The following is a 110010-nucleotide window of genomic DNA, read 5'->3' as shown; positions in this document are numbered from 1 at the left end:
GGGCGGCATGCCGACCCGCGATCAGGTCCCGGTGCCAGCACAGCACCGTGTCCGGCCGTACCAGGAGCCGCATCCGCCGCAGCGCACCGGAAGGCAACCGGTGCAGCAGCGCCGCCACAAACGCCCGGTCCGCCGTAGTGAATCGCACCCGCTTTCCGGCAAGCCGGCGCTCCAACACGGCGATCTGATGCCGCGACACCAGGATCTCGGTGTCCTTGTCCCGATCGGTCATTGGGAGCAGACGCAGCACCGCGAACGCGTTGGTCACGGTCATGTAGGCCAGTCGCAACAGCGCAACCGCCCATCATCCCGCGGCAACCACCTCGCCCTGGCCTGTCCTTGCTACTGATCAAGCCCCGCGCCGAAGCCCACCCCCTGCACCTCTCACCTGCACGGACGTAGTTTTCGGCAGGCACAGTGCTGATCGGGCAGTTGGCCGGGGTGGCGAGGTGCGAGCTGCTGGATCGCTCGCTGGTCTTGCAAGGGGCCAGCGGAGTTGCTGATGCAGGGCTGCGGATTCGTGTCCGCGGTTGCAGGCTCAGGTCGGCTCGGCTGCCAGTTGCTGCGGGCGAGCAAACCGGGACGTCCTTGCGTTTGCCCCGGTCAGGGGTGGTGGGTCGCGTGGGACTCGAACCCACAACCTACGGATTAAAAGTCCGGAGCTCTGCCAATTGAGCTAGCGACCCGTCCAGCAAGCGTACCGAGAGGGGGGAGGGGTTCGCGACGGGGTTAGCGGGTGGGGGTGAGGCGGACGGGGAGGTGCTTGAGGCCGTTCTGGAAGTTGGAGGCCAGGCGGACGGGGGGACCGGTGCGCTCGACGCGGTGCGGGAGGAGCTCGCGGAAGATCGCGCGCATCTGGGTGCGGGCCAGGTGGGCGCCGAGGCAGAAGTGGGGGCCGAAGCCGAAGCTGACGTGGTCGTTGGGGGTGCGGGTGATGTCGAAGCGGTCCGGGTCGGGGAAGACGGTCTCGTCGCGGTTGGCGGAGGCGTGGTAGACGACGACCTTCTGGCCGGCCTTGATGTCGCGGCCGGAGAGGGTGAGGTCGGTGGTGGCGGTGCGGCGGAAGTCCATGACGGGCGGCCAGTAGCGCAGCATCTCCTCGACGGCGGAGGGGAGCAGGGACGGGTCGGCGCGTAGGCGGGCGAGTTCGGACGGGTGGTCCAGGAGGGTGAGGAGGCCGCCCGGGATGCCGTTGCGCAGCGTCTCGTTGCCGGCGACGGCGAAGAGGAAGAACATGTTCTCGAACTCGTGGGAGGTGAGTCCGCCTTCGAGCATGCGGGACATGATGTCGTCCGACGGGTTCTGCTTTTTGACGGCCGCCAGTGCGTGGGCGTAGGCGAACATGTCCGCCAGGGCGGCGTAGGAGCGCGGGTTGACGGGGCGGCCGTCCGGGTGGGTGAACGTAGTGGGGCGGTGTTGCGTGGCCTTCTGCGCCATCGGGCTCATGGTGGCGGTGTCGGCAGTGGAGAGACCGGCGTACTCGTCGTCTTGGTAGCCGATGACGCGCGACGACCAGTCGTATAGGAGTCGGCGGTCGCTGTCCGGTACGCCCATGATGTGGGCGAGCGTCCATACCGGGAGGTCGGCGGCCAACTCGACGAAGTCGGTCTCCTTGCCGAGGGCGGAGGAGATAAGGGTGCGGGCTCGCTGTTCGATGGTCTCTTCCAGGGCGCGGACGGCGCGCGGGGTGAACGCGGCGGCGACGATGCGGCGCAGGCGGGAATGGTCGGGCGGGTCCTGGTTGAGCATCATCGCGCGGACGAACGCGAGGTCCTCGGGCGTGTCGGGGTCGCGGATCTGGGTGGCGCCGAGATTGGACGAGAAGAGGTCGGGGGAGCGCAGGACGTGCTTCACGTCGGTGTGGGAGAAGACCGCCCAGTAGCCGGTGCCGGCGGGCCAGGAGCCGACGGCGGGTTCCGGGATCCAGACGACGGGAGATTCCGCGCGCAGCTTCCGGAAGGCGTCGTAGGGGACTCCGGCGGCGTAGGTGGCGGGTTGGAAGATCTCCTCGTGCATGCCCACAGCGTGCATCATGACTGTGTGACGGTGAAGCCTGAGGACGCTGCCGGGATCCTTCGTGACAACTTCGCGCCCTGGGTGCTGGACCTGGGGCTCGTCGTAGAGGAGGTGGGGGACGGGACCGCCGTGCTGCGGCTGCCGTGGTCCGAACGGTTGGCGCGGGAGGGCGGCGCCGTGTCGGGGCAGGCGTTGATGGCCGCTGCCGACACCGCCGTGGTCATCGCTGTGGCGGGTGCCAAGGGCGGCTTCGTTCCCATGACGACGGTCCAGTTGAACACGTCGTTCATGCGTCCCGTTATGGGGACGGACGTGCTGGTGACGGTGACGCTAGGCAAGCTGGGGCGGACGCTGGCGTTCGCCGACATCGTGATGGCGACCGATGCCGCGCCGGTCGCGCGGGCGAGCGCCGTATACGCGATCATCGGGTGACATGACCCGAATCGAAACGGTGAAGGTGCCGGACGGGGATTTCCGGCTGCACGTGTGGACGCCCCAGAGTGGGCAGGGGCCGGGGATCCTGCTCATCCAGGAGATCTTCGGTGTGGGCGAGTACATGGAGGCGGTCGCCGCGGATCTGACGGCGATGGGCTACGTGGTGGCCGCTCCGGACATGTTCTGGCGGATCCAACCGAACTGGACGACGAAGCACACCGAAGAGGCCCTGCCTAAGGGGATGTCCATGGTGTCCCAGTTCGACTGGGACAAGGGCCAGGACGATGTGGAGGCGGCGCTGGAAGCCCTCCGGGGACTGCCGGAGGTCGACGGCCGGGTGGGCGTTATCGGGTTCTGCTTCGGCGGGACGCTGGCCTATCTGCTCGCTACACGAGCTGAGGCGGATGCCGTGGTCTCGTTCTACGGCAGTGGTGTCCCCGGTGCGCTGGGGGCGCTCGACGCCGTGCGGGCGCCGCTGCAGTTCCACTTCGGCGGGTCGGACGACTACATCCCGCGGGAGGACGTCGCAGCCGTCGAACGCGCCGTCGAGGGACGGGAACGGATGGAGATCCACGTCCAGGAGGACGGCGGGCACGCCTTCCACAACCGGAAGGCCCCGATGTTCTACCAGCCGGAGCCGGCGGACCGGGCGTGGCGCCTCACGGAGGAGTTCCTTGGCCGCCACCTCCCCGTCTCATAGCGCGGCCTGTAGGCACCAGTTAGGGAGCGGCTCGGTTTCGGCGAGCCAGGCAGCGGGCGGGTGTCCGATGATGCCGCCGACTATCGCGCAGGTGGTGTCGATGTCGCCGCCTGCAGCCGCTGTGGTCCAGAACGCCCGCTCGTAGTCGCCGAGATGGCGGGCCGCAGCCCACAGTGTGAACGGCACGGTGTCGTGTGCGGCGACCTGGCGGCCGTTGCCCAGGATGGCGGCGGCGGTCGTCGGGTCGCCGATGGTCAGCAGCCGGCGCGCTTCGACGATGCCTTGGCGGACCGTGCCCTGGGGCGTGTGCTCTAGGACCTCGTCCAGGAAGCCGCCCGGTGACGGGTTGCCGGGCGCGATGGCCGTGGCCACGGCTACGGCGATCGCGCCCGCGCGATGGCCTCTGGATGGGGGTGCGTTATCTCGGAGGCAAGGACCGCTTGGCGGGCCGCCTCGGACGGGTCGCCCGCTGGTCGATGGTGTTGTGCTTGCAGAGGACGAGGTGGATGGACGCGGCCATCTCCGTGTCGTCCGTCCACTGCCATGGCCCTGGCGGAAGGGTCTGGGTCTCGAAGGCGGGGCGGTTGTCGGGGACGAAGAACTGGGACCCGAGGGCGTCGCCTACGGAGAGGGCCAGGAGTGAGGCGTGCGAGCGTTCCGCAGCGGTCGCGGTCATGTGGATGAGGGTTCCAGAGCGAGGCGGGCGAGTTCCTTGCGGGAGGAGATGCCGAGCTTGGGATAGGCCTTGTAGAGGTGGTATTCGACCGTCCGGCGGCTGAGGAACAGCTGCGCGGCTATCTCGCGGCTGCTGATGCCCTCCGCGGCGAGACGGACGACCTGGAGTTCCTGTGGGGTGAGGCGGTCGAGCAGTACCGGCGCGGTGGGAGTCGATGTAGAGCCGGACTCACCGGTGGCGCGCAGTTCAGCGTGTGCGCGGTCGAGCCAGGGCTTGGCGCGTAGCCGCTCGAAGATTTCCATCGCGGAGCGAAGAGGCGTACGGGCGTCGGTGCGACGACGGGTCCGGCGTAGCCACTCTCCGTAGAGAAGCTCGGTACGGGCTTTTCGAATGGGCGCGTCGCCTTTTCGTGTAGGCGGATGGCCTGTTCGTAGGGTTCTTCGCTGTCGGCCAGGAGGGCTTCACAGCGCAGGGCGGTCGCCAATGCCCACGGCTGCTGCACGGCGTCGGCCCAGGCGCGGAATCGGTCGAGCGGTGCGCGGGCACGTTCGGGTTGACCGGCGCGCATGGCGGCCTCTACCAGGTCCGCCATGGCGAGCATGGTGTCCGCGCTGTACTGGTAGGGGACGGCCTCCAGGTGGCGGAGCGCGTCGTCGTACCGGCCGAGTCCGAGTTCGAGGAGGCCCAGCGCCCCGCCGGTGTTCTCCGGCATGGCGCACAACCGGGATTCGTCGCCCTCGACCGCCGCCACGCGGGCGAACACGGCGGAAAGCCGCCAGTCGCTGTTGGGCAGTCCGGTGTCGCAGGCGAGCGAGATCGCCTCGATCAGGGTGGCCTCGGCGTCCGTATGCAGGCCCGTCGCGACCTGTGCCTGCGCCTGCGTCCGCAGGACGCCCGGCAGCGCGCCGATCAGTCCGTTCAGGCGGCAGCGCGCGGCCTCGGCGGCGGCCAGCTCGAGTGCCGCCTCGTCGTCGCCGAGGATCAGCGCGAGTTGCGCCGCCTCGTCCAGGCCGGCGGCGGTACCCGGCTCCGGCGTGGTCGTACGCGCGTGCGCAACGAGGCCGGTGAGCAGAGGCACCCCGCACGCGAGGTCGTCACCGGCCAGATGTGCGAGACCGCCGACCATCGCGTCGTCCGGTAGCGATTCGGCGGCGCGCAGTAGGGCCGGCGTCTCTCCAGAGGTCCACGCATAGGTGGCGCCCGCCCGCAGCATCGCCGCCTTGTCGTCCGGCATTGCGCGGGCGGCGTGCTCGACCATCATGCGTGCGGCGGCGCGCCGGTTGCCGCGTTCGTACTCGACGACCGCGCGCACACGGCCGAGGCGCGCGAGTTCCGTGGGGTCGTCGGTGAGCGTGCCCGCCTTGGCGGCGAAGTCCTCGGCCTCGTCCGGGCGACCGCCCTGGAGCGCCATGCTGGCCGCGGCGCGGAACCGTGCGGCGCGCGCGTCCATGTCGGGGCTGAGGTATGCCGCCTGCTCGTAGAGCCTTGCCGCCGTTGCGTACCCGGTGCGCCTCCGCGCGCGCTCTGCGGCGTCCTGCAGATCGACGGCGATGTCCTCGTCCGGTCCCAGGGCCGCTGACGCGCGGTGCCGCGCACGGCAATCAGCGTCCTCGGAGGAGGACGCCAATGCGCGATGGACGGCGATACGGCAATTCGCCACAGCGCCCTGATAGACGGCGGCCCGGACGAGGGGGTGGCGGAAGGCGATGGAGCGTCCGCTCACCTCCACCAAGCCGGCCCGTTCGGCTTGCTCCAGGTCCCCTAGGCCGACACCCATCTCGCGTGCGGCGCCGAGCAGGCTCGGCATGTATCCCCGTCCCTCGGCGGCGGCTATGAGCAGCATCAGGCGGGTCTTGTCGGGAAGCTCGTCGATCTGGCTCTGGAACCGCGCGACGACGCGGTCGGTGACGGGCAACGGTCGGGAACCGTCCGGCAACCGGGCCCCGGCCATGCCGAACTCGCGCAGCGCCAGCGGATTCCCACGCGACTCGTGAAGGACGCGGTCCCGGACCGCCGGCGCAAGGCCGTGCTCGATGAGGAGCCGCTCCGCGTCGTCGCGTCCCAGCCGTTCAAGGGGCAGTTCGGGGAGGCCGACGCCGGTGAACGCGTCGTCCCGCGCGGCGAACAGCATCACCACGCCCTCGGCCGCCAGCCGCCGGGCGGCGAACAGGAGCGCCTCGGCGGTCGCGCCGTCGAGCCATTGGGCGTCGTCGATCAGGCACAGGACGGGGCCGTCCTCGGCGAGGTCGGCCAGAAGCGTCAGGACGGCGAGGCCGGTCGTGAACCGGTCTCGGGCGGGCGGAACCTCGCCGGACGGCCCCAAGCCGCTCAGCGCGGCTCTCAGGGCCTCCGCCTGCGGTCCGGGCAGGCCGTCCAGCCGGTCGCGGACGGGCCACAGGAGCTGGTTGATCCCGGCGAAGGTGATGCCGGACTCGGCCTCGATCCCGGTGACCCGCAGAACCCGCGCCCCGTCGTCGCCCGCCATCAGGTCCGCGGCGTGGTCGAGCAGCACCGACTTGCCGATGCCCGCCTCGCCGCGCAGCAGCAGCGCGCCGCTGCGTCCCTCGCCGCGCGCCCGCGCGAGCAGCGCGGAGATCCGCGCCTGTTCGTCGTTCCGCCCGTAAAGCACGGATCCAAACTACGGGGCGTACTACCGAAACCTTACTGATTCGCCGCGTACCGGTCCGCTCGTAGCTTCTTCACCAGCGAGAACGCCACTAGGAGGACGTCGTGGACGAATTGTTCGAGCAACTGTCGGCCGGGAAGCTGGAGCTGTCCAACCGGTTGGTGATGGCCCCGATGACGCGGAGCAGAGCCGTCAACGACGGCAAGGTGACCGCGCTACAGGCCGAGTACTACGCGCAGCGGGCCGGTGCGGGGCTCATCATCACCGAGGGGACGCAGCCGAGCGTGCGAGGCCAGGGCTATGTCTGGACGCCGGGTCTGCACAGCGACGAGCAGGTGGGGGCATGGCGGGCGGTCACCGACGCGGTCCACGCGGAGGGCAGCGTCATCTTCGCGCAGCTCATGCACACCGGACGTGTCGGGCACCCCTCGCTCTATCCGGACGGTGGCCTGCCCATCGGGCCGTCCCCGATCGCAACGGGCGAGCAGATGTGGACACCCGAGGGCATGCTCGACCACCCGGAACCCCGTGAGATGACCCTGGACGACATCGCCGAGGCAGTGGACGACTTCGCCGCCGCAGCGCGCAACGCCATCGCGGCCGGTTTCGACGGTGTGGAACTGCACGGCGCCAACGGCTACCTCATCCACCAGTTCCTGACGGACGGCAGCAACAAGCGGACCGACGCCTACGGCGGGACGATCGAGAACCGCATCCGGTTCGCTGTCGAGGTGGCGAAGGCGGTCGCGGAGGCGATCGGACCCGAGCGCGTGGGATTCCGTGTGTCACCCGGTAGCAACGCCAATGGCGTCAGCGAAAGCGACACCGACGAGCTGTACGCCGCGCTGCTGGAGGCGCTGGCGCCGCTGGGGCTCGCATACCTGCACGTCTTGGAACTGGGCGACCGGGAGAGGACGCGGCGCCTGCGCGCCGCATGGCCGGGCACGCTGATTCTCAACCCGCACCCGACGCCGGAGTCCTTCCCGGCGAGGCCGGAGTACGGCGCGGACGCGCTGCGGGAGGGCGTCGCGGACGCTGTCGCCTTCGCCGAGCTGTGGCTCGCCAACCCGGACCTGCCCGCCCGCATCAAGGCGGGCGGCCCCTACAACGAGCCCGACCGCGCTGCCTTCTACGGCGGCGACCACCGCGGCTACACCGACTACCCGGCGCTTTCATAGCTCTGGCTTAAGGACCTGTACTAGTCGGCTTAGGCGGGCAGGCCGAGAGCCGCAGGCCGAGGGCCCCGCACCGGTGTCGTCCGGTACGGGGCCCTCGCCTATGCGTCCGGCTCAGTAACCGGGCCGGACACCGCCGTTGAACTGGCTCTTGTAGTAGTGGGTCAGCTTGACCTTCTTCACATGCGAGCCCGAGTGGGGCGCGTGAATCATGTAGCCGTGCCCGACGTAGATGCCCACGTGCGTCCGGCCGCTGTAGAAGAAGAGCAGGTCGCCCGCCTTGGCGCTCTTCCAGGAGACCTTGTGCTTCACCGCGCTGTAGATCTGCTGAGTCGTCCGCGGAAGCTTGACGCCCGCCTTGCGCCAGGAACCCTGCGCCAGGCCCGAGCAGTCCCACGAGCCGGGTCCGGAGCCGCCGTACCGGTACGGGTCACCGATCTGCTTGGAGGCGTACTTGACGGCGACGGCCGCGCGGTTGCTCTGCTTGGCGGCGCGTGACGTCGTGGACGTGGCCTTTACGGGCGCGGCCTTGGCGCCCGTGGCCTTCGCCCCGGCGGCCTGAGTGGCCGCTGACGTGAGAGCGACGCGCTGCGGGACGTTGGTGCCGGCGTCCGCAGGGCTCGCGAGCAGAAGCGTCGCTCCGACCGCCGTGGTCGTGGTGAGCACGAGGCCACCAGCGGTGATTCCGGTCTTCAGGGGGATTCGGGGGGTATGCAGAATGACTCCAGATCTCGCGGTCGGTGCCTACCGGGCAGCCGTCACCCCGCGTGTGAATCGGTGGGGTTCGGGATGCCGCGCGTCCGTCCGGGTGTTCGCGGCGCCATGGGAGGGCGCCGCGGCCTGCGGGCCGCTTCCGGCTCCGTGCCTCTCGTCTGCACGGATTAGGCGATCGACGCGGGCTTCGTCCGCCGCGGCGCCGTGGTGGCGCCCCAGTGGGACGGCGCCGGCCGCTCCTTCGAGCGGCCGGACACGTGCCGCCGCCGCGCGTCGGTGCGTGTTCTGTTGTCCGAGCGGCTTGCCGTGCCGCATGAACCGGGCAGGAACGTAGCCAGACTTCGGCGGCTCAGGCAAATCTCAGGTAGATCACAAAGCCTCGGGGGCGGGCGGGACGGGAGTGGCGAAAGCCGTCCGGCCTGGGCACATTAAGATCATTTTCCGGCTTTTTGTGAAGTGGGCCACAAGCTGCGGATACGCGGGTCGATCAAGGTCTTCCGGACTTCCTGGCCGGGGCGGTTATCCACAGAACGCGGTTCCAGTTCCGGCGGCGCGGGTGCGGCGTTTGACTGGCCTGGCCGCGAGATCCGCGGGCTTCGTCACCGGAGGAGACGGTAAATGGTCGCGAAGGTGTTGATTCGGTCACGTCTGTCCGGCGCGTGGTGGATCAAGGACTCAGCGTTGCCGGATCCGGCCATGTGCCGGGGATTGACTCCGGCCCCGCGTGGACCTGTAGTCCGAGAGAGATTCATGTCCGGTGCCCGGAGGGAGTCCCGTGTTCCGCAGGTCCGGCAGAACGCGCCTCGCGCGCGTGCTCCCCGCTCTCGCCCTCGCGGCCGCCGTCACGGTGACCGCCCCACCCGCCGCCCATGCCCGTACCGGCCCCGACTCGTCCGCCGCGAAGACCGCCAAGTTCCCCCGCGGGTTCCTGTGGGGCGTCGCCACGTCCGGCTTCCAGGGCGAAGGCTCCTTCCCCGACAGCAACTGGACGCGGTACGTCAAGCGCAAGGCGCCCGGGATCAGCGACCCGTACAAGAACTCGGTCGACTTCCTGCACCGCTACCCGGCCGACATCAAGCTCGCGCGGAACCTTGGCGTAAACGTGTTCCGGACGTCCGTCGAGTGGGCGCGGATCGAGCCCAGGCCGGGCGTCCGCGATCCGAAGGCCATCGCCTACTACGACGACCTGATCCGCCGGATCCGCGCCGCCGGCATGCGGCCGATGATCACGCTGGACCACTGGGTGTATCCCGGATGGGTGGCCGACCAGGGCGCCTGGGACAACCCGAAGACCCGGGCGGACTGGCTGCGCAACGCCCGGTTCATCGTCGACCGCTACAAGCGCCAGGGCGTCATCTGGATCACGTTCAACGAGGCCAGCGCCTACATGTACAAAGAGCTGACGATGCGGCCGATGGACCTCGGGCAGCTGTCCGCCATGCGGACCGCGCTCGTCGCGACCCACCGCGCCGCCTACGACATGATCCACAAGATCGATCCGGGTGCTCCGGTCTCGACGAACGTCGCGTACGGGACGGCACTGAACGGCATCTTCGACGCCGCCCTGTTCAACGAGGTGACCGACAAGCTCGACTTCATCGGCATCGACTACTACTACGGTGCCAACGCGCAGAACCTCACCGCCGGCTACGCGCTGACCGGCGAGTTCTGGAAGATCGACCCCGAGCCGGAAGGGCTGTACTACGTCCTCAAGAACTACCAGCGGCGGCTGCCCGAGCTGCCGGTGTACGTGGTCGAGAACGGCATGTCGACCGACGACGGCAAGCCCCGCCCGGACGGCTACACCCGCAGCGACCATCTCCGCGATCACATCTACTGGATCCAGCGGGCGATGGCCGACGGGGTCAAGGTGATCGGCTACAACTACTGGAGCCTCACCGACAACTACGAGTGGGGCAGTTTCCGGCCGCGCTTCGGCCTCTACACGGTGGACGCGCTGACCGACCCGTCCCTCGCCCGCCGTCCGACCGACGCCGTCGCGACGTATCGCTCGATCATCGGGAACCGGGGCGTCCCCTCGGGATACGTGCCGGTCCGCCGGCCCGGCTGGTGCTCGGTCGAGGATCCGGTCGCGACCTGTTTCGGCACCACCCCGACGCCGCCCGCCGCCTACCGGATTCCGGCGCGCTGATGCTGGAATGAATATCGTTTTCATGTCACCCTGAAACTGTCCGCACAACGGAGGAAGGGAGCACGGCCATGTCCTTGACCGTCGACGACCGGCTGCTGGAGAGGGCGCTGCGGGACGAGGTGGACGACGCCTCGTTCATCGCGTGCGTCCGCGAGTCGCTGCCCTACGCATGGGAGGTCATCAGCGGCGTCGCCGCCCGGATGCGCGAGGGCGGCGCCGGATTCGCCGACAACCAGACCCCGCCCCCGGACGAGCGGGCACGCGGCCAGCTCCTGCGCGTCCTCGCCAGCGACGCGATGCGCGGCGCGCTCGAACGCCACTTCGGTGTCCGGCTCGCCTTCCAGAACTGCCACCGCGTCGCCGCCTTCGACCTCGACGCCGACGGCGCCGCCGACCGCCACGCACGCTTCGTCTCACCCCGAGCCCAACTCCTCAACCAGTCCCCAGACCTAGTCGACTGCTGACCCCACCAGGGCGAACCACAGTTGTGGGGGTTTGTTGGCGGGGGGTGTTCGGGGGAGGAGGTGGGGAGTGGCGTGGGGAGGGTAGGGGTCGTTTGTGGGGGATGTGCAGGCTGGGACGCGGCGCGCGGGGGGCGTGCCGAATCTCGGTGTGGTCAGGGGCAGCGGGTCGCCGGGGCCGGGTGGGGCCGGGGACGGGCTGCTGCTGAGCCTGAAGCGGGCCGCCGCCGCGTTGCGGGACGCCGGGGTCGACTACGCGTTGGCCGGGGGGTTCGCGGCCTATGCGCACGGTGCGGCGGTGTCGACGCACGATGTGGACTTCGTGGTGCGGGAGCGCGACGTCGGGGACGCGCTGAAGGCGCTCGCCGCGGCGGGCATGGGGCATCTGGACAGTCCCGAGAACTGGCTCGCCAAGGTCTGCGACGGGGAGCACCTCATCGACCTGATCCACACGCCGTCGGGGCGTCCGGTGGACACCGAGCTGCTGGGGCGGGCCACGGAGATGGCGGTGGGGGCGGTGTACATGCCGGTGCTGCCGGCGACGGACCTGGTGGTCATGCGGCTGCTGGCGTTCAGCGAGACGGCCTGCGACTTCAGCGGATTCCTGCATGTGAGCCGGGCGTTGCGGGAGCAGGTGGACTGGTCGTACGTGGCCGCGGAGACGGCGGAGTCGCCGTACGCGTACGCGTTCCTGGCCCTGCTGTCGCGACTCGGTGTCATCGAAGGGGGCGTGCCGTGAACGAGTACCTGCCGGCGCACATCCAGGAGGCGCTCACGTCGCGGGCGCACGAGCTGGGCATCCGGGTGGACGTGCGGGGAGACGTGGTGCACCTGCGCGGCGAGGTGGCCAGCGAGGAGCGGCGGCGCGCGGTCGAGGAGGCCGCCCGGGCCGCCGCGGAGGGGCACGAGATCTGCAACGAGCTGCACGTCGTCGCGGTGCCGGAACCGGACCGGGAGGAGAGGCTTTCATGATCCGTGTGGCGGCGGCCGGGGACCTGCACGTGGGGGCCGACATGGCCGGGGCGTACCGGGACCGGCTCGGGCGGCTGGCCGGGCAGGCGGACGTGTTCCTCGTCGCTGGCGACCTGACCAGGCACGGGACGGTCGAGGAGGGCCGGGTCGCGGCGGGCGAGCTGCGCGATCTCGGAGTGCCGGTGATCGCGGTGCTCGGCAACCACGACTACCACTCCGACGAGGAGGAGGAGATCACCGGCGTCCTGCGGGAGGCGGGGGTGACCGTGCTGGAGGGCGACGGGACGGTCGTGGAATGCGACGGGACGCGGATCGGCGTCGCGGGCGGCAAGGGGTTCGGCGGCGGGTTCGAGGGCAGGTGCGCGAGCGACTTCGGCGAACCGGAGATGAAGGCGTTCATCCGCCACACCAAGGCGTTCGCCGACCGGCTGGGCACCGCGCTGCTGGAGCTGGACGCGGACGTGCGGGTGAGCCTGACGCACTACTCGCCCGCCGAGGACACGCTCGAAGGCGAGCCACCGGAGATCTACCCGTTCCTCGGGAGCTACCTGATGGGCGAGGCGATCGACGCGGCGGGACCGGCGCTGGCGATCCACGGGCACGCCCACAAGGGCACGGAGAAGGGGATGACGCAGGGCGGCGTCCGGGTGCGGAACGTCGCGCTGCCGGTGATCCAGCACGCCTACGCGCTGTACTGCCTGGACGCGGCCGAGGCGACCGCCCCCGTCGCGGAGCGCGTCTCCGCGTGGTGAGCCTCCCGCGATGACGGCGGTCGGGCGTGGGGAGGTTTTTGTGGGGGTGTCGGTTAGGTGCGTAGGAGGTTTAGGACGGCTTGTTCTGCGGGGCCCTGGGTGGCCAGTTCGCCGGGGGAGGCGTCGACGCCGAGGTTGCTGAGGGCGGGGGCGATCGTGCGGCCCTCCTCGTAGAGCGTGATGATCCGCGGGTCGATGTAGGAGGCGCGCGCCACGGCCGGGGTGTTGCCGAGGTAGGCGGCGACCTCCTTCACCACGCGGACGACGGCCTTTTGCCGGGCCGTCTCGGCGGTGCCGGCGCGGGTCGACACGGCGAGGCCGACGGCGGCGAGGACGGTGGCGTGCCAGGTGCGGAAGTCCTTGGCGGTGAAGTCGCCGCCGGTCACCTCGCGGATGAACTCGTTGATGTCGGACGCGGTGACGTCGTGCCAGCCGGCGGGGGTCCGGTAGGCAAGGAGTTCGGGGGAGTCGTCCTTGCGGCGCATCAGGCCGACGACGACCTTGCAGACGTTCTCCTCCGCGACGGACTGGTACCGGTCCTTCGAGCCCTTCGCCGGGTAGTCGAACGTCACGTGCCCGCGCCGGCACGTCACGTGCTCGCGCAGGACGGTGGCGAGGCCGAACGTGCCGTTCTCCGCCGCGTACTCCTCGCCGCCGATCCGGAAGAAGCCGAGGTCGATGAGGCGGACGGCGGCGGACAGCACCCGCTCGCGGCCGTAGCCGCGGCCGGCGAGGTGCCCGGCGATCGCGTCGCGCACCTTCGGCAGCCGTTCGGCCAGCTCGAGGACGTGGTCGTGCTTCGCGCGGTCGCGCTGCTCGCGCCACGCCTCGTGGTAGAGGTACTGGCGGCGGCCGGCGGCGTCGGTGCCCATGGCCTGGATGTGGCCGTCGGCGTCCGGGCAGATCCACACGTCCTGCCATGCGGGCGGGATGACGAGCGCGCGGATCCGCTCCTTCACCGTCGCGTCGTCCAGCGGGCGGCCGTCCAGGCCGAGGTAGAGGAAACCCCTGCCGCATTTGCGCCGTCCGAAGCCGGGTTCGGAGGGGTCGCTGCGCTGTAACTCCACGGGCGCCTCAGCCCGGATGGATCTCGCCGCCGGCCGGGACGAGCGTCTGGCCGGTGTAGTAGGACGACTGCCGGTTCGCGGCGAAGAAGACATAGGAGGGGGCTATCTCGTCGGGGTCGGCGGGGCGGCCCATCGGCGACTGGCCGCCGAAGCCCTCGACGCGGTCGGCGTCGAAGGTGGCCGGGATGAGGGGGGTCCAGACGGGGCCGGGGGCGACGCAGTTGACGCGGATCTCGCGGTCCATCAGGTTCTGCGCGAGGGAGGTGGCGAAGGTCATCGCGGCGGCCTTGCTGGCCGCGTAGTCGATCAGCGTCTTGTTGCCGCGCAGCCCGTTGATGGACCCGGTGAAGACGATGGAGGACCCGGGCCCCATGTGGTCCAAGGCCTCCTGGACGGTCCAGAACAGCGCGTACACGTTGACGGCGAACGTCCGCTGGAGCTGCGCGTCGTCGATCTCGCGGACGTCCTTCACCGGGGTCTGCGTGCCGTGGTGCAGGACGAGGACGTCCAGGCCGCCGAGGTCGCGGACGGCGTGCTCGACGACCTCGCGGCAGTGCCGCTCCTCGGCGAGGTCGCCGCCGAAGGTGAAGCAGCGGCGCCCCTCGGCCTCGACGAGCGACGCGGTGTGCCGGGCGTCGTCGTCCTCTTCGAGGTAGGTGAGGGCGACGTCGGCGCCCTCCTTGGCGAACGCGACGGACACCGCGCGCCCGATGCCCGAGTCGCCGCCGGTGATCAGCGCGCGCTTGCCGTGGAGGAGGCCGCTGCCGGTGTAGTCGCGCATCTCGTCGCGCGGCTCGGGCGTCATGTCCCCGGTGCGGCCTGGGTAGGGCTGGCTCTGTGCCGGAGGTTCGGTCATGCCGGACGGGTGCCCGGCGCGCCCTCGGGCAAACGTTCGCCGTATTGTGACTCCCGAGTAACATCGCGCCCGGGCAATCCGCCGGGGTGTGAGCAGAACGTCGGGGTGACGTGTGGGTAACATCATCCCGAACCACATTCGGTCCCTCACGTAAGGTGCTGCTTATGGACCTGAACGGAGTTTCCGCCGTCGTATCCGGTGGCGCGAGCGGCCTCGGTGAGGCCACCGTCCGCGCGCTGGCCGCCGAGGGCGCCAAGGTCGTCGTCGCCGACATGAACGAGGACAAGGGCAAGAAGGTCGCCGACGAGGTCGGCGGCGTCTTCGTCAAGACCGACGTCTCCAGCGAGGAGCAGGTGCAGGCCGCCGTGCAGGCCGCGGTCGACACCGGCGCCCCGCTGCGCGTCATCGTCAACAGCGCCGGCATCGGCTGGGCCTCGCGCACCGTCGGCCGCGACGGCACCCCGCACGACCTGGCGTCCTACGAGACGGTCATCCGGGTCAACCTGATCGGCACCTTCAACCTGATGCGCATCGGCGCCGCGGCGATCTCCAAGACCGAGCCCGCCGACGCCGACGGCGCCCGCGGCGTGGTGATCAACACCGCGTCCATCGCCGGCATCGAGGGCCAGACCGGGCAGATCGCCTACTCGGCCTCCAAGGGCGGCATCATCGGCATGACGCTGCCGGCCGCTCGCGACCTCGCGGCGATCGGCGTCCGGGTCAACACCATCTGCCCCGGCATCATCGACACCCCGATCTACGGCGAGGGCGAGGCCGCCGACGCGTTCAAGGCCAAGCTGGCCGCGCCGGTGCCGTTCCCGAAGCGGATGGGCAAGGCGTCGGAGTTCGCGCACCTGGTCAAGTCCCTCATCGAGAACGACTACATGAACGGCGAGACCATCCGTTTCGACGGCGGCATCCGCTTCCAGCCGAAGTGAGGCACTGAATGACCGACGCTGTTCTCACCGAAGAAGACGGCGCCGTCCTCATCATCACCATCAACCGGCCGGAGGCCCGCAACGCGGTCAACGGCGAGGTGGCGAAGGGGATCGCGGCGGCCCTGGACGAGCTGGACTCGCGCAAGGACCTGTCCATCGGCGTCCTGACCGGCGCCGGCGGCACGTTCTGCTCGGGCATGGACCTCAAGGGCTTCCTCACGGGCGACAACCCCACCGTGGAGGGCCGCGGGTTCGCCGGCATCACCGAGCGCCCGGCGGCCAAGCCGCTGATCGCCGCGGTGGAGGGCTACGCGCTGGCCGGCGGCTGCGAGGTCGCGCTGTCCTGCGACATGATCGTGGCCTCCCGGGACGCGCAGTTCGGGCTGCCCGAGCCCAAGCGCGGCCTGGTCGCCGCGGGCGGCGGGCTGCTGCGGCTGCCGCAGCGCATCCCGTTCCACATCGCCATGGAGATCGCGCTGACCGGCGACAAGTACCCGGCGGAGCGGATGGCCGAGCTCGGGTTCGTCAACCGGCTCGCCGAGCCGGGCGGCGCGCTCGCCGCGGCCAAGGAGCTGGCCCTGAAGGTCGCCGAGAACGCCCCGCTGGCGCTCGCCGCGACCAAGAAGGTCATCGTCGAGTCCGCCGACTGGACGTCCGCCGAGGCGTGGAAGAAGCAGCAGGACATCACGCTGCCCGTCTTCACCTCCAAGGACGCGCAGGAGGGCCCGGCGGCCTTCGCCGAGAAGCGCAAGCCGAACTGGAAGGGCGAGTGACGGCCCTGCCGTAGCCCCCAGCCCGCGTCGGACGCCCGGAGCCTTGCCGGTTCCGGGCGTCCGCCGTTTCCGGGGGGCGCGCCGTTTCCGGGGGCGGGGGCGGCCTGTTCCGGCCGCCCGGAAAGTTCCTCTTACCCGGAAGTAAGTCTTCCCGTACTCTTTTGCCGCACTGGACTGATCTTGGGAGCTCACATGAGACGGAACGCGGCGCCGGCCGCGGCCATGGCGATCGCCTGCGCCGCAGGGACGCTCGCGCTGGCCGCCGCACCCGCCCGGGCCGCGGCCGGGTGGAAGAACGTCGGCGGGGCCGGGCTCGCCTACGACGGCAGCCTCGACCGCGTCGACTTCGGCGCGAAGAACGCCGGCTGGGCCGTCGGCGCCGCGGGCTCGTTCTTCAGCCCGCAGACGAAGATCGCGAAGTGGAACGGCTCGTCGTGGGTCGCCCAGGCCGCCCCGGTCGGCTTCACCCCGACCGACGTCGCCGTGGCGAGCGCGTCCAAGGCGTGGATCGTCGGCTACAACCTCGGCGGCACACTCGGCCTGTACTGGAACGGCACCAAGTGGAGCAAGGTGGCCTATCCGATGGTCGGCCTGCCGAGCCAGGTGGCGGCGGGGCCGGACGGCACCGCCTACTCCGTCGCCGGGGTCGACCCGACCGCGGGCGGCCTCAGCGCCGTCCTGCGCTGGACGGGCACCGCCTGGACGGACGCGAAGGTCCCGCTGCCCGCCTCGTCCACGATCACCGCGGTGGACGTCAGGTCGAAGAACGACGTCTGGCTCGCCGGCAGCACGTCCGCCAACGGCACGTCCGTCACCGGCCTGGTGATGCACTACGACGGCACGGCGTGGAAGAAGATCGCCGTGCCCGGCTCCCTCGGCGTCCCCGCCTACCAGGGCACCCTCTACCGGATCGTCGAGAACTCGCCGACCAACGTGTACGTGCTGCGCGTCCGGCAGAACGCGCAGATCACCAACGCGATCCTGCACTACAACGGCTCGAGCTGGAAGACGGTCAACACGCCGCTGAACACCGCCGGCATCGGGCTGTCCTCCGACGGCAAGGGCGGCGTGGTCATGCTGCCGATCACCACCGGCAACAAGACCCAGTACATGCACTACAACGGCGCGTCCTGGACGACGCTCAACGGGCCGGCCCGCACCGGCACCGTCCAGGCGTCCGACGCCGACGCCCGTCCCGGCACCACCGCGATCGTCAGCGCCGGCACCGCGGCGCAGTCCGGCAAGAAGGTGCCGTTCATCGAGTACTTCGGGTAGAAGTGGCCTCTGACCTGCGTCGGAGCGGTGCGACGGATCACTGTGAAACCGCCTGTTCTGCCTCTGTTCCGCTCGGCTGTTGATCTTGGGCCGGGCGGAGGCGGAACAGCGACCGGTCGACGGCCGTCCTCGCGGCCTCGTACGTCTCCTCGGTCACGTGGCTGTAGACACCGAGCGTCACCGGCAGTCCGGCCGCCTTCCGGCTGTGCCCCATGAAGTCCATGATCCCGGCGAGACTCACCCCGGCATCGCCGAGCGTGGTCGAGAACCAGTGCCGAAGCGCGTGCATACCGTCCTCCCGCGCCTGCTCGTACGCCAGCGCGCCGCGAGCGTTCTTCGACGGCGGAGGGATGACCCCGGCCCGAGCCAGCGCCACCTTCCAGACCAAGCCATTGAACGTGGACACCTGGAGGTTCTGACCGTCCGCGGACGACTGCCGGCCCCGGTCCGCGCGGGTACGGACGCCCTCGGGGAGCGGCGGGGCGAGCAACTGGTCACGCCACACGAACAGCAGCTCGACCGTCACCGGGTCCTCAGCGATGCGCCCGTCCTCGTCCATCCACGGCAGCGTCACGGTCACGGGCGGGTGGGCGTCCATGTGCGCCTGGACGGTTCGGGCGATCCCGGGTGACAGGGGAGCGGTCCGTGCCTTGCCGCCCTTGGGCAGCTTCAACACGATGCGCTTGCCGACGCGGACGAGTTGGCGCTCAATGCGCAGCCGCCCGGTGTCGAAGTCGAAGTCATCGACGGCCAGCGCGAACGCCTCGGCCTGCCGGAGCCCGCACCCGGCCGCGACGAGCGGCACGGCCCGATACGGCGCCGGGTGCTGGTCGACGACCGCCCACACGCGGTCGGTAGTCCAGGGCTTGCGCTCCTTCGGCTCGTCCACCACACGGGGGATGATCGGAGAGCGCGCCGGGTTGTCCTTGCGGCGACCATCCGCCACGGCGAGATCGAACGTCCCCTGGACGATGTGGAAGGCGAGCGCCTGCGTCGCAGGCCCGTGCGTCTTCTCCAGGCCGCGCAGCCACTCGAGGATCTCTGACGGCCGGGGCGCCTTCACCGGACGTGCGCCGAACGTCGGCTCGACGTGCAGACGGAACACCGACTCGTAGCGGACCAGGCTGCTACCGCCCAGGCCGCGCAGCCGCATCCATTTCTTGGCCAGCGCGCCGAACTGCTCGCGGCCGGCCTTGGGGTCGATGTACTCGCCGCGCTCGGCGTCCTCTTCCTGCTTGCGGGCGTAGCTCTTGGCGTTCTCCTTGGAATGGAACGCCTTGGTGACCTCGGTCCCGTCCGGGCCGATCCAGACTGCGAGCCACCGTTTGGACGTCTTGGAGCCGCCGCGGTCCGGGTGCCGCTTCGTCTTGACCTTCACCCGCCGGCCGGGAGCCTCCGGGTCTGGCACTTCGGCGTGCCACAGGTCCCTCACACGCGACATGCCATCACCTGCCGTCCAGTTCGGCGATCCGTGCCTGTAGCGCGTCCAGCAGCTCCCGGGTCACGAGGCCGCGTTTGGCCTGGACGCTGCGCGCCGGCGCGTCGTCCGGCAGGGCCGCCGCAACGCGTGCGTCGCGTTCTTCGGTGAGGCTCCGGCCCCAGAGGTCCAAGGAGGCCGCGACGACCACAAGCCGCGGCTCTCCGAGCTTGGCGGCTGCACGGTCCTCGGCGAGGCCCACAGTTGCCTCACGCAGCGAGGAAATCGCAGGTAGTCCCGTCGAGAAGCCGAGAGCTTTCAGGCGTTTAAAGATTGGTTCTAGCTGCCGCTGGGTGGCTGCGAGCTTCTCGAGGGAATCCTCGACCGCGCGGGAATACACCGTGAGTTCAGGGACGTACTCGTCGTCGAAGACGCTGGCCCAACGACCTGCCAGGACTCTCAGCTTGGGGGTGAGGTAGAGGAGTTCGTCGTGGTCGGGGAACAGATCGCCGTACGTGATCTTCCTGTTGAGGGTCTCCCCGAGCAGGACTGGCAGGACCGCGAACTCCTCGAGGGTGACCGCCTTATCGCCTAGCTCGAGGGCAGCCACCTTCGACCGGGACCACTTGAGTCCCATCACCTGAGCCGTCTGGGCAAGGTCTTCCTGGCGCTTGCCGCCGCCTTCGCGGAGTCGCCGGACGGCATCGCCGATCACCTCTCGGAAGCTCTTGGGGTCTCTCACGCCGTTCAGCGTATTACGCCACGTGTCTCAAAGCTAGGGCGCTTGACACTGAGTCTCAGTGCGAGCATTGTGGCCACCATGCGTAACAAGATTGGGACGCGTGGCCTGAGTGACGCGTCGGTCAAGGCGGCATGCCATGGCCGAGACATGCCAGATGCGTCCGACGATGATCAGCTCTGGACGACCAACGAGACCGCCTCCTACCTGCGCCGTCCCGCCGGAACGCTGCGCCAGTGGCGTCACCGGGGTTTCGGTCCGAAGGGATTCCGCTGCGGGGGAGTCGTGCTCTACCGCAAGAGCGAGGTCCTGCGGTGGGTCGCGGAACAGGAACAGCTCGAGGCGGCCCGGACGGACGGCGATGACGCTGCCTGAAAAGCGGAGCGGCCCCCCGATCAACGCGGAGAGCCGCCCTCGTGAGTCCTCGCCCAGGACAAGCGCCAGCGTAACCGACCTGCTGGTTCCCGTCGTGGCGTACGCCCCGGGCGGCCGCCGCTCGCGCTGGCTGGCGATCCTGGAAATCTGTCCGCGCTGCCAGCAGCCTCATCAGTTCTACGGCAGCCGCGCCGCGCCGCCGCGCATCCGGACCTGCTGCGGAAACACCTACGTGCTCCACCCGGTGTACGGCGGGAACAGCGAGCCGCCGGAGGACGCCCTGTGACCGACGACCTGATTGGCGACAAGGCGGCCGAACAGGCGGTTCTCGGCGCGATCCTGCAGCGGGGAGACATCATCCCGGCTGTCCTGGCTACAGGCGTTACCCGCGGCGACTTCGAGACGCCGGCTCACCAGCTCATCTTTGACTGCGTGCTCGACCTCCACAGGCGCGACGAGCCCGCCGACGCGGTCACGGTTTCGGCTGCGCTGGTCAAGGCGGGCGAAGACAGGACGACGGGCGGCGCCCCCTACCTGCACACGCTCATCGCGTCCGTCCCCGCGGTCACCAGCGCGTCCTACTACGCGGGAATCTTGGTCGACCGGGGTCAGCGCCGCCGGGCCAGCACCGTCGTCCGCCAAGTCCTGCAGCGGCTGGAGAACCTGGCCGTCGACGTCGCCGATGCCCTCGCGCCACTTGATGAGCTTGCAGCCAAGGAGAAGCCGGACACGACGTCCCCGCATCTCCCCGGCCTCCCCGCCTACCCGAGCGGTGCCCTGGTCGGTCCCCTGGCTGATCTCGTCCGCACGGGCACGGCAACCGGCCTCCCCGCGCCGTTCCTGGGCGGCGCCGGCCTGGCCACGTTGGCGACCGTCAGCGGCAACGCCGAACTGCGCATCTCCGACACCTGGACCGTTCGCCCTGTCCTCTGGGTGCCGCTCATCGGCCCGGCCGGATCGGGCAAGACGCCCTCGATCGACGCGGCCCGCGCCGAGCTCCGCCGCCTGGACAGCGCCACGGCCATGGACTTCATCGCGAAGTGGGAGGACTGGCAGGCACAGTCCGCCAAGGATCGCGACGAACCGCCCAAGGACGAGCGCCGTCTTGTCGACGACGCCACCCTCGAGGCTGTCGCGCTCCGCATGGCCACGGGGGACGCTGTCCTCGGTGTCGACGCCGACGAACTCGCCGAGTGGCTGTCAGGGCTGTCCCGGTACCGGTCCGGCGGGAGCACGGACCGGACTCGGTGGCTGTCGCTGTGGTCGTCGTCGCCGTGGACGGTGGACCGTGCGGGGGGACGCAAGCTGCACATCCCGCGGCCCGTCGTGTCCGTGTGCGGTGGGCTGCAGCCGCACCTCGCGCACCTGCTCGGCCCGGACGGCGACGGGATGCGGCCCCGGTGGCTCCCTCACCCGTCGGTGGACCTCGATTTGCAGTGGCGTCCCGGTGAAATCTCGCCGGAGTGGCCGAAGACGATCATGGACCTGTACCACTCCCGAGCCGCCCGCACATGGGAGCTGTCCGACACGGCCATGAAGGTGTGGACCGACGCGCGGGGCCGCTGGAAGGCGGCGACCCGCGGCCTCGAGGCGCCGTCCGTCGTCGCCGCTCTCGCCAAGGCCGACGTCCAGGCCGCGCGGATCGCCCTCGTCCTCGCCGAGTCGCAACACCCCGGGCAGCGGAACGGCGTCACGTCGGTCGACGAAGCGACGATGCTCTCGGCCGTCCAGGTCGTCGACTACGTCATGGACGTCTGGCGCGCCATGCCCGAACACGGGACGCTCGCCCTCTCCCGCCGCGACGAGGTCCTCGACGCGGCCGTGGACGAGCTGGCCTCGTGGCTGGAGCGCCGCGGTGGTCGGGCGACCCGCCGTGATCTGCAGCGCGCCCGGGTCGCCAAGGTGCGGACGCCCGCCGAGCTTGACTCCCTGCTCCACCGTTACGAGCAGGTGTATCCGGGGTCGGTCCGGTCCGAACGGACGGGCGCCCGCGGACGCGAAGGCGTAGCGGTCTACGCACCCCGCCGAGGTAACGCAGCGTCTTCGGAATCCCCTACAGGTACATCCCCCGTAACTGTCACCGGTGACAATTCCGGGGATCAGTCCAAGGAGAACCCGTCGAATGTTTTCGCAGGTAGAGAGAACGTCACCACTGTCGCGGAAACTGTCGCCGCTGGTGACAGTTCGCCCGGTGACAGTAGTCCGGTGACAGTTACGGCTACCAACGGTGACCGTCCCTCGTCGGGGTGGCCTGCTGGGACCATCGGCGACGCAGTCCATGGGGGTGCCGCATGAACCAACCCGACGTGCCGACGACGCGGAGCGCGAGGACCGGTGAGCGGACTCGCAAGCTGAGCGCGAGCATTCACTTGCGCGGACAGTTGCTGCCCGGCCGCCTGGAAGCCGCCGACTGGGCGGCGCTCCGCCGCTGGCTCGGCTCGAGCGAGTTCCGGGCTATCGCGGACCAAGTCGACTTCATCACGATCACCAACCATGCCGACCCGGCCGAGTAGCGAGCACCCGCCCATGAACACCGACCAGACAACGGCCAGCCATTACACACTCGCCCGGCGCGCCTTTCCTTGCCTCGGCTTGTCTGAGGAGCGGAGGAGTTCCATGACCCCCGAAGAAATCGAACGGGACCTCAGCGAGGCGGTCGACGCCCGCCTCGCCGAGCGCCTCGAGCAGGTCCGCCAGCAGCGCGCCAACCGACGGGCCCGCGCCCTCCGCCACCAGAAGCGGAGGAAGGCCGGCATGCGGGCACGGCACCACAACAAACTCAACCACCTCGCCCAGGAGGACAAGTAGCCGTGAACCTGTACGCGATCCGGCCCGTCAACGCGCCCGCCTGCGAGGTGGAGTTCATCCTCGCCGAGGACGACCAGGAGGCCATGCGGCAGGGCGTCTTCGCCGCGGCCAAAGACGTCTGCGATGGCAACTACTTCTCGCCGCACGCCGACGTCTACCTGATCGCCTCCGACGTCCGGCACGTCGGTAAGGCGTGGGCGACCGACGCGCCCCGCGAATGGGAATGGGCGTACCCCGGCGTCCTGGAGAACGCCGCAGAAGAAGCCGTGCTCGACGCGACCTACGGCCACGGCGCCGCCGATGTCTGAGACCCGCACCATCCGAACCAACGTCCCCGCGGAGACGTTTGCCGCGATCGAGCAGTACGCGGCCACCACCGGTCTGAGCATCGCCGCAGCGGCGCGGTTCGTCCTTGCCGCCGGCCTCGCCATGATCGACGCCCTAGCCGAGAAGGACGCGGACACCAATAGCGCCGTATGCCCACCACCCGACGCCGTGCGGGAGGGGGACTGACCATGTCCAACGTCATCCCGCTCCGCTGGCCCGATGGCCCCGACGATGACCCCGTCCGGGAGGGTGAACTGTTCGGCCGCCAGCTGACCGCCGAGCACGCCATAGCCCACGCCCAGACCGGTATCTGCTTCGGCTGTTGGTTCAACGGACTCCCCGAATGCGGGATCGATCCGCTGTGCGAAACCTTCCGAGACGAAGACACTCCAGGGTCGGTGTGTGCAGGGCGGCGCGAGTGAAGACGAACGCGGACGAACCGGAACCACCCCATGCGACACCCACCCCTACGGCAACCCATGGCGAGGCAACACCGCCGTTCTGCGACAGCGACGTCATAGCGGGTGTCCCTTCCGCGGGACCCATCGAACCGTCCCCATCGAAAGGAGAGCGAAATGGCTCGGGAGAGGCAGGCGCGGCGGTGCAAGGCCCGCCGGACGGACGGTGAACCGTGCCGGGCCTGGGCGATGGCCGGCGCGACGACATGCCGCGTCCACGGTGCCAGCGCCCCACAGGTACGGGCAGCCGCCGAGGGGCGGGTCACCGAGGCGGACGCCCGCCGCGCGATGAACGCGGCGGCCGACCGGCTCGCCGTCGAATACCGCAACTGGCAGGTGAAGCGGCTCGCAACGGCGTCCGCGCTGCTCGGCAAGCAGCCCAGGGACCTGTTGACCCCGGACGGGCGCGTGAACGAGCTGGCGCTCGCGATCTGCCGCCTTCTTCACGGCGAGCCGGACCCTCCGGAGGCCGCGCCCACGATGCGGATCGATCGCCGGTTTCGGGCAGCCCGGAACACCATGAGGGAGTGAGAACGTGACCGGATCGTCTACCGTCGCCGCCCGTGCCCGCGCCGCCTGGCGCGCCCTTCGCGGCGCGCCTGAGCCCGTGCCCGCGGCCCCGTCGTCGTGGCCGGCGCAGTCGTGGCCGCCCGCCCCGGGCGACGTCCACCCGATGAACGCCGCGATCGCGCTCATCACCGAAGCCATGCGCTCCGGCGGTGGGGACACCGACGTCATCAACGCTGTCCTCTGCGACGTGCGGCCCGAGCACGTCGGGGCGGTTCTCACCTCAGCCGCGATCCTGGCATCCCACCTCGCCGAGCGCCTGGCCGTACACGACCCGGCGGGCCCGGCCGAGCTGCTCGGCTCCATCGCGCTCGTCACCGCGTACGAGGCCGTGTGATGGGCCGCCCGTCGAACGTCACCGGCCAGCAGCGCGCCGCCGTCCTGCAGCTCAGCGCCACGGGCGCGTCGCTGCGCGAGATCGCCGAGCGGACCGGGGTCGGCAAGGACACCGCCCGCCGCATCATCATGGAGGTGTCGCACAACTCCGGGCAGGTGTCGCAGAACCCGGCGCCGCCGGCGCCTCACCGGTCGACCGGTGTACGCCGCGGTGATGCCGCGCCGCCCGTGCGGTGGGTCGGCCGGAACATCGACGGCGAGCCGGTCGCGCTCGACGAGGCCGGGCAGGTCGCGCAGGTCGGTGACGTCCCGGTGGTGCGGCGCGTCCGGGTCGGTGACCGGTTCCCCACCGTCCCGCCGTGGGGTCGGGTGCTGGTCCCCGGGCGGCTGGTCGGCGAGTCCGCGGACGGACGTCTGTTGTGTCCGCACTGCACGCGGTGGCGGACGCTGGACGAGCTGCGCGACCCGATGAACACCTGCATCGGGGTGACGCCCAAGCCGCACGCGGTGATCCCGCTCGAGGGTCACCGGTGACCGGCATGCGGGACCCGCTACGGGTCCCGCTCCCGGGCGGTGGCGCCTACCTCACCGGACGCGGTGACGAGCTGGTTGCGATCGCGCTCGAGCTGCTGTGGCGCGCCGATGCCCGCGCCCGCTCCGGTGACCTCGCCTGCCTCCGAGCGACCTACGCGGCCCCTGTCCGTGCAGGTGACGGTTCCGCGTCCGGAAGCACGGAACCGGTGGCCGGTGGCGATCGGTCAGGCTCGCGGTGCGTCCATGCGCGGCAGGCGGCCGAGGCCCTCGGCATCAGCTCTCGGATGGTGCGGAAGCTGTGCGAACGCGGGGCCTTGGCCGCCTACCGGTCCGCTGGACGTTGGGAGATTCCTGAGGATGAGGTGCGGGCGTACGCGGCGTACCGGGAGAGCGAGCGAGCATGACTGAGAAGATCGACCGGCCGAGGCGCGGCGGCGAGGACGTCGTCACCTGGGCTGTGGAGACGGGCCGCATCGCGGCCGCGGCGGCGGACAAGACGCGCAGCGACATCGCGATGTGCCGCCACAGCGAGGCCGCGCTCGAGGCGATGGCGTCGCCCTATCCGGCGCCCAAGCCTGCCACCCAGCCGCCCGCCAAGCCTCCGGCGCCTGCCCGTCCGGCGGCCCCGCCGGCGGCGACTCCGCCCGCGGCGGCGGCCCGGCCCGCTCCGGTGCGCGCGGCGAGCGAGGACCCGGCCGCGGTCCTGCTCCGCGACATGCCCTCCACCTACCAGGAAGCCATGGCCGCGGGCCCGCCGCCGCAACTGTTCCCCGGCGGCGCCGGCGGCGGGACGCTCCCGAACGTCACCGCGTCCGGGCTCGCCCCGGCCGAGCTGGCGTCGGTGCCGTGGTGGTGCCGTCCCGCGATCGCCGAGGCGCCGACACTCGACCAGGCCCGGTTCCTGCTCGCGGGTGCGCGCGACGATCCCGAGGCGGCGAACGTCGGCCACGAGTTCACCGGCGCTACGGGCTACGTCGACTTCCGAAGCCTGGTGCAGGAATGGGCCATGGCGGGCGCTGCGGCCGCGGATCAGAACCGGCAGGTAGCGCAGGCGCGGCAGGCCCGCGCGGTCGCGGCCGCGACCCACAAGCCGGTCACGGAACTGACCGATGACGAGCTGTACGCAGCGGCGTTCGGCGAGGGAGACCGGCACCGTGCGGCGGTGCGGGCCAGGCCGCGGACCGGTGACCGCGTCGGCGGCCCCTGGCACGGATGAGGCGAGGCGGGCCGGTGACCCCGACAAGAGCCTCTCGGCCTGCCTCGCGCCTCAGACCGCGGCCGACGTTTTGCGAGGGACACCCTGTCCCTTGCAACCGTCAGAGCGACGGTCGCAAACTCCCACGCGGGAGGAGCCCGTCGGTTCGACGGTCTCTCTGAAAGCGCGAAGCTCCGGCTGGCCGCACCGACTTCCTTCAGGGAAGTCAGCTCCTCCCCGCGCGTACGTGGGGCGGACGGGAGAGGGCGAGATAGAGGGAGTGGCACTCCCTCTATCTCGCCCTCGCGTACGTGGGGCGGACTCTTGATTACCGTGGACAATGTCAACGGTTTTCATCTCGCCCGCGCGTACGTGGGGCGGCCCCTCTGCGACCTGCCGGTTCTCCAACTGGCGAAATGCCAGAGCCCTCGCCGGGTCTGCTCCCTGCGGAATACCGTCGCTCTGCTCGACGGAAACCGCGGCCCGGGTGCACTCGCGCACTGGACACGTCCCGGACCGCGGCGCCTTGGTCCCGCGGTCCCGGGCCGCCGCGCCGAACCCGGAACCGCGGTGGACGACCCGGCCGGCCTCGGGGGCTTCCGGCCGGGCCGCCCAGCTTCTACGGCGCGACGACCTGCCGAGCCACGTACACCGGCCGCTCGTCCTCGGCGACGTCGTCCGGGACCGTCACGGTCGTCACGCCGTCGTCCGGGACGCGGCACCGCCACGTGCCGTCCAGCTGTGGGACGAGCGTCCCGACGATCTGTTTGTCCGAGTTCAGCAGGAACCACAGGCCGCTGTCCTCGGCGAGGGTGAACCGTCCGACCCTGGTCATCGGCGTTTCTCCTCGAGCAGGAGGTACAGCGCGGCCGGGCTGTCGGCTTCCAGCGCCCCGGCCGGGAGCTGCGCGCCGTTGATCGGGCCGCGCGCGGCGAACCACCGGCCGCCGACCTCGACGATCGTCCATCCGGAGAACTCCCGGCGCATCGCCGCGAGCAGGTCGCTGACGTCTTCGGCGGCGGTCATGCTGCCCGCCGGCGTGCCGCGATGATGGCCTCGCCGAGCCGTTCCGGGGTCGTCCCCTCCACCAGCGTGCGGCAGTCGACCAGCGCCCACCACTCCCGCGTGTGGTGCCCGAACCACGCGACGACGCCGTACCGCTCGCGGAACCGTCGCGTCTCGGCCTGGTGGATCGGTTCGGCGCTGAACACCGCGGTGTCCTCGAACGGTCCGAGGGTCATGGCCGCACCCTGTTGAGCTTGGCGTCGGAGCTGATCGCCGCGTCGACCAGCTCGCGGAGGATCTCGCCGTCCTTGGCGCGGATCGCCCACGCCCCGCCGAGGTCCTTGCCCGGCAGCTTCCGCCTGGCTTCCCACGGGTGCGGGTTGCGCGGCGCGAACGTGAACGTCCACCCCGGGAAGTCCTGGCGTAGACCGGCGAGGAGTATCTGCCCCATCTGCTCGGCGCTCGGCGGGGTGGCGAGCGCCGCCTGGTCGGTGTCCATGTCGTCTCCGCTGCTGCGATGCACTTACGCGGTCACGCCTAGTGAATCTGTGGCAGGCGCCACACCGGGAGGGGGAGACTGGGGAGTGAAGGGGAGACGCGGGAAGGCGCTTCTTCCCATGTCCGGGCGAAGGGTGCATCGCGCATGTCCACCGCCGAGAGGAACCCGGTCGCGGTCGCGATCGGTGCGCGGCTGCGCAGGCTGCGCGAGGAACCGCGAGATAAGTACGGCCGCGCGAGGTACTCGCGTGCGAAGTGGGCGATCCTGCTGCGCGGCGCCGCCGGCGCGGACGCGGACGGTCTGCCCGCCGTGACGAGCCTGGCCAAGATGATCCAGCAGTGGGAGCGCGGCGACTGCGTCCCCGGCCCGATCTACCGGCCGCTGTACGCCCGCGTCACCGGCAAGACCGAGGCCGACCTGTTCGGGAGCGAGGCGCGCGGATCCTTCGCCCGTCGTGATGCCCTGCTGCTCACCGCGGCCGCCGGGGTGGCTGTGCCTCGGCGGCCCGCCGGACCGGTCGCGCCCGAGCTGGCGGACTACTTCGCCGAGCAGCTCGCCGGCCACTACCGCGCCGATCGCTACCTTGGGCCGCTCCGCCTCATCCCCACCGCGCTCGCCCAGTACGACCTGCTGTGCGATCTGGCGAACACCGCGCGCGGGACAGTGCGGCCGCGGCTGTGGTCGCTGGCGGCCGGGTACGCCGCGTTCCTCGGCTGGCTCTATCAAGACGGCGGCGACATCAACCGGTCGGTGTACTGGCACGACCTGATGCTCGAGCGCGCGCACCGCTCGCATGATCCCCAGCTTGTGGCGTTCGCGCTGCACAACAAGGCGATGCTGCACGCCGATCTCCTCGACGGGCCCGGCGTCCAGGACCTCGCCGGCGCCGCCCTGGTCCACGAGGACGCCCTCACGCCCAAGGTTCGGGTGTTGGCGCTGCAGCAGGCCGCGCACGGCGCTTCCCTGGTCGCTGACGACGACGCGGCGGACGAGTGCGCCCGGCTGCTGGACGAGGCCGCCGCTCTGGTCGACCAGGTGGACGACGACTATCCGTGGGGCACGGCGTGCCTGACTCCGCACTACCTCGGTATCCAGCGCGCGACCTGCCTCGTACGGCTCGGCCGGGCCGAGGACGCGCTCACGATCTGGGAAAGGATCATGCCGGAGCTGGCGGCCGCCGGCGCGCGCCGCGACGTCGGGGTGTTCCAGGCCCGGCAGGCGCAGGCGTACGCCCTCGCCCGGGAACCCGAGCGGGCCGTGACGATCGCTGGGGAGGTCGTCCAGGCGGCGGAGGCGACCGGCTCGGTACGGATGCGACGCGAGCTGCAAGGGCTGCAGGCACGCATGAGACCGTGGGCGCGAGAGCGGCCCGGCCGGGCGCTCTCGGAGATGCTCGCGCCCCTTGGAGGACACACGTGACGCTCAGGACGCCCCTCACTGCCGACCAGGTCACCGCGCGACTGGCGGACACCGGATGGGCCGGCGACACGGCCGAGATTCACCGCTCTTTCGCGGTCGAGTACGACGTCGCGATGCGGATCGTGGCTGAGGTCGCTGCCGCGGCGATCGAGCTGGAGCACCGGCCGGACATCGATATCCGGTGGGACCGGCTGCACTTCTCGATGACCACGCACACCTCTGGGGACGTGGTGACCGAGCTGGACTTCAAGGCGGCCGAGAGGATCAACGAGATCGCCGCGCGGCACGGCGCGGAGCCGGTCTAGTCTGGACATGCGATGCACCGGGCCTCGCCCCTACCTTCCTGGGGGCGGGGCCCAGTCTCGTTCTCAGGCACGCGGAAGACCCGCACCCGTGCCGAGAAGTGCGGGCCGTCCTGCTGGAGGGTTTGTGAGGTCCCTGGGGGGCTCAGCGTGCGAAGCGCTCGGCCTCCGGGGCGAGATCGGGGACCGCGTGCAGATGACGGCGGCGGCCCCGTGGTGCCGGGACCGAGGGCGCCTCGGTGGCGGCCGCGGGAAGCGGGTCGGAGGTCAGCAGCTCGGTCTGCATCCGCATGACCTTGACGACGTCCCTCAGGGTGAGGTTGATGTCGCCGATCTGCTCGGCGATGCGCTCCATCTGCCCGAGCAGTTGGGCCAGCTCGAGCTGCTCGGCGATCGTCTGCTCGCTCACGCGCCCGCCTCCGGCCCGGCGGGGACCGCCTGCAGGTGACGGCGCCCGGTCGGGTGGGCCGGTCGCGCGGCGAGGACCTCGGCCAGCATGTCGCCGAGGATCTCCGCGACGCGGTCGAGCCGGGCGGACAGCTCGTCCACTCGCGCTTCGAGCTCGGCGGCGTCCGTAAGGTGGTGCATCAGATCGGACCTCTCTGTCCGGTTCAGGGCCCGGCCAGCGGTGGAGTCGCTGCGTCCGGGCCCGCCTTATGGGACGGCGGGGGACGTGGTCAGGCCGCGAGGAGCGCGGCGGTGTGGTCGAGGATGTTGGCCGCCACGAGGTGGTTGCAGCGGCCGAGGCGCTGCCCTGCCTTGCACGTGCAGCTGTTCTCGATGGTGTCGACGTAGTAGGTCGAGACGCCGTCCGACCCGTTGGCGAGGTAGGCGCCCTCGTGGCGAAGGGGGACGATCGCGCCGTCGAGGATGAGCTGCTCGGCCTTGTCCAGGACGCGGGAGCCGTCGGCGAACGCGGAGACGTCGACGGCGGCGGTCGCGGTGGCGAGGGCCTGGCGCTCGGCGTCCTCGCGGCGCTTCTCGCGCCAGCAGCGGTCGCCGTAGCCGCGGGCAACGGAGCGGTCGGCCGAGAGCAGGGCGCGGCACCGGCGGCAGGTGTTCGCCGTCTTGATCGCCGTCCGCTTCGCCATGTTCCTGTTCCCCTCACTCGCCTAACCGCGTAGGAACAGAGTAATAGGCAACTGTGTTCCTACGCAATACTCTGTGCCAGAATCCCCGTAGGAACACGGAGAGGATCACGGCATGGGCGACGAGACCAGCAACGCCGAGGGCCAGACGTACATCACGCGGTTCCGCATCCCCCGCCCCATGTGGGACGCCTTCGGACGCGTCAGCACACGCCTCGGCAGCAACCGAACCGCGCGGCTGCTCGAGCACGTGCGCGCCGACATCGAGGCTCACGGCGACGACCAGGACCGCGCCGACCTCGCACGCGCGGACGAGGAACTCGCCGAGCGCCGCTCACGGAAGGGCGGCCGGCCCCCCAAGTCGTGACGCCCCTGCGTGACGCGGGCGGGGGTTGGGGGAGGGAGTTACAGGTCAGCGCGGGTGTCACGGGCGCGTGACAGGTGCCCGTGACACCCGCGTGACGCGTCCGCGTGACACCCGCGTGACAAGATCATCTAAGCGGGCGTGCAGCCACCCGCGCGCAGCCGTACACACGCGAGAGCCCCCACCCGGTCACGTGACGCGGGCGGGGGCTCTCGGCTGGACGGGTCAGACGGTGACCGGCTCCCGGCCGTCCAGCGGCGCGAGATCGGCGATGGTGTACCGGGTCGTGGCCTCCGAGTCGTCCTCGTCCAGCACCCCGCGGTCGACCAGCTCGCGCAGCACCTTGTACGACCAGCCGCGGGAGGAGTTCCCGGTGGCGTCGCGGACCAGCATCAGCTCCGGGTCCGCCGCGGTGAACGTCAGCCGCCCGGTCTGGGCGCGGTGCCGCAGCCAGTCGTGCACCAGGCCCCGCGCCGCCGGAGGGCTCATCTTGGTGCCGGTCGGCTCGGGGATGACGAACCGGGCGGCCTCGTCTCCGGTCGGCTCGGTCACCTCGTCGTCGGGGCCCGCGACGATCGACGGGTCCGGGTCGGGCTCGGTCTGGTACTCGCTGACCGCGTCGCCGGCGTCGTCGTCCTGGTCGTCGTCGACCTCGCCGGCGGGCGGCTCGTCGGGGACGGGCTGCAGCGGGATCGGCGGGTGCACCAGCGTGCTGGACAGCGCCGCGGTGAACTCGTCCACGGTCTTGCCCGCCGCCGGCCACTGCGCGACGTGCGCCCTCATGGCCGCGTTCGCGGCCCGGTCGGTGTCGCCCCACGCGTAGGTGCGCAGCGGCACCGCGTAGTGCGTCTCAGGGACGCCAGGGACGTCCAGGTACGCCATCCCGGGCTGATGCTCGCCCCACAGCTCCGGCGACGCCCCCGCTTCCTTCTGCCGCTCGCTGAGCCCGAACGATGCGTCGTCGGAGTCGGCGACCCCGAAGCACATTTTCCCGAGCTGCCCGCGCGCGATCGTCGGCATCTGCGAGTAGTCGCTGCGCTGCAGGCTCATGACGATCCGGCCGCCGGCCGAGCGCAGCTCCTTGACGATCTGCAGGAGCTTCTCCTCGTCCTTGGAGCCGAGCTCGTCGAACACCTTGGCGGCTTCCTCGATCCAGATGATCCAGAACGTCAGCCCGCATCCCTGCTGCCACTTCTGGTAGCCGTGTTCGGCGAGCCACTTGGTCCGCTGGGGGACCTTCTTGTGCAGGGCGCGGATGAACTCCACCAGCTCGGACTTGGTGGTGATGAACCGGTGCAGCCCGCCGCGCATCGGCCCGAACGTCTGCGCGTCCTTGGCCAGGTCAACCGCGAAGATCGCGGCGTCGTGGCGGGTCATGATCTCCGCGCAGAAGTTCCAGCACCCGCCGATGGACTTACCGGCGCCGGACTGCCCCATGATCTGCAGGTGCCCGTCGACGAGCACGGGCAGCACCGGGTTCATGTCCTGGTAGACCCCGATGCGCAGCGCCTCGGCGATCGACCCGCCCGGCCGGTACGGGCCCGCCCACGGGATCGGGCGCTTCATCACCCGCGGGTCGGTGACCGTGACGTGCATCCGTGAGTGGTCGTCCTCGTCGCCGGCCAGCACCACCGACCCGGGCGGGAACCGCAGCCCGCCCTCGATCGCGTCGACCTTCTTCAGCACGTCCGCCGGGGTCTTCTCCCCGGGCGGGAGCTGCAGCCGCCCCTTGATGGCGTGCTCGGACACCTCGGTCGTCCGCACCGACGCGCCCTTGAGCCCGAACGCTTCCTTGGCCTGGTCGAACGTGCGGCCGAGCGGGTCGGGGTGCCGGTCGTCGTCGAGGTTCCCGCGGCGGATCACGGCGCGGATGTTCCACGCGACCGCGACGGCGCCGCCGGCGAAGAACCACGCCCCGAGCGTGAACCCCTGCGTCGGGCCGGTGATGGTCGCGACCGTGAACCACAGGCCCCCGCCGCCGGTCGACACGGTGGAGTGCGCGCGCCCGATCAGCCCGCGGGTGTGCGAGACGAACCAGGTCAGCGCCGCCAGCGCCACCGACGCCAGCGCGCCGAACATCGCCACCCACGTCACCGCCGGCGGGGCGCCCCACCGGGCGTGAGAGACCGCGGCGACCACGAACAGCAGCGCCAGCAGCGCCCACGGCGGCACCAGCACCCCGATCCGCGACACCGCGGCGACCACGATCCGCTCCGCGGTCGCGTCGCCGGCCAGCTCGAGCGTCTGCTTCTTGGCCATCACAGGCTCACATCCCCGCCGCCGTGGTGGCGGCCGCCGCGGTCGTCGATGTCGAGGAACTCGCGCCGGTAGGTGATGTTGAACTTCACCGCTTCGGCGCTGATGCCCTGGCACAGGTCACGGGCCCGCTTGAGGTGGCGGGACACCAGCTTGGCGCGGACCCACACCTCCGCGACCCGCAGCGTCGGCACCTGCTTGCGGACCTTCCACATCGCCGACCGTGCCGCCTCGGCGGAGGTGTCGAGCTCGGCGGCCATGTCGTGCGCGAACCGCTGCGTGCCCTTGGCGTACTCGGCGACGGCCCGGCCGACCTGCCCGCGGAAGTGCAGCTCGCTCAGCTTGTCGAGCCTGCGCTCTCCTGATGCCATCGGCTCACCTCCCCAGGAAGTGGTGTCGGTAGGAGCGCTCGAACTGGCGGGCTTCCTCCGCCAGGCCGTGCGCGAGGTTCTGCGCCCGCCGCAGCCGTTTGGCGACCCGGCGGGCCTTGAGCTTGGCGTCCAGCCCGAACAGCAGCGGGTGCCCGTGCAGCGACTCCATGGCCGCCTGCGCGTCCACCGCGGCCATGTCCAGCTCGAACTGCCAGCGCCGCGCCAGCACAAACAGCTCCTCGCTGTAGAGGTGGAACGCCGACGTCAGCGACCCGGTGAACTGCACCGTCGCCAACTCGTCGATGTTGCGGTCACGGCTCACCGGGGCCGCCTCCAGGTGATCGGCGACCGGAACCGCGGCGTCCGCACGTTGGCCCCGATGTAGAAGCCGGCGCCGATCAGCCCGGCGCCCGACGCGACGGGTACAGGGGCGGCGAGCAGGTACGTCAGCAGCAGGTACACCCCACCGCCGACGATGCCCGCGAGCATCAGCAGATCGAGCACGGTCGGGCGCCGTCGCGTCCGCCGGGTACGGCGTACTCGCCGCGTACTCCTGCGAGGGGACATGATGGAACTTCCTTCTGTGTGAGGGAGCCCGGCCCCGGGCGGCGTCTTGGTCGATGAGCGCCCGGGGCCAGGTCAGGGGCGTTACTTGGTGGCGAGTACGGCGAGGTAGTCGCGTACCTGCTGTGCGCGGGCCTGGCCGCAGCCGAGGGCCTCGCGGATCGGCCGGACGCCCGGAATGCGGCCGCTCTGCAGGTGCTCGGCGAACTCCTCCCGAGCCCGCGCGAGTACGTCGGCGGGTACGTCGGGCACACCCGCCTCCGGGTCGTCGTCGGAGGCCTCGCCCTCGAGCGCCTGGTCGTCGTCCTCGGCCGTCCGGCCGTCCCGCTCGGGTACGGGCACGGGTACGGTCTCCAGCTCTGGCAGCGGCCACCACGGCAGCGCCACGGCGTCGGGCTCGGCCGCCTTGAGCGCGTACTCGTCCGGGACGTCGTCCACCGGCTCGGCGTCCTCGATCGCCTCGGCCTCGAGCGCGGCGAGGTCCTCGGCGGGCTCGGCCGCCCGGCCGCGCCGGATCATCCCCATGAGCAGCTCGACGACGACCACGAGCGTGACCGCCGGCCACGCCGCGATGACCGCACCCACCGGGCCGTGAGCGATGCCGTGCAAGACGTTGACCGCGACCGTCGCCCCGATGCCCAGGGCCAGCGCGGGACGCGCCAGGAACGGCACAGGGGCGCCGCGGCGGGCCGCGTCCAGCAGCACCATGCTGGCGACGTAGACGAGGCCGTCGATGGTGAGCGGGACCAGGCGGCCGGTGCTGCCCGGCTCGCCGTGCGCCCGCGCCACGTCCAGCGCGTGACGGTAGGAGACGTAGGCGGCGATGGCGCCGATACCGACGACGACCGCGGCCGTGCTCGCCCGGATCGCAGAGACCTTCATCGGAGCACCTCCCCGCGCTCGTCCTTGGTGACGTAGTCGAGCGGCTCGGCGAGGTCCTCGCGGAGCATCCGCGCGGCGGTCGAGACGCTCGCGGCGCCGTTCACCACGGCGTTCAGGGTCCCGATGACCAGGGCCGTACGGTTGCGGCGCACGGCCGCGCGGGCGCCCCAGCCGTCGCGGTCGGCGGGCTCCGGCACGTCGCAGCATGTCGCGGAGCGCGGCGAGCAGCTCGCGGGTCTCGGTGGTCAGCTCGGCGGTCATCGGCCGCCCTCCCGGCCCTGCTCGGTACGCCCGTCGACGGCGGCGCGGCTGGCGCGGACGACCAGGCCGACGACGACCGCGACCGTCTCCGGCTCCCACCCCGCGAGCCAGCCGAGGATGCGGCGGTCGTACGCGCCGAGTCGGACGCCGGCGGCCGCGCACGCCGCGTTCAGGCGCGCCATGTTGAACCGGCCCATCGTGCCGAGGTCGGTCACGTTCCCATACGCCTCGCGCACGGTCTCGGCCGCCTGCTGCTCGGTCTCGTACGGGCCGAGGTCGGTGGGGAGCCCGGCCGCCTGGTGGCTGCGGAGCCGCGCGGCGGCGCGGGTCAGCAGGGTGACGAGCGCGTCGGTCTCGTCCGCAGTGGCATCGAAACCGTCCACGTCGCCGCCGGAGCCTCCGGGGTACGGGGCGGTGTGCGGCCAGCGCGCCGCGACGTGGGGCGAGACGACCCGGTCCCCGGCGGGCGTCGCTGGCGCTTCGAGGGACACTGTCAGCGGCTCGCCCTGGACGGTGATCGTCCCGACGTCGCTGTGATGGCGGACGAGGTAGTCGGTGGTCTTGTGGTCTCCGCTGCACCACGGGGGGCAGCCGGTCATACGATCGTTCATTGGGTCCGGGCCTCTCCGGATCAAGGCCCCGGCCGGTGCTTTGATCACCGCGTCCGGGGCCGCCTCATGTTCGGGCGGCGGGTGCGCTCGAGGGCGCACCGGACCTTGATCGGGGGACCGCGCGGGCGACCGTCCCTCTGTTCCGTCTCTGTTCCGTCACATTGCCTGATGACCTTGAACACGATGTAACACGGTGAACGTAGTTTTACCAGGTCAGAGGCTATATATAGATGATCGCCGCAGGTCGTAGGCTTCTCCGGAAGGAAGGTGCCGTTCATCGAGTACTACGGCTGATCCCCGAGTACTACGGCTGACCCCCGCGCTCGCGCGCGGGCCCGCCGGCGACCGGCGGACCGAGACCCGGACGCCCGTCCCGACCACCCCCGGGACGGGCGTTCGCGCGTCCCCGCCGCCCTCGCGCACCGGCCGGTGGCGCGGGCGTGTCATCGTGCGGAACGCGCCCGTTGTGAGCGTCCCGGCTCGTCGTTATCGTCGGTGCGGCGTCCGATCCCTCGGAATGGAGAGGTGATGGACGTCGCTGCGGCGCCGCCGGTCGTCCCGAACGGAACACCGTCCCCGCTCGCAGGGCGTTCGGTGCTGCTCGCGTCCGTGGAGTCACGGCTGTCCGCGAACGGCGGCGCCGTGCTCACCGGGCCCAGCGGCATCGGCAAGACGGCCCTGCTCGAAGCCCTCGGGGCCGCGGCCGCCGCGCGCGGCGAGCTGGTCCTTCGGGTCGCGGGGACGCAGACCGAGCGCTGGGTGCCCTGCTCGGGGCTGGCGGAGCTGCTCGACCAGCTGCCCGCCGGCCTCACCGCCGGCCTGCCGAAGGACCGGCTGACCGGACGGCCCGACCCGCACCTGCTAGACGCGCCGGGCCGGCCCGCCGTGGACCATCTGGCGTGCCGGCTGGCCCTGCGCGGGCTGCTCGCCCGCTGCGCCGAGGAGCGTCCCGTCCTGCTGCTCGTCGACGACGCGCAATGGCTGGACGCCGAGTCCGTGCACGCCGTCCGCTACACGGTGGGCCGGATCGCGTCCCGCGGCGTCCGCGCGGTCGTGGCCGGACGCTGGCCGGACGAGCTCGCGGGCGGGGAGACCGGCGGAGGCGCGGGCGCGGCGGCCTGGGCTCCGGCGCCCGGTGCCGTGCACATCCCCGTCCCGCCCCTCGGGCCCGACGAGCTGGCGGAGATGTTCGCCGGCTACGGGCTGCCGGTGCGGGTGGTGAACACGCTGCACTCCGACTCCGGCGGCAACCCGTTCCTGGCCCTCGCACTCGGCGGCGCCTTCACCGACCGCGTCCCGAGGCACTGGCGTCCCGCGCCGCTGCCGCAGCGCGTACAGGCCGTGATCACACAGCGGCTCGGCCTGCTTCCGGACGAGACCCGCGAGACGCTGCTGATGGCCGCGCTGGCGATCCGGCCGACGACGGACCTTCTCCGCCGCGCCGGACGAGCCGAGGAAGCCCGCGACATCCGGCAGGCCGCCGGACTGGGACTGCTGGTCTCCGAGGGCGGCGGCATCCGGTTCACACCACCCGCGCGGCGCCGGCCGCACCGGCCGAGGGCGACCGGTGCGGCCGGCACTCCGCCGGGACGGCGCGCCGTCAGGTGCGCCGCGGGGTGACCAGGCCGGACTCGTAGGCGAGCACCACCAGCTGGGCGCGGTCCCGGGCGCCGAGCTTGGTCAGCGCCCGGCTGACGTGCGTCTTCGCCGTCGTCGGGCTGATCACCATCTGGGCGGCGATCTCGTCGTTGGACAGCCCGCGGGCCACCAGCGCGGCGACCTCCCGCTCCCGGTTGGTCAGCACGCCGAGCGCCTCGGGCGCGGGCGCGGGACGGCGGGTGACGTACTCGCCGATCAGCCGGCGGGTGATCGCGGGCGACAGCAGCGCGTCGCCGCGGGCCGCGACCCGGACGCCCTGCACCAGGTCGGCGGGCTCGGTGTCCTTGACCATGAAGCCGCAGGCGCCGGCGCGCAGCGCGTTGAAGACGTACTCGTCGAGGCCGTAGTTGGTGAGGATGACGACGTGGACGCCGCTCAGCCGCTCGTCGGCGGCGATCAGCCGGGTCGCCTCGATGCCGTCCATCACCGGCATCTGGATGTCGACCAGGGCGACGTCGGGCCGGTGCTCGACGGCGAGCGCGACGGCCTGCTCGCCGTTCGCGGCCTCGGCCACCACCTCGATGTCGTCCTCGATCTCCAGCAGGGCGCGGAAGCCGCCGCGGATCAGCGCCTGGTCGTCCACGAGCAGCACGCGGATCACGCCGGTCCTCCGAGGGGGAGTTCGGCGCGGACGGTGAAGCCGCCCTCCGCGCGGGGTTCGGCGCGCAGCCGTCCGCCGAGCGCCGCGACGCGTTCGCGCATGCCGAGCAGGCCCTTGCCGGGCACCGGCGGCGCGTCGGCGTCGGCCTTGCCGTCGTCCTCGACCTGCACGACCAGCGTCTCGTCGCCGTAGTCGAGGCAGACCGCCGCGGCCGCCCCGCCGGCGTGCCGGGAGACGTTGGTGAGCGCCTCCTGGACGATCCGGTACGCGGCCCGGTCGACCTCGGGCGGCAGCCCGCGCCGCTCGCCGGAGATCGTCACCGTGGCCCGCAGCCCGGCCGAGCGGGCCCGGTCGACCAGGTCGTCGAGCCGGTCGAGGCCGCTGGCCTGGGCGTCCCCGTCGGAGCGGTCGGAGTCGCGCAGCACCTCCAGCGTGGCGCGCAGCTCGCGCATGGCGTCGCTGCCGGCCTCCTGGATCGCCAGCAGAGCGGGAGGCACGTCCTCGCCGCGCCTGCGCGCCAGGTGGACGGCCACCCCGGCCTGGACCTTGATGACCGAGATGCTGTGCGTCAGCGAGTCGTGCAGTTCGCGGGCGATGCGCAGTCGCTCCTCGCCCGCGCGGCGCAGCGCCGCCTCCTCGCGGGTGCGCTCGGCCTCGGCCGCGCGCTGCTCGGCCTCCTCCAGGTATGCCTGCCGGTGCCGGGTCACTGTCGCGGCCACGCCGGCCGCGACGAACCAGCCGACCAGCAGGGAGATGCTCTGGAAGTTCTGCCCCGCCCCGTCGGCGCCGGGCAGGTTCACCGCCAGGCCCGCCCCGAGGAAGGCCGCGCTCACCAGCGCCGCGGCCACCCGGTGACCGGCGCTGACCGCGGCGAACACCGCCACCATCACCGGGTAGGCGACCGCCGGGCCCGGCTGGGTGCGCGCCGCGACGACGAGCATGCACGCCGCGCTGGCGAGCAGCGTCACCAGGGGCGCCCGCCGCCACGCGAGCAGCGCGGCCGAGCCGCCGAGGACGGCGGCGAGGTCCAGCGCGTCCGCGCTCGGCGTGTAGAGCATGACGACCGTCAGCAGGACGGCCATCGCCGCGGCGAGGAGGCCGTCCTGGAGGAGCGGCCGCCGCGGGTCGAGGAACATCATTTGTGCAGATTACGGGCTTTCCCGGCGGTCGTCCTCGGCGCCGGGGCGTATCAATCCACTACTCCCTGGGAAGTAGTCGCGCCGAATCTGCGCCCCCGGTGCCACGCGCAGGAGTCTTCCCCGGCACGACGACCGGCGGCCGCCCTGGAGAACACGATGTGCGGCATGCATACGATCCAGGAAGAACCGGTCGTCCGGTCGGCGATACGGCCCGGACTCACGCTCGCCGTCGTGGCCGTCGTGCAGTTCATGGTCTCGCTCGACCTGTCCGTCGTGAACGTCGGGCTCCCGCGCATCGCGAGCGGCCTCGGGTTCAGCGCCGTCGGCGTGACCTGGGTGATCCACGCCTACGCCCTCACCTTCGGCGGGCTGCTCCTGCTCGGCGGCAAGGCCGCCGACCGGTACGGCCGCAAGGGGATCCTCGTGGCCGGGCTCGCCCTGTTCGGCGTGGCCTCCCTCGCCGGCGGCCTCGCCCAGGAACCGGGGCACCTCGTCGCAGCCCGGGCCGCGCAGGGCGTCGGCGCCGCCGCCTTGGCCCCGGCCGCGCTGGCCCTGCTGACCGCGACGTTCCCCGCCGGACGGGCGCGCGTCCGGGCCTTCGGTGTCTGGAGCGCGGTGAACGCCGCCGGCGGCGCCCTCGGCGTCCTGATCGGCGGCCTGCTCACCCAGTACGCCGGGTGGCGCTGGGTGATGTTCGTGAACGTGCCGATGGCCGCTGGCGCGCTCGCCCTGGCCTGGCGCGGCGTCGCCGCCGACCCGCCCCGCGCCCGCGGCGGCCGGCCGGACGTCCTCGGCGCCGTCCTGGCCACGGCCGGCATGTCCCTGCTGGTGTTCGGCGTCGTCCGGACCGACCGGTACGCCTGGACCTCGCCGGTCACCCTGGGGACCCTGGCGGCCGCCGCCGTGCTGCTCGCCGCGTTCGTCCTGGTCGAGCGGACCACCACGCGGGAGCCGCTGCTGCGGCTCGGCCTGTTCGCCAATCGCTCGGTCACCGGCGCGAACGCCTACAACCTGCTGGTCGGCGCGGCCATGGCCTCGTCGTTCTACTTCATGTCGCTCTACCTGCAACGCGTCCTCGGGAACGGTCCCGCGCTGACGGGCGTCCAGTTCGTGCCGTTCGCGCTGGGCGTGGTCGTCGGGTCGGTGCTCGCGATCAGGCTCGGCTACCGGCTGTCGCCCCGCACGCTCCTGGTCACCGGCGCGCTCGTGACCGCGGCCGGGTTCGCCCTGTTCGGCCTGATCCGTCCGGACGGCTCGTACGCCGTCGACGTGCTCGGGCCGTCGATCGTCGCCAGCATCGGCTTCGGGCTGTGCCTCGGACCGGTCGTGTCCATCGCCACCGCCGGCGTCGCGGCCCGCGAGACCGGCACCGCCTCGGGCCTGCTCGCCAGCTCCCGCCAGATCGGCGCCTCGCTCGGGCTCGCCGCGCTCGGCACCGCGGCCCACGACCGCACCGGCGACACCGTGACGCTCCGGTCCCTCAACGACGGGTACGCGCTCGGCCTGACCCTCGGCGCCGCGCTGCTGGTCACCGCCGCCCTCATCGCCCTCGCCGTCCTGCGCCGCAGCGGCCCGCCGCCGGCGGCCGAGGGGCAGGCCGCCGACCGCCGGCCCGTCCCCGCCGAGGGCTGACCGGTCCGTTGCCCGACCACCGCAGGAAGGACGTCCCGCAATGACCGTCACCGCGATCGACCTGTTCACGTCCAAGCTCCGCCTCCACCCGGGCGGACGGATCCGCGCGGAGAAGAGGACGGACGACCCGGAGCCCGACGGCTGGCAGGTGCGGGCCTTCCACGCCAAGACCGGCGCCGACGTCCACTCCGACCACTGGGAGGTCCATCCCGAGGCCGAGGAGGTCGTGTCCTGCCTCATCGGGAAGATCCGCCTCTACCTGCGTCCGGAGCGGCCGGGGCAGGGGGAGGAGGAGATCAGGCTGACGGCCGGGACCGCCGCCATCGTCCCGCGCGGGCGATGGCACCGCATCGAGCTGGACACCCCCAGCAACATCATGGCCGTCACGCTGCCGCGCGGCAGCCGGCTGGAGAAGCGGTGACCCGGCGGGACCGTCCGCCGGGAGGTCAGTCCCAGCGGCGGGAGCGCTGGCGCTTGATGTTCGAGCGGCGTTTCTTGTTCTCCAGCCGCCGCTCGTTGATGCCGCGCGGGACCTTCTTCGGGACGCGCTTCTTCGGCGGCGGGGCGGTGGCCTCGGCCAGCAGCGCGCCGAGCCGGGCCCGCGCGGCGTCGCGGTTGCGGGCCTGCGAGCGGTACTCCTCGGCGCGGATCGTCAGGACGCCGCGGACGAGCCGTCCGGCGAGCCGGTCCAGCGCGCGGGCCCTGAGCGGCTCGGGCAGGGACGGGGACGCGGCGACGTCGAAGGACAGCTCGGCGGCGGTCGCGCTGGTGTTGACGTGCTGCCCGCCGGGTCCCGAGGAGCGGGAGAAGCGCCAGCCGAGCTCGGACTCCGGGATGAAGACCGAGCCGCGGACGTGGATGTCGTCGGGCATGCCCCGATTATCCCCGCCCGGCGACGATCATGTCGTCCGGTTTTCCGGGCCCGGGGTGCGGGTCATGCAAGTACTTACTTACACTGATCGCCATGACCGAAGGACGGTTCCAGGACGGCGACCTCATCCGCCACATCACCCGGGAGGGCGCGCTGATCGCGGCGGGCGGGGCCGCGTCGCTGCTGCAGACCGCGCACCCGAAGGTCGCGCAGGGCGTCTACGACCACAGCTACACCGCCGAGGACCCGCTGCGGCGGCTGCGCAACACCATGGGCTGGCTGTACGCGGTGCAGTTCGGGACGCGGGAGGAGGCGGAGACCTTCAGCGCCCTGGTCACCCGCGGGCACGCGCAGGTCACCGGCCCGGACTACGAGGCCAACGACCCGGAATTGCAGGTGTGGGTGGCGGCCACGCTCTTCGCCGTCGCCGCGCAGTTCTACCAGTTGCTGTTCCGTCGCACGTTCACCGAGGACGAGTTGGCGGAGTTCTACGGCCAGACGAAGGTCTACGCGACGATCCTCGGCTGCCCTGAGGAGCGGTTGCCCGCGAGCTACCGGGATTTCCGCGAGTACTACGCCGGGATGCTCAACAACCTGAAGATCAGCGACGCGTCCCGGGCGATCGCCGACCAGGTGCTCAACCCCCGGCTGCCGGGCGGCCCGCTGAACGCGCCGGGGCTGGCGGCGATCCGGCTGATCACCGCGGGCCTCATGCCGGCGCCGATCCGCGAGCAGTACGGGTGGAAGTGGAACCGGGCGCGGCGGCTGCGGTTCCGTCTGCTGATGGGGGCGCTGTCGCTGGTGTATCCGCGGCTGCCGCTGCGGGTGCGGACGCTGCCGCGCGAGTACTACCTGCACAGCACCCGCAAGATGCTGGCGAAGGCGGCGGCCGGGCGGCGGCCGGCGCTCCGGGTGCCGTCGAACTGAACGTCCTGCCGGCCGGTGCATGGGGAACGGCCGCGTGACCCACAGGTAGGTCACGCGGCCGCTCTCCCATGCCGGGCCGCACCCGGTACCCGGCCCGGCCCCGGGTACGGCCCTCGCACCGGGACGCGCCGCCCGTCCGCCCGCTCCCCCCAGAGCATGGACGGGCACCGCTCCCGGTGAGCCCTACAGCGACGCGCTCGCGATGATCTTGTCGGCGGACTTCTTCGCCTGGTCGATCGGGATCGCGAAGCCGACGCCGATGTTCCCCGAGCTGCTGCCCGACGTGGCGATCGCGGTGTTGACGCCGATCACCTGCCCGGCGCTGTTGACCAGCGCGCCGCCGGAGTTGCCCGGGTTGATCGCCGCGTCGGTCTGGATCGCGTTCTCGATCACGGCCTCCTGCTGCTGGGACAGCTGCCCCTGCAGGCCGGGCGGCAACTGCTGCCGGCCGCCGCCGGAGTCGCCCTCCTGCACCTGGCGGCCGAGCGCGCTGACGATGCCGGACGTCACCGAGCCGCTGAGGCCGAGCGGGTTGCCGACCGCGAGGACGGAGTCGCCGACGGCCAGCTTGCCGCTGTCGCCGAGCGTCGCGGGCTTCAGCCCGGACACGCCCTGCGCCTTGATCACCGCGATGTCGTTGGCGGTGTCGGCGCCGAGCAGCGTCGCGGGCGCCGTCTTGCCGTTGCTGAACTTCACCGAGAGCTGACCGCCGTCGGACACGACGTGCGCGTTGGTGAGGATCACCCCGTCCGAGCGCAGGATCACCCCCGACCCCTCGCTCTCGCTCATCTGCGACCGGCTGCTGATCGACACCACGCTCGGCTGCACGGCGGCGGCGACCTGCGCGGTCGTGCTCGCCTTGCTGGAGGCGCCGGAGACGGCGACCGGGCTGGAGTAGACGGTGTCGTGGCCGGTGAAGGCCATCGCCACCGCGGCGCCCGCGCCGCCGGCGCCGACGGCCAGCGCCGCGCCCGCGACCAGCGCCGCGACCTTCTGCCGGGCCGTCCACATCGGGCCGCGGCGGGCCGGCTCGGCGGCCTCGGCCTGCGGGACGTCCCAGTGCGGCGGTCCGGCGGCACCGGCGCCCGCCATCGGCGCCGCGTGCCAGGCTCCCGGCTCCTGCCACTGCCCGTGCGGGGCGAAGCCCGGCCGTCCGGGCCCCATGGGCTGGGGCCGTGTCGCGTGCTGGTCGGATGCCGCCTGCTGGTCTGCTGCTGCGCGCCGCCCGGATCCGGCGACGTGCCGATCCCAAGCCTGCTGCTGCTGTGGCTCCTCGGGCCTGCCGGTGTCCATGTGAACTCCCTCGTCTTGCCGTCGCCTATGAATCTGCGCCGGAGTTCTGGAACCCACCTGGACCCGACCTGAAAGTGTGCTGGATAAGGTCCGCATCAAAAAACCGCGGCCGGGAGGGCGATGCGGCGTGTCGCCCTCCCGGCCGCGGTGGCGAGGAAGATGGCCAGGGCGCGGAGATCCGGTCCCTGTCCGGACCGGGGCGCGCCCTGTGCCGACTACTCAAGCGCACGTACCTGAACGTTCCCTGAATCCCCGCCTCCGGATTCCCGAGCATCGCGCGCCCGCCCCGGCCGCCGGGGAGGCCGCGGCGGGCGGACGTGGGACGCGCGCCGGGTGGAGGGAATGCTCGGCTCACCTTCAGGGGACGTTCAGGTTCGGGTGGGAACGTCGAAGGCGACCCTGGAGGGAGAGCGTGTCATTGGTTGAACGGACGGCGAACGCGGGCGTGGGCGCGCGCGCACCCGAGGCGACGCTGCTCGTCGTCGAGGACGAGCCGAACATCCTGGAGCTGCTGGCCGGCAGCCTGCGCTTCACCGGCTTCGAGGTGCTGACCGCGACCAACGGCGCCGACGCCGTCCAGTCCGCGCGCCGGCACCGTCCCGACCTGATCGTCCTCGACGTGATGCTGCCCGACATCGACGGCTTCGACGTCGCGCGGCGGCTGCGCTCCGGCGGCGACCACACCCCGGTGCTGTTCCTCACCGCGCGCGACGCCGTGCAGGACCGCATCAAGGGCCTGACGATCGGCGGCGACGACTACGTCACCAAGCCGTTCAGCCTGGAGGAGGTCATCGCGCGGATCCGCGCCGTGCTGCGCCGCTTCCGCGGCGGCGTCGCCGAACCTCCGCCCCGGATGGTGTTCGCCGACGTCGAGCTGGACGAGGACAGCCACGAGGTGTGGCGTGGCGGCAAGGCCGTCCAGCTGTCGCCGACCGAGTTCAAGCTGCTGCGCTACTTCATGGCGAACGCCGGACGCGTCCTGTCCAAGGCGCAGATCCTCGACCACGTGTGGAACTACGACTTCCGCGGCGACGCGGGCATCGTCGAGTCCTACGTGTCCGCGCTGCGCCGCAAGGTCGACAACGTCGAACCGCGCCTCATCCACACCTTGCGCGGCGTCGGTTACGTCCTGCGAGAGCCTCCGGCCTGATGGAACCGCGCGTCCCGGGACCCGTTCCCGCCGGCGCCGCGCCCGCCCCGTACGGCGACCGTCCGGCGGCGTCCGGCACGGGACCGGCGGACGGCACGCGGGCCGACGGCCTGGGGAACATGTCCGGTGCGTACGCCGCGTACCCCGGCGGGGAGGCGCCCCAGCGCCCCGGTGCGCCGCACCGTTCGCGCTGGCCGGCGTGGGTGCGCCGGCTGTGGAGGCGGTCGCCGCTGCAGATCAAGCTGATCGCCGGGATGCTCGTCCTGGTCACCCTCGGGCTGACCGTGATGAGCGCGGCCGGCACCTCGGTGCTGCGCCAGTACCTCGTCGGGCGCGCCGACGACCAGCTCCGCTCCTCCGTCGGGCGCGTGATGATCCAGGTGACCCAGCAGGGGCTGCGGGTCGACGTCCGGGTGCCCAGCGAGATGTTCGCGCAGGTCCGCGACGCCGACGGGCGCCCGGTCCGGCAGAGCCCGGCGGTCGGCGAGCGCGGCTACCCGCGGCTGCCCGCCGGCCTCGGCGGCCGGATCGACCGGCCGTTCACCGTGTCCGGGACGGGCGGGTCGAGCGCGCAGTGGCGGGTGCTCGCCGAGCCGATCCCCGGCACCGGCGCCACCGTCCTCATCGCGGTCAGCCTGGCCGAGGTCCAGCGGACCGTGAACCGGCTCATCGCCATCGACGTGATCATCGGGCTGCTGGTGCTCGCCGTGCTGGCCGTCCTCGGGGTGTGGGTGGTGCGCGCCAGCCTGCGCCCGCTCGCCGAGGTCGAGGAGACCGCCGGCGCGATCGCGGCGGGCGACCTGTCCCGGCGCGTCCCGGAGGCCGATCCGCGCACCGAGATGGGACGGCTCGGCCGGTCCCTGAACGCCATGCTCGCGCAGATCGAGGCCGCGTTCGGCGCCCGCGCCGAGTCGGAGGCGGCCGCCCGGCGCTCGGAGGAGACGGCCCGCCGGTCCGAGGAGCGGATGCGGCGGTTCGTCGCCGACGCCAGCCACGAGCTGCGCACGCCCCTCACCGCGATCCGCGGGTTCGCCGAGTTCTACCGGCAGGGCGCCGCCCGCACCCCCGAGGAGATCGGCCGGATGATCGGCCGGATCGAGGAGACCGCCAACCGGATGGGCCTGCTCGTCGAGGACCTGCTCCTGCTGGCCCGGCTCGACCGCCAGCGGCCCATCGAGCGGCGCCCGGTCGACCTGCTCGCCGTCGCCGCCGACTCCGTCCAGGAGGCCCGCGTCGTCGCGCCGGACCGCTCGATCGAGCTCTCGGTCGAGGGCGGCCTGGCCTACCAGGTGCTCGGGGACGAGCCGCGCCTGCGGCAGGTCCTCGGGAACCTGCTGGCGAACGCGGTCGCGCACACGCCCGCGGGCACGCCGGTGGAGGTCCGGCTGTCCCCGGGGACGCTGCGCGGCGCGCCCGCCGCCGCACTCGAGGTCGCCGACCAGGGCCCCGGGCTCTCACCCGACCAGGTCGACCGCGTCTTCGAGCGCTTCTACCGCGCCGACCCGTCGCGGACACGCGAGGACGGCCGCACCGGCACCGGCCTCGGGCTGGCGATCGTCGCCGCCCTCGTCGCCGCGCACGACGGCCTGGTGGAGGTCGACTCCACGCCGGGCGAGGGCGCCACGTTCCGCGTGCTCCTGCCGCTCGACGCCGGCTGAGCGCGGTTATCCACAGAACGACGTTCCACTTCTGCCCTGGGCGCAGGGGCCGGAGCATGGGCTCATGGGGAACGCACAGATACGCGTCAGGGGCGCTGGAGATCCCGGATCGCCCGCATCGCCTCGCGCCGCACGTCTCCGGAGAGGACGTCGATGTAGACCTTGCCGTCGAGGTGTCCGCACTAATGCTGCAGGCAGCGGGCGAAGTATCCGGTGCCCTCCACGCGGACGGGCCTGTTCCGCACGTCCACGCCCTCGACCACCGCGTGCGCGTGGCGTGCCGTCTCGAAGCGCATGCCGGGCAGCGACAGGCATCCCTCCGACTCGACCAGCAGCTCCCCGTCGGCGGCCACGAGAACCGGGTTGACGACGTGGCCGACGTGCCTGCGCCCCCGGTCGTCCTCGCAGTCGTACACGAAGACCCGCAGGCCGGAGCCGACCTGGTTGGCGGCCACGCCCGCGCCGTCCTGCTCGTACATCGTGACGAACATGTCGTCGACCAGCCTCTCCAGGGCCGTGTCGAACGTCCGCACGGGATCGCACTCGGTGCGCAGCACCGGATCCCCGAGAAGCCGGATCGGCCGGGCGGTTCCGTTGCGCGTGGTGGTCCTTTTGCTCACCCGGATGATCCTATGCGGCGGTCCTCATGACGAAGCGGTACGTCCGGCGTGGGGCCGGACGCACCGCTTCGGGGACCCGTGACGTTCTGCGGGGCTCGGGATCAGCTCTGGTCGGCAGGGCCGCGCGGGGCCGGCGGCACGATGGGGGCCGGACCGGCGGGCGGGCCGGCCTCGGGGTCCTCGACCGGCCGCGGCGCCTTGGCCTGCGGCGGCACCGGCGGAGCGGGCGCCGCGGCCGCGGCCGGGGCGTCCGGCTCGGGCTTCTTCATGGACGGCGCCGGGGCCGGAGCCGGCGCGGGCTTGGCCGCGGCCGGGACGGGCTTCGGCGCGGTGGCGGCGGACGGAGCGGGCTGGGCCGGAGCCGGCTGCTTGCGCGGCGGCGACTGCCGGACGGCGTCCTCGACCATCTTCTCCAGCGGGCCGGCCTCGTTCTCGGCGGTCAGCAGCCGGTGCAGCGTCTCGCTGATCTCGGTGAGCCGCTGCAGCGCCTGCGTGTGGTTCTTGGTCAGCGCGGTGAGCCGCTGGGTGGCGCCCTCGTTGATCACGCCGGCGCGGCGCTCGGACGCGGTGAGGGTGCGCTCGGCCTCCAGCCGGGCGCTGGTCACGGTCTGCTCCGCCTCCTGCTTGGCGGCCGACAGCACGCTGTCGGACTCCTTCTTGGCGGCGGCGAGCATGTGGTCGGCCTTCTCCTGCGCCTGGGAGAGGTTCTTGTCGGCGTGCGCGCGGGCCTCGTCGACGATGCGCTTGGACTCCTGCTCGGCGTCCTTGCGGATCTCGGCGACCCTGGCCTCGGCCTCGGCGATCTTGTCCTGCGCCTCGTCCTCGGCCAGGTTGATGATCTGCCGCAGCCGGTCGCTCAGGTCGTCGCCGGTGGGCTTGCGGGCCTCCCGGACCTCCGCCATCTCCCGGCGGACGCGCTCGGCGTCGTCCTGCGCGCGGGCGAGCCGGGCCTCGAGCTCGCGGTGCTTTTGCTGGGCGCGGGCGATGTAGTCGTCGACCTGGCGGCGGTTGTAGCCGCGCATGACGATCTCGAAGGACTCGTCTTGGAGGAGGTTCGGCAGGATTTCGGCTTCGTTGCTCATGATGCCTTGGGGGGTCGTTGGCGGGGGTATCACCCCGTCAGGGTCGGTTTTGCGAATCCTCACCCGCCGGGTCAGCGGGCCCGTAGCAGAAACGTCAGCTTCGACTCTCGTGTGATACGCCCCGGTCGCGCAACCGGAACGCCCTTCTCGCTGCCGTTTCTTCACCTGGGTTGGAGCGACAAACTATCCAATTTCACGAAAAAACGCCCCCCCCAGAACCCCCGTGTCGCTCCCCACCCCCACCAAAACCGCCCGACCGCGTCCTGTCAGAGATACCCACCGCGCCGCTTAGGTGGGGCCGCGATCGCTGGGGTGAGGGGAGGAGGGAGCGGTCGGGGGACGACGGCCTAGCATCGGGCGCATGAGCTATGTGGGGTCGCTGGGCGAGGACGAGCCGAAGATCCATGCCGAGGCGTGGGTGGCGCCCGGCGCGGTGGTGGTCGGACGGGTGACGCTGGGACGGGCGTCCAGCGTCTGGTACGGCTCGGTGCTGCGCGGCGAGGACGAGGAGATCGTGGTCGGCGACGAGTGCAACATCCAGGACCTCAGCTGCCTGCACGCCGACCCCGGCATGCCCGCCGTCCTGGAGGACCGGGTCAGCCTGGGCCACAAGGCCATGGTCCACGGCGCGCACGTCGAGACGGGGTCGCTGATCGGCATCGGCGCGATCGTGCTGAACGGCGCCCGGATCGGCGCGGGCACGCTCGTCGCGGCCGGCGCGCTCGTCCCGCCCGGCAAGCAGATCCCGTCGGGCGTCCTCGTCGCGGGCACGCCCGGCAAGGTCGTGCGCGAGCTCAACGACGGCGACCGCCTGGTGCTCGCCCACACGCCCGACATCTACATGCAGAAGGCACAAAGCCACAGCCAGGCCACCTGGCGCTGACCCCATCCCCACTGCCCGGGGTGTGACGACGCAGGCGGGCCGCTTCGCGTTGGACTCGCCCCGGATCTGGAAGGCGTAGCGCGCCAGCTAGCCGTGGGACGCTGATCCCGCCCCTCGCATTCGGGAGGCGCAACTTCACCGGGGGCTGCGTGGCGTTGAGGCTGCCCTCCGCATGTGGCAGAGGCAGCGTCGCAGGCGGGCCGTCTGGTGTTGAGCTGCTCCTTGGATCTGGAAGGCGCGGCATCACGCGCAGCTTCCTTGGCGTTGACGCCCGTCTCCACATCCGGGAGGCGCAGTGCCACGGTCGGGCCTTCTTTGTTGGCTCCGTCTTCGCATGCGGAGGCGCAACTTCGCCGCTGGGGCGCGTGGCGTTGAGGGTGCCCTGCGCGTAGGGGGAGGGGGTGTGTCGTAGGTGGGCTATCTGGGGTTGGTCTGGCGCGTGTGTGGGTGGGCGTGGCGTTTCAGGGGGCCGTCCGGGGTGATTCCGTCTGTGCGTTGGGGGCGGCTGGTGTGGGGGTGGTCGCGTGGTTCTTGCTGGGGGTTGAGCTGGGGGGATGGGGGGTGGGGGGATCGGGGGGAGTTCGCGGGCGTTCGGGCTGACTACCATGACCCACGTGGTGTGGGGACCGGGCTATGGCAGTGCTCCGCCGCCCAGCCCCCAGATGGGGCAGGATCCGTTCGCGGAGGCCGAGCGCGACACGAGGGCGATGGTGGCCGCCCAATGGTGGCCGTCGGCGCCTCCTCAGCAGCGCCATCACGCCATCGCCGGCCGCATGCTCGTCCTGCCGGACGGGACGTGGTGGCTGTTCGGGGCATGGGCCCGGTGGTACCGGCTGCACCCGTCGGACGGGCAGTGGTACCTGTGCCCGCCGCCGCGGACGCCGGCGGTGCGGATGGCGGCGCGGCCCGCGCAGCAGGGCGGGATGCAGGTGCCGCAGCTGCCGCCCCACGTGATCCCGGCGGGGCCCGACTTCTCGTACGATCCGCCGGCGTCGCTGCCGTTCGTCGGGCACGGTCTCGCGAGCGAGCTGACGGCGCAGGTCCGGGCGACCGTGGAGTCCGCGGCGGCGCTGCCCGCGCCTGACTATCCGCACTGGTGGTCGCAGTTCACGCAGGAGACGCCGTCGACGGTGGCGGTCGCGTGGGGCGTGATGATGTGGTGCGCGTCGGCGCCGGTGTTCGACGCACGGCTGGACGCGCAGATGCTCGACCTGTGGAAGCCGTACCGGGCCAGGCCGCTGCCGGACGTGGACGGCCCGCGCTGGCTGACCCCGCCCGCGCTGGAGACGCTGGTCGGGCTGTACTCCGAGCGGCTGCGGGCCAGCCGGGTGGACGCGGCGGTGGTCGTCCTGCGGACGATGTGGGCCGTCGCGAGCGCGCTGCGCGACGACGTGCGGTTCCAGATCCGGGCGGACGCGCTGCTGGCCATCCTCGGCACGACGCTGAGCAACCCGACCGTGGACTACGGCGCGCTCCCGTACGGCGACCAGGCGATCGTCCAGCAGTGGCTGACCAGGTGCCCGCCGCATCTGGTGCCGGCGCTCCGGAACGAGAGCTCGCCGGGCGACAACTTCCGGCACGCCTTCTACACGCTGAGCGACGCCGTCGCCCGGACGGCGGGCGACCCGGCGGACCCGGCCTACACCGAGCCGCGGATGGTGGCGGCGGCGCTGCTGGCCGCCGATCTGGACGTGGTCCGCAAGGACGTCGCGGATTCGATCGTCCCGTGGCTGGATCCCGAGATCCGGTACACGGTGCAGGCGGTGACGGAGCAGAAGGGGCATCCGCTGCGCCGGCTGTGGCCGGTCGACCTGCGGTTGCCGGAGCCCCTGCGGTCGGCCGGTTCCGGCGATGACGCCGAGACGCTCCTCGCCGCGATGTACGAGCTTGACCTCGCGTGGTGCCGCCTCGGCGGGATGCCCGCGCGCCCCCGCGGGTTCCCCGTGCCCACCGCGATCATCGCGGGGATCATCGGGCGGGGCCGGGTCCGCGCGACCGCCGCCGCGCCGACGCAGACGCCGCCGCCGAGCCCGCCGCCGTCCCCGCCGGTCGGCATGCAGAGCCAGCCGGGGGTGGCTCCCGGCGCGTCTCCGCGGCCGCCTGAGCCGCAGGGGCCGGCGCAGCCCTTCGTCCAGCCGCCGGCGCAGCCCGGCTGGGAGAACGCGCCCGGACCGGTGGGCCGGCCTCAACAGGCCGCCGGGTTCGCGTCGCCGGATCCGGTGATGGGCGGGTTCTCGCCCGCTGAGGAGGGCGATGACGCCGGCGTGGCGCCGCCCTACACGGAACTCGGTTTTCAGCGTGCGTCTCCCATGCCGGGGCCGCCGCACGGCCCCGGTCAGGGGCCTCCGTATGCGGGGGCACAGGCGGATGCCGGTCAGAGGCCGTTGCCTCCCGGTGCTGGACAGCAGCCTCCCTATTCCGGCTATGGCCCGGGGCCGCAGGGTGATGCGGCGGCGGGCTATGGCGATGAAGCCGCCATGCAGCACCCGGGCCCCTACGGCGACGTCGCGAGGCAAGAGGCCACGTCGCCCGACTCGGGTGGATTCTCGCCGCCCGAGGAGGACAAGCACGACGGACCGGTCGTGCCGCCGTACACGCAGCTCGGCTATCAGCGGCCCGGCGCCGGGCCGCCGGTACAGGGGCTGCCTCCCGGCGCGAACGTCCCGCAGAGCGCTCAGGGGCCGCCTGCGCCGGAGCCGCCCGCGTTCGATCCGTACGCGACGCGGACGGAGGACGAGAGCGCGCCCCCGCGGCCGCCCGCCGTCGGGCACGCGACGCGGGTGGAGGACGGTCCGCAGCAGGTGTCCGCCACGCCGCCCCGGCCCCAGCCCCAGCAGGGCGCGCAGCCACCCGGCACGCGGATCATGCGTCCGGAGGACGTCGAGGACGGTCCCGTGCAGGCGCCGCCGCCCGGTCCCGGCACCCGGGTGATGTCCGAGACCATGATCGGCGACTTCGACTTCCTGGACGACACGCCGTCCCCGGAGCGGCCCGTCCACGAGATCCCGCCGCCGCAGGACCTCGGCGGGCGCCCGACCCTCGAGCGGTTCGGGATCGGGTTCGTGTCCGGCGAGCACGACGCGGGCGCGCTGCTGGACGAGCTGCGCGCGCAGGCCGAGGAGTGGAACGCCCCGGCCGGGGAGGGCGCCGAGGCGACCCGGGTCGACGGGCGGCCGGGCGCGCCGCCCGCCGGCGTCCCGGGCGTGCTGCTGGTCGGCGACCCGCACACCGGGCAGCGCAGGCTGGCCCGGCTGATCGCGCTGACGCTGGCGGACGCGGGCATCGGCGACGGCGCGATCCGCGCGCACGACGCCGACGACGTCCGGGACGCGCCGGCGGAGGCGATGGAGCGGATCCTGCGGCAGCCGGGCCCGGCGGTCCTGTTCGAGCGGCTGGACGTGGCGGTCTCCACCGCGCCGGATCCGGTGGCGGTGGCGGGCGCGGTGCGGCGGGCGCGCCGCGACCCGGTGAACACGACGCCGCTGATCGCGACGTGCGAGCCGCGCGCGTACAAGCAGCTGCTGCGGGAGCATCCGAAGCTCGTGCAGGCGTTCCGCGTGCACCGGATGCCCGATTTCAGCGGTCTGGACAACCGGATGACGCTGCTGCACCTGCTGGCGGACGAGCGGCGCGTCACCATCGGGGCGTCGGCGCTGGAGGCCGCCAAGGCGGACCTCGAGCGGCTCCGCGGGCCCGGCGACCTGGTGAACGCGCGGCTGGTGGAGGCGTACCTGGACCAGGCGAGCCAGCGGAACATGGCGCGGGCGGGCGCGTCGCACGACCGGCTCGTCCTGACCCCCGACGACCTGCACGGCGTCGCGGAGGGCATCGAGCCGGCGCTGCGACCGCCCGGCGACATCGACGGCTACCTGCGGCGGCTGGACGGGCTGACCGGGCTGGACGGCGTCAAGGCGGCCGTGCGGGAGCTGGCGGACGAGGCGGCGCGGTCGGCGGACCGGGTCCGGTACGGGGTGGCCGACCGCGAGAGCCACCACCTGGTGTTCACGGGCCCGCCGGGGACGGGCAAGACCACGGTGGCGGGGCTCGTCGGCGGGATCTACGCGGCGCTCGGGCTGCTGGAGTCCGGGCACGTGGTGGCGTGCCGGCCGGTGCATCTGGCGGGGCGCGACCAGCCGGACACCGAGAGCCGCGTCGCGGGCATGGTCGAGCAGGCGCTCGGCGGCGTGCTGCTGATCCAGGAGGCGTACCTGCTGGACCGCACCCCGGCGGTGGTGGACGAGCTGCTGCGCCGGATGCGCGAGCGCGCCGGCCGGTTCGCGGTGGTCTGCTCCAGCCCGGCGGCGGAGATGGAGGGCTTCCTGGCGGGCAGCCCGGCGTTCCGTGCCGAGTTCGGGCGGATCGTGGAGTTCACCGGGATCAGCGACCGGGAGATGGTCCGGCTCTTCCAGAAGTACGCCGAGCGGGACCTGTACATGCTGGACGAGGAGCTGCGCGTCGAGCTGCTCACGCGGTTCGAGCGGATGCGGCAGGACCCGTCGTTCGCCTACGCGCGGACCGTCCGGGCGCTGTTCGAGCAGACGATCGCGCGCCAGGCGGCGCGGCTGGCGGGCGCGGACGTCAACGCGGCGACGGTGGCCCGGCTGACCGCCCGCGACCTGCCGGAGACGGCGCTGGAGCAGATGCTCGGCGACTTCCACCGCGGGGCCTGACGGCCGTCCGGCCGCGGCCCCTGACCCGGGCCCAGGCGCGGGCCGGCCGGGACCCCTCCCCGGTGATCGGGCGCATCATGTCCGCCTGACCCGGGAAGACCACGGGTACGGGTGGCCCTCGAATGGCCCTCTTGGGTCATGTGCCCGCCGGGGCGGGGCGCGTAGCCTCGACTCGGGTGTGGGGAACGAACGGAGGTGGACGCGGTGCGCCAGCAGAACCTCGATCTGCGCGTCCACGACCGCGTTGCGTTGGACGAGATCGAACTCTATGCCGAGATGCTCAGTGCGGTGGCGGCGGCGGAGCGGCCGCTGACCGTCGCGGAAATCGACATGGTGCTCGGGGTGCGTTCCGGCGAGGCCGGTCGTCGCGAGCTGACGCCGCAGGACTAGCAGAGTCCCGATTTGTCCGGGGACGTCCGACTGGACGTCCCCGGTTCGCGTTCGGGAGCGCCGAGGCCCGCCGCCCGCGGGGCCGCGCGGCGACGGCCCGTCCGTATCCGGCCGTCCGGCTTCCGGAACCCGCGGGTCTCAGCCCGCGACGTCGTAGCCGGCCTCGTCGATGGCCGCCCGCAGCGCCGCGTCGTCCAGGCCGTTCCCACGGACGGTGACGAGCTTGGCGTCCACGTCCACCGCCACGTCGCTGACGCCCGGCACCTGCCGGACCTCGCCGCTGATCGCGGCCACGCAGTGCCCGCAGCTGATCGCCGGGACGCTGTAACGAATCTCACTCACGTTCGTCGTCACTCTCCGTACGGCCGGTGTTCCGGCCCCGAGCCTATGCGCAGCCGCCTGGATCGTTGCAACCGCAGGGGTATGTACCTGGTGATCTAGGGCAATCTTGTAGGTGAGAGGGTGGAGGACACCGGCCGAAGCTGGGGCAAAGGTTCTTTTTACGGCCGGTAGCGCCTACGATCCTCTCCGGACTGTTCCGGCACATCAGGAGAACGACGTGCGCTTGCGTCTCACGCCGCGTGAGGACAGCTTCTACGACATGTTCGCCGACTCGGCGAACAACCTGGTCACCGGCGCCAGGCTGCTCGTGGAGCTCATCAGCGACGGCGCCGATCGGGCGGCGATCGCGGAGAAGATGCGCGCCTGCGAACACGCGGGCGACGAATGCACCCACGCGATCATGCGCCGGTTGAACGAAACGTTCATCACGCCGTTCGACCGCGAGGACATCTACCGCCTCGCCTCCACCATCGACGACGTCATGGACGAGATGGAGGAGGCCGCCGACCTCGTCGTCCTCTACAAGATCGACGAGTTCCCGAAGGGGATCGTGCACATGGTGGAGGTGCTGGAGCGTGCCGCCGAGCTCACCGCGGAGGCCATGCCCCGGCTGCGCTCCATGAAGGAGCTCAGCGAGTACTGGATCGAGATCAACCGGCTCGAGAACCAGGGCGACCAGGTGTACCGCAAGCTGCTGGCGCAGCTGTTCAGCGGCGAGTACGACACCCTGGACGTGCTGAAGCTCAAGCAGGTCATCGACTGCCTGGAAGAGGCCGCGGACGCGTTCGAGCACGTCGCGAACACGGTCGAGACCATCGCGGTCAAGGAATCATGAGCGCAGGCGAGGACCCGGGCTCGACGCTCGTCCGGGACCCGTCGGCGGACGCCGCCCCCACCCTCGGCGAGCAGGCGACGCGCCGGGTGAGCGGGCGCGCGTGGCTGCTGCTGCTGGCCGGGATCGTCCTGGTGATGGCCGCGGGGGCGGTCGGGCTGCGGTCCGACGCGCAGATGGCCGTGCTGGTGCTCGTCATCGTGGTGTCGCTGGTCTTCGACTACACCAACGGCTTCCACGACGCCGCCAACGCCATCGCGACGGCGGTGTCCACGCGGGCGCTGACGCCGCGGGTGGCGCTCGGCATGGCCGCGGTGATGAACATGCTCGGCGCGCTGCTCGGCGTGGAGGTCGCCAAGACCATCAGCGAGGTCATCACCCCGCCGACCGGCCTGCACGGCCTCACCGTCATCGCCGCCGGCGTGCTCGGCGCGATCACCTGGAACCTGATCACCTGGTACTTCGGGCTGCCGTCCTCGTCCTCGCACGCGCTGATCGGCGGCGTCGTGGGCGCCGGGCTGGCCTCCTCGTCCTACGTGAACTGGCACAGCGTGGTCGACAAGGTCATCGTGCCGATGGTGGTCTCGCCGGTCGTCGGGTTCGCCGCCGCCTACCTGGTGATGGTGGCGATCCTGTGGATCTTCCGGCGGGCGCAGCCGAGCCGGGTGGTGCGCCGGTTCCGCATCGCGCAGACGCTGTCGGCGGCGTCCCTCGCCCTCGGCCACGGATTGCAGGACGCGCAGAAGACGATGGGCGTCATCGTGCTGGCGCTGGTCACCACCGGGCACGCGAGCGGGAACTCGGTGCCGCTGTGGGTGATCGTGTCCTGCGCGGGGGCGCTGTCGCTCGGCACCTACGCGGGCGGCTGGCGGATCATGCGGACGCTGGGTCGCAAGGTCATCGAGGTGGACCCGCCGAAGGGGTTCGCCGCGGAAGCGACCGCGTCGATCGTGCTCTACGTCACCGCGTACTTCTGGCACGCTCCAATCTCCACCACGCACACGATCACCTCGGCGATCATGGGCGCGGGCGCCACCAAGCGGCTGTCGGCCGTCCGCTGGGGCATGGCCGGCAACATCGTGATGGCCTGGGTCCTCACCCTGCCGGCCGCCGCGATCGTCGCGGCCGTCGTTTACTGGGTCGTCCACTTCTGGGCTTGATCTTCCCAGGGGGGCGACCCCCTGGAACCCCCGTCACGGTCGACAGGCTGTTCCTGCTCCGCTGGCGCTCCGCAGGAACAGCCTGTCGACCGGCGGGCAGGCCCGCTGCGCTCGCTGGCGCTCGCTCCGCGTGCCTGCCCGTGCCCCGGCTGAGGTCCGGCCTTCCGTACCTTTGCTCAGCCGGGTCTTCCGTGCCGTTGCTCAGCCGGGTCTTCCGTGCCCTGTTCAGCCGGGCTTACTGGCCTGCTATCCGGGTCAGGGGCGGGGGGCTGATCGTGCCCTGGGCGGTGAGGTAGGCGACGAAGCCGTCCAGGTCGATCGGGCCGAGGACCTGGTCCTTGCCCTGGGTGAAGGTGGTGAAGCCGTCGCCGCCGCCGAGCAGGAAGTTGTTGGCGGCGACCTTGTAGGTGGCGGCCGGGTCCACGGCGGTTCCGTCGACGGTGATGTTCGAGACGCGGTCGCCGACCGGCTTCGAGCGGTCGATGGTGAAGTGCAGGTTCGCCGACGGCTGCAGGATCTTCTCGCCCGCCGACGTCCACTGCTGCTCCAGCAGGGCGTCGAGCTGCGCGCCGGTCAGCGACGTCACGCCGAGGACGTTGCTGAACGGCTGGACGGCGAACGCCTCGCCGTAGGTGACGACGCCGTCGCCCTCGGAGCCGCTCGCCTTGTAGGTGAGGTCGGTCCGGACGCCGCCGGGGTTCATCAGCGCGAGCTGCGCGCCCTTGTCCTTCATCGCGGCGAGCTGGGAGTCGGCGATGACGTCGCCGAGCGCGGTCTCGCCGGCGGCGGACGGGGCGCGGGTCAGGTCCGCGGTGATCTTGCCGACCGGCTTGTCGGCGATCACGCTGACCCGGTCCTTCCAGGTCTGCACGAACTTCTGCGTCGCCGGGTCCGGCGGGACGTCGCGGGTGACGACGTGGTTGTCGGCCGTCATCGAGGAGCGGACGATGTCGTCGGTCCGCTGGTCGACCTTGAAGTCGACCTGGGTGATGATCCGGCCGAAGGACGAGCCCGAGGAGTAGAGCCGCGGCCGGCCGTCCGGGCCCTTCACCGTGCAGACGTACTGCTGGTGGGTGTGGCCGGCGAGGACGACGTCGATGTCGGGGTCGGCCTGCTGGGCGATGCGGGTGCCGGCGCCGGGGACGACACCGCAGTCGTCGGGCTTCTCGCCGGCGGTGACGTTGTCGCCCTCGTGGACGAGCAGCACCATCGCGTGCACGCCGCGCGCCTTCAGCTCCTTGGCGGCCTTGTTCGCGGCCTCCACCTCGTCGTCGAACCGCAGGCCCTTGACGCCGTCGGCGGTGACGATGGTCGGCGTGGTCTTGGTGACGACGCCGATGAACCCGATCTTGACGCCGTTGACGCGGCGGATCGTCCACGGGTCGAGGAGCGGCTTGTTCTTCTTCTCCAGCACGACGTTGGCCGCCAGGTAGTCGAACTTCGCGCCCTTCCACTTGCCGGCGGGCGAGCAGCCGTCGACGGGGTGGCAGCCGCCGTTCTGGATCCGCAGCAGCTCCTGGTAGCCCTCGTCGAACTCGTGGTTGCCGACGGCGGACGCGGTGAGCCCGATGTCGTTCATGAACTGGACGGACGGCTCGTCGTGGAAGGCCGCCGAGATCAGCGGGGAGGCGCCGATGAGGTCGCCCTGCGCGACCGTGAGGGTGTCGCGGTTGCGCAGCTGCTTGAGGTGGGCGGCGACGTAGGCGGCGCCGCCCGCCGGAACGGTGTTGCCGCTCTCGTCGATGGCGGTGCCGGAGCTGCCGGTGGGCGGCTCCAGGTTGCCGTGGAAGTCGTTCAGCGCGAGCAGGCGCACGGGCGCCGGGGGCTTGGGGTGCGCGGACGCGGGCTGCGCGGCCAGGCCGAGGGCCGTGACCCCCGCGGCGGCGCAGGCCAGGAGGGTGCGTCGTCGGATCATGCGCTGGACGCTAGAGAGGCCCAGCATACGGCTATCGGCGGAGTGATGACGGTTATGTGACAACTTGACCAGGGCGCCGGGCGGCTAGGCTGTGATCATGGACGAGGTGCGGGAGGACGTGGGCGCGGTCGTCGAGGCGGCCGCCGCGGCGGACGGCGTGGCGCCGCTGTCGGAGCACGCGCTGCTCGCGCTGCGCGCCGGGCGCGTGGGCGTGGTCGTCCGCGACGGCGACGCGGTCGCCGGGTACGCGCACTTCGACCCCGCGACGGATGGCGAGCCCGCCGCCGGTGAGCTGGTCGTCCATCCCGAGTACCGGCGGCGCGGCCATGGGCGCGCGCTGCTGCGGGCGCTGCGCGAGAAGGCCGGCGGCCCGCTGCGCGTGTGGGCGCACGGCGATCTGCCCGCCGCCGCCGGGCTCGCCGCGTCCGAGGGCATGGACCGCGCCCGCGCGCTGTTCCAGATGCGCCGTCCCGCCGCCGGGCCGCTGCCCGAGCCGGCGATCGCCGAGGGCGTCCGGCTGCGCACGTTCGAGCCGGGACGCGACGAGGAGGCGTGGCTGCGGGTGAACGGGCGCGCGTTCGCCGACCACCCCGAGCAGGGCGCCTGGACGATCGAGGACGTCCGCGCGCGCGAGGCGGAGGACTGGTTCGACCCGTCCGGCTTCTTCCTGGCCGAGCGCGGCGGCGAGCTCGCCGGGTTCCACTGGACGAAGGTGCACCCCGGCGGCATCGGCGAGGTGTACGTCGTCGGCGTCGACCCGTCCGCGCAGGGCCTCGGCCTGGGCCGCGCCCTGACCCTCGCCGGCCTGCACCATCTGCGCGACACCGGGCTCGGGCAGTTCATGCTGTACGTGGACGAGTCGAACACCGCGGCCGTCCGGCTGTACGAGTCGCTCGGCTTCACCCGGTACGCCGTCGACGTCATGTACGGCGCCAAGGGCGAGTAAACCGGGGGAACCACGGTCCACCCGGCCGGTTCGGGCCGCTTCCCCGTGCCCGGCCGCGCAAACCCGGATGACCATGTGCGTACGGGGTTTTGGCGTGTCTGAGCTGCACTGTTAACCCGGCGGCTACGTCAAATCGGGACATTTTTCGCGACCGGGCCCGGCCTCGTTCATTCTCCGTTCACCTGGATCGGGGCGTCCGGTCACCTCGCCTGCCTACCGTCGCTTTCGACGGCGACCCCACCACCTGGTCAAACCCTGCCAAAGCGGCGGTCGGGGGACCCGCCCGACGAATCCAAGAGGAGACCTCCCGGTGAAGAACGGTTCTCGGCTCGCCGCCCTCGGCGGTGTGGTCGTCGCTGGGGCGCTGGCCCTGTCCGCCTGCGGCAGCGACAACAACAACGACGGCAACACCACGGGTGCGAACAGCCCGGCAGCCGCAAACATCGACTGCGCGAAGGGCGCGATCAACGCGGCCGGGTCGAGCGCGCAGAAGAACGCGATCGAGGAGTGGACGAAGGTCTACACCTCCAAGTGCTCGGGCGCGAACATCAACTACAACCCGAGCGGCTCGGGCGCGGGCGTCCAGGCGTTCACCTCCGGCCAGGTCGCCTTCGCCGGCTCGGACTCGGCGCTCAAGCCCGAGGAGCACGGCCCCGCCGACGCCCGCTGCAAGGCGGGCAAGGCCATCGACCTGCCGATGGTGCCCGGCCCGATCGCGGTCGTCTACAAGCTCAACGGGGTCGACGGCCTGCAGCTGTCGCCGAAGACGCTCGCGGGCATCTTCGCCGGCAAGATCACCAAGTGGAACGACCCGGCGATCGCCAAGGAGAACAGCGGCGCCAAGCTGCCGTCCTCCGCGATCAAGACGCTGCACCGCTCGGACGACTCCGGCACCAGCGACAACTTCACCAAGTACCTGAAGGCGACCGCGCCCGACGTGTGGTCGTTCGAGCCCGGTAAGAAGTGGGTCGCCCCCGGCGGCCAGGGCCTGAAGGGCTCCGACGGCATCTCCACCGCGCTGAAGCAGACCGAGGGCTCGATCTCCTACGTCGAGCTGTCGTTCGCCAGCAACAACAAGCTGCAGACGGCGAAGCTGCAGAACGGCGCCGGCGAGTACACCGAGATCAGCCCGGAGAGCGCCTCCAAGGCCGTCCAGGGCGCGCAGATCGTCGGCACCGGCAGCGACCTCGCCCTGAAGCTGGACTACGGCACCAAGGTCGCGGGCGCCTACCCGCTGGTCCTGGTGACCTACGAGATCGTCTGCGAGAAGGGGCTGCCGGCCGAGCAGGGCAGGTTCGTCAAGTCCTTCCTCACCTACATCTCCAGCCCCGAGGGCCAGCAGTCGCTGACCGCGCAGGGCTACGCGCCGCTTCCCGACAACATCGCCACCAAGGTGCGCGAGACCGTCAAGGGCCTGTCCTGACCGCGGAGGACACCAGCCACAGCCCCGCCGCCGGTGATCCCGGCGGCGGGGCCGCCGCACGTCTCAGCGACCCGGACGCGGGCCGCGAGGAGGGAGACACCGTGACCAGTGACACCCCCGCCGCCCTGGCCAAGGCGGCGGAGCGTCCCCGGCCCGCGCTCTCGATGAGCACCGGCCGCGCCGGGGACCGGATCTTCGCCGGGCTGAGCCGCGGCTCCGGCCTGCTGATCCTGGCGATCATGGCGGCGATCGCCGTCTTCCTGGTCTGGAAGGCGATCCCGGCGCTGCAGGACGACAAGGCGAACTTCCTCACCTCGCAGGAGTGGAACCCCGACGGGGCCCCCGCGAAGTTCGGCATCGCGCAGCTCGTCTTCGGCACGCTGATGACCTCGTTCCTGGCGCTGGTCATCTCGGTGCCGGTCGCGGTCGGCATCGCGCTGTTCATCACCTTCTACGCGCCGCGCCGGCTGTCCGGCGTGATGGCCTTCCTCGTCGACCTCCTGGCCGCGGTGCCCAGCATCGTCTACGGCCTGTGGGGCCTGAACTTCCTGGTCACGAAGATGACCGGGGTCTCGGAGTTCCTCAACTCCTACTTCGGCTGGATCCCGCTGTTCGGCGGGAGCGAGACCGGCGGCCGGACGATCCTCACCGCCTCCGTCGTGCTCGCGATCATGATCCTGCCGATCATCTCCGCGATCACCCGCGAGGTGTTCGTGCAGGTCCCGCACGCGAACATGGAGGCGGCGCTGGCGCTCGGCGCGACCCGCTGGGAGATGATCCGGATGGCGGTGCTGCCGTTCGGCCGGTCCGGGATGGTGTCGGCGGCGATGCTCGGCCTCGGCCGCGCGCTCGGCGAGACCATCGCGGTGGCGATGGTGCTGTCCACCACCACCGGGATCGACTGGCACATCCTCAAGGACGGCGGCAACACGTTCGCGGCGAACATCGCCAACACCTTCGCCATGTCCGGGCCGACGGGGCGCAGCGCGCTCATCGCGTCCGGCCTGGTCCTGTTCGTCATCACCCTGATCGTCAACGTGGGCGCCCGCGCGGTCGTGGCCCGCCGCAAGGAGTTCTCATGACCTCCCTCTCCGGTACGAAGGCGACGCCGACGCTGGGATCGGTGTCGGCGGGGCGCAAGGCCAAGGACCGCGCCGCGAAGGTGTTCGTCTACGCGGCGTTCCTGCTGGCGGTGATCCCGCTGGTGTCGGTGCTGTGGACGGTGATCGCCAACGGCGCCAAGCGGTTCGACGGCGTCTTCCTCACCCACTCGATGAACGGCCTGGCCAGCAAGGACGCCGGCGGCGGCGCCTACCACGCCATCATCGGCACGCTGGAGCAGGTCGGGCTGACCGCGCTGATCTCCGTCCCGCTGGGCGTGCTCACCGCGATCTACCTGGTGGAGTACGCGCGGGGCGGCCGGCTCGGCCGCACGATCAGCTTCTTCGTCGACGTCATGACCGGCATCCCGTCGATCGTGTCGGGCCTGTTCATCCTGGCGTTCTGGCTGCTCGCGCTCGGCATGGACTTCTCCGGCTTCGCGGGCGCGCTGTCGCTGACGATCCTGATGCTGCCGACGGTCATCCGGGCCACCGAGGAGATGCTCAAGCTCGTCCCCGGCGACCTGAAGGAGGCCGCGTACGCGCTGGGCGTGCCGCGCTGGCGCACGATCATGTTCGTGGTGCTGCCGACCGCGCTGCCCGGCATCGTGTCCGGGGTCATGCTGGCCGTCGCGCGCGTCATGGGGGAGACCGCCCCGCTGCTGCTGACGATCTTCATCACGAAGGCGATCAACACCGACCCGTTCAGCGGCGCGCAGGGCTCGCTGCCCACCTTCATCTGGGACCAGTCCACCGACCCCAACGCCAACGCGGTGGACCGCGCCTGGGCGGGCGCGCTGGTGCTGATCCTGCTCATCATGCTGCTCAACCTGGCGGCACGCCTGGTCGCGTGGCTGCGCAAGCCGTCCTCCCGATAGCCCGATAGGAGAAGAACCCACAATGGCCAAGCGGATCGAAGTGTCCGGGCTGCACGCCTACTACGGCGGCACCCACGCCATCGAGGACATCTCGATGACGATCGAGCCGCGCTCGGTGACGGCGTTCATCGGACCGTCGGGCTGCGGCAAGTCCACGTTCCTGCGCACGCTGAACCGGATGCACGAGGTCATCCCGGGCGCGCGGGTCGAGGGCAAGGTCATGCTGGACGACGAGGACCTGTACGCCTCGTCGGTCGACCCGGTCGCGGTGCGCCGCGTCATCGGCATGGTGTTCCAGCGGCCCAACCCGTTCCCGACGATGTCGATCTACGACAACGTCGCGGCGGGGCTGAAGCTGAACGGCGTGCGCGGCAAGCGGCGGCTCGACGAGATCGTCGAGGAGTCGCTGCGCGGCGCGAACCTGTGGAACGAGGTCAAGGACCGGCTGAGCAAGCCGGGCGCGGGCCTGTCCGGCGGCCAGCAGCAGCGGCTGTGCATCGCCCGCGCGATCGCCGTGCAGCCGCAGGTGCTGCTGATGGACGAGCCGTGCTCGGCGCTCGACCCGATCTCCACGCTCGCGATCGAGGACCTGATCGGCAAGCTGAAGAGCCAGTACACGATCGTCATCGTCACGCACAACATGCAGCAGGCCGCCCGGGTCAGCGACCGGACCGCGTTCTTCAACATCGCCGGCACCGGCAAGCCCGGCAAGCTCATCGAGATCGACGACACCAGCAAGATCTTCACCAACCCCGACCAGAAGGGCACGGAGGATTACATCACCGGCCGCTTCGGCTAACCTGCCGCGGTGACCGTTGATCGTGCGTCCGGGTGGCGGCGGCTGCTGAGCGGTTCGGCGTGCACGGTGTGCGGAGTATGCACGGTATGCGCGGCGCTCGCGGCGTCGCTTGCGGCCTGCTCGGGCGACGATCGCGCTGGTGGGACGGTGGTGCAGGCGGACCGGGCGCACTGCGGGCAGGGGTGGGGCGACCCGCGCGCCGGGACGCAGACGCTGCGGGTGCACAACTCCGACAGCGCCTCCGCCGAGGTCGACCTGATCGACCCGTCCAGCGGCGCGATCTACGCCGAGCTGGAGGGGGTCGGGCCGGGGACGACGCGGTCGATGCGGGTGACGCTCGGCGGCGGCACCTACGCGTTCTGGTGCTTCCCGGAGGGTGGGCATCCCGTCACGGGTCCGAGGGTTGCGGTGCGAGGGCCTGCGGGCGGCCCGGCGGTCCGTCCGGTCACCCAGAACGACCTGTTTCCGGCGTTGCGGTCTTATCGTGCCTATGTGACCAAGGGCCTCGGCGTCCTGCGGGACCGCACCGACGAGCTGCGCGACGCCGTCCGGTCGGGCGACCTGGACGCGGCGCGCGGGAAATGGCTGCCCGCGCATCTGGCCTACGAGCGGCTCGGCGCCGCCTACGGCACGTTCGGCGACTTCGCCGACAAGATCGACGGACGCCCTGCGGGATTGCCCGGCGGCGTCCACGACTCCGGCTTCACCGGGTTCCGGCGGGTGGAGTACGGGCTGTGGCACGGGGAGTCCGCCGCGTCGCTGCGCAAGCCCGCGGATCAGCTTGCCGGCGACGTCCGGGCGCTGATCGACGACTTCCCGCGCGAGCAGATCGACCCCACCGACCTCGGGCTGCGGGCGCACGAGATCCTGGAGAACACCGTGCAGTTCGAGCTGACCGGCAAGGGCGACCAGGGCAGCGGGACGGCGCTGGCCACCGCGTCGGCGAACCTCGAAGGCACCCGCGCGGTCCTCGACCCGATGCGTCCGGTGCTCAAGCCGCGGATGGACCTGACCGGCATCGACACCTGGCTCGGCCGCACGGCGAAACTCCTGGAGGCGCAGCACGAGCACGGGAGATGGACGCCGCTCGACGAGCTGAGCACCACCGACCGCGAGCACATCAACGGCGCGGTGGGAGAGCTGGTCGAAAGGCTCGCGTCGGTCGCCACCGTCGCCGCAGTCCGGAGGACGTCGTGACGGGGCCGGGGCGCCGGTCGTTCCTGCGCGGCGCGCTCGCGGCCGGTGTCGCGGGCGCGGTCACGACGGGCAGCGCGGGTGCGGCGGAGCCGAAGGAGCGGTCCACGCCGTCGCCGAAGGCGGCCCCGTTCCACGGCGTCCACCAGGCCGGGATCCTGGAGGAGCCGCAGGCCCGCACGATCGTCGTCGCGTTCGACGTGATCGCCGAGAGCAAGGCCGAGCTCACCGACCTCATGCGCACGCTCACCGACCGGGCGCGCGCCCTGACCGGCGGCGGCGTCCCGGCCGAGCCGGGGATCAGCGCGCCGCCCGCCGATTCCGGCATCCTCGGCCCCGACGCCCCCGCCGGCGGCCTCACCGTCACCGCCGGCGTCGGCGCGTCCCTGTTCGACGACCGGTTCGGCCTCGCCGCGCGGCGCCCGAAGCGGCTCACGAAAATGCGGACGTTCCCGGGCGACGACCTCGACCCGGCCTGGTGCCACGGCGACCTGCTCCTCAGCCTCGGCGCGGCCGACGACGACACCGTCCTGCACGCGCTGCGCGACATCTGCCGGCACACCCGCGGCGGCATGCAGATCCGCTGGCGGATGAACGGGTTCAGCAACCGGCCCCGCCCGTCCGGCACGCCCCGCAACCTGATGGGCTTCAAGGACGGCATCGCCAACCCCGACGTCACCGACGCCGACGCGATGAACCGGCTGGTGTGGGCGGGCGGCGACGAACCGTCCTGGACGGCCGGCGGGACGTACCAGGTCACCCGGCTGATCCGGATGCTGGTGGAGTTCTGGGACCGGGTCGGGCTGCCGGAGCAGGAGCAGATGTTCGGCCGCAGCCGCGACACCGGCGCGCCGCTCGACGGCGTCCACGAGACCGACGAGCCCCGCTACGCCGCCGACCCCGTCGGCAAGGTCATCCCGCTGACCAGCCACATCCGGCGCGCCAACCCGCGCGTCCCCGACACCGAGAACAGCCGCATCCTGCGCCGGTCCTGCAACTACGACCGGGGCGTGGACGGCGCGGGCAACCTCGACATGGGGCTGGTCTTCACCTGCTTCCAGCAGGATCCGCAGCGCCAGTTCGAGGCCGTCCAGGAGCGGCTCGCGGACGAACCGCTGACCGACTACATATCACCGTTCGGCGGCGGTTGCTTCTTCGTTCTTCCCGGCGTCAGAGATCGGGTAGATCATCTCGGCCGGGGGTTGCTCCAGTAGGCGCGCGGCGCGCCTGCAGACCCTCACCAGAGGAGGAGACATGCGGGAGACACCAGGTCCACAAGCCCGGGCCGGGACCGGGCGCCGCCGCGGCGCCCGCCGCCGGCCGGTGCTGATCGCTGCGGCGGCGGTCACGGCGGGGCTCGCCGGCCTCGCCGCGGCCTGCGGGGCGTCCGGCGCGTCCGCCGGGCTCGCCGCCCAGCACGGCGCCGCCGGCCACGGGCCCGGCGCGCCCGCGCGCACGCCGATCAAGCACGTCGTGGTGATCTACGGGGAGAACATCTCCTTCGACCACTACTTCGGCACGTACCCGCACGCCGCCAACACCGACGGGACGCCGTTCCACCCCGCCAAGCACACCCCGAAGGTCGACGGCCTCACCAGCAAGCTCCTGAAGCACAACCCGAACCAGTACAACCCGAAGCGGCTGTCGCCGTCCCAGGCGCTGACCTGCGACCAGGACCACGGCTACGGCGCCGAGCAGAAGGCCGTCAACGGCGGCAGGATGGACAAGTTCGTCGAGTTCACCGGCAAGGACAAGTGCACCGGCCAGCCGATCCTGTTCGGCGAGCCGGGCCTCGTCATGGACTACTACGACGGCAACACCGTCACCGGCATGTGGAACTACGCCCAGCACTACGCCATGAGCGACAACTCGTGGGACGGGACGTTCGGGCCGTCCACCCCCGGCGCCATCAACCTCATCTCCGGCCAGACCCACGGCGTGTACGCGGTCGACCCGAAGACCCACAAGAAGGTCTCCGACGCCTACACCGTGCAGTCCCCGGACGCCGACGGCATCGGCACGATGATCAACGACCCGGACCCGGCGTTCGACGACTGCTCCGACAACAACCACACCTCGACCAACGCCCTCGCCGTCATGACCGGCAAGAACGTCGGCGACCTCCTCAACGCCCGGAAGGTCACGTGGGGCTGGTTCCAGGGCGGGTTCCGGCCCACCGGCAAGGCCGACGGCTACGCCGTCTGCGGCGCCGCCCACGCCAACATCGGCAAGAACCAGGTCGTCGACTACAGCCCGCACCACGAGCCGTTCCAGTACTACAGGTCGACGGCGAACGAGAAGCACCTGCCGCCGTCGTCGGTCCAGGCCATCGGCCACACCGACCAGGCCAACCACCAGTACGACCTGACCGACTTCGACGCCGCGCTCGCCGCGCACAACCTGCCGTCGGTCAGCTACCTCAAGGCCCCCTCCTACCAGGACGGCCACGCCGGCTACTCCGACCCGATCGACGAGCAGAAGTTCGTCACCGGCACCGTCAACAAGCTGCAGAAGTCGCCGGAGTGGAAGTCCACCGCCGTCGTCCTCGCCTATGACGACTCCGACGGCTGGTACGACCACGCCGCGCCGCGCATCACCAACGGCTCCGCCGACCCGGCCGTCGACCAGCCGCTGTGCGCGAAGGTCAAGGCCGCCGGCGGCTACCAGGACCGCTGCGGCCCGAGCCAGCGCCTCCCGATGCTCGTCATCTCGCCGTACGCGAAGGTCAACCACGTCGACCACCGCGCGGTCGAGCAGGCGTCGGTGCTGCGCTTCATCGAGGACAACTGGGGCACCGGCCGCCTCGGCGACACCTCCTTCGACGCCCGCGCAGGCAGCATCCAGGGCATGCTCGACTTCCGCCACCCCAGGGCGAAGCAGGTGATCCTCAACCCCGACACCGGAGCCGTCGTCAGCAAGGGCTGACCCGGCGGGTTCGAGCCTCAGCCGCCGCCACGGGCGGGCACGCGGAGCGAGTGCAGCGGGCCTGCCCGTGACGGGGGTTCCAGGGGGTCGCCCCCCTGGGCAACTAGGCTTTGGCGGGGGTTCGGTCTTCGGCGTCGCCGGGGCGGTGGTCGGGGACGAAGCGGTAGCCGACGTTGCGGACGGTGCCGATCAGCGACTCGTACTCCGCGCCGAGCTTGGCGCGCAGGCGCCGGACGTGGACGTCCACCGTCCGGGTGCCGCCGAAGTAGTCGTAGCCCCACACCTCCTGCAGCAGCTGGGCGCGGGTGAAGACCCGGCCCGGGTGCTGCGCGAGGTACTTCAGCAGCTCGAACTCCTTGAACGTCAGGTCGAGGATCCGGCCGCGCAGCCGCGCGGTGTAGGTGGCCTCGTCGATGGTCAGCTCGCCGCTGCGGATCTCGCCGGGCACCTCGTCGGCGCCCGCGACCGCGGCGGCCCGGCCGACCGCGAGCCGCAGCCGCGCCTCGACCTCGGCGGGCCCGGCGGTCTGCAGCAGCAGGTCGTCCAGCCCCCACTCGGAGCTGAGCGCGGCGAGGCCGCCCTCGGTCACGATGCCGAGCAGCGGGCAGTCCAGCCCCGTGGTGCGCAGCAGCCGGCACAGGCTCTTGGCCTGGACCAGGTCGCGCCGCGCGTCCACCAGCACGACGTCGGCGGGCGGCGCGTCGATCAGCGCGGACGCCTCGGCCGGCGCGACCCGCACCGAGTGCAGCAGCAGCCCGAGCGCGGGCAGGACCTCGTCGGACGGCTCCAGCGCGTTGGTCAGCAAGAGCAGACTGCTCAAGTGCCCGCCTCCTCGTCCCAAAAGACGTAGGACCCAGGCGGCTCATCCTCCAAGCCCCGGCCACGGTCGGCGGCTCGAAGACGAGGTGACCATGAAGGGTCTTGCGGATGAACTCCATGGCCTCGTCGCCCGGATCCCTCGACCTGAGCATATCCGAGCCGCCCAGCCGGGCAATGGCCACCTGCGGCGCGGGCATGAGATCGTGGGAGCGTGGCCAGAGGGACGCTGCGGTACTGGGCCGCCGCCAAGGCGGCGGCGGGCACGCATGAGGAGCCGTACGACGCCGCCACGCTCGCGGAGGCGATCGAGGCGGCGCTGGCGCGCGAGGGGCGCGGCGCGGACTTCGCGCGGGTCGTCGGGCGCAGCTCGTTCCTGATCGACGGCGACCCGGTGGGCGGCCGCCCGCACGCGTCGGTGCCGCTGCCCGAGGGCGGCGTGGTGGAGGTGCTGCCGCCCTTCGCCGGCGGCTGACCTCGGGGAGTGACGGGCGGGCGCGGCGATCTCATTCCGCAGTGCGACTCGACTCGGGCGTTCGGGGCAATAAGGTGTGGCCGCACGGTGTCGCACGCGTGCCGCCGCCCGAGGGAGAGAGATGCGCAAAGCACTGCTGGCGTTGCTGATCGTGGTCGCCGTGGGCCTCGTCGTCGCCGACCGGGTCGGGGTCCGGGTCGCGCAGGACCGGATCGGGCGGCAGGTCGCGGCGCAGTACAACCTGCCGCAGAAGCCCGACGTCACGATCCACGGCATCCCGTTCCTGACCCAGGTGGTCGGCGGCGAGTACAACCACATCACGGTGGACATCGGCGACTGGACCGAGCAGGGCGTCACCGTCTCCGGCGTCAAGGTGGACATGCGCGGGCTGAACGCGCCGCTGTCGGACGTGATCAATGGCGACACCACGAACATGACGGCCGACACCGCGACCGCCTCCGCGATCGTCCCCTACGACGTGATCAAGAAGGAGGCGCCCAAGGAGGTCAAGAGCATCGCCCCCAAGGGCGACGACCTCGCCGTGGACCTGACCGGCACCGTCCTGGGCTTCCAGGTGAACGGCACCGCGGTCGTGTCGGTGAAGCCGACCTCCAAGGGGATCGCGATCACGCCGCAGTCGGTGGGTACCGACGGGGCCGCGCAGCTGCCGCTGACGCTGGTCCGCCAGCAGCTCACCTGGGTCGTCCCGGTGCGGGACCTGCCCGTCGGGTCTCGGATCAGCGAGATCCAGCCGACCCCCGAGGGGCTGCGGGTCGGGGCGACCGCCCACAACGTCAACCTCAACGATCTCGAACAGCAGCAGAAATAGCCGCGAACGCCCTGAACCGGTGCGGCCGCGTATACGTGACAGGGATGTGGGTCCCACCGCGGATGAGGGGTTGCTGCGCGCTCTGTACAGCGAGCACGGCGGCCCGCTGCTGGGCTACGTCCTGCGGCTGACGGGCGGCGACCGGCTCCAGGCCGAGGACGTCCTGCAGGAGACGCTGCTGCGCGCCTGGCGGCACCCCGAGGCGCTGGCGGGACGCCCGGTCCGGCCGTGGCTGTTCACCGTGGCGCGCAACCTCGTCGTGGACGCGCACCGGGCGCGACGGGCACGGCCCCAGGAGACGGGCATCGACGAGCACGTGATGACGACGGTGCCGGGTTCGGACGACATCGACCGGGCGCTGGAGTCCTGGACGGTCGCCGAGGCGCTCGCCGAGCTGACCCCGTCGCACCGGGCCGTGCTGGTGGAGACCTACTATCGCGGCCGGTCGGTCGCGGAGGCCGCGAAGACGCTCGGCATCCCGCCCGGCACAGTGAAGTCCCGCACCTATTACGCACTGCGGGCGCTCAAACTCGCATTGGAGGAGCGGGGGTTGGCGCCATGAACGACTGCGCGGACGTGCGCACCGCGCTCGGCGTGTACGTGGTCGGCGCGATCGACCCGGCCGAGCGCGGGCGGGTCGATGCGCATCTGGAGGGCTGCCCGGCGTGCCGGGACGAGCTGGCCGGGCTGGCCGGGCTGCCCGCGCTGCTCGGCCGGGTCGAGGAGTCCCAGCTGGCGCAGGTGGCCCGGCCGGAGCAGGCGGGGCCCGACCCCGAGCTGCTGGACGGCCTGCTGGCCCGCGCGGCCGAGCGACGGAGGGGATGGCTCGGCCCGCCGGGGCGGCGGCCCGGCGGGCGGGGCCCGCGCTCGATCGCGCGCTGGGCCCCGCTCGCCGCCGCCGCGTGCCTGCTGCTGGTCGTCGGGGGGCTGTTCGGCGGCCTGGTGTCGTCCTCCCGCGACGGCGGCCGTACGGCGTCGCCGCCCGCGGCGTCGGCCTCGCCATCGGCCTCGCCATCGGCATCGCCGTCGGCGGAGCCCGAGCCGGAGCAGACGGTGCAGCCGACCGGCCGGGGGGAGCGGATCGTCGCCGAGAACCCCGACAACCACATCAAGGGCGTCGTCTGGCTCCAGCGCAAGGAGTGGGGCACGCAGGTCGAGCTGTACCTGGCGGGCGTGCCGAAGGGGGAGCACTGCCGGATGATGGTGATCGCCCGGGACGGGCGGCGGGACGCCATCGGCAGCTGGTCCGTCCCGTACGACAGCGGCTACGGCGACTACCACGGCTCGACGATGTTCCCGCGCGGCCAGCTGTTCTCGTTCGAGATCGTCGGCCTGGACGGCAAGCCGCTGCTCACCATCCCCACGTAGGCTCGCGGTGTGGAAGAAACGCGGGCTCCGGCGGGTTGTGGTCGACGATGACCGGAGTTTGGGTCGCCGTGGCGGTGCTGCTGGCGGCGACGGTGTTCGGACTCGTCCGCCGCCGCCGCGACGGCGTGCTGCGCCCGGCGCCCGTGCGCGCGGCGGGCGCGGGGAAGGACGGCGACGGCACGGTGGGCGAGTCCGCGGGCGACACCCTGCGACCCGACGAGCTGGGCGCCGATCTCGGTGAGAAGGCCACGCTCGTCCAGTTCTCCAGCGCGTTCTGCGCGCCCTGCCGCACGACCCGGCGCGTCCTCGGCGAGGTCGCCGAGATGGTCGACGGCGTCGCGCACGTGGAGCTGGACGCCGAGGCGAACCTGGAGCTGGTCCGCCGGCTGAACGTGGTGCGGACGCCGACGGTGCTCGTCCTGGACGGCGCCGGACGCATCGTCCGCCGCGCCGCCGGAGCGCCCCGCAAGGCCGACGTGATCGCCGCCCTCGGCGTCGCGATCCCGTGACGGGGCGGCCCGGCCGCCGGGTGCCGCGCGGCGGTGTCAAGGGCCGGGAGGGGCAGGTCAACCCGTGAGCCGTACCCGGATGACCTGCGATAAGACACATGTCACTGTCTCGCAAGGCGAGACGGATGTGACAGCGCGTGGATTGTCGGCTTAACATCGTGGTCGTGCGTTACTGGACAGAGCAGATGCTCACGAAGCGCCGCGCGGTCGACTTCTGCCGCGTGGCCGCCTCGCTCTGTCGCCCGGCCTGAGGCATCGAGCCCTTCCGCGCCCCGAGCACTTCCGATTTCCACGCTCGTACGCACGCTTCCTCTCCGCCATGGAGCACCCCGATGCAGGTTGATCCGCGTGGGCCGCGCTTCGGCGCGTCGGTCACGACGGTCGTTCTCGTCGCGGTCCTGGTCACGGGAAGCTGGGCACTGCTCGCCGCTCAGGCCGTCGTGTTCGCCATCGGCGCGTTCCTCGGTCTGCGGTACGCCCCGTACGGGCTGGTGTTCAAAGCGCTGGTCCGCCCCCGGCTCGCCCCTCCCGCGGAACTGGAGGACGCGGCCCCGCCCCGCTTCGCGCAGGGCGTCGGGTTCGTCTTCGCCGTGGCGGGGACGGCCGGATACGGGACGGGGATCACCTGGCTCGGCATCGGTGCCACCGCCCTCGCGCTGGCGGCGGCGTTCCTGAACGCGGTGTTCGGGTTCTGCCTCGGCTGCGAGATGTATCCGCTCTTCCGACGTATCACCGCGAAGATTCGCTCCGACAGGGAGGTTCCCGCATGAGCCGCTCCGACGTCCTGGTGGACACCGATTGGGTCGAGGCCCACCTGGACGACCCCGGCCTGGTCCTGGTCGAGGTGGACGAGGACGTGTCCGCCTACGACAAGGGCCACATCCGTGGCGCCGTGAAGATCGACTGGAAGACCGAGCTGCAGGACCCGGTCCGCCGCGACTTCGTGGACAAGACCGGTTTCGAGCAGCTGCTGTCCTCCAAGGGCATCGCCAACGACGACCTGGTGATCCTCTACGGCGGCAACAACAACTGGTTCGCCGCCTACGCGTACTGGTACTTCAAGCTGTACGGGCACGACAAGGTGAAGCTGCTCGACGGCGGCCGCAAGAAGTGGGAGCTGGACTCCCGCGAGCTGGTCGAGGACGTCCCGTCGCGTCCGCGCACGGACTACAAGGCCAAGGAGCAGGACCTGTCCATCCGCGCCTTCCGCGACGAGGTCGTGGACGCGATCGGCGCCAAGAACCTGATCGACGTCCGGTCCCCGGACGAGTTCAGCGGCAAGCTGCTCGCCCCGGCGCACCTGCCGCAGGAGCAGTCGCAGCGGGCCGGCCACGTGCCGACCGCGCGCAGCATCCCGTGGTCGAAGGCGGCCAACGACGACGGCACGTTCAAGTCCGACGAGGAGCTGCGGGAGCTGTACACCGAGGCCGGCGTCGACCTGAACAAGGACACGATCGCCTACTGCCGGATCGGTGAGCGCTCGTCGCACACCTGGTTCGCGCTGCGCGAGCTGCTCGGCCTGCCGAACGTGAAGAACTACGACGGCTCCTGGACCGAGTACGGCTCGCTGGTCGGCGTGCCGATCGAGCTCGGCGAGCCCAAGTAACCCGGCGAGCCCAGTAACCCGAGCGACCACGAGTCCGGCGGGCCGAGCGGCACGCCACCGTCCACGAACCCCACCGCCGCCGGCGGAACGAATCCTTCCGTGTGCACGGAGATGGAGGAGCAATGACCCAGGGCTGCGCAGCGCCCGAGCAGACGGCGCACCTTCCCGCGACCGTCGACCTGACCAACGAGGCCGTCATCCAGGGCACCGTCACCCGTGACGGCGCCCCCGTGTCGAGCGCGTACGCGCGCCTGCTCGACTCGACCGGCGAGTTCACCGCCGAGGTCGTCACCGGTGACGAGGGCGTGTTCCGCTTCTTCGCCGCCGACGGCGACTGGACCGTGCGCGTGCTGGCGGCGGGCGGCGTGAGCGTCGACAACGCCGTCACCGCCAAGACCGGCGAGGTCGCCGCGCTCGAGGTCGCCATCTGATCGCGCCGGCGCCCGCCGGGGGCCGGGACCGCGTTCCGCCCCGGCCGATGCCGGCCTGAACCGCCGAACCCCGCCGTCCCCGGTCCGTCCGGGGCGGCGGGGTTCGCCGTTCGCTGCCGCGTTCCGGGGCGGCGGGGTTCGGCGTTCGGTGCCGCGACCCGGGGCGGGCGAGGGCGCGCGGAGTAGCATCGGCGCGATGTCCGTACTGTCCGCGCGGTCGCCGCTGCTGCTCCCGTGGTCCGCGCTGAAGCTCGCGGGGCGGTTCGTCCTGCCGCTGACCCTGTGGTTCACCGCGGGGCGGCTGCTGCGCTACGGCGTGCTGTACGGCGGATACCGGCTCGGCGGCATGAAGGGCACGGCGGCGACGGTCGCGCCGCTGGTCACCGTCGGCCTGCTGGTGGTGATCACGCTGGCCACCGCGGTGCTGATGGTGCACTGCGTCCGCGAGGGCCTGGACGTGGTGCACGCGCGCGAAGCGGACGGCGACCTGACGCCGTGGGCGGTCGGCAACGAGGAGTCGGTGGTCGGCGCGATGGCGCGGGCGGCGCTGCCGTTCGTGATCTTCTACCTGGCCTGGGGGCTGCAGACCGACGACGCCCGCGAGTTCGCCGACATGGCCTCCAGCCGCGGCTTCGCCGAGGGCGGCTTCCAGGGGCAGCTCAAGGGCATGGGCATGCTGATCTCACTGGAGAAGCACGTCGTGCTCGCCGTCGGCATCACCGCGGGGTTCTTCGTGGTCAAGACGGCGGTGGAGTGGCTGCTGGAGGAGCGGCTCGGCCGCTCGGCGGGCGCGCTGATGGCCTTCTTGGAGATCAACTTCACGCTGTTCGGCATCTTCACGATCGACCACCTGCGCGGCGAGGCGGCCGACTGGCTCACCGGGCGCCGGGCCTGGCAGTGGATCGACGGCACCGCGGGACCCGTCCTCGACCTGTGGCCGCCGTTCAAGGACGCGGTGCTCGGCGCGCTGATCTGGCTGGTCATCGCCGGGATCATCCTCGGCCTGGACGCCGGCGACGAGCGCGTCGTGATCGGCCGCGGCCGGGCGGGGCGGCGGCTCGCGGCGGCCGGCGGGATCGAGCGGCAGGGCAGCGTCCGGGAGGTGCTGACCCGCGGGTTCCGCGAGATGTGGCTGCCCGCCTGGTACGGGCTGCGGCTCGTCCGCCGGTCCGGGATGCTGCCGTTCGCGGTGTTCTGCCTGCTGTTCTCCGCGCTGGACGTGGGCGAGGACGCGTCCCGCCGGTGGGTGTACGAGCTGCTCGGCCCGCACGAGGTGACGTGGTGGATCCCGCGCCTGCCGATGGTCGACTACGGAACCGGGCTGGTGTTCCAGATCCTGCGGATCTGCCTGCTCGCGGCCGCGTTCAACCTGGTGATGGCGCGGGTCACGGCGCGAAACGCAGCGAAGGCAGTGGCGCCCCGGGCTTCCGTGACGTCTTCGGCGCCTGCACCCGCAGCGCCAGGGTCGCCGCCTCGCTTCGGGGCACCGTCCCCCTGACGGTGAGGCGGGTCACCGCGCCCTGTTGCGGCGTCCCGGCGGTGAGGCCGGTCGCCGACCAGCTGCGGCCGCCGCCGTCGGTGAAGGTGTAGACGAAGCCGTAGGCCCCGACCGTCTTCGCGGCGGCCGCGTCGTCCGGCCGGACCGCGAGCACGACCTGCAGCTCGGTGACGGTGTCGTCCTTCGGCCTGCTCCCGAACGCGAGCGGCGCGCGCACCTGCCGCCCGGCCACCTTCCATTGCGCGCCCGCCAGCGTGCCGGTCGCGCCGTTCGGGACGGTCGTCACCTTCTCGGGCGGTTTCAGGTTCTTCTGCACGCTGTGGGTCTCGTCCGTCCACTTCAGGACGAGGAACGCGGGCACCAGTGCGGTCAGCGCCAGCGCTTGGACGATGCGCCGGTCGCGGGGGCGCATGCGCGGCTCCGGCGTGACGCGGGGCAGGTCGGGGTTGGTGCGCTGCGGGTCGTCGTGGGCGTCGTTGCGGGCGTGGTCGTGGGCGTCGTTGCGGGCCTCGTTGTGGGCGCCGCCGAACGCGGGACCGGCGGTCGTCATGGCGTCCCGCCCTGCGGGTCGTAGCGGTCGGCGGCGCCGCGGATCAGCGCCTCCGCGCCGGACCCGCCGATCCCGAGGTCGATGTCGGCGGCGGCGGACAGCTGGGGGAGCAGCCCGCCCGTCCCGACCACCAGATGGGCTCCTCGCAGGCGCTTCTTCGGCAGCTCGAACAGCAGCGTGCCCGGTGCCCAGATCATCGGCTCCATGTCCGGGATGCTGCTCGACGGGCCGACCCGCGGGTCGTTGCGGTAGCGGTAGCCGCCGGGCGTCTCCAGCATCGCCGTCCCCAGCCGGAGCGGCTCGCGCTCGCTCCGCACCCGTATCCGCACCGCGAGGTAGATGCCGTCGGTGCCGATCGCAGGCTGGTTCCCGAAGCTCAGCTCGGGCACCAGCGACCGCGCCGCCTTCACCCCGTCGACCCGGACGCTGAACATCCGGTTGGAGACGACCTGCCCGACCTTGCCGCCGTTGCGGATCGGGTCCATCTCCTTGGCGTCCACTTTCGGGCGGATCGTGTGCACCCACATCGCGGCGGCGAGCAGGGCCGTCCCGACGGCGGCGGTCCCGCCCCGCACCAGCAGCGCGCGCCCGTTCACCGGTGGCTCGCGGTCGGCCGGGGCCTTGCGGGCCGGGTGCGCCGGACGGGTGGTCGCGACGCGTTGCGCGTCGGCCGCACCGTCGACGGGGCGGTGCGCGCTGACGGGGCGGGGCGCGCGGTCGGCGCAGGGCGCGCGGCCGGTGCGGGCGCGGCGATCGGGAGCGTCATCCTGGCGACGAGCGCGTCGCTCTGGCGGTCGACCAACCAGTTGTAGCTGACGTCGGTGAACCCGGTCCGGTACTCCCACTTGCGCAACCCGATGGTGAACCGGGTCGGAGCGTCCGCCGGGCCCATCTTCCACATCGCCGACGCCTCGACCGGCAGCCCGGGCTGCGTCGTGATCGTCTTCGCGCCGCCCGCGACGCCCTGGACGTCGTCGGGTTCGACCCATTTGCCGACCTTGGTGCGCGCGGCGAGCCCGTCGGCCAGCCCGCCATCGCCGAGCGACGCGGTCTCCTTGCCGTTGTTGACGACCCGCATCCGCACGATCAGGTACCGCTTCGGCGCCGAGTCGAACGCGCCCTTCACCAGGCCGATCCGCGCGTCGTGGACGGTCACGGTGAACAGGCCGGCGTCCAGCGCCTTGCCGGGCCTCCCGGCGGGCTGCTTCGGCGCCTCCGCGAACCCGCCCGCCGCCCACGTCGCGGCCGCGAGCGCGGCGACCGCGCACGCGACGATGACGGGGACCAGGCGGCGCCTCGCGGACGCGCGGTTCCCGTTCTCGCCGAACGGCTCCTCCGGGGGCGGAGGGACCGGCGCGGTGGACTGCACCCGCCGAATGCTAGTACGGCCGCCGCTGCCCCTAAGCTCGCCGGATGCCGTACAGAATCCGGTTCGTCCCGGTGCTGCCCGTCCTGATGATCGTCATCGGCGTGGCCGCCGCTCCGCTCGTCGCGGCGGGGGCGTTCCTGGGGGAGATGCGGGCCTGGCAGGCCGTCCTCGGCATCGTTTTCTGGGCCGGTCTCGTCCTGTGGCTGGTCGGCAGCGGGATCGCGCGCCTGCGCCGGATGGTCCGCAGCCGGTGGACGGCGTTCGCCGTCGAGCCGGACGGCGTCCGGATCGGCGCGCGGCCCGGGGCGCCGCCGCAGTTCTTCCCGTGGTCGGACGTGGACGCGGTCGTCCGCTTCGACGTCCCCCGGGTCGTCCGCCGGGCGCCGATGCGCCACCTCGGCGTCAGCCTGCGGGACGACGCGCCGGGCGGCGTCGCCGAGTTCGAGCAGCGGCTCGCGGCCGTCCGCGCACGTCGCGAGCTGCGCGACGCCGACCGCGAGACCCTCGGCTTCATGGCCGACCGCCTCGCCGGTGACGCCTTCCCGCGCGACCATGCGGTCAGCGCCTACGTCCACCAGCGGGACTGGTGGCTGAACCGGCGCGCGCTGGAGCGGGCCCTGCGCGACCTGGCGCCGGACGTCCCGCTCGTCGAGCTGGACGCCGGCCGTCCGCCGCACGAGTGGCTCGACGACCGGACGCGGCTGGCGGAACTGGACCGTTCCGGCGAGTGATCCGGCGCCGTGGCGCGAAGAAGATCGTTACGTGGCGGCAGGGTGAATCTTTGTTGTAATGTCCGGATCCGGTCACCCGTCCGGAAGAGAAGTGCATGGACCCGAACCTGCCGCCCGCCATCGCCGACCCCGAGAAGTGGCTGCGCGACCAGCAGCAGTGGGCCGCGGCCATGAAGGAGCGCGCGGACCGCGCCCAGCGGGAGCTGGCCGAGAACACCACGACGCTGACCAGCCGCGACCACGCGGTCACCGTCACCGTGAACCCCAGCGGCGTGCTGCTGGACCTGCGGCTGTCCTCGCACGCCGACCGGATGACCGGCGCGCAGCTCACCGCGTCGATCATGGAGACCTACCGGAAGGCGTGCGGGCGCGGCGCCGCCCGCACCGTCGAGATCATGTCGCAGGTCGTCGGCGACGACTCCGAGGCCATGGACTTCCTGCGCGCCGCGCTGCCCCCGATCGACGAGGACGGCGAGCAGGACCGCCGGCCCTGGTGACCCCGGGCGCCGGCGACCTTCAGCGCCCGCCCTCGCGCCGGCGACCCCCGGCGACCGCCCCGCACCCGAAGGAGCCCCATGGGCGAGAACGGTTTCGAAGTGGAAAGGTCCGCGCTCGACACGCACGCGGGCAAGGTCGACCACGTCGCCGGACGCGTCGACAAGGCGAACCAGGCCGCCGCCCAGACCGCGCTCGGCGGCTGGCAGATGTACGGCGCGCTCTGCTCGCCGCTCATCGTCCCGGCCCTCTCCGGCCTGTTCGGCGACTCCGACGACATGGTGAAGAAGGCCGCCGAACTCGGCCGCTCCATGTCCACCGGGCTGCGCAGCACCCAGCAGAACTACGAGGCCGTCGAGAAGGCCATCGAGGCCCTCACGAAGCAGGCCCGATGACCACCAACGACCTGATCGCGCAGCCGGAGGGGCAGAAGCGGTTCGAGGGCGCCGGCCTCGCCGACAGCATCGACGGCCTCGTCGCCGACATCGGCGACAACAAGAACTGGGAGACCCTCGCTGTCGACGGCCTCGCCGTCGGCCTGGACGCCCTCGGCATCGCGCTCGACCCGCTCGGCGCGATCCTGAGCGCCGGCGTCGGCTGGCTGCTGGAGCACATCGCGTTCCTGCGCGAGCCGCTTGAGGTGCTGACCGGCGACCCCAAGCAGATCCAGGCGCTGTCGAAGACCTGGTCCAACGTGGCGACCGAGCTGATCGGCGCCGCGAACGACTACTCCGACGCCATCGGCGACGTCGCCGCGTGGGGCGGCGAGGCGTCCGCCGCCTACCGCAAGACGGCCAAGGAGTACGTCGGCGCGCTGAACGCCGTCGCCCAGACGGCGCAGCACACCTCGCAGGGCATCGCCGTCGCCGGGCAGGTCGTCGCGGTCGAGCGCGCGTTCGTGTTCGCGGCGATCTCCGAATGGGTCGGCAAGGTCGTCTCCAAGGCGCTGCTGGCCCTGGCGACCTCGGTGTTCACCTTCGGCGGCTCGCTCGGCTTCTTCATCGCCAGCGTCGTCGGCGACGCCATCGCGCTGTTCGCCCGGCTCGGCAAGCGGCTCGCCCGGCTGCTGCAGGTCATCCGGCGGTTCGTGGACCGCTTCAGCAGCACCAGCGGCCGCGCCGCCGACGCCGCCGCCGCGCTCGGCCGGCGCAGCGACCAGATCAACCGCTGGGCCGACCCGAAGATCAACGGCTCGAACGTCGCGGAGGTCATGTTCACCCCGACGGCCTACCGCCGCTACACCGAGGCCATGGACGGCTCGTTCGTCGGCCAGACCGCCAACGTCGCGGGCAGCCTGTGGGCCCGCACCGGCGCGGAGGCCGCCAAGTCGGCCCGCGACTTCGGCGACGGCATGGACGACGGCCACTACACGTCCTGACGCTGCATCGTGAGGGAGATCGCCGACCACGGCCGCTTCGCGAACCGGCTCCCATCGCCGCGTCCCCGCTGGGACCTGCCGCTCCCTGCGGCCCTGGACGAATGGTGGGCCCTGCCCGTTCACCTCCTTCACGCACTCGCCGCGCCAGTACCCGCTGCGGCCCGACCCGTCCGACTACGACGCCGCCGGCGGCGAATGGGGCCAGCCTGCGAGCCCGGCCGGGACGACCCGCGCGCCCTGGTCAGCGTCCACGAGGACGAGCGTCGAGCCGCCGCGCAAGGACGGGGAGTCCGAGTAAGGGCGGGGATCGTCTAGAGTCATGGCGTTCGCACGGTTTCAGGAGAGATGAGGCATGCGCGGAGCGGGACTCGTGGCCGGCGCCACCTGCCTGGCCCTGACCTCGGCGTTGGTGTTCGCCCCGGCCGCGTCCGCCGCGCCCGGCGACCGCCCGCGCGCCGCGCCGTCGCCCACCGCGAAGCCGGAGCCGAAGAAGACCGAGAAGCCCCAGAAGCAGCAGCCCTCGTCCGGCGCCCAGTGCAACAAGCCGGGCGGCCAGCCCGCCTCGGCGATCACCCAGGAGCCGTGGGCGCAGCGGCGGCTGGACTTCGAGCAGGCATGGCCGATCACCCGCGGCGCCGGCGTGACCGTCGCCGTCGTCGACAGCGGCATCGAGACCGCCCACCCCCAGCTCAAGGGCAAGATCGCCGGCAGCTTCGACGCGACGCACACCACGCCCACCGACTGCTACGGACACGGCACCGAGGTCGCCGGCATCATCGCCGCCTCCGACCAGCGCCGCCGCAACGTCCCGTTCGTCGGGGTCGCGCCGCAGGTCAAGCTGCTGGACGCCAAGTTCACCACCGGCGAGAGCACCGACGACAACACCCTGCTGCCGAAGGCCATCGAATGGGCCGCCGAGCACGGCGCGGACGTCATCAACGTGTCGGCGCGCGCACCCGACACCACGCTGCTGCGCCAGGCCGTCCAGGTCGCGAAGAAGCACGACGTGCTGATCGTCGCCGCCGCCGGCAACGTCGACAAGGACCAGCGCGGCAAGGAGAGCGCCGGCTACCCGGCCAACTACCCGGGCGTCCTGTCCGTCGCCGCGGTGGACGAGAACGGCACGATCTCGGACTTCTCCAACCACAAGACGCGCATCGACGTCTCCGCGCCCGGCCAGGACATCATCTCGACCGTCGGCACCGGCTACATCGGCGGACAGCAGGGCACCAGCTTCAGCGCCCCCTACGCCGCCGGCGTCGCGGCGCTCGTCCGGTCCCGCTACCCCGACCTGAACTACCAGCAGGTCATCAACCGGATCCTGATCACCGCCGAGGGCGGCAACGGCCAGGGCAGCGGCTACGGCATGATCAGCCCGCTGCAGGCGGTGTCCGCCATCGTGGAGCCGAACGCCAAGCCCGGCGAGACCTCCGTCTCCCGCCCCCTGAGCAACCCCGTCCCCATCGCGCAGGCCGAACCCGTCGACCACCGCACCCGCAACATCGGCCTAGCCGTGGCGGGCGGCGCCCTCGGCCTCACCCTGGTCGTCGCCTTCGGCGGCGCCGTCATCCCGCTGGGCCGCCGCCGCGGCTGGAAGCCGGGCCGCGTCACCGCCCTCCCCACCGGCGAAGACCGAGACTGACCGCTGCCCGTCACTCTGGGGTGGACGCTTTGGACGACGCCCCGCCGCCCATGAACGGAACCGTTCGCGCTACCGCGTTCTGTGTGGTGAGTTAACTGGGCGATGGAGTGTTTTTGGGGGACGCCTTCCGGGACGAACCGGATATTCGGTGAATCGGTTTAAGGCGACGAGCCCTATCGGTGAATGCTGCTCGGTATTCGATGAGGATGGGAAGGGGAAGGGCAGTGGGTTGGCCGTGCGGTGGGGTGGCGCTGGCGTACGGGGCCGCCCCTCCAAAGTCAAGGGCGCCTTCGGCGTCGCTTCGCGATGGACTTCGTCCACCCTTGACTTTGGAGCCTCTGCGGCCCCTGAGGCAGCGCCAAGGGGCAGGCTCCGCCTGCCCCGCCCGGGTCGCGCCACCCCACCGCCCTCCACGTCCGCGTGTTCGACAAAGCGCCCCAAAGGAACAATTCGCCGACCAGGTAAAGGCGGAGGAAGCCGGGGCGCACTGAGCAATATTTTTCCACTGATCAGCAAAGAAGAAGCCCCCGTCTCGGCACGCAATTGTCGGTCACTTGGGGTACACTTTAGGTATGCAGTCAGTGACGGTCGACCTTGAGGGCGCGTCCACCATGGAATTGGTGAACGCGCTCTCAACGATCGCCACCGAACTCGCCCAACGACAAGCCCCCGAATCGGCGGCCGCGTGCCTGGAACTCACCGAAGACCTGGCCACCGCCTGCGATCTACAAGAAAGCGCACTGGCCGGATTCATCGGCCGCGTCGACGCCACCGGCGAACAGCAAAGGTGGGGATACCCCTCCACCCGGGCGTGGCTGCGATCCCGCCTGGGGATGCGAGAGAACCGCGCTAAAGAACGCCTCACCCTCGCCCGGCAACGCCACCGCCTGCCGCAGGTGACCGAACGCCTGGCGGCCGGAGAGCTGTCCTACGGGTACGCCACTACGGTCGCTGACTCGGTGGCGCGGCTGGACGACACCGATTGCGCTATGGCTGAGCGCAAGTTGTTGGAGATGGTCGGCCAGGGGTTCTCTCCGGGGAAGATCGCGGTGTTCGGCCACCGGATCCGCGACGTCATCGCCGAACGCGACGACACCGAACGCGAACCAGAGGACGCCAAGCGCGGCTACGCCAAGTCCTGGATCACCAGCACCGGCTCCCTGGACGGCGGCCGCTACATCAAGGGCTGGCTGAACGCCGAAGACGCCGCCATCTGGGACGGCACCCTGGCTCCGCTGGCCAAGCCGGCCGGACCCGACGACCACCGCGACGTCGCCGAACGCACCGCCGCAGCGCTGTCGAGCGCGCTGTCGGGCGGACACAAAGCCACCAAGGTCACCGTCATCTGCGACCTCGAAACCCTCACCGGCGGCAACGCCCCAGGCCACCTCACCGACGGCACCCCGATCCCGGCCGAACAGGTACGCCGCATCGCCCTGGCAGCCGGAGTCTCCCCACTGATCCTGGGACGCGGCCACAACCCCCTATACCTCGGGTACCGGGAACGGTTCGCCAGCCCCGCCCAACGCCGGGTCCTGGAAACCCTCTACCCCACCTGCGCGGTACGCGAGTGCGAGATCCCCGGGACGCTGTGCGAAGTCGACCACGTCCACGGCTGGGCCTTGGGTCACAGTCCGACCGACATCGACCAGCTCACCCTCACCTGCGGATGGCACAACCGCTTCAAACACACCAGCCCGACCCAGATCGGCATCAGCAAAGACCCGGACGGGCGGTATGTGTACCGGCTGCTGCCACCACCCGACGCAAGGTCAAGGGCCCGGACTGGGAACGGGCCACCGGGCACACTCGGCCCACCCGGCACCACCTTCGACTGGGCCGCATAACCACCCCACCTCCACGCCACCGGTTCGCCCGAATCCACCCGGGATCTCGGGCGAACCGGCATGCCCACATCACCTACCCGCCCTCCACTGCTCCGTTAGCAGTGGGCGCGGCCAGGTCAGCCAAACCCGATTCCCTCGCCGCGGACCCTCGCCATTCCCTCGTCGCGGCACGGTGGCCAACCCCTCGCCGTGCTGTAGCGCCCGAGACTTCATCGCCCTTCACCGGCGGCGCAGGCGACATCAGCACTTCGCGAGGGTGTGTCTTGATGTGCAGGTCAGTCAGTCGGTCGTTGATGCCGGTGATGTGGAGGACGGCCTCCCACCGGTGTTTCTCGAGTGGCCGCGGCACAGTGGCGTTTCAGCCGATTGGTGCCGCACCCGACGGCGTACCGCGGCCCGGTGGTCCAACTCGCAGAACACCGGCAGGCGTTCACCATGCCTGCCCTGCTCCTCGCGAGTCCGAGCCGGTACGGACTTGACCGGGATAGTGCAGCCGATCCAGCATTTGCGCAGGTAGATGCGGTTGGCGCGGGAACTGCAGGCCCTGCCGGTAGGGGCTGGTCGGCGCGCACCTGGTCGAGGCGCCTGTGAGAACGTTGCACCACCGGCGCGAGATGGGTGCCCCATGCGCGCTGGGTCTGCTCTTCCGATCTGCCTCTTGGTTCTCTGGTTCGGGGGCGGTGGGGTGGCGCGACCTGGGCGGGGCAGGCGGAGCCGGCCCCGTACGCCAGCGCCACCCCACCACACGGCCAACCCACTGCCCTTCCCCTTCTCATCTCTCGCTGAAAAACCTTTGTCGCACAACGCGCCCGCTGCTCGGCTCGCGACGCACCTCGGGATTTTTGCTATATGCCTCTACTTCTCGGCTCCCATCGGGTCCGCCTCTCGCCTTGCGATGCGTCCTGCCGGGGCGTCTCGCGACGCGCCTCTGCCTTTTCCTCTCGCATCGCGTTGCGGCCGCCTCTCGCTATGCGACGTTCTGCCCCCTCGGCTCGCGTCGTGCCCCGCCCCGGCCCATGCAAGGCGTCCCGCGACATGCCTTTGCCTTGGCAGTTTGCGTCGTGCTGCGGCCGCTTCCCGTCTTGCGATGCGTCCCGCCAACTCGGCTTGCGCCGTGCCTAGCCATGCGAGCGTCCCGTCGTTGCGTCTCGTGACGTGCCTTTGCGTTGGTCGCTCGCTTGGCGCTCGCAGCGGCCTCTCGTCTTGTGATGCGCCAGCGCTGTTTTGTCGCCGCGCATTGGCTCACATCGCGCGCGTCCTTGCCCCGGGGCAGTCGTTTGCCGCGCCTCGTGCTCCGTTCGCCATCAGGTTCGTGCCGTCGACGGGCCTTGAGTGCTGTGCCCGTTCGCGCTTGGTTGTTTCGGCGATGGGGGTTACCCAGCGAGCCGGGTTGTCGGCGGGTCAGGTTTCCGTCCATGGGCGGAGTTTTTCGGGGTTTCGTACTGCCCAGATGTGCTTGATCCGTCCGGCTGCGATCTCGAATGCGTACACCGACACGGTGACGCCGTCGCGTTGCGCGATCAGGCCGGGCTGGCCGTTGACGGTGCGCTCCGAGAGGACCAGGTCGGCATTGCGGCGGCCGATCTCGGCGCAGGCGCGGGCGATCTGCTCGCCGCCTTCGATCGGGTGCAGCGCGGTCTTGACCAGGCCGCCGCCGTCGGCGGTGAGGGTGGCGTCGGGGTCGAGGAGGCCGACGAGGGCGTCGACGTCGCAGGCTTGCAGCGCCTGCTTGAAGTTCCGGACGATGCCGGCCTGGTGGGCCGCCGGGGTCGCGGGCGGCCGGGCGGCGCGGATGCGGCGGCGGGCCGAGGACGCCAGTTCGCGGCAGGCCGCCGGGGTGCGGCCGGTGATCTCGGCGATCTCGGCGAACGGGTAACGGAACACGTCGTGCAGGACGAGCGCGACGCGTTCGGCCGGGGTCATCGATTCGAGGACGACGAGGAACGCCATGCTGACCGACTCGTCGAGGGTGACCCGGTCGGCCGGGTCGGGGGCGGCGGCGCCCGGGCGGCCGCTGATCCACTGGGTGGGTTCGGGCACCGGCTCGGGGATCCATTCGCCCACGTAGCGCTCCCGCCTCGCGCGGGCCGAGCCGAGCACGTCCAGGCAGATGCGGCTGGCGACCTTCGACAGCCAGGCGCCGGGCGAGGCGATCGCGTCCTGCTGGCGCCGGGACATGGCGTACCAGCGGGCGTAGGTCTCCTGGACGACGTCCTCGGCGTCGGCGAGGGAGCCGAGGAGCCGGTAGGAGAGATTGATCAGCTGACGCCGCTCGCTGATGATCGCGTTCAGGCCCGCGTCTGGCACCGGGTGGTCGGTCATGTTCCGGAGGCTCCCTGGGTCGGCTCTGCCGTCACCAGTCCGACGAGATACCGCCCCGAATCGTCAGGTCGCCTCGCCGCCTGACATTCCGGCGGGCCGTGTCGTCGGACTGCTGAGACCAACCGGACGGGAGGCTCGGCGACGTCGTCACCAGCGTAGTGACCGCAGCCGGGCGCCCCGAGTCCATGTGGCAAGGAGATGATCGTGGCGACACGCAGTGCAGTCCCGGTGGCGGGGCCGGGCTCAGAGGCGGCCGGGACGACGGCCCTGGATCCGCGGCGATGGCTGATCCTCGCCGTCATCGCCGCCGCCCAGCTCATGGTCGTCCTGGACCTGACCGTGATGAACCTCGCGCTGCCGTCGGCGCAGCGCGCGCTGGACTTCTCGACCGCCGACCGGCAGTGGGTCGTGACCGCGTACGCGCTGTCGTTCGGCAGCCTGCTGCTGTTCTGCGGGCGGCTCGCCGACCTGGTCGGCCGCAAGACGACCTTCCTCACCGGCCTTGTCGGCTTCGCGGCGGCCTCCGCCGTCGGGGGTGCGTCGGTCGACTTCTCGATGCTGGTGACGGCGCGCGCCTGCCAGGGCGTCTTCGGTGCTCTGCTGGCGCCGTCCGCCCTGTCGCTGCTGGCCACGACGTTCAAGGACCCGAAGGAGCGGGCCAAGGCGTTCGGCGTCTACGGCATGGTCGCGGCCGCGGGCGGGGGCCTCGGGCTGCTGCTCGGCGGTGCGCTGACGTCGTACCTGTCGTGGCGGTGGTGCATGTACGTCAACCTGGTGTTCGCCGCGGTCGCGCTCGTCGGTGGCGTGCTGCTGGTGGGCAAGCAGGACCGGACCCCGGGAGGCCGGCTGGACGTGCCGGGGGTGGCGGCGGTGTCCGCCGGGATGTTCTGCCTGGTCTACGGCTTCTCCAACGCCGCGTCCCACAGCTGGGGCACGCCCTCGACGTGGGGCTTCCTCGCGGCCGGCGTCGTGCTGCTGGTCGCCTTCGCCGTCTGGCAGTCGCGCACCCGGCAGCCGCTTCTGCCGCCCCGCATCGTCCTCGACCGGAACAGGGCCGGCGCGTACCTGACCATCCTGGTCAGCGGGGCCGCTACCTTCGGCGTCTTCCTGTTCCTCGTCTACTACATGCAGGTGACCCTGGAGTATTCGGCGGTCAGGTCGGGCTTCGCCATGCTGCCCATGGTGGTGTGCAGCGGCGCCCTGGCCCTCCTGGGCAACACCAAGCTGATGCCGCGGTTCGGCCCGAAGCCGATGGTCATCGTCGGCATGCTGGTCAACGCGGCCGGCATGGTCTGGCTGACGAGGATCGACGCGCATTCCGGCTACGCGTCGGCGCTGCTCGGCCCGCTCATGGTGACCGGGGCGGGCATGGGCCTCGTCTTCGGCATGGCGGCGGCCACCGGTACCTTCGGCGTGGCGCCGCAGGACGCGGGCGTGGCTTCGGCGAGCATCAACACCGGGCAGCAGCTCGGCGGCTCGATCGGCACCGCGCTGCTCAACACCATCGCGGCCAGCGCCACCACCGGCTACCTGGCCGACCACCTGCACGGACGGCCGACACCGCAACTGCTGCAACTCGCGGCGATCCACAGCTACACGACGGTGTTCTGGTGGTGCGCCGGCATCTTCGCGGCCGGCGCCGTCCTCTGCGGAACCCTCCTGCGCTCGGGCCCGCTGACCAGCCCGTCCGAGCAGTCCGTTCCATACGGTTCGGGAGGCGAGGATTGACCAGTTCGATCTGACGTTGGGCGATGGCGGAGTCCTGCCCGTCCTGGCATTACGGCACGCCGAAATTCGGGGCGTCTCCGCGGCCGCTGTTTCCGGTCGCGGAGCGCCTCGGTATTCGGTGGGTGTCGTATGACCGGGCTCAAGGGTTGGCGCCGGACGCGACGAAGAAGGGGACGGCCGCGAAAAGGCGGTCGGTTCGAGCGCGTTCTCGCTGGTCGGCGAGCCAGTCGTCGGCGCCGCGGGGCTCGGCGAGGGCGGTGAGCATGGGCAGGATCGCGGGGTCGGTGAACACGGCCGTGTGGACCTCGACGGTCACGTCGTGGAAGCCGGCGTCCAGGAGGAGGCTGCGGTACTGGCGGGCGGCCCGCGGGGACGGGAGCCGGTCGGCGCGGGCGTGGACGAGGGCGCGGGTCAGGTCGGGGAGCGACGAGTCGAGGACGAGGGTGTCCCAGTCCTGGCCGCACAGGACGATGCGTCCGCCCGAGGCAAGGGCACGGCGGGCCTCCGACAGGGCGAGTGCGGGGTCGGGCAGGTTGTGGAAGAGCTTGTCGGCGCGGTAGCCGGCGAGTTCGCCGTCGCGGAACGGCAGGGCGCAGGCGTCGGCGACGCGGAGGTCGGCGTCCGGCAGGCGGGTGCGGGCTGCCGCGATCATGCGTTCGTCGAGGTCGACGCCCACCGCCCGGACGCCCCGGGCGGTGAGTTCGGCGACGGCCCGTCCGGCGCCGCAGCCGACGTCGGCCATGAGGGCGTCGGCCACGAGGGCGTCGGCCACGAGGGCGTCGGCCACGAGGGCGTCGGCCACGAGGGCGTCGGCCACGAGGGCGCCGGCCACGAGGGCGCCGGCCACGAGCGCGCCGGGTGCGGCGCGCAGCAGGTCGTAGGTGCGGGCGCGCAGCCGGGTTGCGTCCGGGGTGGCGTCGGCGGCGTCGAGCCTGGCGATCAGATCCGTGGACATGCCGGCCATGCTGCGACTTAATGTCGACATGAAGTCAAGCGCCACGATGGGCATCGGGGAGGTCGCGGGGCGCTTCGCGCTGGCGACGCATGTGCTGCGGCACTGGGAGTCGGTCGGGCTGCTGAACCCGGAGCGCGCCGCCGGGGACCGCCGCCGGTACCGGAGCGGGGACCTCTACCGGATCGCGGTGATCCTGCGGGCGAAGCAGGCCGGTCTCGGACTCGAGGAGATCCGCGGAGTGCTGGCGACCGAGGACGCCGGTGAGCGCCGGGAGATCCTGCACCGGCAGCGCGACGCCCTCGCCGAGAGGACCGCCCGGGCGCGGGCGGCGCTCGACGTCATCGAGTGCGCCCTGGCCTGCGACCACGAGGACATCGCCGAGTGCCGCCACTTCCAGGCGGCGATCGCCGCGCAGATGGAGGAGCCCCGGGCCGTCCGGCCCGGGGCTCGCCACGCGTGACCGCTACTGCACGCCGCCGTGGAAGGCGGTCTGGATGAGGCGCTTGCCGGCGCGGCGGTCGGAGTGGGTGCCCCGGCCGACGGGCAGCGGCCCCGGGCGGACGTCGAACAGGTTGCCCTCGTCCTTGTTCCCGGACATGATCAGCGCCGGCGTCGCCATGTCCTTCAGCCGCTGCATGACCGGGTCGAACATGGCCCGGCCCGCGCCGCCCATGGTCCGCGACAGGATCAGGTGCATGCCGATGTCGCGGGCCTGCGGCAGCAGCTCGGCGAGCTGCGCGAGCGGGTTGCCGGACGGCGTGGCGACCAGGTCGTAGTCGTCCACGATCAGGAACAGCTCCGACCCGCTCCACCAGGACCGGTTCCGCAGCTGCTCGGGCGTCAGGTCGGACGGCGGGAGCCGGTTGACCAGGGCGCCGTTGACGTCCTTCATCAGCCCGGCCGCGGCCGTCGAGGACGCCGCGAACCCGATGACGTGCTCGCTCTCGGCCCAGTCGAGCAGGGCGCGGCGGTAGTCGAGCATGATGATGCGGGCCTCGTCGGTGGTGTAGCGGGCCTTGACGGCGTCGACGATGACGCGCAGCAGGTTCGACTTGCCGCACTCGTTGTCGCCGAGGACGACGAAGTGCGGGTCGTTGTCGAAGTCGAGCATGACGGGCGACAGCGTGTCCTCGTCGATGCCGATCGGGATGCGCTTGCCGGTCTCGGTGACCTGAGGCAGCGACGACAGCGGCAGCACGTCCGGCAGCATCCGGACCTTCGGCGCGCCGGGGCGGCCCTGCCAGCCGGCCCGGACGGTCTCCACCAGGTGCTTGACGCCGTCGGCGAGGTCCTGGGAGGACGGGCGGCCGTCGGTGCGGGGCAGCGCGCCGAGGAAGTGCAGGCCCTCGCGGGTGATGCCGCGGCCGGGACGGCCCTCGGGGACGTTCGCGGCGAGCTTGCGGTCCATCTCCGACTCGTACGGGTCGCCGAGCTTGAGCTCCAGCTTCGTCGCGAACAGGTCGCGGATGGTGAGGCGGAACTCCGACCACTTGTTCGTCGCGGCCATGACGTGGATGCCGTAGCCGAGGCCGCGGGCGGCGAGGTCGGTGATGGTCGCCTCGACGGCCTCGAACTCCTGCCGGACGGTCAGCCAGTTGTCGACGACGAGGAACACGTCGCCGAAGCCGTCGCCGGGGATCTGCCCGGACGCGCGCAGCCGCCGGTAGGTGGCGATCGAGTCGATGCCGCGCTCGGTGAAGAACCGCTCCCGCGACTCCAGCAGGCCCGACACCTCCGCGACGGTGCGGCGGACGCGGTCGGGGTCCAGGCGGCTGGCGACGCCGCCGACGTGCGGGAGGTCGGCGAGCGGTGCGAGCGCGCCACCGCCGAAGTCCAGGCAGTAGAACTGCACCTCCTGCGGCGTGTGCATCAGCGCGAGGGAGGTGATGAGCGTCCGCAGCAGCGTCGACTTGCCGGCCTGCGGGTTACCCGCGACGCCCACGTGCCCGGCGGCGCCGGACAGGTCCAGCCACATCGGGTCGCGGCGCTGGTCGAACGGCTTGTCGACGATGCCGGCGAACGCGTGCAGCTGCCCGCGGCCGTCCCAGCCGGCGGTGGTGAAGCCGAAGTCGGGGGTCTGCTGCAGGTTGGGCAGCACCTGGTCCAGCGTGGACGACTCCTCCAGCGGCGGCAGCCAGATCTGGTGCGGGGGCGGGCCGTGCCCGGCGAGCTGCTTGACGACCAGGTCGAACAGGCTGATCTGCGGGCCGTCGTCCTCCTTGGCCCGCTGTTGCTGCTGCGGCTGCTCCTGCATCCGCGGCTGCACGTAGGCGGGCGTGAACGGGACGATCTGCGCGAGCTGCCGCGGCCCCTGCTGCCCCTGGTGCGCGCCGGCGTCCTCCTCCGGACGGTAGGCCCCCGACACGTACGCGGCGCGGAACCGCGTCATCGTCTCGGTGCCGATCTTCAGGTAGCCGTTGCCGGGCGCCTGCGGCAGCTCGTAGGCGTCGGGGACGCCGAGCACGACCCGCGACTCCATCGCCGAGAACGTCCGCAGGCCGATCCGGTACGACAGGTGCGTGTCGAGGCCGCGCAGCTTGCCCTCCTCCAGGCGCTGCGACGCCAGCAGCAGGTGCACGCCGAGGGACCGGCCGAGCCGTCCGATCATCACGAACAGCTCGGCGAAGTCGGGCTTGGCCGACAGCAGCTCGGAGAACTCGTCCAGCACCACGAACAGCGTCGGCATCGGCTTGAGCGGCGCGCCCTGCTCGCGGGCCTTCTCGTAGTCGCGCAGCGAGGCGTAGTTGCCGGCCTGCCGCAGCCACTCCTGGCGCCGCACCATCTCGCCGTGCAGCGCGTCGTACATGCGGTCGACGAGGGGGAGCTCGTCCTCCAGGTTGGTGATGATGGCGGAGACGTGCTGGAGGCCGTCCATGCCGAGGAACGTCGCGCCGCCCTTGAAGTCGACGAGGACGAAGTTGAGCACCTCCGACGAGTGCGTCATCGCCAGGCCGAGGACGAGGGTGCGCAGCAGCTCCGACTTGCCGGAACCGGTCGCGCCGATGCACAGGCCGTGCGGGCCGTACCCGCCCTGCGCGGCCTCCTTGATGTCGAGCTCGATGGGGCGGCCGTCGGCGTCCAGGCCGATCGGGACGCGCAGCCGGTTGCGCGGCGCGCGCGGCTGCCACGACTGCCGCGGGTCGATCCGGGCCGGGTCGGGGACGCCGAGCAGCGTCGTCAGCGTCGTCGCGGCCGACAGCGCGTCCATCTCCGGGCCGGCGGCGGCGCTGGCCCGCAGCGGCGCGAGCTGCCGGGCGAGGCCGTCGGCCTGCACGTAGCTGAACTGGTCGGGCCGGCCGAGGGAGCTGGCGACGTCCTTGCCGGTGCGGTCGCGGCGCAGCATCGCCATCTTGTCGGCGGCGACCCGCAGCCGCAGCATCGTGTTGTCGGCGGTCGGCGCGACGTGCCCGGTGAGGTCGATGACGCAGACGCCCTCGATGCCGTCCGAGCCGATCTGCGAGTCGGGGGTGACGGCGCCGCCGTCCACGACGACGACGTGGTACGGCAGGTCGTTCTGCGACAGGCCGGGGGTGAACCGGGCGCGGTCCTTCACCTCGGTGCCGAACATCCGCTCCAGCTCGGTGAGGCTGCCCGCCATCAGCCGGACGGGCCCGGCCGCGTCCGTCACCGTCGGGTGCATCGAGTGCGGCAGCCACTTCACCCAGTCCCAGTGCGGCATCGCGTCGGCGGACGCGCACACGCTGACCCGCATGTCGTCGGGGGAGTGGAACGCCGTCAGCTGCGCGATCATCGAGCGGACCATGCCGCGGACGGCGTCGATGTCGCCCATCGGCAGGATCCGGGAGAACGACGGCAGCGACACCGCGACCGGCAGGTTCGGGACGGTGGAGTGCGCGCGGACGAACCGGCGCAGCGCGCCCGCCGTCATCGGCTCCAGGTCCTCGATGGGCTTGGTCTCCGGCGGGATCAGCTGGACGGCGAGCTTCTGCGGCCCGGCGCCGATCCGCACGTTGCCGAAGTCGGGGTCGGCGGGGCGGCGCTCCCAGATCCGCGCGCTCATCACCAGCGACCACAGCGAGTCGGGGGCGGGGCTGTTCCACTCCAGCGACTCGCGCTGCTGGTCGGCGGCGCGCCGCACCCGGCGCCGCACCTGGCTCAGGTAGCGGAAGTAGTCGCGGCGGGCGCCGTTCAGCTTGAACTTGCGCTCGCCGGAGCCGCGGCCCATCTGCCCGATCATCATGCCGCCCATGGCCAGCGCCATGCCGCCGCTGCTGATCATCATCATCGGCGACTTGGTGCCGCCGCCGAGGAACATCAGGCCCATCATCACCGGCATGACGGCCATCGGCAGGTAGGTGAGCACCGCCTGCATCCCGCCGCTCTGCATCTCCGGGATCTCCGGCGGGGACTCCAGCAGCAGCTCGCCCTTGGGGGCAGGGGGCGGTTTCCGGCGCTCCTTGCGCTTGACGAGGATCGTGCTCACCTGGGCGTTCCCTTCACGGGCCCACGCGTCCCGGGCGCGGCCGCGATGCGACGGGGAGCACGACCGACCCGCGGGTTGGTGGAGTTTGGTGTTGATTTAGCGTAATCGGACGTCACATCCTAAGCTGCGCGTCGATCGGATCCAGCCCGCTGATCTGACCTGGAGGACGGGAGCTCCCGTGAATTCCCCCGCCACAACCGAACTGTGCAGGGTCACCATCGTCGCGCCGCGGCGGCGCATCGACGTGTCCCTGCCCGCCGACGTGCCGCTGGCGCACATGCTCCCGACCCTGCTGCGGGCCGCCGGAGAGAACATGGCCGATGCCGGTCTCGCGCACTCCGGCTGGGTGCTGCAGCGGCTGGACGGCAACCCCTTCGACCCGGCGCAGACCACCAGCGCCCTCGGGGTGCGGGACGGGGAGATCCTCTACTTCCGGCCGCGCATGGCGCAGCTGCCGGAGATGTCGTTCGACGACGTCGCCGACGTCATCGCCACCGGCATCCGGGAGCGCTCGGACCGCTGGCGGCCCACCACGACCCGCTCGTTCGGGCTCGGCGCGGCCGGCGTCGCGCTGGTCGTCGGCGCCGTCGTCATCGCGCTGTCCGGCCCGCCGTGGATCATTCCGGCGGCCGCATCCGGCCTCATCGCCCTGCTGACGCTCGTCGTCGCGATCGTGCTGTCGCGGGCGATCGCCGACTCCGGCGCCGGCGTCGTCCTCGGGTACGCGGCGCTTCCCTACGCCTTCCTCGCCGGCGCGCTGGCCCCCGCCCGCAAGGGCCTGGAGCTGTTCGACCTCGGCGCGCCGCACCTGCTCGCCGGGTTCGGGGTCGCCGCGCTCGCCGCGATCATCGCCGCGTTCGGCGTCGCGGACGGGCTGCCGGTGTTCCTCGGCGTGGCGTTCGCCGGGTTCGTCGGCGCGGTCGGCTCCGGCGTCGGGTTCGCCTTCGACGACCTGCCCGCCGCCGGGATCGCCGCCGTGGCCGCGGTCGTGGTGATGATGTTCATCGCGGCGGTCCCGTCGCTGTCGTTCAAGCTGGCGCGGGTGCCGCTGCCGCCCGTCCCGTCCAGCGCAGAGGAGCTGCGCCGCGACACCGAGACGGTCGACGGCCGGATGGTGCTCGCCCGCACCGCCGCCGCGGACCGCTTCTCCACCGGCCTCATCGCCTCGATCGCGCTCGTCGCCGCGGGCGCGATGCTGTTCCTCTTCAACGCCGACGGCTGGGCCGGGCCGACGACGAGCGCGGTGATGTCGGTGTCGCTGCTGCTGCGCGCCCGCGTCTTCCGGGGCGTGTCCCAGCGGGCCTGGATGCTGGTCGTCGGGCTGTTCGGGCTGGTGCTGACGGTGCTCGGGGTCGCGCTGCACGGCAGCCAGATCGTCGCGCTGGCCGCGGCGCTCGTCCCGCTGCTGGTGATCGTCGGCATCGTCGTCGGCGTGACGCTGTGGCTGCCGACCCACAAGCCGACCCCGGTCTGGGGACGCTGGGGCGACATCCTCGACATCCTGGTCATGATCTCGCTGATCCCGCTGGCGCTCGCGGTGCTGGACGTCTACTCCCGCGTCCGCGGGCTGGCCGGGTGAGGCGCTGATGCAGAGCAGGCGGGATCTCTACCAGGCGCACCGCCTGATGACGCAGCGCGTCGGGCTGGCGCTGCTGCAGGGCGAGCCCGACGTCGCCGAGTCGCCGATGCGGCGACTGTCGGCGGCCGCGTTCGGCGGCGTGATGGTGGGCCTGCTCGTCGTCGCGGTGTTCGGCATCTGGGGACTGCTGTCGCCGGGCGGCGCCAAGGGGCTGGACGAGCCGGGCGTCGTCATCATCGAGAAGGAGACCGGCACCAAGTACATCTACGACGCCAACACCAAGAAGATGTTCCCGGTCGCCAACTACGCCTCGGCGATGCTGGCGCTGAACTCCGACAAGGTCACCCGCCGCGCCGTGTCGCGCAAGTCGCTGGACGGGTTCGAGCGCGGCGCGATGATCGGCATCCAGGGCGCGCCGGACTCGCTGCCCGACAGCGACCAGCTCATCCGCGGCCCGTGGTCGGTGTGCGTGCGCGAGACGCAGGCCGCCAACGGCGTCCCGCAGCAGCTGACCGCGCTGGCCGCCGGCCGGAAGGTCGGCGGGCGCGGGCTCGGCGACGGCGAGGCGCTGGTGGTGCAGTCCAGCGGCACCCCCTGGGTGATCTGGAAGGACCACCGGATGCCGCTGTCGCTGCCGCTGAACCAGGTGTCGGTGCTGACGAACGGCCCCGAGGCGGAGAAGGTGCCGCCGAAGTGGCTGAACGCCATCCCGTCCGCGGGCGCGTTCGGCGCCCCGAACGTCCCCGGGCGCGGCAAGGCGGTGGCCGGGCCCGGCGGCGGACAGGCCAGGGTCGGCCAGGTGTTCCGCGCGCAGACCGGGGCGGGCGGGCAGACGCTCTGGTACGTGATGCTCCAGGACGGGCTGTCGCAGATCAACGCGACGCAGGCGCAGCTGCTGCTGCTGGACCCGAACGAGAGCCAGGCCTACCCGGGCGCGAGCGTCCGGCCGGTCGACACCGACGTGTCGTCGGCGCAGCGGATCACGTCCGGCACCCGGCTGCTCGACCAGAACCTGCCGCCGACGCTGCCAAAGTTCGTCAAGTGGGACCCCTCCACCCCGCTGTGCTCGGTGTTCCAGGTCGGGTCGGCCGTCTCGCACCTGACGGTCGGCGGGTCGCTGCCCGCGCCGTCCGCGGGCGTGCTCGGGTCGGGCTCGGCCGGCGGGGCGAGCACCGTGGACCAGATGGTGCTGCCGCCGGGCGGCGCTGCGCTGATGAGCCTCGTGCCGGGCGGCGGCGACTCGTCCGCCGCCTCCAACGAGGGGACGGGGTCGCTGTCGCTCGTCAACGACCAGGGCATCCGGTTCGCGCTGCCGTCGGCGGACGTGGCGAAGAAGCTCGGCTACGACGCCAAGAAGGCCGCGCCGGTGCCGTCCAGCGTGGTGCACCTGATCCCGCAGGGCCCCGCACTGGACCCGACACAGGCCCGAAAGCCGATTCCGACCGTCCAGGGCTGACGAAGGGACTGTCCGTAAATTGGTGTGACGTATATCACATGAATACTCCCATCCCGCCATGAACCGCTAGATCATCATTCACGTCGACATAGGCGGGACATACGACCTATGATCGCTGACATTTCGTGCCTCAGGAGCGCTCCCCGGGCCGGCCGTTGCGCCAGGGCCCCGCGGCTCCCGGAGCGCGGCGCCACAGACTCGCAAACGGAGGTGACACTGTGGGTGGACAGTCCGCAGTCGACAGAAGCGCAATGCAGCAGGCGGCGACGCGGATCGAGGACTCCGCGAACATCGTCAAGGGCCTGCAGAGCCAGCTCGAGGGCCACAAGTCCTCCCTGATGGCCGGCTGGGCCGGCAACGCCGCGGTGTCGTTCGACCGGGTCTTCAACGAGTTCCAGACCGAGATGAACAAGGTGCGCACCGCCCTCGACGGCATGCACCAGAAGCTGACGCACACGAAGATCACCTACGAGTCGACCGAGCAGGAGCAGACCGAGGCGGTCAACAAGATCAACCAGCTGCTCAACGGCGGCACCTGATCGTCCCTCCCACCCGCCGACCCCCTGAACGCGAAGGACTCGTGACGTGAGCGACAGTTACACCAAGGCAAACTTCGGCAGCATGCAGCAGGCGCAGGCCGACTTCTCGCTGGCCTACCGCGCCCTGACCGACGAGCTCCACGACCTGGAGAAGAGCCTCGAGCAGCACCTCTCGCAGTGGGAGGGCAGCGCGCAGGGCGCCTACTGGGAGGCCAAGCGCACGTGGGACGCCGCCGCAGCCCACATGGGCCAGGTCCTCAACCAGCTCGGCGTCGTCATCGGCGAGGCGCACAGCAACTACAGCGCCGCGGAGCGCCGCAACCAGGGCATCTGGGGCTGAACGACCGCTGGACCGCCTACGTCGTGCAGCCCCCGCCGGGCCGCACGACGTAGGCGCGCCAGGGGGGTCCGGAGGCCATTCGCCAGGAGGATGAGCTATGAGCAAGTACAACCTGCCGCCTGAAGCGCTCGCGAAGATCGACTACACCTACACGACCGGCGGCGGTGAATACGCCCAGGTCCAGACTCAGCACGGGTTGACCCAGCAGGAGTGGGACAACCTTCCCGAGTACGAGCAGCGGCAGCTCTACTACCAGTACGGCGTCCCCGCCAAGAGCCCGACGGACCCCTCCAACGCCGTCCCGCGCGGTTCCCAGCCCGACGACGAGAAGTGGGGCGTCGAGGCCGACGACGGCTACGAGGTCGACCCGCAGGAGCTGCGGGACCTGGCCAGCAAGATGCACAGCCAGTTCACCGGCTGGCAGCAGCGCCTCGGCAAGGTCCAGCAGATCGCCATCACCACCGGGAACCTCGGCGGCGTCCCGGGCAGCGAGAGCTTCGTCGACCTGGCCAACCAGTCCCGCGACGGTTTCGGCACCTACATCAAGAACATCACCGAGGCCTACAACGGTGTGATCGAGAAGCTGAAGGCGACCGCGGACGGCTACGAGGCCGCCCATGGCAAGACCCAGCAGCAGGTCAACGGCGTCAAGCCCGGCGGCAACGCCAACTTCAAGTAGTCCGCCGAACGGAGGGAGGTACAGCCATGGGACAGGAGTACTACGTCATCCGCGGCTCTCAGTCGTGGTCCAAGCCGACTGCCGACGGGATGAGCCTCGACGACGTCAAGAAGAAGTTGTCGAGCATCAACTCGGCGCCGGTCAAGGACGCCGGCACCGCCTACTCCGACGCGGCGGACGCCCTCGCGGAGATGAGCACCGCGTTGCGCGGGTTCGCCGAGACGCTCGTCAAGCACTGGAAGGGCGACGAGGCCAAGAAGGCCGTCCAGCAGCTCCAGCAGGTGCACTCGACCGCCATCAAGCTGTCGAACAACAGCCATACGAACGCCTCTACCTACCACTGGTACGGCACGCAGATCCTCGACTGGTACAAGCAGGCCGGCCAGGACGCCAGTGACGGTCTCATCCACACCGGCGGCGACGACGAGCACGGCCGCGAACTGATGCAGCGGTTCCTGAACCGGACCGGCGAGGCCTTCAACGCCCACCCGGCGCAGATCGACCAGAACCTGCCGGAGGACAAGCGCGGTGGCCTGACCGACACGCCTCCGGGCGGCGGTCCGGGCGGCGGTCCGGGCGGTGGCGGTGGCTTCGGCGGAGGCGGCGGTGGCCTTCCCGGGGGTGGCGCCGGCGGCGGTGGCGGCGGCTTCGGCAGCGACCCCGGCGGCCTCGGCAAGTTCGGCTCCGGCAGCGGTGGCTCCGGCGGCTCCAGCCCGTTCGCTCCGTCCGGTGACGGAGGACCGCACCTGCCCGGCAGCGGTGGCGCCGGCGGCGGTGGCGGCTTCGGCAACGACCCCGGCGGCCTCGGCCACGGCGGCCTCGGAAGCGGCGGTGGCGGCGGCTTCGGCAGCGACCCCGGCGGCCTGGGCAGCGACCTGTCGAGCTTCCCCGGCGGCGGTGGCGGCGGGGGCATGCCCACCGGCCTCGGCGGCGGTGGCGGCGGCGGCTTCGGAGCCGACCCCGGCGGCCTCGGCGGCGGCGCCGGCGCGGGCGGCGGCCTTGGCGGCTTCGGCGCGGGTCCGGGCGGCATGGGTGCCGCCGGCGCCGGCATGGGCGCGGGTGGCGGAGCGGCCGGTGCGGCCGGACGCGCCGGCGCGGGCCGGATGGGCGGCGGCATGCCCATGGGCCACGGCGGCCACGGCGGCGGCAAGGAAGAGGAGCGCGAGCGCACCACCTGGCTGTCCGAGGACGAGGACGTCTGGGGAGCCGACGACGACACCGCACCTCCGGTGATCGGCTGATCGCCGCGGTACTGACGACGTGACCAGGGCGGACGGGGGCCTGACCTCCGTCCGCCCTTTCCGCATCTGGATGGGATAGGACGAATGCGACGGCTGATCCAAGCGGCGACGGCCACCGTGGCCGCGATGGGCCTGGCTCTGGGGCCGGTCACCGTGGCCCATGCCGGGCCCCTCGAACAGGACGAGTGGTGGTTCGACTCCTGGGGGATCAAGACGGATGTCTGGCCCCAGACCAAGGGTGCGGGCGTCACGGTCGCCGTTGTCGACACCGGGGTCAACGCCTCCCTGCCCGACTTGGAGCCCGCGGTCCTTCCCGGCACCGACCTCCGGAACCCCGGAGGGGACGGGCGAAAGGACCAGGACACCGACGAGGGCCATGGCACGGCCATGGCCAGCCTCATCGCATCTCGCGGCACGCATTCGGGGTTCTACGGCATCGCACCCGAGGCGAAGATCCTGCCGATCTATTCGCCCGGCGTTTCGCCGCCCAGCTTGACCAAGGCCATTCGCTTCGGCGTCGACCATGGCGCCAAGGTCATCAACTTCTCCGAAGGCAGCGGTGTCGTCAGCCAGAACAACTGTCCGGACGATGTCCTGCAGGCACTGAAATACGCTGAATCCAAGAACGTGGTCGTCGTCGCCTCCGCCGGCAACTCGGGAGACTCCACCAACGACGCCGAGTATCCGGGCTCTTGCCCGGGGGTGCTCGCCGTGGGTGCGGTCGACCACCAGGGCAAGCCGTGGGAGAAGACCCAACGCCAGGACTACGTCACGGTCGCGGCACCGGGTGCCGGCGTCGGCGGTATCGGCAAGACCGGGCACGTCTACAACAGCGGTGCCGGGACGAGCCAGGCGGCGGCACTGACCTCCGGGGCCGTCGCGCTCCTCCGCAGCAAGTACCCGCAGATGAAGGCGCGCCGCGTCGTCCAGGTCCTGACGAACACCGCGAAGGACTTCGGGACGCCGGGCAAGGACGACCAGCTCGGTTATGGCGTCATCAGCATCCCGCGGGCGCTGAAGAACAGCGTTCCGCAGAACGCCCCGAACCCGGTGTATGCGCGGCTCGACAAGGTCGCCGTCAAAAAGCCCACCGGCGGCGACAACCAGGCGGCGCCGAAGAGCGACAGCAGCGACTCCGGCGGCTCGAATACGCTGCTCATCGTTGGCGTCATCGTGGTCGTTGTCGTGGTGGTCGGAGTCGGGCTCATCATCGTGCTCCGCCGCCGGAAGTCGAGTGGCGCCAACGGGCAGCCGGGCGGGCCGTACTCGACCGGCCCCTTCCCGAACGGTCCGCAGCCGACGGGGCAGCCGGGCACACCTCCGTCCTTCGGCGGCCACACCGGCGGACAACCCATGCCGCCGCAGGGTGGAGGCCAGCAGTACGGACCTCCAGGGGGTCAGCCGAACCCGAACTTCGCACCGCCACCCGGCGGCCCGAACTCGAACCCGGGGCCGCCCTCGCCGCAAGGCCGGCCCAACCCGAACCTGGCACCACCGCAGGACTGATCGCCGCGACATGACGAGGGCGGACGGAGCCTGAACTCCGTCCGCCCTCGTCGTCTGACAGGAACCGGCGAGCGCACGCGGCGACCGGCAGCCGCGAATCAGCGGCGCAGGCAGACCTTGCACGAGGCCAAGCCGGCCGCGACATCGCGGGCGATCGCCTCGACTCCCTGCCGGGTCACGGATTCGTCCAGCGGAACGCCCTTGCTCTGGACCGCGACTCCGTCATGGGCGAGCGGATAGGTCGCGCCGTCGAAGTCCACGGTGATGACGGCGTTCTCCAGCCGGACGACGATTCTGGAGATGCCGCTGCGTCCAAGTGCGGTCGTCGTGACCCGGTGATGCAGGAAAGCCTCGTTCCCGAGGCCGCGCACCAACTGCGGCGCCTCCTTGTGAGTCGAACCCACAGTGTCGGTGACCGTTCCCTGCGACGACGTCCGCCAAGCCGACCGGTAATCTGACTTGGCATCGGCGAGCCCGAACGCGCCGACGAACACCCGCGTTGCGACGCGCAAATGCCGCACGACGAGCGTCTTGCCCTTCTCGGCGCTGAGCGGCTCACGCCAATCGCACCCCACGTACTGCTGGTCACCGGAAACACCACCGGCGTCCGGCGTGGGCTTTCCCGCCGCCGGCAGGTACTTGGACAGGACGGCAGAGGACGGCGACTGGCAAGCGTCCGGCAGCGCGGCGAAGTGAAGCTTCGGCGGAGGCTCGTCAGCCGACCCCGAGACACCCCAGGCAACCCCACCCCCGACCACCAGAACCGCCGCAACCGCCCCCGCAATCGCCACCCGCGGACGTGTCTTCATCCACCCAAGGGCAGACCGTCGAGGCGCCCTCGAAGCCCCTGAGGGCCCGTCTGAGCGCTCTGCAGGCGGCTCCGGCGCAGCGAACTCCGGCACCGCCTCGCGGACGCCCGCGTCACCGGACTCGACCGCCTCCCGGTCCGACCCGTCCAACTGCTGGTCGGGAGCCACGAACTCCGGCCGCGAACCCTCAGCCACCCCTCAAGCCCCCAAACCACAGCGAACCCGTCACCCGATGCGGTGCGAGATTAACACCGAAGCAAGGACGGCCGGCGCGCCCCGGAATCCAACGAAGCACCACCCCGGCCCCCCTCGCGCCGGGCCGCGCCGCCCCGAATAGCAATGATGGAGCTGACGGGCGCGAGGCGCTCGAAAATGAATCAACGGCGGTTAGCGGCGATGTCTGCTGATGAGGTGCGTGCCGGGTGAAGTGGGCGCCTCGGTTGCGGTGATGCTGGAGCCTCCTGTTGCTAGGGGGTGGTGCTTTCGGGGGTGGTGGGAAGTGGGGCGGGGGCTTGCGGCGGGGAGCGGATATGTTCGGGGTTGAGTGGTGGTGTGCTGGGAGGTGGGAGTGTGACTCAGGCCGGGTGGTATGCGGATCCGTACGGTGGGGGCGGGCACCGCTGGTGGGACGGGACGAAGTGGACCGAGCACGTCAACGCGACGCCCGCGCAGCAGCCCGCGGCGCCGCAGCCGCAGTACGGGGTGGGGCAGGCGCCGCAGTACGGCGGGCCGGTGTTGCACAAGAAGCGGTACGGGGTCGAGTTGCATGCCGACGCGCATTCGATCACGTGGGCCCGGACGACCATCGAGCTGGCGAAGGCGGAGTACGTCGGGTACACGGCCGTGCAGACCCGGATGCGGGGGCCGTTGAACATCGGCAGCGTCCACACCTCGACCGACTACCACTTCGAGATCGGGTTCTTCCCCGTCAACGAGGCGCCCGGCCTGGCGTTCGAGGAGACCGGGCTGCGCGCGAACAAGCCGCCGTCCGACTGGCAGTTCCTCGTCGATCTGTCCAGGACGTACGTGGAGCCGCGGTTGCTCCGGCAGTATCTCGCCGCGATCGAGGCGGGGCAGACCGTGGAGGTCGGCAAGATCCGGATCAACCGGAACGGGTTCGTCGGGGGCAGTGTGTCGCGCGGGTGGGAGGGCATCGAGGGCATCACCTTTGACAAGGGGTGGTACTTCGTCCATGCCCGCGGTGCCGACAAGCCGATTCTGAAAATTCCGCAACAGAACCAGAATGTCATGCTCCTGCCGCAGATCTTCGACACTCTGAAGCGCTGACGTCGGACTGGATTATGGTTTGTGGGTTATCCAGAGCATTTCTGCCGGCCAGTGGTGTGCCCAGTCGGGTGGGTCGGTTTCGTTGTAGCCGTTGGGTGTTCCGGGTTCGGGGCGCGGTTCGATGAGGTCGTCGATGATGAGGCCCGCGCCGCGCAGGGTTCGGATCCAGTCGCCGTAGGTGAGCTGGTAGCTGGCCGCGCCGTGGTCTTCGGCGATGGTGTGCAGCCCGAAGTAGGCGTGGTGCATCGTGGTGGTCACGCGGCGGGCGTCCTCGTCGTAGCAGGCTTCGAACCATGGGCTGGCGGCGTTGAACACCAGTCGCCCGCCGGGGCGCAGGACGCGTGCGGCCTGCGGGACGGCCAGGTGCGGGGGTGCCCAGCTGAGCCCGCCATGGTCGCAGAACACCAGGTCGAAGCTGCCGGGGGCGAACGGGAGCCGTTCGGCGGCGCCTTGCACCAGCGGGTAGCGGGCCGTTCCCATCGCGCGGGCCGCCGCGGCGAGTTGGGCTTCGGACAGGTCGAGCCCGACCACGGTGGCGCCCTCGGCGGCGAGTGACCTGGACCATTGGCCCGCGCCGCAGCCGAGTTCGAGGACGCGCTTGCCCGCAACGTCGCCCAAGGCGTGCAGGTGCGTGTCGGGGATGGAGTACATGCCCCACAGCCGGGGTGCGGCGCCGATCTGCGGGTCGTGCTCGTGCTGGTAGGTGCGGCTGATCTGGTTCCAGTACTGCCGGTTGGCGGGGATGCTGTTCACGTGCCGACTCCAGCAGTGCCCGCCGGGAGCGGTCAACCCGGCTGCTGGAGCCAGGGCGGGGTGTTGTCCGGGGTGCGCGGGAACATTTCGAGGTCTTCGGCGTAGGCGGACGGCGGGGGCGGCGTCTTCCAGCGCGGTTCGGTGTCGTTGGTGTATTCGGCCTGGTAGGAGAAGGGGAAGGTGAGCTGGAACCGGGTGGTGAACCAGGTGCCGAGGCCGTCGGAGTACATGCCGCGGCGGAGGCGGTCGAAGAGGTCGGCGGCGGCGGGCGGCGGCGTCCACAGGCTGGGCATGTGGGTGTTGCACATGAGGAGCTGGGCCGATGTCTCGGTGTGCGAGCCGAGGGCCTTGTAGAGGATGTCGGCGTGCTGCCAGGCGGCCGGGAGCGCGTCGACGAGGGCGGAGGTGATCTCTTCGAGGAGGTCCTTCTGCTCGACGGGGCCGAGCGGGGTGACGGGCCGGGGCGGCAGCGGCGGGCGGCCGGTGCGGGCGCGCAGCCAGTCGGGGATGTTCTCGTCGGCGCGCGGGAAGGCGGCCAGGTCCTGGGCGTAGGCCTCGTCCGGGATCTCCGGTTCCCAGTTCGGGTCGTAGTCGTTGTTGTAGGCGGTGTAGTAGGAGCCGGGCGGTTCGAGCATCACGCGCATGCTCATCCAGGTGCCGCGGTCCTGCCGGTACATGATGGAGCGGAGTTCGGCGGCCATCTCGAGGATGTCGCGGGGCATCTCGACCGGCTCGGTGCCGCCGTCCTCCATCGGCACGGTCAGGACGGCGTCGGACACGGCGACGGTCATCATCATGCGCAGGTCGATGCGGCGCCAGCCGGGCGGGGCCGCCTGGGCCAGCAGCGTCGCTATGCCGCGGATCAGATCCTGGTAGCGGTCCTGGTCGTAGGGCATCGGTCCGCGGCCGGGAGCCGCGCCGGACGGGCTGGTCATGTCTGCTCCTCTGGCGGTTGGACGGTGGGGCCGGGTTCGCCGCCGGGTCCGGTGATCTCGACGAGGTGGCCGGAGGCGACGAGGTCGGCGATGGAGTGGACGACGTTGTAGCCCATTCCGGTTTCGGGCGGGGGCGTTCCGGAGCCGATGGGGCCGAGGTGGAACAGGGCGTTGTAGCCGCGCAGCGGTTTCTGGACGCGGTAGACCCGGTAGGTGAGGCCGTGGAGGTTGATGTGCCCGCGGCGTTCCCAGGGCGTGCCGATGTCGAAGACGTAGCGGTCGGCGGGGGGATGGTAGGTGTCGACTTCCTTGCCGACCGGCAGGATCTCGCTGGGCGGTTCCGGGCGTGGCTCGGGTTCGGGTGCCGGCTCGGGGACGGCGGTGGGGAGGCCGGTTCCGGCGAGGGCGCCGTAGATGTCGTGGACGGAGATGAACGCGCCGTCTTCAGGGCGTGGCCCGGGGAAGCAGACGAAGTATCCGCCCGGACGGTTGGCCAGTGCGTCCAGGGCGATGTACGGGCCCGGTCCGGCGGGCCGGACGGAGTCATAGGCGCCGGCGGCCGGTGAATCGGCCCCGGACGCCAGCGTCCACGCGTCCTGCCTCTTGCGGGGGACGCGGTTCCTGCGCAGGACGCGGGCAACGAGCAGGACCTGGCTGTTGATCTCCATACCGGCGTCGGCCATGACGCCGGCCATCGCGTGGACGGTGGCGGCACGCGGATCGCCGAAGGGGTGGACGGCCGAGTCGGGGCCGATGGCGAGCCAGGCGCCGGTGGTGTGGGCGATCGTCCAGCAGCCGTCGGCGATCGTCCCGGCGCGGAGGCGGTCGACGCCCGGGACGTAGTCGGCGAGCTTCGCGCGCGCGGTGGTGAAGAGATCTTCGAGGCCGGGCGGCAGTAGCCGGGCCAGGTCGGTTTCGGCCTGCGGTGCCTGGCGGAGCGTTTCCGGGTCGAAGGCCTGGCCGATGGTGTGCAGGGCGGCGAGGTGGGCCAGCCATTGCGGAGTCCGGTCGTCGGGGCGGGGGTACCGGGCGAGTTCGGTCGCCGCGTCCGCCGGGGTGACCTCGTCCGCCCAGGGGAACTCTTCGGGCGGGTCGGCCTCGACGCTCCAGACCGGTGCCTCCGCGCCTCCCCGCACGGAGTAGGCGAGCGACATCCAGGCGCCGTCATCGGGGTGGTGGGTCATCTCCCTGTGACGGCGCAGCATGTCCGGGATCCCCGTCTGCGGGAGCAGCCGTGACGCCTCGAAGATGCCGCGCTGGTAGGGGTCCTCCTCATGCCCGACGAGGCGGATCACTTCGTAGTCGCCGACCGCGCGGTAGGTGAGCCGGGCGTCGTGCCAGCCATCGGGAAGCAGCCGCACGAGTTCGTCGATCATCCGCTGCAGGTGCGCCCGTTCCTCCTCCGGATTCATGCGGTCTCCTCGCGCGGATCGGCGGTCTCGACCAGTGCGCCGTCTCGCAGGAGGTCGGCCACGGAATCGACGAGGTAGTAGCCGCGGCCGGAGCCGGTCGTCCTTCCGCGGGCGACGATGGTGTATTCGAGGGGGAAGGCGGGGTGGACGCGCAGCGGCCGCTGGAGCCGGTAGAAGCGGTGCGGGTAACGGTCGGCCGAGCCTGGTATTCCGCGTTCGTGGAAGGGCGTGCCGGGCTCGTACAGGAAGACCTGGCCGGTGTCGCCGTAGCAGTCGAGGACGGAGCCTTCCGTGAGCTCTTCGGGCGGTTCGCCGGGCCCTTCGGGCAGCTGCCGGAACGCGGCCAGTTCGAAGATGTGATGAACGGTCACATACGGGCCGTGCTCCGGGGCCGCCTCGGGCCGGAGCGCGATGTAGGCGCCTCTGTGTCCGGGGAGGCGGTCGAGCGCGATGCAGGGGACGTCGGCGGCCGGCCGGGGCGCGTGCTCTGATTCCGCTCCGAGTCGTCGGCCGGAATCGGTGAGGGTCCACGGGCCCCAGTCAGTGGAGTCGAGCTCGGGGCCTTCGACGATCCCGGCCATCTCCATGATCTTCATGTTGAGGCCGGTGCCGGCCTCGGTGAGCAGGCCGCCGAGGGCGTGGGCGACGGCGGCGCGGGCGGTGTCGTGGGTGCTGTGCTCGGCGTCCGTCCCGATGGAGTGCCAGCCGTCGTCGCCGTGCAGGACCGACCAGCAGCCGTCCTCGAGCCGCCCGACCAGGAAGCGGGCGGCGGCGTCGCGCGTCCACTCGTCGAGGAGGCGGCGTGCGCGGAAGAACAGGATCGGGCTCTCGGGCGCCAGCGCGTCGGTCAGGTCGTGCTCGTCCTGCGGGGTTGCGGGTAGGGCCGGTACGGTCATCGTCAGGGGGCGGGAGCGGGGTCGGCGGGACGGGTGATCGTCGCGACGGCTTCGGCGCGGGTCTCCTCATCGACCTCGCCGAGCCGGAAGTTCGCGGCGGAGGCGTACCCGACCAGGCGGGGCTCGGGCGGGACGCCGTGGACGCGCAGGTAGTAGTGGACGGCGCCGGGCCAGATCCACACGCCGTTGGTGTGGTAGGTCAGCGGGACCTCTGCGGGGTGGGCCGGGTCGAGGCGGTCGGTGTCGTAGCCGCGGGCCGCCAGCACGATCGGCGCTTCCTGCAGGTAGCGCAGCAGTTGCTCGCGTTCGTGCTCGGGCACGGGCGGACGGTCGTAGTGCGGCGTGCCGTCGGGGTCGATCGAGTCGAAGACCTGCGCAATCCGCAGCGCGGCGGGCACCGGCGGCGGTGTCCCGTCCCGGCCCTGCCCGCGCAGGTACTCCTCGAAGAGCGGGTGCGTCCGCTTGCTGAGCGAACGGATCAGCGCCCTCTCCTCAGCGGACAAGGGCCGCCGCTCCTGCTCGGCGGTCTCCTCCAAGCCGACCATGGTCTCGTAGAGCGCCTTCACCGCGCCCTCGCCGAGCCTGGCCCGCGCCCGGTACATCTCCACCGCCGGGACGAACTCCTCGAACGTCAGCTGCTCGATGTCGGCGTCGTGGTTGAAGTCGATCTCTGCGATGTACCGCATCGCCCGCACGAAGCCGCCGGACTGGGCGCTGCACGCGACGCAGTCCAGGTCGCCGCCCGGTGCCTCGACGAAGACGACCGGCCGTCTGTTGTAGGTGAAGTAGCGCGGATAGGTCTTCCTCGCCGACGGCATGCCAGAAACTCTCCGTTAGAACGAACGTGGCGGGACGGACGGAACCTGGGGGCGGCCCCGCAGTGGATCTTCGGAGCCGATCACTGCTCGGCCAGGCGTTTCAGGTCGTCCAGGGACGCGGCCTGCTGCTCGGCGGCGTCGGCCGGGACGGTCCCCGACAGGTGGTCTTCGGCCAGCCCGCGGAACGTGCGGATCGCCTCGACCGCATGGGCTCCGGCGTGGAACGCGTCCGACAGCCGGGCCTGCCAGAGGCCGGCGGCGATCGTCCCGGCGCGGCCCGCCGGGCCCCGCCACAGGTAACCGGCCGCGTCCCCCGGCACCGCCGCCCACACGTACCCGACCAGGTTCCCGCCCAGCACGACCGGAAGGTAGATCACCGGTTCGGCCGTCTCCTGCGGATAGGTCGGGGGCGAGACGCTGACCAGCGGGCCCCAGCCCTGCGACCGGTCCACCGGCGTCCCGTCGGGGTACAGGCCGTCCTGGACCAGCGGGCCGGGGGAGTGCGGCCCGCCCGGGTTGAGCGCTTCGGCCAGCGCGATCCTGCTGGGCGCCCATTGCTCCTGGGCGTCGGCGGGGATCGTGCCGCCTTCGGGGTCCTCGGGGGCGCCGCGCCACCGGCGCACCGCGTCCTGGGCCGGCAGCCGCTCCCGGTAGGCCTCGTCCAGCCGCCGGTTCCAGAACGACGACGCCTTCAGGCTGCGATCGGCGAACCGCATGTTGCGGATGAACCCGCACGCGTTGGGATTGGCCGCGGCCGCCCACAGGTAGCCCAGCAGGTCCTCGCCCGCCGTCACCGGCAGGTAGAACACCCGCTGCCGGGTGGAGCGGTCGTAGCTGTCCGGCGGCGGGACGAGGTCGCCCTGCATCGGCGGCGCCGGCGGCAGGTCCAGGGGCTCGTACGGGTCGTCCGGGGACGGCGGCGGCGCCGAAGGGTCAGGAGGCCACGGCAAGCCGGGATACCCGCCGGAGCCGTCCGGGTAAGGCGGGATGCTCATGACGTTCCGATCCTTCCGAGAACTTCTCCTGGCCTTGTCATCTGGGGGGCGACGCGTCCGCCCAGATGTCGTAGGTGGGCCGCTGGACCCAGCCGCCGTCCCTGGTCGGCGACCATGTCCATCCAGTATGGACGACGTTCGTGATGCGATATCTCGTGTTGCGCGGCAGGATCAGCTCCCGCTGATCGGCGTACTCGCTGCGACGGCCCATCCACAGGCCGTGCGAGCCCGCGGGGAGACGCATCCGGATCCGGAACTCGAACGGGTTCCTGTCGACGACGGCCGGGCTGACCCCGAGCGAGGTCGACATGTACGCCGGCTCGGTCTGCGTCGCACCGATCAGCAGCTGCGGGTCCCGGTTCCCCAGCGGCGTGCCGTCCGGAGTCAGCATGAACGACACGTCGTGCAGGCCGCGGTTCGTCTCGACGGGCTCCGGCAGCGGCTGGTGCAGAGCCTGGTCCAGCTCGGCGATCCGCCGCCAGAAGGCCTCCGGCGTCGGGTCGCCGCCGAGGTAGTTCGACAGCCGGTCGTGCTCCAGATGCTGCCGCCACATCTCGTTGAGCCGCAGGCCCGGCTCGTCGTGGGCCAGCACGTACTCGACGATCTGCCGCTGGTAGTCGTTCAGATCCGTCCGATGGCGCATCGCTTCGAGCGAGCCCTCGTCGAACGGCATGACGCCGTTGTTGAGGTACGCGAGGTTCCGCGCGTAGTTCTCCTCGCGCCGCACCTGGTTGAGATAACCCGCCACGTCGGCGCCCGGGCGCAGGTGCGGGTTCGGCATCGACTGCACCGTGTACTGGTAGATCGCGTGCTGCAGGTGCGGCGGGAGCTGCTGGTACACGTGCGCCAGCCGGTTCTCGCCGTACTGCTCGCCCTCATGATCGCTGCCGAACCGGCGGACGCCGTCGGGACCGACGCGTCCCTCCGCCGGGCCGTGATGGGCCGCTCCCGGGTGATGCGCGGCGGGGTGGCCGCCCGGGGCGTGCGCGGCGGGGTGCCCGACCGGGGTGCCGCCGGGGTGGGCGGCCGGATGGCCCGCCGGGTGTCCGGCGGCGGCCGGGTGGGCGGCAGGGTGTGCGCCCGGGTTCGATCCGGCGAGGGACGCCGGAGGGGTGCCGGGATGCGCTCCGGGAGGCGTTCCGGGAGGGGTTGCTCGGTATGCGGCCGGGCCGGGTGCCGCCGCCGGACGAGGTCCAGGGGCCGTGCCCGGGTGGGCGCCGGGTACCGGTCCCGTGGGGTGGGTGCCCGGCACCGCTCCTGGACGGGCACCGGCCGCCAGGCCTGGGTGCGCCGCCGGATGGGTGCTCGCGGGAGCAGCCGGTCCCGTGGCCGGAGGCACGCCCGGGTGCACTCCCGGCCGCATACCGGGGTGCGGACCCGGATGCGGATTGGCACCGGGGACCGGGCCGGGGCGGGCGCCCGGAGGAGTGCCGTGGTGACTCCCCGGCACATGCGGGACGGCGTGGCCTGCCGGCGGGCTCGAGGCGGCCGGGTGACGGGGGTAACCGGAGGGGCCGTAGCCCGGTGCCGGGTGGCGGGGGTCGCCGTAGCCGGGCGCGGAGTGCCGCGGATCGGCGTGGCCGGGTGCCGGACGTCTCGGGTCGGCGTACCCGGTGTGCGGCGGCGGGGCGTTGTCGCCGGGCGGCTCGGTCTCGCGGCGCCGCCGGAACCAGTCGCGCAGGCCGCGCGCCTCGGCGTCACCGTGCGGCTGTGCGGC

120 protein-coding genes and 1 tRNA gene (2 of these 121 running past the window's edge) are annotated in these 110010 nt (G+C 71.7%); 72 read left to right on the top strand and 49 right to left on the bottom strand.

The annotated features are described in order from the left end of the window. The 3 genes from QP089_RS12065 to QP089_RS12055 all read right to left on the bottom strand — a co-directional run. On the bottom strand, positions 1–9 hold the beginning of the coding sequence (locus QP089_RS12065; protein ID WP_285911618.1) for a hypothetical protein. It extends 207 nt beyond the left edge of the window; the window shows 9 of its 216 coding nt (coding positions 1–9); the start codon lies at positions 7–9; its stop codon lies beyond the left edge, outside the window. 601 nt (positions 10–610) lie between these two features. Further along, a tRNA-Lys gene (locus QP089_RS12060) sits at positions 611–686 on the bottom strand. Positions 687–729: 43 nt separating this feature from the next. Then, positions 730–2016, bottom strand: a complete 1287-nt coding sequence (locus tag QP089_RS12055) for a cytochrome P450 (protein ID WP_285911617.1) — start codon at positions 2014–2016, stop codon at positions 730–732. On the opposite strand from QP089_RS12055, the gene QP089_RS12050 reads away from it, so the two are divergent. Both QP089_RS12050 and QP089_RS12045 read left to right on the top strand, forming a co-directional pair. Beyond that, positions 1996–2448 (top strand): PaaI family thioesterase, encoded by a 453-nt coding sequence (locus QP089_RS12050; protein ID WP_285911616.1) that lies wholly within the window; start codon positions 1996–1998, stop codon positions 2446–2448. The genes QP089_RS12055 and QP089_RS12050 overlap by 21 nt on opposite strands. Before the next feature lies 1 nt (position 2449). Continuing rightward, positions 2450–3151 (top strand): dienelactone hydrolase family protein, encoded by a 702-nt coding sequence (locus QP089_RS12045; RefSeq protein ID WP_285911615.1) that lies wholly within the window; start codon positions 2450–2452, stop codon positions 3149–3151. Here QP089_RS12045 and QP089_RS12040 read toward each other — a convergent pair. From QP089_RS12040 to QP089_RS12025, 4 genes are read right to left on the bottom strand one after another with little or no spacing between them, the layout of a single operon-like run. Beyond that, the gene (locus QP089_RS12040) at positions 3146–3523 is read right to left on the bottom strand and encodes an ADP-ribosylglycohydrolase family protein (protein WP_285911614.1); all 378 of its coding nucleotides are present in this window, start codon (positions 3521–3523) and stop codon (positions 3146–3148) included. The genes QP089_RS12045 and QP089_RS12040 overlap by 6 nt on opposite strands. A 46-nt stretch (positions 3524–3569) precedes the next feature. Beyond that, a complete protein-coding gene (locus QP089_RS12035; protein WP_285911613.1) occupies positions 3570–3827 on the bottom strand; it encodes an ADP-ribosylglycohydrolase family protein in 258 nt (85 codons plus the stop codon). Beyond that, positions 3824–3964, bottom strand: coding sequence for a response regulator transcription factor (locus QP089_RS12030; protein WP_285911988.1), 141 nt, complete (start codon positions 3962–3964; stop codon positions 3824–3826). The genes QP089_RS12035 and QP089_RS12030 overlap by 4 nt, the downstream gene beginning before the upstream one ends. Further along, positions 3946–6456: an ATP-binding protein gene (locus QP089_RS12025; RefSeq protein ID WP_285911612.1), complete on the bottom strand. Its 2511-nt coding sequence runs from the start codon at positions 6454–6456 to the stop codon at positions 3946–3948. The genes QP089_RS12030 and QP089_RS12025 overlap by 19 nt, the downstream gene beginning before the upstream one ends. Before the next feature lie 101 nt (positions 6457–6557). Between QP089_RS12025 and QP089_RS12020 the strand changes: the two genes are divergently transcribed. Next, a complete protein-coding gene (locus tag QP089_RS12020) occupies positions 6558–7631 on the top strand; it encodes an alkene reductase (RefSeq protein ID WP_285911611.1) in 1074 nt (357 codons plus the stop codon). Between the two features lie 111 nt (positions 7632–7742). Here the strand turns inward: QP089_RS12020 and QP089_RS12015 are convergent, their stop codons facing one another. Further along, complete coding sequence (locus QP089_RS12015; RefSeq protein WP_285911610.1) at positions 7743–8294, bottom strand: C40 family peptidase; 552 nt, start codon at positions 8292–8294, stop codon at positions 7743–7745. Between the two features lie 859 nt (positions 8295–9153). On the opposite strand from QP089_RS12015, the gene QP089_RS12010 reads away from it, so the two are divergent. From QP089_RS12010 to QP089_RS11990, 5 genes are all read left to right on the top strand, one after another. Then, positions 9154–10494, top strand: a complete 1341-nt coding sequence (locus QP089_RS12010) for a glycoside hydrolase family 1 protein (RefSeq protein ID WP_285911609.1) — start codon at positions 9154–9156, stop codon at positions 10492–10494. 68 nt (positions 10495–10562) lie between these two features. Then, on the top strand, positions 10563–10958 hold the full coding sequence (locus QP089_RS12005; RefSeq protein WP_285911608.1) for an SCO5389 family protein: 396 nt from the start codon (positions 10563–10565) through the stop codon (positions 10956–10958). A gap of 148 nt (positions 10959–11106) precedes the next feature. After that, a complete protein-coding gene (locus QP089_RS12000; protein WP_285911607.1) occupies positions 11107–11694 on the top strand; it encodes a nucleotidyltransferase family protein in 588 nt (195 codons plus the stop codon). Then, positions 11691–11927: a BON domain-containing protein gene (locus tag QP089_RS11995; RefSeq protein WP_285911606.1), complete on the top strand. Its 237-nt coding sequence runs from the start codon at positions 11691–11693 to the stop codon at positions 11925–11927. Before QP089_RS12000 ends, QP089_RS11995 begins: the two co-directional genes overlap by 4 nt. Continuing rightward, positions 11924–12679, top strand: coding sequence for a metallophosphoesterase family protein (locus QP089_RS11990; protein WP_285911605.1), 756 nt, complete (start codon positions 11924–11926; stop codon positions 12677–12679). Before QP089_RS11995 ends, QP089_RS11990 begins: the two co-directional genes overlap by 4 nt. A 53-nt stretch (positions 12680–12732) precedes the next feature. On the opposite strand, the gene QP089_RS11985 is transcribed toward QP089_RS11990, so the two are convergent. Both QP089_RS11985 and QP089_RS11980 read right to left on the bottom strand, forming a co-directional pair. Beyond that, positions 12733–13746: a DNA topoisomerase IB gene (locus QP089_RS11985; protein ID WP_285911604.1), complete on the bottom strand. Its 1014-nt coding sequence runs from the start codon at positions 13744–13746 to the stop codon at positions 12733–12735. 7 nt (positions 13747–13753) lie between these two features. Then, positions 13754–14602 (bottom strand): SDR family oxidoreductase, encoded by an 849-nt coding sequence (locus tag QP089_RS11980; protein ID WP_285911603.1) that lies wholly within the window; start codon positions 14600–14602, stop codon positions 13754–13756. Positions 14603–14766: 164 nt separating this feature from the next. Here QP089_RS11980 and QP089_RS11975 point away from each other — a divergent pair, with 164 nt between their 5' ends. From QP089_RS11975 to QP089_RS11965, 3 genes are all read left to right on the top strand, one after another. Then, positions 14767–15540: an SDR family NAD(P)-dependent oxidoreductase gene (locus tag QP089_RS11975; RefSeq protein ID WP_151539976.1), complete on the top strand. Its 774-nt coding sequence runs from the start codon at positions 14767–14769 to the stop codon at positions 15538–15540. Positions 15541–15548: 8 nt separating this feature from the next. Continuing rightward, positions 15549–16313, top strand: a complete 765-nt coding sequence (locus tag QP089_RS11970; RefSeq protein ID WP_285911602.1) for a crotonase/enoyl-CoA hydratase family protein — start codon at positions 15549–15551, stop codon at positions 16311–16313. A 192-nt stretch (positions 16314–16505) separates the two neighbouring features. Further along, on the top strand, positions 16506–17588 hold the full coding sequence (locus QP089_RS11965) for a hypothetical protein (RefSeq protein ID WP_285911601.1): 1083 nt from the start codon (positions 16506–16508) through the stop codon (positions 17586–17588). Positions 17589–17625: 37 nt separating this feature from the next. On the opposite strand, the gene QP089_RS11960 is transcribed toward QP089_RS11965, so the two are convergent. Continuing rightward, positions 17626–19029 carry a tyrosine-type recombinase/integrase gene (locus QP089_RS11960; RefSeq protein ID WP_285911600.1) on the bottom strand — a complete coding sequence of 468 codons (1404 nt, stop codon included), beginning with the start codon at positions 19027–19029 and terminating at the stop codon, positions 17626–17628. A 4-nt stretch (positions 19030–19033) separates the two neighbouring features. Then, positions 19034–19747 (bottom strand): hypothetical protein, encoded by a 714-nt coding sequence (locus tag QP089_RS11955; protein WP_285911599.1) that lies wholly within the window; start codon positions 19745–19747, stop codon positions 19034–19036. A gap of 78 nt (positions 19748–19825) precedes the next feature. Here QP089_RS11955 and QP089_RS11950 point away from each other — a divergent pair, with 78 nt between their 5' ends. The 13 genes from QP089_RS11950 (at position 19826) to QP089_RS11895 (ending at position 26365) form a co-directional block, all read left to right on the top strand. After that, on the top strand, positions 19826–20119 hold the full coding sequence (locus tag QP089_RS11950) for a helix-turn-helix transcriptional regulator (protein WP_285911598.1): 294 nt from the start codon (positions 19826–19828) through the stop codon (positions 20117–20119). Then, a complete protein-coding gene (locus tag QP089_RS11945) occupies positions 20106–20405 on the top strand; it encodes a hypothetical protein (RefSeq protein ID WP_285911597.1) in 300 nt (99 codons plus the stop codon). Before QP089_RS11950 ends, QP089_RS11945 begins: the two co-directional genes overlap by 14 nt. Then, a complete protein-coding gene (locus QP089_RS11940) occupies positions 20402–22414 on the top strand; it encodes a DUF3987 domain-containing protein (protein ID WP_285911596.1) in 2013 nt (670 codons plus the stop codon). Before QP089_RS11945 ends, QP089_RS11940 begins: the two co-directional genes overlap by 4 nt. Continuing rightward, a complete protein-coding gene (locus QP089_RS11935; RefSeq protein WP_285911595.1) occupies positions 22411–22632 on the top strand; it encodes a hypothetical protein in 222 nt (73 codons plus the stop codon). Before QP089_RS11940 ends, QP089_RS11935 begins: the two co-directional genes overlap by 4 nt. Positions 22633–22735: 103 nt before the next feature. Next, on the top strand, positions 22736–22927 hold the full coding sequence (locus tag QP089_RS11930) for a hypothetical protein (protein ID WP_285911594.1): 192 nt from the start codon (positions 22736–22738) through the stop codon (positions 22925–22927). A gap of 2 nt (positions 22928–22929) precedes the next feature. Beyond that, positions 22930–23235, top strand: a complete 306-nt coding sequence (locus tag QP089_RS11925; RefSeq protein WP_285911593.1) for a hypothetical protein — start codon at positions 22930–22932, stop codon at positions 23233–23235. Next, complete coding sequence (locus QP089_RS11920) at positions 23228–23440, top strand: hypothetical protein (RefSeq protein ID WP_285911592.1); 213 nt, start codon at positions 23228–23230, stop codon at positions 23438–23440. The genes QP089_RS11925 and QP089_RS11920 overlap by 8 nt, the downstream gene beginning before the upstream one ends. A 2-nt stretch (positions 23441–23442) precedes the next feature. After that, positions 23443–23676, top strand: a complete 234-nt coding sequence (locus QP089_RS11915) for a hypothetical protein (protein ID WP_285911591.1) — start codon at positions 23443–23445, stop codon at positions 23674–23676. Between the two features lie 153 nt (positions 23677–23829). Beyond that, positions 23830–24243 carry a hypothetical protein gene (locus QP089_RS11910; protein WP_285911590.1) on the top strand — a complete coding sequence of 138 codons (414 nt, stop codon included), beginning with the start codon at positions 23830–23832 and terminating at the stop codon, positions 24241–24243. 4 nt (positions 24244–24247) lie between these two features. Next, positions 24248–24616 (top strand): hypothetical protein, encoded by a 369-nt coding sequence (locus QP089_RS11905; protein ID WP_285911589.1) that lies wholly within the window; start codon positions 24248–24250, stop codon positions 24614–24616. Further along, positions 24616–25149 (top strand): helix-turn-helix domain-containing protein, encoded by a 534-nt coding sequence (locus QP089_RS11900; RefSeq protein WP_285911588.1) that lies wholly within the window; start codon positions 24616–24618, stop codon positions 25147–25149. The genes QP089_RS11905 and QP089_RS11900 overlap by 1 nt, the downstream gene beginning before the upstream one ends. Positions 25150–25154: 5 nt before the next feature. After that, a complete protein-coding gene (locus QP089_RS48785) occupies positions 25155–25553 on the top strand; it encodes a helix-turn-helix domain-containing protein (RefSeq protein WP_353070579.1) in 399 nt (132 codons plus the stop codon). Further along, a complete protein-coding gene (locus tag QP089_RS11895; protein ID WP_285911587.1) occupies positions 25550–26365 on the top strand; it encodes a hypothetical protein in 816 nt (271 codons plus the stop codon). The genes QP089_RS48785 and QP089_RS11895 overlap by 4 nt, the downstream gene beginning before the upstream one ends. A 598-nt stretch (positions 26366–26963) precedes the next feature. Here the strand turns inward: QP089_RS11895 and QP089_RS11890 are convergent. Genes QP089_RS11890 through QP089_RS11875 form a run of 4 tightly spaced genes read right to left on the bottom strand, consistent with a single transcriptional unit; the run spans position 26964 to position 27848 of the window. Next, the gene (locus QP089_RS11890; RefSeq protein ID WP_285911586.1) at positions 26964–27179 is read right to left on the bottom strand and encodes a hypothetical protein; all 216 of its coding nucleotides are present in this window, start codon (positions 27177–27179) and stop codon (positions 26964–26966) included. Beyond that, positions 27176–27370, bottom strand: a complete 195-nt coding sequence (locus QP089_RS11885; RefSeq protein ID WP_285911585.1) for a hypothetical protein — start codon at positions 27368–27370, stop codon at positions 27176–27178. Before QP089_RS11885 ends, QP089_RS11890 begins: the two co-directional genes overlap by 4 nt. Then, positions 27367–27585 carry a hypothetical protein gene (locus QP089_RS11880; RefSeq protein WP_285911584.1) on the bottom strand — a complete coding sequence of 73 codons (219 nt, stop codon included), beginning with the start codon at positions 27583–27585 and terminating at the stop codon, positions 27367–27369. Before QP089_RS11880 ends, QP089_RS11885 begins: the two co-directional genes overlap by 4 nt. Continuing rightward, positions 27582–27848, bottom strand: a complete 267-nt coding sequence (locus QP089_RS11875; RefSeq protein WP_285911583.1) for a hypothetical protein — start codon at positions 27846–27848, stop codon at positions 27582–27584. The genes QP089_RS11880 and QP089_RS11875 overlap by 4 nt, the downstream gene beginning before the upstream one ends. A 144-nt stretch (positions 27849–27992) precedes the next feature. Here QP089_RS11875 and QP089_RS11870 point away from each other — a divergent pair, with 144 nt between their 5' ends. Both QP089_RS11870 and QP089_RS11865 read left to right on the top strand, forming a co-directional pair. Continuing rightward, positions 27993–29267, top strand: coding sequence for an NsdA family TPR-like regulatory protein (locus QP089_RS11870; protein WP_285911582.1), 1275 nt, complete (start codon positions 27993–27995; stop codon positions 29265–29267). Beyond that, positions 29264–29572, top strand: coding sequence for a 4a-hydroxytetrahydrobiopterin dehydratase (locus QP089_RS11865; protein ID WP_285911581.1), 309 nt, complete (start codon positions 29264–29266; stop codon positions 29570–29572). The genes QP089_RS11870 and QP089_RS11865 overlap by 4 nt, the downstream gene beginning before the upstream one ends. A gap of 142 nt (positions 29573–29714) precedes the next feature. On the opposite strand, the gene QP089_RS11860 is transcribed toward QP089_RS11865, so the two are convergent. From QP089_RS11860 to QP089_RS11850, 3 genes are all read right to left on the bottom strand, one after another. Beyond that, positions 29715–29978: a hypothetical protein gene (locus QP089_RS11860; protein ID WP_285911580.1), complete on the bottom strand. Its 264-nt coding sequence runs from the start codon at positions 29976–29978 to the stop codon at positions 29715–29717. Further along, entirely contained in the window at positions 29975–30157 is a 183-nt protein-coding gene (locus QP089_RS11855) for a hypothetical protein (protein WP_285911579.1), read from the bottom strand. The genes QP089_RS11860 and QP089_RS11855 overlap by 4 nt, the downstream gene beginning before the upstream one ends. An 89-nt stretch (positions 30158–30246) precedes the next feature. Beyond that, the gene (locus QP089_RS11850) at positions 30247–30660 is read right to left on the bottom strand and encodes a hypothetical protein (RefSeq protein WP_285911578.1); all 414 of its coding nucleotides are present in this window, start codon (positions 30658–30660) and stop codon (positions 30247–30249) included. 112 nt (positions 30661–30772) lie between these two features. Between QP089_RS11850 and QP089_RS11845 the strand changes: the two genes are divergently transcribed. Next, a complete protein-coding gene (locus tag QP089_RS11845) occupies positions 30773–31024 on the top strand; it encodes a hypothetical protein (RefSeq protein ID WP_285911577.1) in 252 nt (83 codons plus the stop codon). A gap of 222 nt (positions 31025–31246) precedes the next feature. Here the strand turns inward: QP089_RS11845 and QP089_RS11840 are convergent, their stop codons facing one another. The 7 genes from QP089_RS11840 to QP089_RS11810 all read right to left on the bottom strand — a co-directional run bounded on the left by QP089_RS11840 (position 31247) and on the right by QP089_RS11810 (position 35954). After that, the gene (locus tag QP089_RS11840) at positions 31247–33280 is read right to left on the bottom strand and encodes a type 2 periplasmic-binding domain-containing protein (protein WP_285911576.1); all 2034 of its coding nucleotides are present in this window, start codon (positions 33278–33280) and stop codon (positions 31247–31249) included. Next, a complete protein-coding gene (locus QP089_RS11835; protein WP_285911575.1) occupies positions 33280–33648 on the bottom strand; it encodes a hypothetical protein in 369 nt (122 codons plus the stop codon). The genes QP089_RS11840 and QP089_RS11835 overlap by 1 nt, the downstream gene beginning before the upstream one ends. Positions 33649–33652: 4 nt before the next feature. Continuing rightward, positions 33653–33970, bottom strand: coding sequence for a hypothetical protein (locus tag QP089_RS11830; protein WP_285911574.1), 318 nt, complete (start codon positions 33968–33970; stop codon positions 33653–33655). Beyond that, the gene (locus tag QP089_RS11825) at positions 33967–34152 is read right to left on the bottom strand and encodes a hypothetical protein (protein WP_285911573.1); all 186 of its coding nucleotides are present in this window, start codon (positions 34150–34152) and stop codon (positions 33967–33969) included. The genes QP089_RS11830 and QP089_RS11825 overlap by 4 nt, the downstream gene beginning before the upstream one ends. A gap of 144 nt (positions 34153–34296) precedes the next feature. Continuing rightward, positions 34297–35094 (bottom strand): DUF2637 domain-containing protein, encoded by a 798-nt coding sequence (locus QP089_RS11820; RefSeq protein ID WP_285911572.1) that lies wholly within the window; start codon positions 35092–35094, stop codon positions 34297–34299. Continuing rightward, positions 35091–35291, bottom strand: a complete 201-nt coding sequence (locus QP089_RS11815; RefSeq protein ID WP_285911571.1) for a hypothetical protein — start codon at positions 35289–35291, stop codon at positions 35091–35093. Before QP089_RS11815 ends, QP089_RS11820 begins: the two co-directional genes overlap by 4 nt. A 60-nt stretch (positions 35292–35351) precedes the next feature. Then, the gene (locus QP089_RS11810) at positions 35352–35954 is read right to left on the bottom strand and encodes a DUF6907 domain-containing protein (protein WP_285911570.1); all 603 of its coding nucleotides are present in this window, start codon (positions 35952–35954) and stop codon (positions 35352–35354) included. Positions 35955–36494: 540 nt separating this feature from the next. Between QP089_RS11810 and QP089_RS11805 the strand changes: the two genes are divergently transcribed. Then, entirely contained in the window at positions 36495–37586 is a 1092-nt protein-coding gene (locus tag QP089_RS11805; protein ID WP_285911569.1) for an AAA family ATPase, read from the top strand. Here the strand turns inward: QP089_RS11805 and QP089_RS11800 are convergent. Beyond that, entirely contained in the window at positions 37567–38226 is a 660-nt protein-coding gene (locus QP089_RS11800; protein WP_285911568.1) for a response regulator, read from the bottom strand. The genes QP089_RS11805 and QP089_RS11800 overlap by 20 nt on opposite strands. After that, the gene (locus tag QP089_RS11795; protein WP_285911567.1) at positions 38223–39365 is read right to left on the bottom strand and encodes a sensor histidine kinase; all 1143 of its coding nucleotides are present in this window, start codon (positions 39363–39365) and stop codon (positions 38223–38225) included. Before QP089_RS11795 ends, QP089_RS11800 begins: the two co-directional genes overlap by 4 nt. 165 nt (positions 39366–39530) lie before the next feature. Here QP089_RS11795 and QP089_RS11790 point away from each other — a divergent pair, with 165 nt between their 5' ends. Both QP089_RS11790 and QP089_RS11785 read left to right on the top strand, forming a co-directional pair. After that, entirely contained in the window at positions 39531–40997 is a 1467-nt protein-coding gene (locus QP089_RS11790; RefSeq protein ID WP_285911566.1) for an MFS transporter, read from the top strand. A gap of 40 nt (positions 40998–41037) precedes the next feature. Continuing rightward, positions 41038–41418, top strand: coding sequence for a cupin domain-containing protein (locus QP089_RS11785; protein ID WP_285911565.1), 381 nt, complete (start codon positions 41038–41040; stop codon positions 41416–41418). Positions 41419–41443: 25 nt separating this feature from the next. Here the strand turns inward: QP089_RS11785 and arfB are convergent, their stop codons facing one another. Further along, on the bottom strand, positions 41444–41869 hold the full coding sequence (arfB, locus tag QP089_RS11780; protein WP_285911564.1) for an alternative ribosome rescue aminoacyl-tRNA hydrolase ArfB: 426 nt from the start codon (positions 41867–41869) through the stop codon (positions 41444–41446). Between the two features lie 92 nt (positions 41870–41961). On the opposite strand from arfB, the gene QP089_RS11775 reads away from it, so the two are divergent. Then, a complete protein-coding gene (locus tag QP089_RS11775; RefSeq protein ID WP_285911563.1) occupies positions 41962–42795 on the top strand; it encodes an oxygenase MpaB family protein in 834 nt (277 codons plus the stop codon). Positions 42796–42978: 183 nt separating this feature from the next. Here QP089_RS11775 and QP089_RS11770 read toward each other — a convergent pair whose 3' ends face one another. After that, a complete protein-coding gene (locus tag QP089_RS11770) occupies positions 42979–44088 on the bottom strand; it encodes a S1C family serine protease (RefSeq protein WP_285911562.1) in 1110 nt (369 codons plus the stop codon). A gap of 418 nt (positions 44089–44506) precedes the next feature. On the opposite strand from QP089_RS11770, the gene QP089_RS11765 reads away from it, so the two are divergent. Further along, positions 44507–45238 carry a response regulator transcription factor gene (locus QP089_RS11765; RefSeq protein WP_285911987.1) on the top strand — a complete coding sequence of 244 codons (732 nt, stop codon included), beginning with the start codon at positions 44507–44509 and terminating at the stop codon, positions 45236–45238. Further along, complete coding sequence (locus QP089_RS11760) at positions 45238–46896, top strand: sensor histidine kinase (protein WP_285911561.1); 1659 nt, start codon at positions 45238–45240, stop codon at positions 46894–46896. The genes QP089_RS11765 and QP089_RS11760 overlap by 1 nt, the downstream gene beginning before the upstream one ends. Before the next feature lie 182 nt (positions 46897–47078). Here QP089_RS11760 and QP089_RS11755 read toward each other — a convergent pair whose 3' ends face one another. Together QP089_RS11755 and QP089_RS11750 are read right to left on the bottom strand one after the other, a co-directional pair. Beyond that, entirely contained in the window at positions 47079–47516 is a 438-nt protein-coding gene (locus tag QP089_RS11755) for a peptide deformylase (RefSeq protein ID WP_285911560.1), read from the bottom strand. A gap of 101 nt (positions 47517–47617) precedes the next feature. Beyond that, entirely contained in the window at positions 47618–48598 is a 981-nt protein-coding gene (locus QP089_RS11750) for a hypothetical protein (protein WP_285911559.1), read from the bottom strand. A gap of 361 nt (positions 48599–48959) precedes the next feature. On the opposite strand from QP089_RS11750, the gene QP089_RS11745 reads away from it, so the two are divergent. The 3 genes from QP089_RS11745 to QP089_RS11735 all read left to right on the top strand — a co-directional run bounded on the left by QP089_RS11745 (position 48960) and on the right by QP089_RS11735 (position 54541). Further along, positions 48960–49481 (top strand): gamma carbonic anhydrase family protein, encoded by a 522-nt coding sequence (locus tag QP089_RS11745; protein WP_285911558.1) that lies wholly within the window; start codon positions 48960–48962, stop codon positions 49479–49481. Between the two features lie 614 nt (positions 49482–50095). Next, positions 50096–54151 (top strand): EccA family type VII secretion system protein, encoded by a 4056-nt coding sequence (locus tag QP089_RS11740; protein WP_285911557.1) that lies wholly within the window; start codon positions 50096–50098, stop codon positions 54149–54151. Positions 54152–54346: 195 nt separating this feature from the next. Next, on the top strand, positions 54347–54541 hold the full coding sequence (locus QP089_RS11735) for a hypothetical protein (RefSeq protein WP_343062886.1): 195 nt from the start codon (positions 54347–54349) through the stop codon (positions 54539–54541). Positions 54542–54679: 138 nt separating this feature from the next. On the opposite strand, the gene QP089_RS11730 is transcribed toward QP089_RS11735, so the two are convergent. Next, positions 54680–54883 (bottom strand): heavy-metal-associated domain-containing protein, encoded by a 204-nt coding sequence (locus QP089_RS11730; protein ID WP_285911556.1) that lies wholly within the window; start codon positions 54881–54883, stop codon positions 54680–54682. A gap of 217 nt (positions 54884–55100) precedes the next feature. Between QP089_RS11730 and QP089_RS11725 the strand changes: the two genes are divergently transcribed. Both QP089_RS11725 and QP089_RS11720 read left to right on the top strand, forming a co-directional pair. Further along, complete coding sequence (locus QP089_RS11725; protein WP_151539314.1) at positions 55101–55718, top strand: DUF47 domain-containing protein; 618 nt, start codon at positions 55101–55103, stop codon at positions 55716–55718. Continuing rightward, positions 55715–56875 carry an inorganic phosphate transporter gene (locus tag QP089_RS11720; protein ID WP_285911555.1) on the top strand — a complete coding sequence of 387 codons (1161 nt, stop codon included), beginning with the start codon at positions 55715–55717 and terminating at the stop codon, positions 56873–56875. The genes QP089_RS11725 and QP089_RS11720 overlap by 4 nt, the downstream gene beginning before the upstream one ends. Before the next feature lie 235 nt (positions 56876–57110). Here QP089_RS11720 and QP089_RS11715 read toward each other — a convergent pair whose 3' ends face one another. Next, on the bottom strand, positions 57111–58790 hold the full coding sequence (locus QP089_RS11715) for a bifunctional metallophosphatase/5'-nucleotidase (RefSeq protein ID WP_285911554.1): 1680 nt from the start codon (positions 58788–58790) through the stop codon (positions 57111–57113). 97 nt (positions 58791–58887) lie between these two features. Here QP089_RS11715 and mshD point away from each other — a divergent pair, with 97 nt between their 5' ends. The 8 genes from mshD to QP089_RS11675 all read left to right on the top strand — a co-directional run bounded on the left by mshD (position 58888) and on the right by QP089_RS11675 (position 68055). Continuing rightward, the gene (gene mshD, locus QP089_RS11710; protein ID WP_285911553.1) at positions 58888–59736 is read left to right on the top strand and encodes a mycothiol synthase; all 849 of its coding nucleotides are present in this window, start codon (positions 58888–58890) and stop codon (positions 59734–59736) included. Positions 59737–60046: 310 nt separating this feature from the next. Continuing rightward, positions 60047–61159: a phosphate ABC transporter substrate-binding protein PstS gene (gene pstS, locus QP089_RS11705; protein WP_285911552.1), complete on the top strand. Its 1113-nt coding sequence runs from the start codon at positions 60047–60049 to the stop codon at positions 61157–61159. A 164-nt stretch (positions 61160–61323) separates the two neighbouring features. Further along, positions 61324–62241: a phosphate ABC transporter permease subunit PstC gene (gene pstC / locus QP089_RS11700; RefSeq protein WP_285911986.1), complete on the top strand. Its 918-nt coding sequence runs from the start codon at positions 61324–61326 to the stop codon at positions 62239–62241. After that, entirely contained in the window at positions 62238–63137 is a 900-nt protein-coding gene (gene pstA / locus QP089_RS11695) for a phosphate ABC transporter permease PstA (RefSeq protein ID WP_285911551.1), read from the top strand. The genes pstC and pstA overlap by 4 nt, the downstream gene beginning before the upstream one ends. 22 nt (positions 63138–63159) lie before the next feature. Next, the gene (pstB, locus tag QP089_RS11690) at positions 63160–63936 is read left to right on the top strand and encodes a phosphate ABC transporter ATP-binding protein PstB (protein ID WP_285911550.1); all 777 of its coding nucleotides are present in this window, start codon (positions 63160–63162) and stop codon (positions 63934–63936) included. A 9-nt stretch (positions 63937–63945) separates the two neighbouring features. Then, complete coding sequence (locus QP089_RS11685; RefSeq protein WP_285911549.1) at positions 63946–65133, top strand: EfeM/EfeO family lipoprotein; 1188 nt, start codon at positions 63946–63948, stop codon at positions 65131–65133. Next, positions 65130–66344: an iron uptake transporter deferrochelatase/peroxidase subunit gene (gene efeB, locus QP089_RS11680; protein WP_285911548.1), complete on the top strand. Its 1215-nt coding sequence runs from the start codon at positions 65130–65132 to the stop codon at positions 66342–66344. Before QP089_RS11685 ends, efeB begins: the two co-directional genes overlap by 4 nt. A 40-nt stretch (positions 66345–66384) precedes the next feature. After that, a complete protein-coding gene (locus QP089_RS11675) occupies positions 66385–68055 on the top strand; it encodes a phospholipase C (protein ID WP_285911547.1) in 1671 nt (556 codons plus the stop codon). 103 nt (positions 68056–68158) lie between these two features. On the opposite strand, the gene QP089_RS11670 is transcribed toward QP089_RS11675, so the two are convergent. Next, the gene (locus QP089_RS11670; protein ID WP_285911546.1) at positions 68159–68875 is read right to left on the bottom strand and encodes a response regulator transcription factor; all 717 of its coding nucleotides are present in this window, start codon (positions 68873–68875) and stop codon (positions 68159–68161) included. A gap of 210 nt (positions 68876–69085) precedes the next feature. Here QP089_RS11670 and QP089_RS11665 point away from each other — a divergent pair, with 210 nt between their 5' ends. The 10 genes from QP089_RS11665 (at position 69086) to QP089_RS11625 (ending at position 75587) form a co-directional block, all read left to right on the top strand. After that, positions 69086–69346, top strand: coding sequence for a MoaD/ThiS family protein (locus tag QP089_RS11665; RefSeq protein ID WP_285911545.1), 261 nt, complete (start codon positions 69086–69088; stop codon positions 69344–69346). Between the two features lie 121 nt (positions 69347–69467). After that, positions 69468–70175, top strand: coding sequence for an LmeA family phospholipid-binding protein (locus QP089_RS11660; protein WP_285911544.1), 708 nt, complete (start codon positions 69468–69470; stop codon positions 70173–70175). Positions 70176–70194: 19 nt separating this feature from the next. Next, on the top strand, positions 70195–70737 hold the full coding sequence (locus QP089_RS11655) for a sigma-70 family RNA polymerase sigma factor (protein WP_446474024.1): 543 nt from the start codon (positions 70195–70197) through the stop codon (positions 70735–70737). Continuing rightward, a complete protein-coding gene (locus QP089_RS11650) occupies positions 70734–71543 on the top strand; it encodes an anti-sigma factor family protein (protein ID WP_285911543.1) in 810 nt (269 codons plus the stop codon). The genes QP089_RS11655 and QP089_RS11650 overlap by 4 nt, the downstream gene beginning before the upstream one ends. 47 nt (positions 71544–71590) lie before the next feature. After that, positions 71591–72052, top strand: a complete 462-nt coding sequence (locus QP089_RS11645; protein WP_285911542.1) for a thioredoxin family protein — start codon at positions 71591–71593, stop codon at positions 72050–72052. 185 nt (positions 72053–72237) lie between these two features. Then, positions 72238–72303, top strand: coding sequence for an Ms5788A family Cys-rich leader peptide (locus QP089_RS48780; protein ID WP_353070578.1), 66 nt, complete (start codon positions 72238–72240; stop codon positions 72301–72303). 81 nt (positions 72304–72384) lie between these two features. Beyond that, positions 72385–72822, top strand: coding sequence for a DUF4395 domain-containing protein (locus tag QP089_RS11640; RefSeq protein WP_285911541.1), 438 nt, complete (start codon positions 72385–72387; stop codon positions 72820–72822). Next, positions 72819–73658: a sulfurtransferase gene (locus tag QP089_RS11635; RefSeq protein WP_285911540.1), complete on the top strand. Its 840-nt coding sequence runs from the start codon at positions 72819–72821 to the stop codon at positions 73656–73658. The genes QP089_RS11640 and QP089_RS11635 overlap by 4 nt, the downstream gene beginning before the upstream one ends. 122 nt (positions 73659–73780) lie before the next feature. Then, positions 73781–74089 carry a DUF1416 domain-containing protein gene (locus QP089_RS11630; protein WP_285911539.1) on the top strand — a complete coding sequence of 103 codons (309 nt, stop codon included), beginning with the start codon at positions 73781–73783 and terminating at the stop codon, positions 74087–74089. A 196-nt stretch (positions 74090–74285) separates the two neighbouring features. Next, entirely contained in the window at positions 74286–75587 is a 1302-nt protein-coding gene (locus QP089_RS11625) for a hypothetical protein (protein WP_285911538.1), read from the top strand. On the opposite strand, the gene QP089_RS11620 is transcribed toward QP089_RS11625, so the two are convergent. Genes QP089_RS11620 through QP089_RS11610 form a run of 3 tightly spaced genes read right to left on the bottom strand, consistent with a single transcriptional unit; the run spans position 75475 to position 77506 of the window. Next, the gene (locus QP089_RS11620) at positions 75475–76137 is read right to left on the bottom strand and encodes a hypothetical protein (RefSeq protein ID WP_285911537.1); all 663 of its coding nucleotides are present in this window, start codon (positions 76135–76137) and stop codon (positions 75475–75477) included. The two genes, QP089_RS11625 and QP089_RS11620, sit on opposite strands and share 113 nt — an antisense overlap. Then, on the bottom strand, positions 76134–76733 hold the full coding sequence (locus QP089_RS11615) for a hypothetical protein (protein WP_285911536.1): 600 nt from the start codon (positions 76731–76733) through the stop codon (positions 76134–76136). The genes QP089_RS11620 and QP089_RS11615 overlap by 4 nt, the downstream gene beginning before the upstream one ends. After that, positions 76730–77506 (bottom strand): hypothetical protein, encoded by a 777-nt coding sequence (locus tag QP089_RS11610; protein WP_285911535.1) that lies wholly within the window; start codon positions 77504–77506, stop codon positions 76730–76732. Before QP089_RS11610 ends, QP089_RS11615 begins: the two co-directional genes overlap by 4 nt. A gap of 44 nt (positions 77507–77550) precedes the next feature. Here QP089_RS11610 and QP089_RS11605 point away from each other — a divergent pair, with 44 nt between their 5' ends. The 6 genes from QP089_RS11605 to QP089_RS11580 all read left to right on the top strand — a co-directional run bounded on the left by QP089_RS11605 (position 77551) and on the right by QP089_RS11580 (position 83599). After that, positions 77551–78237 (top strand): hypothetical protein, encoded by a 687-nt coding sequence (locus tag QP089_RS11605; protein WP_285911534.1) that lies wholly within the window; start codon positions 77551–77553, stop codon positions 78235–78237. 95 nt (positions 78238–78332) lie between these two features. Further along, positions 78333–78734 (top strand): YbaB/EbfC family nucleoid-associated protein, encoded by a 402-nt coding sequence (locus tag QP089_RS11600; protein WP_285911533.1) that lies wholly within the window; start codon positions 78333–78335, stop codon positions 78732–78734. 78 nt (positions 78735–78812) lie between these two features. Then, positions 78813–79127, top strand: a complete 315-nt coding sequence (locus QP089_RS11595) for a type VII secretion target (RefSeq protein WP_285911532.1) — start codon at positions 78813–78815, stop codon at positions 79125–79127. Beyond that, positions 79124–80110, top strand: a complete 987-nt coding sequence (locus QP089_RS11590) for a WXG100 family type VII secretion target (RefSeq protein WP_285911531.1) — start codon at positions 79124–79126, stop codon at positions 80108–80110. The genes QP089_RS11595 and QP089_RS11590 overlap by 4 nt, the downstream gene beginning before the upstream one ends. 352 nt (positions 80111–80462) lie before the next feature. Further along, positions 80463–81752, top strand: a complete 1290-nt coding sequence (locus QP089_RS11585) for a S8 family peptidase (RefSeq protein WP_285911530.1) — start codon at positions 80463–80465, stop codon at positions 81750–81752. Between the two features lie 572 nt (positions 81753–82324). Beyond that, complete coding sequence (locus QP089_RS11580) at positions 82325–83599, top strand: HNH endonuclease signature motif containing protein (RefSeq protein ID WP_285911529.1); 1275 nt, start codon at positions 82325–82327, stop codon at positions 83597–83599. A 1401-nt stretch (positions 83600–85000) separates the two neighbouring features. Here QP089_RS11580 and sigJ read toward each other — a convergent pair. After that, positions 85001–85921 (bottom strand): RNA polymerase sigma factor SigJ, encoded by a 921-nt coding sequence (gene sigJ, locus QP089_RS11575; RefSeq protein ID WP_285911528.1) that lies wholly within the window; start codon positions 85919–85921, stop codon positions 85001–85003. A gap of 204 nt (positions 85922–86125) precedes the next feature. On the opposite strand from sigJ, the gene QP089_RS11570 reads away from it, so the two are divergent. Continuing rightward, the gene (locus QP089_RS11570; RefSeq protein ID WP_285911527.1) at positions 86126–87649 is read left to right on the top strand and encodes an MFS transporter; all 1524 of its coding nucleotides are present in this window, start codon (positions 86126–86128) and stop codon (positions 87647–87649) included. A 139-nt stretch (positions 87650–87788) separates the two neighbouring features. Here QP089_RS11570 and QP089_RS11565 read toward each other — a convergent pair whose 3' ends face one another. Then, positions 87789–88604: a methyltransferase domain-containing protein gene (locus QP089_RS11565; RefSeq protein ID WP_285911526.1), complete on the bottom strand. Its 816-nt coding sequence runs from the start codon at positions 88602–88604 to the stop codon at positions 87789–87791. A 28-nt stretch (positions 88605–88632) separates the two neighbouring features. On the opposite strand from QP089_RS11565, the gene QP089_RS11560 reads away from it, so the two are divergent. Further along, complete coding sequence (locus QP089_RS11560; protein ID WP_285911525.1) at positions 88633–89064, top strand: MerR family transcriptional regulator; 432 nt, start codon at positions 88633–88635, stop codon at positions 89062–89064. A 3-nt stretch (positions 89065–89067) separates the two neighbouring features. Here QP089_RS11560 and eccCa read toward each other — a convergent pair whose 3' ends face one another. Beyond that, a complete protein-coding gene (eccCa, locus tag QP089_RS11555) occupies positions 89068–93048 on the bottom strand; it encodes a type VII secretion protein EccCa (RefSeq protein ID WP_285911524.1) in 3981 nt (1326 codons plus the stop codon). Between the two features lie 178 nt (positions 93049–93226). Between eccCa and eccD the strand changes: the two genes are divergently transcribed. The 7 genes from eccD (at position 93227) to QP089_RS11520 (ending at position 100388) form a co-directional block, all read left to right on the top strand. Continuing rightward, a complete protein-coding gene (gene eccD / locus QP089_RS11550) occupies positions 93227–94627 on the top strand; it encodes a type VII secretion integral membrane protein EccD (protein WP_285911523.1) in 1401 nt (466 codons plus the stop codon). 7 nt (positions 94628–94634) lie between these two features. Next, the gene (gene eccB / locus QP089_RS11545; RefSeq protein WP_285911522.1) at positions 94635–96083 is read left to right on the top strand and encodes a type VII secretion protein EccB; all 1449 of its coding nucleotides are present in this window, start codon (positions 94635–94637) and stop codon (positions 96081–96083) included. A 125-nt stretch (positions 96084–96208) separates the two neighbouring features. Continuing rightward, positions 96209–96622 (top strand): WXG100 family type VII secretion target, encoded by a 414-nt coding sequence (locus tag QP089_RS11540; protein WP_353070571.1) that lies wholly within the window; start codon positions 96209–96211, stop codon positions 96620–96622. A gap of 46 nt (positions 96623–96668) precedes the next feature. After that, positions 96669–96962 (top strand): WXG100 family type VII secretion target, encoded by a 294-nt coding sequence (locus QP089_RS11535; RefSeq protein WP_285911520.1) that lies wholly within the window; start codon positions 96669–96671, stop codon positions 96960–96962. 97 nt (positions 96963–97059) lie between these two features. Continuing rightward, the gene (locus tag QP089_RS11530) at positions 97060–97641 is read left to right on the top strand and encodes a WXG100 family type VII secretion target (protein ID WP_285911519.1); all 582 of its coding nucleotides are present in this window, start codon (positions 97060–97062) and stop codon (positions 97639–97641) included. Between the two features lie 26 nt (positions 97642–97667). After that, on the top strand, positions 97668–98882 hold the full coding sequence (locus QP089_RS11525; RefSeq protein ID WP_285911518.1) for a hypothetical protein: 1215 nt from the start codon (positions 97668–97670) through the stop codon (positions 98880–98882). 84 nt (positions 98883–98966) lie between these two features. Next, positions 98967–100388 carry a S8 family serine peptidase gene (locus QP089_RS11520; RefSeq protein WP_285911517.1) on the top strand — a complete coding sequence of 474 codons (1422 nt, stop codon included), beginning with the start codon at positions 98967–98969 and terminating at the stop codon, positions 100386–100388. A 98-nt stretch (positions 100389–100486) separates the two neighbouring features. On the opposite strand, the gene QP089_RS11515 is transcribed toward QP089_RS11520, so the two are convergent. Then, positions 100487–101197, bottom strand: a complete 711-nt coding sequence (locus QP089_RS11515) for a hypothetical protein (RefSeq protein WP_285911516.1) — start codon at positions 101195–101197, stop codon at positions 100487–100489. Positions 101198–101767: 570 nt separating this feature from the next. Between QP089_RS11515 and QP089_RS11510 the strand changes: the two genes are divergently transcribed. Next, positions 101768–102484 carry a DUF2510 domain-containing protein gene (locus QP089_RS11510; protein WP_285911515.1) on the top strand — a complete coding sequence of 239 codons (717 nt, stop codon included), beginning with the start codon at positions 101768–101770 and terminating at the stop codon, positions 102482–102484. 12 nt (positions 102485–102496) lie between these two features. Here QP089_RS11510 and QP089_RS11505 read toward each other — a convergent pair whose 3' ends face one another. The 7 genes from QP089_RS11505 to QP089_RS11475 all read right to left on the bottom strand — a co-directional run. Further along, positions 102497–103237, bottom strand: a complete 741-nt coding sequence (locus QP089_RS11505; RefSeq protein WP_285911514.1) for a class I SAM-dependent methyltransferase — start codon at positions 103235–103237, stop codon at positions 102497–102499. Positions 103238–103269: 32 nt separating this feature from the next. Then, complete coding sequence (locus QP089_RS11500; RefSeq protein ID WP_285911513.1) at positions 103270–104172, bottom strand: hypothetical protein; 903 nt, start codon at positions 104170–104172, stop codon at positions 103270–103272. After that, positions 104169–105584: a glycohydrolase toxin TNT-related protein gene (locus tag QP089_RS11495; protein ID WP_285911512.1), complete on the bottom strand. Its 1416-nt coding sequence runs from the start codon at positions 105582–105584 to the stop codon at positions 104169–104171. Before QP089_RS11495 ends, QP089_RS11500 begins: the two co-directional genes overlap by 4 nt. Beyond that, positions 105581–106480: a TNT domain-containing protein gene (locus tag QP089_RS11490; protein ID WP_285911511.1), complete on the bottom strand. Its 900-nt coding sequence runs from the start codon at positions 106478–106480 to the stop codon at positions 105581–105583. The genes QP089_RS11495 and QP089_RS11490 overlap by 4 nt, the downstream gene beginning before the upstream one ends. Positions 106481–106482: 2 nt before the next feature. Continuing rightward, positions 106483–107298, bottom strand: a complete 816-nt coding sequence (locus QP089_RS11485) for a hypothetical protein (RefSeq protein WP_285911510.1) — start codon at positions 107296–107298, stop codon at positions 106483–106485. An 80-nt stretch (positions 107299–107378) separates the two neighbouring features. Continuing rightward, positions 107379–108293 carry a hypothetical protein gene (locus QP089_RS11480; RefSeq protein ID WP_285911509.1) on the bottom strand — a complete coding sequence of 305 codons (915 nt, stop codon included), beginning with the start codon at positions 108291–108293 and terminating at the stop codon, positions 107379–107381. A gap of 37 nt (positions 108294–108330) precedes the next feature. Beyond that, a protein-coding gene (locus tag QP089_RS11475; RefSeq protein WP_285911508.1) for a WXG100-like domain-containing protein crosses the window boundary here: on the bottom strand, positions 108331–110010 show its 3' portion. It continues 8718 nt past the right edge of the window; only the last 1680 of its 10398 coding nucleotides appear in the window; the start codon falls outside the window, past its right edge — the gene reads right to left on this strand; it ends in the stop codon at positions 108331–108333.

Origin of the sequence: Actinomadura opuntiae (assembly GCF_030283205.1) — a bacterium.
GTDB lineage: Bacteria > Actinomycetota > Actinomycetes > Streptosporangiales > Streptosporangiaceae > Spirillospora.
This window is presented reverse-complemented; position numbering and strand designations above follow the sequence as displayed.

Bases quoted from the DNA above. Each gene is read 5' to 3' on its own strand.
- QP089_RS12055 (WP_285911617.1), bottom strand. From the start codon at position 2,016: ATGCACGAGGAGATCTTCCAACCCGCCACCTACGCCGCCGGAGTCCCC.
- QP089_RS12045 (WP_285911615.1), top strand. From the start codon at position 2,450: ATGACCCGAATCGAAACGGTGAAGGTGCCGGACGGGGATTTCCGGCTG.
- QP089_RS12035 (WP_285911613.1), bottom strand. From the start codon at position 3,827: ATGACCGCGACCGCTGCGGAACGCTCGCACGCCTCACTCCTGGCCCTC.
- QP089_RS12005 (WP_285911608.1), top strand. From the start codon at position 10,563: ATGTCCTTGACCGTCGACGACCGGCTGCTGGAGAGGGCGCTGCGGGAC.
- QP089_RS11990 (WP_285911605.1), top strand. From the start codon at position 11,924: ATGATCCGTGTGGCGGCGGCCGGGGACCTGCACGTGGGGGCCGACATG.
- QP089_RS11980 (WP_285911603.1), bottom strand. From the start codon at position 14,602: ATGACCGAACCTCCGGCACAGAGCCAGCCCTACCCAGGCCGCACCGGG.
- QP089_RS11975 (WP_151539976.1), top strand. From the start codon at position 14,767: ATGGACCTGAACGGAGTTTCCGCCGTCGTATCCGGTGGCGCGAGCGGC.
- QP089_RS11970 (WP_285911602.1), top strand. From the start codon at position 15,549: ATGACCGACGCTGTTCTCACCGAAGAAGACGGCGCCGTCCTCATCATC.
- QP089_RS11965 (WP_285911601.1), top strand. From the start codon at position 16,506: ATGAGACGGAACGCGGCGCCGGCCGCGGCCATGGCGATCGCCTGCGCC.
- QP089_RS11960 (WP_285911600.1), bottom strand. From the start codon at position 19,029: ATGTCGCGTGTGAGGGACCTGTGGCACGCCGAAGTGCCAGACCCGGAG.
- QP089_RS11950 (WP_285911598.1), top strand. From the start codon at position 19,826: ATGCGTAACAAGATTGGGACGCGTGGCCTGAGTGACGCGTCGGTCAAG.
- QP089_RS11945 (WP_285911597.1), top strand. From the start codon at position 20,106: ATGACGCTGCCTGAAAAGCGGAGCGGCCCCCCGATCAACGCGGAGAGC.
- QP089_RS11935 (WP_285911595.1), top strand. From the start codon at position 22,411: ATGAACCAACCCGACGTGCCGACGACGCGGAGCGCGAGGACCGGTGAG.
- QP089_RS11930 (WP_285911594.1), top strand. From the start codon at position 22,736: ATGACCCCCGAAGAAATCGAACGGGACCTCAGCGAGGCGGTCGACGCC.
- QP089_RS11920 (WP_285911592.1), top strand. From the start codon at position 23,228: ATGTCTGAGACCCGCACCATCCGAACCAACGTCCCCGCGGAGACGTTT.
- QP089_RS11915 (WP_285911591.1), top strand. From the start codon at position 23,443: ATGTCCAACGTCATCCCGCTCCGCTGGCCCGATGGCCCCGACGATGAC.
- QP089_RS11910 (WP_285911590.1), top strand. From the start codon at position 23,830: ATGGCTCGGGAGAGGCAGGCGCGGCGGTGCAAGGCCCGCCGGACGGAC.
- QP089_RS11900 (WP_285911588.1), top strand. From the start codon at position 24,616: ATGGGCCGCCCGTCGAACGTCACCGGCCAGCAGCGCGCCGCCGTCCTG.
- QP089_RS48785 (WP_353070579.1), top strand. From the start codon at position 25,155: ATGCGGGACCCGCTACGGGTCCCGCTCCCGGGCGGTGGCGCCTACCTC.
- QP089_RS11895 (WP_285911587.1), top strand. From the start codon at position 25,550: ATGACTGAGAAGATCGACCGGCCGAGGCGCGGCGGCGAGGACGTCGTC.
- QP089_RS11890 (WP_285911586.1), bottom strand. From the start codon at position 27,179: ATGACCAGGGTCGGACGGTTCACCCTCGCCGAGGACAGCGGCCTGTGG.
- QP089_RS11885 (WP_285911585.1), bottom strand. From the start codon at position 27,370: ATGACCGCCGCCGAAGACGTCAGCGACCTGCTCGCGGCGATGCGCCGG.
- QP089_RS11880 (WP_285911584.1), bottom strand. From the start codon at position 27,585: ATGACCCTCGGACCGTTCGAGGACACCGCGGTGTTCAGCGCCGAACCG.
- QP089_RS11875 (WP_285911583.1), bottom strand. From the start codon at position 27,848: ATGGACACCGACCAGGCGGCGCTCGCCACCCCGCCGAGCGCCGAGCAG.
- QP089_RS11870 (WP_285911582.1), top strand. From the start codon at position 27,993: ATGTCCACCGCCGAGAGGAACCCGGTCGCGGTCGCGATCGGTGCGCGG.
- QP089_RS11855 (WP_285911579.1), bottom strand. From the start codon at position 30,157: ATGCACCACCTTACGGACGCCGCCGAGCTCGAAGCGCGAGTGGACGAG.
- QP089_RS11850 (WP_285911578.1), bottom strand. From the start codon at position 30,660: ATGGCGAAGCGGACGGCGATCAAGACGGCGAACACCTGCCGCCGGTGC.
- QP089_RS11845 (WP_285911577.1), top strand. From the start codon at position 30,773: ATGGGCGACGAGACCAGCAACGCCGAGGGCCAGACGTACATCACGCGG.
- QP089_RS11840 (WP_285911576.1), bottom strand. From the start codon at position 33,280: ATGGCCAAGAAGCAGACGCTCGAGCTGGCCGGCGACGCGACCGCGGAG.
- QP089_RS11835 (WP_285911575.1), bottom strand. From the start codon at position 33,648: ATGGCATCAGGAGAGCGCAGGCTCGACAAGCTGAGCGAGCTGCACTTC.
- QP089_RS11820 (WP_285911572.1), bottom strand. From the start codon at position 35,094: ATGAAGGTCTCTGCGATCCGGGCGAGCACGGCCGCGGTCGTCGTCGGT.
- QP089_RS11810 (WP_285911570.1), bottom strand. From the start codon at position 35,954: ATGACCGGCTGCCCCCCGTGGTGCAGCGGAGACCACAAGACCACCGAC.
- QP089_RS11805 (WP_285911569.1), top strand. From the start codon at position 36,495: ATGGACGTCGCTGCGGCGCCGCCGGTCGTCCCGAACGGAACACCGTCC.
- QP089_RS11795 (WP_285911567.1), bottom strand. From the start codon at position 39,365: ATGATGTTCCTCGACCCGCGGCGGCCGCTCCTCCAGGACGGCCTCCTC.
- QP089_RS11790 (WP_285911566.1), top strand. From the start codon at position 39,531: ATGCATACGATCCAGGAAGAACCGGTCGTCCGGTCGGCGATACGGCCC.
- QP089_RS11785 (WP_285911565.1), top strand. From the start codon at position 41,038: ATGACCGTCACCGCGATCGACCTGTTCACGTCCAAGCTCCGCCTCCAC.
- arfB (WP_285911564.1), bottom strand. From the start codon at position 41,869: ATGCCCGACGACATCCACGTCCGCGGCTCGGTCTTCATCCCGGAGTCC.
- QP089_RS11775 (WP_285911563.1), top strand. From the start codon at position 41,962: ATGACCGAAGGACGGTTCCAGGACGGCGACCTCATCCGCCACATCACC.
- QP089_RS11770 (WP_285911562.1), bottom strand. From the start codon at position 44,088: ATGGACACCGGCAGGCCCGAGGAGCCACAGCAGCAGCAGGCTTGGGAT.
- QP089_RS11760 (WP_285911561.1), top strand. From the start codon at position 45,238: ATGGAACCGCGCGTCCCGGGACCCGTTCCCGCCGGCGCCGCGCCCGCC.
- QP089_RS11750 (WP_285911559.1), bottom strand. From the start codon at position 48,598: ATGAGCAACGAAGCCGAAATCCTGCCGAACCTCCTCCAAGACGAGTCC.
- QP089_RS11745 (WP_285911558.1), top strand. From the start codon at position 48,960: ATGAGCTATGTGGGGTCGCTGGGCGAGGACGAGCCGAAGATCCATGCC.
- QP089_RS11720 (WP_285911555.1), top strand. From the start codon at position 55,715: ATGAGCGCAGGCGAGGACCCGGGCTCGACGCTCGTCCGGGACCCGTCG.
- QP089_RS11715 (WP_285911554.1), bottom strand. From the start codon at position 58,790: ATGATCCGACGACGCACCCTCCTGGCCTGCGCCGCCGCGGGGGTCACG.
- mshD (WP_285911553.1), top strand. From the start codon at position 58,888: ATGGACGAGGTGCGGGAGGACGTGGGCGCGGTCGTCGAGGCGGCCGCC.
- pstC (WP_285911986.1), top strand. From the start codon at position 61,324: ATGAGCACCGGCCGCGCCGGGGACCGGATCTTCGCCGGGCTGAGCCGC.
- pstA (WP_285911551.1), top strand. From the start codon at position 62,238: ATGACCTCCCTCTCCGGTACGAAGGCGACGCCGACGCTGGGATCGGTG.
- pstB (WP_285911550.1), top strand. From the start codon at position 63,160: ATGGCCAAGCGGATCGAAGTGTCCGGGCTGCACGCCTACTACGGCGGC.
- QP089_RS11675 (WP_285911547.1), top strand. From the start codon at position 66,385: ATGCGGGAGACACCAGGTCCACAAGCCCGGGCCGGGACCGGGCGCCGC.
- QP089_RS11660 (WP_285911544.1), top strand. From the start codon at position 69,468: ATGCGCAAAGCACTGCTGGCGTTGCTGATCGTGGTCGCCGTGGGCCTC.
- QP089_RS11650 (WP_285911543.1), top strand. From the start codon at position 70,734: ATGAACGACTGCGCGGACGTGCGCACCGCGCTCGGCGTGTACGTGGTC.
- QP089_RS11645 (WP_285911542.1), top strand. From the start codon at position 71,591: ATGACCGGAGTTTGGGTCGCCGTGGCGGTGCTGCTGGCGGCGACGGTG.
- QP089_RS11640 (WP_285911541.1), top strand. From the start codon at position 72,385: ATGCAGGTTGATCCGCGTGGGCCGCGCTTCGGCGCGTCGGTCACGACG.
- QP089_RS11635 (WP_285911540.1), top strand. From the start codon at position 72,819: ATGAGCCGCTCCGACGTCCTGGTGGACACCGATTGGGTCGAGGCCCAC.
- QP089_RS11630 (WP_285911539.1), top strand. From the start codon at position 73,781: ATGACCCAGGGCTGCGCAGCGCCCGAGCAGACGGCGCACCTTCCCGCG.
- QP089_RS11625 (WP_285911538.1), top strand. From the start codon at position 74,286: ATGTCCGTACTGTCCGCGCGGTCGCCGCTGCTGCTCCCGTGGTCCGCG.
- QP089_RS11620 (WP_285911537.1), bottom strand. From the start codon at position 76,137: ATGACGACCGCCGGTCCCGCGTTCGGCGGCGCCCACAACGAGGCCCGC.
- QP089_RS11605 (WP_285911534.1), top strand. From the start codon at position 77,551: ATGCCGTACAGAATCCGGTTCGTCCCGGTGCTGCCCGTCCTGATGATC.
- QP089_RS11600 (WP_285911533.1), top strand. From the start codon at position 78,333: ATGGACCCGAACCTGCCGCCCGCCATCGCCGACCCCGAGAAGTGGCTG.
- QP089_RS11595 (WP_285911532.1), top strand. From the start codon at position 78,813: ATGGGCGAGAACGGTTTCGAAGTGGAAAGGTCCGCGCTCGACACGCAC.
- QP089_RS11590 (WP_285911531.1), top strand. From the start codon at position 79,124: ATGACCACCAACGACCTGATCGCGCAGCCGGAGGGGCAGAAGCGGTTC.
- QP089_RS11585 (WP_285911530.1), top strand. From the start codon at position 80,463: ATGCGCGGAGCGGGACTCGTGGCCGGCGCCACCTGCCTGGCCCTGACC.
- QP089_RS11580 (WP_285911529.1), top strand. From the start codon at position 82,325: ATGCAGTCAGTGACGGTCGACCTTGAGGGCGCGTCCACCATGGAATTG.
- sigJ (WP_285911528.1), bottom strand. From the start codon at position 85,921: ATGACCGACCACCCGGTGCCAGACGCGGGCCTGAACGCGATCATCAGC.
- QP089_RS11565 (WP_285911526.1), bottom strand. From the start codon at position 88,604: ATGTCCACGGATCTGATCGCCAGGCTCGACGCCGCCGACGCCACCCCG.
- QP089_RS11560 (WP_285911525.1), top strand. From the start codon at position 88,633: ATGAAGTCAAGCGCCACGATGGGCATCGGGGAGGTCGCGGGGCGCTTC.
- eccB (WP_285911522.1), top strand. From the start codon at position 94,635: ATGCAGAGCAGGCGGGATCTCTACCAGGCGCACCGCCTGATGACGCAG.
- QP089_RS11530 (WP_285911519.1), top strand. From the start codon at position 97,060: ATGAGCAAGTACAACCTGCCGCCTGAAGCGCTCGCGAAGATCGACTAC.
- QP089_RS11525 (WP_285911518.1), top strand. From the start codon at position 97,668: ATGGGACAGGAGTACTACGTCATCCGCGGCTCTCAGTCGTGGTCCAAG.
- QP089_RS11520 (WP_285911517.1), top strand. From the start codon at position 98,967: ATGCGACGGCTGATCCAAGCGGCGACGGCCACCGTGGCCGCGATGGGC.
- QP089_RS11515 (WP_285911516.1), bottom strand. From the start codon at position 101,197: ATGAAGACACGTCCGCGGGTGGCGATTGCGGGGGCGGTTGCGGCGGTT.
- QP089_RS11500 (WP_285911513.1), bottom strand. From the start codon at position 104,172: ATGACCAGCCCGTCCGGCGCGGCTCCCGGCCGCGGACCGATGCCCTAC.
- QP089_RS11495 (WP_285911512.1), bottom strand. From the start codon at position 105,584: ATGAATCCGGAGGAGGAACGGGCGCACCTGCAGCGGATGATCGACGAA.
- QP089_RS11490 (WP_285911511.1), bottom strand. From the start codon at position 106,480: ATGACCGTACCGGCCCTACCCGCAACCCCGCAGGACGAGCACGACCTG.
- QP089_RS11485 (WP_285911510.1), bottom strand. From the start codon at position 107,298: ATGCCGTCGGCGAGGAAGACCTATCCGCGCTACTTCACCTACAACAGA.
- QP089_RS11480 (WP_285911509.1), bottom strand. From the start codon at position 108,293: ATGAGCATCCCGCCTTACCCGGACGGCTCCGGCGGGTATCCCGGCTTG.